An 83,761-nucleotide genomic window follows, 5' to 3' on the forward strand; every position below is an offset into this window, starting at 1 on the left:
TTCGGGCCTTTAACTTCGAATTTCACTTTACCGTCTGCTTTAGCAAACAGAGTGTGGTCACGACCGCAACCTACGTTAGCGCCAGCGTGGAATTTGGTACCACGTTGACGAACGATGATGCTACCCGCCAGAACGGATTCGCCACCGAAACGCTTAACGCCCAGGCGTTTAGCTTCTGAATCGCGACCGTTACGTGTGGAGCCGCCAGCCTTTTTATGTGCCATTTGAAATCTCTCCTCAGGTCTTAGGCGCTGATGCCAGTAATTTTCACATCAGTGAACCACTGACGATGGCCCTGCTGCTTACGATAGTGTTTACGACGACGAAACTTAACGATTTTAACTTTCTCGCCACGACCGTGAGCAACAACTTCAGCTTTGATTACGCCGCCATCAACGAAAGGAACGCCGATTTTGACTTCTTCACCGTTTGCGATCATCAGCACTTCAGCGAACTCAACAGTTTCGCCAGTTGCGATGTCCAGCTTTTCCAGGCGAACGGTCTGACCTTCGCTTACTCGGTGTTGTTTACCACCACTTTGGAAAACCGCGTACATATAAAACTCCGCTTCCGCGCACACCTTTTCAATGATTCAGAGTGCGCTATAAATATTCACAATAGGGCGCGAATATTACGCAAAACGCACGCCTTTGACAAGTGCTACAGTCAATACACGAAGAAAAAAAACACAACTTGTACGGTAACGTTTATCTGTGCCATTTTTTCAGTACAATCACCCTATATTCCTAACCATAAACCCTAAGTTGCCTTTGTTCACAGTAAGGTAATCGGGGCGAAAAGCCCGGCTTTTGCGATGAATTTAGAAAAAATCAATGAGTTAACCGCGCAAGATATGGCGGGTGTTAATGCGGCAATCCTTGAGCAGCTTAATTCCGACGTCCAACTGATCAATCAGTTAGGCTATTACATCGTCAGCGGCGGCGGTAAACGTATTCGTCCGATGATTGCTGTACTGGCTGCACGAGCTGTTGGCTATGAGGGAAATGCGCATGTCACCATTGCTGCCCTGATCGAGTTTATCCACACGGCGACTCTGCTGCACGACGACGTTGTGGATGAATCAGATATGCGCAGGGGTAAAGCTACCGCCAACGCCGCATTTGGCAATGCCGCCAGCGTGCTGGTAGGCGATTTTATTTATACCCGCGCGTTCCAGATGATGACCAGCCTCGGCTCGCTCAAAGTGCTGGAAGTCATGTCAGAAGCCGTAAACGTCATCGCAGAAGGTGAAGTTCTGCAACTGATGAACGTTAACGATCCGGACATCACTGAAGAAAACTACATGCGCGTTATCTATAGCAAAACCGCGCGTCTGTTTGAGGCTGCCGCGCAGTGTTCCGGGATTCTGGCTGGCTGTACGCCGGAGGAGGAGAAAGGCCTGCAGGATTATGGGCGCTATCTCGGCACTGCTTTCCAGTTGATCGACGATTTACTCGATTACAATGCCGATGGCGAACAGTTAGGTAAAAACGTCGGCGACGATCTGAACGAAGGTAAACCGACGCTGCCGCTGCTGCATGCAATGCATCATGGCACACCAGAACAGGCACAGATGATTCGTACCGCCATCGAACAGGGTAACGGTCGCCATCTTCTGGAACCGGTTCTGGAAGCAATGAACGCTTGTGGATCTCTTGAATGGACGCGTCAGCGTGCCGAGGAAGAAGCAGACAAAGCCATCGCAGCGTTACAGGTGCTCCCGGACACCCCGTGGCGAGAAGCACTCATCGGCCTCGCGCACATCGCTGTTCAACGCGATCGTTAATCCCCTCCCCGCATCCCGCGCAGCGCGCGGGATGGTTCTAGTAAATTCCATAAAAACACTTATTCAGCTCTATAACACCTGAAAAATAGGGCTGTACATCTTTATATATTCTGAATATTCACACTCTTTACAGGAACTTTTTAGAACAATACGCCATCAGGAGTATAGTGATGCCCGACAGAAGAAATGTTCTGAATGAAAGCGACTAACTTAAGGAGTGAGGAAAGATGGAAAGTAATTTCATTGACTGGCATCCCGCTGACATCATTGCGGGTTTGCGCAAGAAGGGAACGTCAATGGCGGCGGAATCTCGCAGAAATGGTTTGAGTTCCTCAACGCTGGCGAACGCATTATCGCGCCCCTGGCCGAAAGGAGAGATGATTATTGCGAAAGCCCTGGGAACTGACCCCTGGATTATCTGGCCATCTCGCTACCATGATCCGCAGACCCATGAGTTTATCGACAGAACGCAGTTGATGCGTAGCTACACTAAACCGAAAAAATAAGTGGTCTGGCGGTAGCCCCGCGAACGGGGCTGCCAGCTCTCAGACAATTACTCGCCTTTCACACGCTCAATATTTGCACCTAAAGCGCGCAGTTTGTCTTCAATGCGTTCGTAGCCACGATCGATGTGATAAATACGATCAACCACCGTCGTCCCTTCCGCAATACAGCCAGCCAGCACCAGGCTTGCTGATGCACGCAGATCGGTTGCCATAACCTGTGCGCCAGAAAGTTTTTCAACACCGTGACAAATAACGGTATTGCTTTCGATTTCGGCGTGCGCGCCCATACGGCTCAGCTCTGGCACATGCATAAAGCGGTTTTCAAAGACCGTTTCGGTGATGAAGCCGGTCCCTTCTGCCACCAGGTTCAACAGCGTGAACTGGGCCTGCATATCGGTCGGGAATGCCGGATGCGGCGCGGTACGTACGTTAACAGCCTTCGGACGTTTGCCATGCATATCCAGGCTAATCCAGTCTTCGCCGACTTCGATGTCTGCTCCAGCGTCACGCAGTTTCGCCAGCACGGCGTCCAGAGTATCTGGCTGCGCGTTACGGCAGATAATTTTGCCGCGAGAGATCGCCGCCGCCACCAGGAAAGTACCGGTTTCGATACGATCCGGCAGCACGCGATAGACACCGCCGCCTAAACGTTCCACACCTTCGATGACGATACGATCGGTGCCCTGACCGCTAATTTTCGCACCCAGCGTAATCAGGAAGTTCGCGGTATCGACGATTTCCGGTTCACGCGCTGCGTTTTCAATAATCGTGGTGCCTTCCGCCAGGGTTGCAGCACACATGATGGTCACCGTTGCGCCAACGCTGACTTTATCCATCACGATATGTGCGCCTTTCAGACGACCATCGACGGAAGCTTTAACGTAACCTTCTTCCAGTTTGATGGTCGCGCCTAATTGTTCGAGACCAGAAATGTGTAGATCAACCGGACGTGCACCAATCGTACAACCGCCAGGCAGTGAAACTTGCCCCTGACCAAAGCGCGCTACCAGCGGCCCCAGCGCCCAGATAGAAGCACGCATGGTTTTAACCAGATCGTAAGGTGCGCAGAATACATTAACATCGCGGGCATCAATATGCACAGAACCATTACGTTCTACTTTCGCACCCAGCTGGCTTAGCAGCTTCATTGATGTATCGACGTCTTTCAGTTTCGGGACGTTCTGGATCTCTACCGGTTCTTCCGCCAGTAGTGCGGCAAAAAGGATAGGCAGAGCAGCATTTTTAGCGCCGGAAATTGTGACTTCGCCCTGGAGCTTCGTTGGCCCCTGAACACGAAATTTATCCATTTAGTTTGTTCTCAGTTAACAATTCATATCCGCTACCGGCGAATCGCCCATAGCTCAAAAGCCGTTCAGTTTGCGATCGCGCGCCCACTCCGCAGGGGTATACGCTTTGATCGACACAGCATGAATGCGGTTATCCGCAATATATTCCATCAGCGGGCCATAGACCGTCTGCTGTTTTTTAACCCGACTCATGCCGTCAAACAACTCACCCACGGCAATAACCTGAAAGTGGCTGCCATCGCCGGAAACGTGGACTTCCTGGAGGGAGAGAGCGTTCATCAACACGCTCTGAATTTCATTATTTTCCATGGGATCTTCAATCATCAGTTAATAAACCAGCGAAACATCTTAGAGCAAAGTTGCGCTGGCATAAATAAGCAAAAAGCCTCGCTGATAAATCAGACAAGGCTCGACTTGCAGGCAGGTTTGCCGGACAGGCGGTTAACGCCATATCCGGCCTGAAAAAATTTAACGAGGCAGAACATCAGCAGGCAAATTATACAATTTCGCCAGGGTATACACTTTGTCGTTTACCCCCTGAAGCGTCACGTTGTTGCCCTGCTTTTTCGCCAGATCGATAAGATGGAGCAGCAGTGCCAGTCCACCCGTATCCACGCGGGACACACGGCTAAGATCGATGCAGGTAATCCCCTTCACCGCTTCCTCACGCATTTCCCAAAGCGGTAGCAGAACGTCCTGATCCAGCTCTCCGGATAACGCCAGCGTGTCACCCGTCTGCATCCAGCTCAGTGACTCGCTCATTATTTTTTCTCTTCCAGAGTGATTTTCTGTTGAGAAATCGATTTCAGTTGTGCAGTCAGGCCGTCGATACCTTTGGTACGCAGCAGCGTTCCCCACTCGTTTTGTTTGGTGGTGATCATACTGACGCCTTCAGCAATCATGTCGTAAGCCTGCCAGTTGCCCGTCTGGGAGTTTTTACGCCACTGGAAGTCCAGACGCACCGGCGGGCGGCCATTCGGGTCAATAATGGTAACGCGAATAGGCACAATGGTTTTATCGCCCAGCGGCTGTTCTGGCGCAATCTGATAGGTTTGACCGTGATACATCGCCAGCGCCTGACCGTAAGCCTGCTTCAGGTACTCACGGAAAGCGGCAAAGTAAGCATCACGTTGAGCAGGGGTCGCACTCTTGTAATACTGGCCCAGCACCAGCGCACCGGCGTATTTCACCTGTACGTATGGCAACAGTTCCTGATCGACAATGGTACGCAGATAATCCGGGTTGGCCCGAATTTGCGGTTGCTCATTCTTCAGGCGATCGAACGTTTTCTGCGCCGCCTCGTCCATCAGCTTATACGGATTGGTCTGGTCTGCCGCGGTTGCCGCACTCAGCGGTGCAATCACCAGCAAAGCGACCATCATTAAACGTTTAAACATGCGTCGGTTCTCCTGAAATTATTTCGTTGTACCCACAGGTTCAGTGGTTTCATTATTACCTGGCGCAGCAGCTGGCGCATCGCCACTATTCTTATTGTCATCGCCTTTACTACCGTAAAGGAACTGACCAATAAGATCTTCCAGCACCATCGCAGACTTGGTGTCCTGAATTGTATCGCCATCCTTCAGGATAGCAGTCCCCAGTTCCGGGTCTTCAAAACCGACGTTTAATGCCAGATATTGTTCCCCCAGCAGGCCGGAAGTACGAATGCTCAGCGAACTGGTATCAGGAATGTGGTTATAACGTTGTTCAATTTCCAGCGTTACGCGCGGCAGATAGGTTTTCGGGTCCAGCGTAATATCCGCCACCCGGCCCACAACAACACCACCAATGCTGACCGGAGAGCGCGCTTTCAGGCCGCCAATGTTATCGAACGTCGCATAAAGCGTGTAGGTCGGTTCAGTACGTATGGACGTCACGTTCGCCGCCTTCAGGCAAACAAACAGCGCCGCCAGTAGTGCTGCTAATAAAAAGATACCCACCCAAATTTCATTTTTTTTCGTTTGCATGAACTCAATTCCCAAACATCAATGCGGTCAGCACAAAATCCAGCCCCAGAACAGCCAGAGACGAGTGGACAACGGTGCGAGTGGTTGCCCGGCTAATCCCGGCAGACGTCGGGATGGCGTCGTAGCCGTTAAACAACGAAATCCACGTCACCGTGATGGCGAACACCACGCTCTTAATCAGACAGTTGACCAGATCCATACGCCAGTCGACGGCATTTTGCATTGCCGACCAGAAGAACCCGCTATCAATGCCTTTCCAACTGACGCCGACCAGAGATCCGCCCCAGATCCCCACGGCGACGAAAATAACCGTCAACAGTGGTAATGAAATAACCCCAGCCCAGAAACGGGGAGAAATAACCCGACGCAGCGGATCCACCGCCATCATCTCCATACTGGAGAGTTGCTCTGTAGCGCGCATCAGGCCGATTTCTGCGGTTAGCGCCGAACCAGCACGCCCGGCAAACAACAACGCGGCAACCACCGGCCCCAGTTCACGCAGTAGCGATAACGCCACCAGCATACCCAGACTGGTTTCCGCACTATAAGTGGTCAGAACCAGATAACCTTGCAGCCCCAACACCATTCCGATGAACACGCCAGAAACTACAATAATCAGCATCGACAGGACGCCGACATTATAGAGCTGGCGCACCAGCAGCGGCGCATGTTTGCGAAATTCCGGTTTGCCGACCAGCGCATTGAATAACATTAACCCGGCCCGCCCGAACGTTCTCAGGGTTTTAATCCCTTTATGTCCGAGCGACGCCAGCGCATTTAACAGCATGAGTGGCTTAACTCCCTGGTAAAAGATCAGCGTGATAATCGCCGGCAGGATAGCGGAACGGAACAGGCCCGTCAGCTATCCCGTCCAGAAACTGACGTACGCGCGGATCAGGATTCGCCTGCAACGCCTGGGCACTACCATGAGCGACAATTTTTTTGTCCGCCAGGATCCAGGCGTGATCGGCAATACTTAACACTTCCGGCACATCGTGAGAAACCACCACACAAGTCACACCCAACGCGCTGTTCAGCTCAGAAATCAGCTTCACCAGTACGCCCATGGTGATGGGATCTTGCCCAACAAAGGGTTCATCAAACATGATGAGATCCGGCTCCAGCGCAATCGCACGCGCCAGCGCTGCACGCCGCGCCATCCCACCGGAAAGTTCAGAAGGCATTAGTTTAGCCGCTCCACGCAGCCCCACGGCCTCCAGCTTCATCATCACCGTACTATGCAACAATGGCGCGGGAAGTTGGGTATGTTCGCGCAGTGGATAGGCGACGTTGTCAAATACGTTCATATCAGTGAACAACGCCCCGGACTGAAATAACATGCTCATCCGTTTGCGCACTGTATACAGGCGCGAACGAGACATCGCCGGAATATTCTCACCATCGAAAAGAATCTCACCATGATCTGGTGCGATTTGCCCGCCAATCAGACGGAGTAGCGTCGTTTTACCGATGCCCGATGGCCCCATGATCGCCGTGATCTTCCCTCGCGGCACGGTCAGGGAAATATTATCGAAGATGCAGCGATTGCCACGCGTAAAACTGACATCGCGCATATCGACTAAATTCGCCACAGACTGCTCCATAATTCACCCTTCGTCTTGCGTTGATTTTCTAAGCATGGCGCTCAATTTAACCTTGAACCCAACATATTTACAGAATATTACCCGCCGTGGTTAGCGAAAGCTGGCATTTGTTTTACTTTTTAGCCGCATAAAGTCAAAATTAAGAATCCGTTACGGCTTTCTGAAAATCTTCAGCGGACCGGCGAGTATACCTGAAGAAAGGACGTTAGATGCTTTTAGCTACGGCACTGTTAATTGTTGGTTTACTTTTGGTCGTTTACAGTGCCGACCGCCTGGTTTTTGCCGCGTCTATTCTTTGCCGAACCTTTGGCATCCCGCCGCTGATCATCGGCATGACGGTGGTCAGTATTGGTACATCGTTACCAGAAATCATCGTCTCGCTTGCCGCGTCTTTGCACGAACAACGCGATTTAGCCGTTGGTACAGCCCTCGGCTCAAACATTATCAATATATTGCTGATCCTCGGTCTGGCTGCGCTGGTTCGTCCTTTTACCGTCCATTCTGATGTTCTACGCCGTGAATTACCCTTAATGTTGTTGGTCAGCGTGGTGGCCGGTTCCGTACTCTATGACGGACAACTTAGTCGCAGCGATGGTATCTTTCTCCTCTTTCTGGCTGTGCTATGGCTGCTGTTCATTGTTAAACTTGCACGTCAGGCTGAACGTCAGGGGACTGACAGCCTGACCAGAGAGCAGCTTGCAGAGTTGCCGCCTGACGGTGGATTGCCCGTCGCGTTTTTATGGCTCGGCATTGCGCTTATCATCATGCCAGTGGCCACGCGGATGGTGGTTGATAACGCCACGGTGCTGGCGAATTACTTTGCCATCAGCGAGTTGACGATGGGTCTGACGGCAATTGCTATCGGAACCAGCCTGCCGGAACTGGCAACCGCAATAGCGGGGGTTCGCAAAGGTGAAAACGACATTGCTGTCGGAAATATCATTGGCGCAAACATTTTTAATATTGTCATCGTGTTGGGTTTACCCGCGCTGATAACGCCAGGAGAGATTGATCCACTGGCGTACAGTCGTGACTACAGCGTGATGTTGCTGGTGAGCATTATTTTTGCGTTGCTATGCTGGCGGCGCTCCCCGCAACCGGGCCGTGGTGTAGGGGTATTATTAACTGGCGGATTTATCGTATGGCTGGCGATGTTGTACTGGTTATCGCCAATACTCGTTGAATAACTGGAAACGCATTATGTCGCACGTAGAGTTACAACCGGGTTTTGACTTTCAGCAAGCAGGTAAAGAAGTCCTGGCGATTGAACGTGAATGCCTGGCGGAGCTTGATCAATACATCAATCAGAATTTCACGCTTGCCTGTGAAAAGATGTTCTGGTGTAAAGGGAAAGTTGTCGTCATGGGGATGGGGAAATCGGGGCATATTGGGCGCAAAATGGCGGCAACGTTTGCCAGCACCGGTACACCTTCATTTTTCGTCCATCCTGGTGAAGCCGCGCATGGTGATTTAGGCATGGTCACCCCACAGGATGTGGTGATTGCTATCTCTAACTCAGGTGAATCCAGCGAAATCACGGCCTTAATTCCAGTGCTTAAGCGTCTTCACGTACCGTTAATCTGCATCACCGGTCGCCCGGAGAGCAGCATGGCGCGCGCCGCAGATGTTCATCTGTGTGTTAAAGTAGCGAAAGAAGCCTGTCCGTTAGGGCTGGCACCGACCAGCAGCACCACCGCCACGCTGGTTATGGGCGATGCCCTCGCTGTCGCGCTGTTAAAAGCACGCGGCTTTACTGCCGAAGATTTTGCGCTCTCACATCCAGGCGGCGCACTGGGTCGTAAACTTCTGCTGCGCGTAAACGATATTATGCATACGGGCGATGAGATCCCGCATGTTAAGAAAACGGCCAGTCTGCGTGACGCATTGCTGGAAGTTACCCGCAAAAATCTTGGTATGACTGTCATTTGCGATGACAATATGATGATTGAAGGCATCTTTACCGACGGTGATTTACGCCGTGTCTTCGATATGGGCGTGGATGTTCGTCAGTTAAGTATTGCCGATGTTATGACGCCGGGGGGAATACGCGTGCGCCCTGGCATTCTGGCCGTTGAGGCACTGAACTTAATGCAGTCCCGCCATATCACCTCCGTGATGGTTGCCGATGGCGACCATTTACTCGGTGTGTTACATATGCATGATTTACTGCGTGCAGGCGTAGTGTAAAGATTCAAGGATAAACAACAATGAGCAAAGCAGGTGCGTCGCTTGCGACCTGTTACGGCCCTGTCAGCGCCGACGTTATAGCAAAAGCAGAGAACATTCGTCTGCTGATCCTCGATGTCGATGGCGTACTGTCAGATGGCCTGATTTATATGGGCAATAATGGCGAAGAGCTGAAAGCGTTCAATGTTCGTGACGGTTATGGCATTCGTTGTGCGCTCACCTCTGATATTGAAGTCGCTATCATTACCGGGCGAAAGGCTAAACTGGTAGAAGATCGTTGTGCCACATTGGGGATCACTCACTTGTATCAGGGGCAGTCAAACAAACTGATCGCCTTTAGCGATTTGCTGGAAAAACTGGCGATTGCCCCGGAAAATGTGGCTTATGTCGGCGATGATCTCATCGACTGGCCGGTAATGGAAAAAGTGGGTTTAAGCGTCGCCGTGGCCGATGCGCATCCACTGTTGCTCCCGCGCGCCGATTACGTGACGCGCATTGCTGGCGGTCGTGGTGCAGTGCGTGAAGTTTGCGACTTATTACTCCTGGCGCAGGGCAAACTGGATGAAGCCAAAGGGCAATCGATATGAGTAAAGCCAGACGTTGGGTTATCATTGTGCTATCACTGGCGGTTCTGGTGATGATCGGCATTAATATGGCCGAAAAAGACGATACCGCCCAGGTGGTCGTCAACAACAATGATCCCACCTATAAAAGCGAGCATACGGACACGCTCGTCTATAACCCAGAAGGGGCACTAAGCTATCGATTGATTGCTCAACACGTTGAATATTATTCCGATCAGGCCGTTTCGTGGTTTACGCAGCCGGTACTTACCACGTTTGATAAGGATAAAATCCCGACATGGTCCGTAAAAGCAGATAAAGCCAAGCTGACCAATGACCGGATGCTCTATTTATATGGACACGTTGAAGTCAACGCACTTGTGCCGGACTCTCAACTTCGCAGAATCACGACGGATAACGCGCAGATCAATCTGGTGACGCAGGATGTTACCTCTGAAGACCTCGTCACGTTATACGGAACAACATTTAACTCCAGCGGTCTGAAAATGCGCGGCAACTTACGCAGCAAGAACGCCGAGCTGATTGAAAAGGTTAGAACATCCTATGAAATTCAAAACAAACAAACTCAGCCTTAATCTTGTGCTTGCCAGCTCACTTCTGGCCGCCAGCATTCCGGCATTTGCCGTAACCGGAGACACTGATCAGCCGATCCACATTGAATCGGACCAGCAATCTCTTGATATGCAAGGCAACGTGGTTACCTTTACCGGTAATGTCATCGTCACCCAGGGCACCATCAAAATTAATGCCGACAAAGTGGTCGTTACCCGTCCGGGCGGCGAACAAGGTAAAGAAGTGATTGACGGCTACGGTAAACCGGCAACGTTCTACCAGATGCAGGACAATGGTAAACCCGTTGAAGGTCACGCTTCCCAGATGCACTACGAACTGGCAAAAGATTTTGTCGTTCTGACGGGTAATGCTTATCTGCAGCAGGTCGATAGCAACATTAAGGGCGATAAGATCACTTACCTGGTGAAAGAGCAGAAAATGCAGGCTTTCAGCGACAAAGGTAAGCGCGTAACCACCGTTCTGGTGCCGTCGCAGCTGCAGGACAAAAACAACAAAGGCCAGACCCCGGCACAGAAGAAGGGTAATTAATTCGTTATGGCAACATTAACTGCAAAGAACCTTGCAAAAGCCTATAAAGGCCGTCGCGTGGTAGAAGACGTCAGCCTGACCGTCAACTCCGGGGAAATTGTCGGTCTGCTGGGGCCAAACGGTGCCGGTAAGACCACCACTTTCTACATGGTTGTAGGCATTGTGCCGCGCGATGCGGGCAACATCATTATTGATGATGACGATATCAGTCTGCTGCCTCTGCATGCACGCGCGCGCCGCGGTATCGGCTATCTGCCGCAGGAAGCCTCCATTTTCCGTCGCCTCAGCGTTTACGATAACCTGATGGCGGTACTGCAAATTCGTGACGACTTGTCTGCTGAACAACGTGAAGACCGCGCGAACGAGCTGATGGAAGAGTTTCACATTGAACACTTGCGTGACAGCATGGGGCAGTCACTCTCCGGGGGTGAACGTCGCCGTGTAGAAATTGCCCGCGCACTGGCTGCGAATCCGAAATTTATTCTGCTCGACGAACCGTTTGCCGGGGTTGACCCGATCTCGGTTATCGACATTAAACGCATCATTGAGCACCTGCGCGACAGCGGCCTGGGCGTACTGATCACTGACCACAACGTGCGTGAAACACTGGCGGTTTGTGAACGCGCTTATATCGTCAGTCAGGGGCATTTGATCGCCCACGGCACGCCTACAGAAATCTTACAAGACGAACACGTTAAGCGTGTATACCTTGGGGAAGACTTCAGACTCTGATAGGGTAGAAGTTTGCGACGTTTTAGCAGGAGAGTACGATTCTGAACATGAAGCAAGGTTTGCAACTCAGGCTTAGCCAACAACTGGCGATGACGCCACAGCTCCAACAGGCAATTCGTCTGTTGCAGTTGTCGACGCTGGAACTTCAGCAGGAGCTACAGCAGGCGCTGGAGAGTAATCCGCTGCTTGAGCAAATCGACACTCATGAAGAAATCGACACCCGCGAAACGCAAGACAGTGAAACGCTGGACACCGCCGACGCGCTCGAACAAAAAGAGATGCCGGAAGAGCTGCCGCTCGATGCCAGTTGGGACACCATTTACACCGCTGGTACACCATCCGGCACCAGCGGTGACTACATTGACGACGAGCTGCCGGTCTATCAGGGCGAAACGACGCAGACCTTGCAGGATTACCTGATGTGGCAGGTCGAGTTGACACCGTTTTCTGACACTGACCGCGCTATTGCTACCTCTATCGTCGATGCCGTTGATGACACCGGTTATCTGACTGTCCCACTGGAAGATATTCTCGAAAGTATGGGCGATGAAGAGATTGACATCGACGAAGTTGAAGCCGTCCTTAAGCGGATCCAACGGTTTGATCCGGTCGGTGTGGCAGCAAAAGATCTGCGTGACTGTCTGCTGATCCAACTCTCCCAATTCGATAAAACCACGCCATGGCTGGAAGAGGCCAGACTGATCATTAGCGATCATCTCGATCTGTTAGCCAATCACGACTTCCGCACTTTAATGCGCGTCACGCGTCTGAAAGAAGATGTGCTGAAAGAAGCCGTCAATCTGATCCAGTCGCTCGATCCGCGCCCCGGGCAGTCGATCCAGACGGGCGAACCTGAGTATGTCATTCCAGATGTGCTGGTGCGTAAGCATAACGGTCACTGGACGGTAGAACTCAACAGTGACAGCATTCCGCGTCTGCAAATCAACCAGCACTACGCCTCGATGTGCAATAACGCGCGCAACGATGGTGACAGCCAGTTTATCCGCAGCAATCTGCAGGATGCCAAATGGTTGATCAAGAGTCTGGAAAGCCGTAACGATACGCTACTGCGCGTGAGTCGCTGTATCGTTGAACAGCAGCAAGCCTTCTTTGAGCAAGGCGAAGAATATATGAAACCGATGGTACTGGCCGATATCGCCCAGGCTGTCGAAATGCATGAATCGACGATATCTCGCGTGACCACGCAAAAATACCTGCATAGTCCACGAGGCATTTTTGAACTGAAGTATTTCTTTTCCAGTCACGTCAATACCGAGGGCGGCGGCGAAGCTTCCTCCACGGCGATTCGTGCGCTGGTTAAGAAATTAATCGCGGCGGAAAACCCAGCGAAACCGTTGAGCGACAGCAAGTTAACCTCTTTGCTGTCGGAACAAGGTATCATGGTGGCACGCCGCACTGTTGCGAAGTACCGAGAGTCTTTATCCATTCCGCCGTCAAACCAGCGTAAACAGCTCGTTTGACCCAACCGATAAGGAAGACACTATGCAGCTCAACATTACCGGAAATAACGTCGAGATCACCGAGGCACTGCGCGAATTTGTTACAGCCAAATTTGCCAAACTTGAGCAATATTTTGACCGAATCAACCAGGTCTATGTTGTTCTGAAAGTGGAGAAAGTCACCCACACCTCAGATGCAACACTGCATGTAAACGGTGGTGAAATTCATGCCAGCGCGGAAGGTCAGGACATGTACGCTGCCATTGATGGCTTAATTGATAAGCTGGCACGCCAGTTGACCAAACATAAAGATAAACTGAAACAACACTAATTGTCCGGGCAATTAGCATGTGCATGGCGGCCTGTTGTGCGGCACAACGGGCCATTTGTACGGTTAATGCTCCGAGCCTGTTCCACTGTTTGAGTGGGCAGGTTCTTAGGTGAAATTATGACAAATAATGATACAACTCTACAGCTTAGCAGTGTTCTTAACAGGGAATGTACGCGAAGCCGCGTCCACTGTCAGAGCAAAAAACGCGCCCTGGAAATCATCAGCGAGCTGGCGGCGAAACAACTTAGTCTGCCGCCTCAGGTGGTTTTTGAAGCTATCCTGACGCGGGAAAAAATGGGCAGTACCGGTATCGGCAATGGTATTGCCATTCCGCATGGCAAACTGGAAGAAGATACTCTGCGCGCCGTTGGCGTTTTCGTTCAGCTCGAAACGCCTATAGCTTTCGATGCCATCGACAACCAACCGGTGGACTTACTTTTTGCCCTGCTGGTGCCGGCAGACCAAACTAAAACGCACCTGCATACTCTGTCGCTGGTGGCGAAACGTCTGGCGGACAAAACCATCTGCCGCCGTTTACGCGCAGCCCAGAGCGATGAAGAGCTGTATCAAATCATTACGGATACCGAAGGTACTCCGGATGAAGCGTAGTTATTCGGTAATGTCTCTTTTAGACGTTGTGAGGAGAAACAGTACATGGTACTGATGATCGTCAGCGGACGTTCAGGTTCAGGTAAATCTGTCGCCCTGCGTGCGCTGGAAGATATGGGTTTTTACTGCGTGGATAACCTTCCCGTAGTGTTGTTACCCGATCTGGCTCGAACCCTGGCCGATCGCGAGATTTCTGCCGCCGTCAGCATTGATGTTCGTAATATGCCGGAGTCACCAGAAATATTCGAACAGGCGATGAGTAACCTGCCTGACGCTTTCTCACCGCAACTACTGTTCCTGGATGCCGACCGTAATACCTTAATTCGTCGTTACAGTGACACGCGCCGACTGCATCCGCTTTCCAGCAAAAACCTGTCGCTGGAAAGTGCTATCGACAAAGAAAGCGATTTGCTGGAGCCTCTGCGTTCGCGAGCGGATCTGATTGTCGATACCTCAGAAATGTCCGTTCACGAGCTGGCTGAAATGCTGCGTACCCGTCTGCTGGGTAAACGTGAACGCGAACTGACCATGGTCTTTGAGTCTTTCGGCTTCAAACACGGTATCCCTATCGATGCAGATTACGTCTTTGACGTGCGCTTCTTGCCGAACCCGCACTGGGATCCGAAACTGCGTCCAATGACAGGTCTTGATAAACCTGTCGCCGCGTTCCTCGACCGCCACACAGAAGTACACAATTTTATCTACCAGACGCGAAGCTATCTTGAGCTATGGTTACCTATGCTGGAAACCAACAACCGTAGCTACTTGACGGTCGCCATTGGTTGTACCGGCGGGAAGCACCGTTCGGTGTATATTGCAGAGCAACTGGCAGACTACTTCCGCTCGCGCGGTAAAAACGTCCAGTCACGCCATCGTACGCTGGAAAAACGTAAACCATGACCGTCAAGCAAACTGTTGAAATCACAAACAAGCTGGGCATGCATGCCCGGCCTGCAATGAAGCTGTTTGAATTAATGCAAGGTTTTGACGCAGAAGTGCTGTTACGTAATGACGAAGGTACCGAGGCCGAAGCCAACAGCGTTATTGCACTGCTGATGCTGGATTCTGCCAAAGGACGGCAGATTGAAGTTGAAGCGACCGGTCCACAGGAAGAGGAAGCACTGGCCGCCGTTATCGCCCTCTTTAATTCTGGTTTTGATGAAGATTAATCTTCATCACTTTGACATTCAAATCCCTTCAAGCTCCCCCGACAATAAGAAAAGCGCGTACTGAAATCGTTCTCAATCAACGTCATTTGTACATTTCGTGCGCTTTTCACTTTCAGAAGAACATTAAGAAAACCTTAAGAAGCATTGTTTAGGTTTCGTTTAAGTTAATCGACCATACTGGAGATCGTCAGAAAATATTTCCAGGAGATGGCATGATTCGCTTATCTGAACAAAGTCCCCTGGGCACCGGAAGACATCGGAAATGTTATGCGCATCCGGAAGATGCCCAACGCTGTATCAAGATTGTCTACCATCGTGGCGATGGTGGCGATAAAGAGATCCGCCGTGAGTTAAAGTACTACGCGCATCTTGGTCGCCGGTTAAAAGACTGGAGTGGAATACCGCGCTATCACGGTACCGTTGAGACGGATTGCGGAACCGGTTATGTCTACGATGTGATTGCAGATTTTGACGGCAAACCCTCCATTACGCTGACCGAATTTGCTGCACAATGCCGTTACGAAGAAGACATTGCACAACTGCGCCAGCTACTGAAACAGCTGAAGCGTTATTTGCAGGATAACCGTATCGTGACGATGTCGCTGAAGCCGCAGAATATCCTCTGTCACCGCATCAGTGAGTCAGAGGTTATCCCCGTCGTCTGCGACAACATTGGTGAAAGCACATTGATTCCACTGGCGACCTGGTCGAAGTGGTGTTGTCTGCGTAAGCAAGAGCGGTTATGGAAACGATTTATCGCCCAACCGGCGCTGACTATTGCCCTGCAGAAAGATCTGCAACCTCGTGAAAGCAAAACGCTGACCCTCACTTCGCGCGAAGCTTAATCCAGCTGGTGTTGTTGCATAAACGACTCACCGCCTAACTGATACATCTGCCGTAAAATCCACGCCTGACGGCTACGCACGTAGCCCGATGGCGCGGAGACTTTGAAACGAAGTGGATTAGGTAATACAGCTGCCAGTAATGCAGCTTCCGACCGGGTAAGCTTGCTCGCGGGTTTGTGGAAATAACGTTGTGCCGCAGCTTCGACGCCAAACACACCGTCGCCAAATTCGGCGATATTCAGGTAAACCGTCAGGATACGCTTTTTGCTCCAGACCGTTTCTATCCCCAGCGTTAATCCGGCTTCCAGCCCTTTTCGAACCCAGCTACGCCCATCCCATAAAAAGAGATTTTTGGCCGTCTGCTGAGAAATCGTTGATGCACCGCGAATACGGTTTTCATTGCGTTCGTTGTGCGCCAGGGCTTGCTCAATGGAAGCGACATCAAAGCCCCAGTGCTCAGGAAACTTCTGATCTTCTGCGGCAATCACCGCCAGTCCCATCCACGGCGAGATTTGATCCATGTTGACCCAGTCAGAATGTGCCACGTAACGAAAATTGCCATGCAGCCAGGCGCTGACTTGCCGCTCGACCATTACCGCAGAGAAAGGAACAGGCGCAACGCTAAACAACGCAATGCCCCCACCCCAGAAAACGGCGAGGACAACCATTAACCGCAGAAGAAAACGGCGAATGAAACTAAACACCGTTAAGCGGCTTTTACTCATTCCGCCAGGACCAGCACGCGGGAAACCAGCTTATCAATGCCGCTCGCCGCTTCTGCAATGTTCTGCGCCAGCATATATGCCGGGGTGGTGACAATCTTATTGTCTTCATCAACCACGATATCATCGACAGGACACGGCACATGCTCCGCGCCCATCTCTTCCAGCACTTCTGCGGTATCGATATCAGTACCGATGGTCAAACGCAGCGGGAAATCGAAAATTTTCGGCAGCATCGCCGGGGCAATACACATAAAACCAAGCGGTTTTCCGGCCTGATGCATCGCTTGTGCCAGCGCCTTTAATTCACGGTCAACGGTGCATTCGCTACCAAGACTGGCAAAATTGCTTAAATTCTTCGCCGCGCCAAAACCCCCCGGCACAATCAACGCATCCAGTTCAGCGGCATCGGCCTGGGCCAGAGGACGGATTTCACCGCGCGTTATTCGTGCCGCTTCAATCAGCACATTGCGCGTTTCCGTCATCGCTTCGCCCGTTAAATGGTTGATAACATCAACCTGCTGCTTATCCGGTGCAAAGCAGACCGCCTGCGCACCGCTGCGTGAAATAGCTAACAACGTCAACACCGCTTCATGAATTTCAGAACCGTCATAGACGCCGCATCCGCTCAGAATTACGCCAATTTTCTTCATTGTGATCATCCTTTCGCAATTGACTGAAACACATTAATTTTTTTAATAAAAATGCTACGCATCACACATTTAACTGATTCATGTAACAAATCATTTAAGTTTTGCTATCTTAACTGCGTGCGGCCTGAAAAACAGTGCTGTGCCCTTGTAACTCATCATAATAATTTACGGCGCAGCCAAGATTTCCCTGGTGTTGGCGCAGTATTCGCGCACCCCGGTCTAGCCGGGGTCATTTTTTAGTGGCTTTTGCCACCCACGCTTTCAGTACTTCTACGTCGTGACGCCACTCTTCTTTCATCTCTTCAATCCATTCACCGACGTTATCTTCCCAGGCGGGAAGGTCAGGAGACTGAATTTGCTGACCCAGCTGTTGCAGATGGCGTAACCCCACTGACCCCGCCGCACCTTTAATTTTATGTCCTTCCTCAACAATGCCTTTTTTATCCTGCGCCGTCAGATTCGACTCCAGCACGCTGACATAGCCCGGCATCATCTTCTCAAACACCGCTAACCCGTCGGTGATCAGCTTCGGTCCTACAAGTTCGAGATACTGTTCCAGCATGGGAATATCGAGCAATGCTTCTGATTTACTGTTCTCTTCTGTCGTCACCGTACTCTCCTCATCATCCTGGGTATCCCAGAATTTCTTGATCATCGCGGTTAGCGCCGGAACAGAAAGCGGCTTACTCAGCACATCATCCATTCCAGCATTGAGGTACTCTTGCTTGTCTTTCAGCACGTTAGCGGTTAAGGCCACCAGCGGCGGTAAATCCTCGCGCGGATAACGCTTCGTCAGTTCACGAGAGATATCCAGCCCGGTCATATCTGGCAACTGAATATCCAGCAATACCAGGTCGTATTCGCCCGGTTTAAACATCTCCAGCGCCGCCTTGCCGGTCATGGCGACATCAACGCTGTTACCTAATTTTTCCAGCACAGAACGCGCGACAATCACGTTCAGTTCAATGTCTTCCACCAGCAGCACATTCAGCGCCGGTAAAGGCATATCGTCTTCATCAAACGCATCATCGACCTCTTCAGCCACCGACGGTGCGTGGATCGTCAACGTAAAGGTTGAACCTTTACCCTGTTCGCTGGTAACCGTAATATCGCCGCCCATATTTTTCGCCAGACGACGAGAAACGGCCAGACCAATACCGGTGCCGGTGGCAGGTTTACCGCCATGACTGTCTTTCACCTGGTAATACATGGCAAAGATTTTATCCAGCTCATCCTGCGGAATGCCGATACCAGAGTCTTCCACTTCAAAATGCAGCATATCGCCTTCATCGTAGCGCACGCGCACGGTAACCTGGCCTTGCTGGGTGAATTTGACGGCGTTACTGATGAGATTCCACAGGATCTGCCGTAAACGCGTCCCGTCGGTAATGACCTGATGCGGTAATGGCAGCGTAGGCTCCAGATTAAAGCGCAATCCTTTTTGTTGCGCCTGCAATGCGGAGAGATTTTCCAGATCGGCAAGGAAGCTGGTGAAATCAACCGGCTGATTATCAAGCTGGACCTTACGCCGTTCCATCTTATCCATGTCGATAATATCGTTGAAGATATTCCCGAGCGTGACGGCCGAAACATGGATGGTTTTGAGATATTTTTCCTGCTCGGCGGTGAGTTCGGTATCCAGCAGAATGCGGCTCAGGCCGACGATACCATTCAGCGGTGTACGCAATTCGTGACTGATGGTGGAGATAAACGTCGTTTTGTCGCGGCTGGCCCGTTCAAGCGCATCCTGATACCGCTTACGCTCGGTAATGTCGCGACCAAAACCCATCAAACCGTGACGTTTACCCACGCGGTCGTAGTACGGCACTTTACGGATTTCAAAACAGGCTTTGCGCCCGTCCGGGTAATCCAGCCACTGTTCATAGGTCAGTGACACATTATGACGGAACACTTTTTCATCGGTTTCAATGACTTTTGCGGCGGCTTCCGGTGAGTAAACATCAGCAGGTTTCAGGTGAACCAGTTGTTTTTCGCTTTTTCCGGTCAGCAGCTCCATCGCGCGGTTACAGCCGGAAAACTCTTTATCTTCGTTACGATAAAAAACCAGGTCGGGTGAAGCATCAAGAAAGGAACGTAAGAATGAGGATTGCTGTTCGAGCTGAATTTGTGTCTCTTCGCGCTCTTTAATTTCAATTTTCAGTTGGCCGAAGGTTTCCTGCAGTTCTGCTTCCGCTTTTTCACGAACGGCGATTTCCTGATTTAGCTGGGCAATATTATCTTTTAACTGAACGTTGAGGCTCAAATCGCGCTCGCGCATCTCCTCCAGTTTTTGCACCAGCCGTGACAGACGTTGCCGTGACTCCTCCAGTTGCTCGACGACCACCGATAGAAAGTAGACCGCCCACGGCGTAATCAGCAAACCAAAGAAGATAGAACGAATAACATCAATGCTTTCGACCTGACCATGCAGCACCATGGTTACCGCCATTTGTACCACAATGGCAAGAACGACGAGGGCCAGCGCCAGCAACATTGAGAAGCGCACCAGACCTAACTTCATCATCAGGTCAACATAATACTGCGCCAGCAGACGAATTTGCTTCATTAGGGAATTCCTTCACGACAACCTGCCCCAATAATACCCAATTCTGACAGTTACGTTATAAATTGTGTGAGAAATGCGGAATTCCCCTCAATGGTCTACTCCGTTGGAGGTAGCCACGGGCGTCCCAGCGCCGATCCCTGTACGCCATGTTCATTCAGATAGCGATCCAGCTCGACCATTCCCGTCCATCGATTTTCGCACCACAGCGGAGCAAGCAACGTCGGGCGACGGGCGCTGGCGGAAATGCGGTGGTAGATCACTTCCGGTGGCGTATGGCGAATCATTTCTCCGGCAGTGAGCGTGTAATCCTCCAGTTCAATACCATTCAAACGCCCCGCTTCCCAGGCTTTCGCCATAATGCTGCCTTTTACTATATGCAGCGGATGCAGCTTTATGCCGTCCACGCCGGTTTCAACCACTCGCTCCAGCGTTTGCAAACATTCAGCCTGCCCTTCGCCAGGCAGGCCGACAATTAAGTGAGAACACACCTTCAGCCCGCGCTCACGCGCCAGCTGCGTCGTGCGCTGATAACAGGCAAAATCATGACCGCGATTGATGCGATGTAGCGTTTTGTCGTGCGCGGTTTGTAGCCCCAGCTCCAGCCACACTTCGTAGCCCTGGTCCTTATATTCGCAAAGCAGATCCAACACCGCATCCGGCACGCAGTCCGGGCGGGTACCAACACACAAACCGACAATATTGGCCTGGCTCACCGCCTGCTGATACATAGAACGCAGCACCTGAACTTCCGCAAAGGTGCTGGTATACGCCTGAAAGTAGGCCAGATAGCGTTTAGCGCGGTTAACTAAATTCGCCTGGTGCGCCAGTTGTTCGGCAATGGAACGATGTTGCTGCGCTTCATCGGCAAACGAGGCAACATTACAGAATGTGCAGCCACCACGCCCGATGGTACCGTCACGGTTAGGGCAGCTAAAACCGCCGTGCAGCGTCAGCTTATGCACCTTTTGCCCATAACGACGGGTGAGATCACCACCAAACATATTGACTAATTTCTGTAACTGCATAATCTGATAGACCGCGCCTTGAAAAGAGGCCAAAGCCTGCCATTTTTAGCTCAATTCGGCGATGACCTGGATCAATCGTCCCGGCCTGCTTTTATCAACTGCATAATCAATCAAAATTACCGAAATTTCATGCATAATCACATAAATCACTTTTGCTTATCTTGAGTCAGATTTTTTTATCTCCTTATGGATTTTAGGCAAAAACAGTAGCATGAAACGTCATTACCAATTAAGGCAGTATAAAATGCTGGTTTTCTCGTCAGTTCAAGGCAGGATAAGGGTTAACACGCCTTTATGACAGTCAGGAATTGGCTGTTTCTCTAACGACTCCCCTTTTGACCTTAAATAGAAAATCTATTTTAATTTCAGTTAATTAATAAAGAATTTTGCGCTAAAGCACATTTCTGTACCAATAAGCTTGCCATTTGACCTGTATCAGCTTTCCCGATAAGTTGGAAATCCGCTGGAAGCTTTCTGGATGAGCAGCCTGCTCATCATATTTATGCAGTAATTGAGATCCCCTCTTCACCGTATTAACCGATGCGAAAAGGACAACAAGGGGGCGAATGCGAGGCGCGCGTATGACACGCAACCCCCGTCGCCACGCTCTTTCTGTGCCCGTGCGCAGCGGTTCGGAAGTGGGGTTCCCGCAGAGCCTGGGGGAGGTTCACGATATGTTGTACGATAAATCCCTTGAGAGGGATAACTGTGGTTTCGGCCTGATCGCCCACATAGAAGGCGAACCTAGCCACAAGGTAGTGCGTACTGCAATACACGCACTGGCCCGCATGCAGCACCGTGGCGCGATTCTCGCCGATGGTAAAACCGGTGACGGTTGCGGCTTGCTGTTACAAAAACCGGATCGCTTTTTTCGCATCGTTGCGCAGGAGCGCGGCTGGCGTTTAGCAAAAAACTACGCCGTCGGGATGCTCTTCCTGAATAAAGATCCTGAACTCGCTGCTGCCGCACGCCGCATCGTTGAAGAAGAGCTGCAACGCGAAACGTTGTCGATTGTGGGCTGGCGTGATGTCCCCACTAACGAAGGCGTGCTGGGTGAAATCGCCCTCTCCTCTCTGCCACGCATTGAGCAAATTTTTGTGAACGCCCCGGCAGGCTGGCGTCCGCGCGATATGGAGCGCCGTCTGTTTATCGCCCGCCGCCGCATTGAAAAGCGTCTCGAAGCCGACAAAGACTTCTACGTCTGTAGCCTGTCGAATCTGGTGAACATCTATAAAGGTCTGTGTATGCCGGCGGATCTGCCGCGCTTCTACCTGGACCTCGCGGACCTGCGTCTGGAATCGGCCATTTGCCTGTTCCACCAGCGCTTCTCCACTAACACCGTACCGCGCTGGCCGCTGGCGCAGCCGTTCCGCTACCTGGCGCATAACGGTGAAATCAACACCATCACCGGCAACCGCCAATGGGCGCGTGCGCGTACCTATAAATTCCAGACGCCGCTGATCCCTGACCTGCACGACGCCGCGCCGTTCGTCAACGAAACCGGTTCTGACTCCAGTTCCATGGATAACATGCTGGAACTCCTGCTGGCAGGCGGGATGGATATCATCCGTGCCATGCGTCTATTAGTGCCACCTGCCTGGCAGAACAACCCGGATATGGACCCGGAACTGCGCGCCTTCTTTGACTTTAACTCCATGCATATGGAGCCGTGGGATGGCCCGGCAGGCATCGTGATGTCCGATGGTCGTTTTGCCGCCTGTAACCTCGACCGTAACGGTCTGCGTCCGGCGCGCTACGTCATCACCAAAGATAAGCTCATCACCTGCGCCTCTGAAGTCGGTATCTGGGATTATCAGCCTGACGAAGTGGTCGAAAAAGGCCGCGTGGGGCCAGGCGAACTGATGGTTATCGACACCCGCAGTGGGCGCATTCTGCACTCGGCAGAAACTGATGACGATCTGAAAAGCCGCCATCCATATAAAGAGTGGATGGAGAAAAACGTCCGCCGACTGGTACCGTTTGAAGATCTGCCCGATGAAGAAGTGGGTAGCCGCGAACTGGACGACGACACGCTTGCCAGCTACCAGAAACAGTTTAACTACAGCGCGGAAGAGCTGGACTCCGTAATTCGCGTACTGGGCGAAAACGGTCAGGAAGCGGTCGGTTCGATGGGCGACGACACCCCATTCGCCGTGCTCTCCAGTCAGCCGCGCATTATTTACGATTACTTCCGCCAGCAATTTGCCCAGGTCACCAACCCGCCAATCGACCCACTGCGTGAAGCGCATGTTATGTCGCTCGCCACCAGCATCGGGCGTGAAATGAACGTCTTCTGTGAAGCAGAGGGCCAGGCGCACCGTTTAAGTTTTAAATCGCCGATTCTGCTCTACTCCGATTTCAAACAGCTCACGACGATGAAAGAGGAGCACTACCGCGCAGATACACTGGATATCACCTTTGACGTCACCAAAACCACGCTCGAAGCGACGGTCAAAGAGCTGTGCGACAAAGCCGAAAAAATGGTACGTAGCGGCACTGTGCTGCTGGTGCTCTCCGACCGGAATATCGCTAAAGATCGCCTGCCGGTTCCGGCTCCGATGGCGGTTGGCGCGATCCAGACCCGTCTGGTCGATCAAAGCTTGCGTTGCGATGCCAACATCATCGTCGAAACCGCCAGCGCCCGCGATCCGCACCATTTCGCCGTGTTGCTGGGCTTCGGTGCGACGGCTATTTATCCGTACCTTGCCTATGAAACGCTGGGCCGCCTGGTAGACACCCACGCGATTGCCAAAGATTATCGTACCGTGATGCTCAACTACCGTAACGGCATCAACAAAGGCTTGTACAAAATCATGTCCAAAATGGGCATCTCCACCATCGCCTCTTACCGCTGCTCGAAACTGTTTGAAGCGGTCGGTCTGCACGATGATGTCGTAGGCCTGTGCTTCCAGGGCGCTGTTAGCCGCATTGGCGGGGCGAGCTTTGAAGACTTCCAGCAGGATCTGCTGAATCTGTCGAAACGTGCCTGGCTGGCGCGCAAGCCCATCAGCCAGGGCGGCCTGCTGAAATACGTGCACGGCGGCGAATACCACGCCTACAACCCGGACGTGGTGCGCACACTGCAGCAGGCGGTACAAAGCGGCGAGTATAGCGACTATCAGGAATACGCGAAGCTGGTTAATGAGCGTCCGGCAACCACGCTGCGCGATCTGCTGGCAATTACGCCGGGTGAAAACGCAGTCAACATTGCCGATGTTGAACCGGCAAGCGAACTGTTTAAACGCTTCGATACCGCTGCGATGTCTATCGGCGCGTTAAGCCCGGAAGCCCACGAGGCGCTGGCGGAAGCGATGAACAGCATCGGCGGTAACTCGAACTCCGGTGAAGGCGGCGAAGATCCGGCGCGCTACGGCACTAACAAAGTGTCGCGCATCAAGCAGGTGGCGTCCGGTCGCTTCGGTGTTACTCCGGCGTACCTGGTCAATGCCGACGTCATTCAGATTAAAGTCGCCCAGGGCGCGAAGCCGGGCGAAGGCGGTCAATTGCCGGGTGATAAAGTCACTCCTTACATTGCCAAACTGCGCTATTCGGTGCCCGGAGTGACGCTGATCTCCCCGCCGCCGCACCACGATATCTACTCTATCGAGGATTTAGCGCAGCTGATATTCGACCTCAAGCAGGTCAATCCAAAAGCGATGATCTCCGTGAAGCTGGTTTCCGAACCGGGCGTAGGCACCATCGCGACTGGCGTGGCAAAAGCTTATGCCGATTTAATCACCATCGCAGGCTATGACGGCGGCACCGGCGCAAGTCCGCTTTCATCGGTGAAATACGCAGGCTGTCCGTGGGAACTCGGCCTGGTGGAAACCCAACAGGCGCTGGTTGCCAACGGTTTACGTCATAAAATTCGTTTGCAGGTTGATGGCGGCCTGAAAACGGGCGTTGATATCATCAAAGCGGCGATTCTCGGCGCAGAAAGCTTCGGCTTCGGCACTGGCCCAATGGTCGCGCTCGGTTGTAAATATCTGCGAATTTGCCACCTGAACAACTGCGCCACGGGTGTAGCAACTCAGGATGACAAACTGCGTAAGAATCACTATCACGGCCTGCCGTTCAAAGTGACGAATTACTTTGAGTTTATCGCCCGTGAAACCCGCGAGCTGATGGCACAGCTGGGCGTAACACGTCTGGTGGATCTGATTGGTCGCACCGACCTGCTGAAAGAGCTGGACGGTTTCACCGCCAAACAGCAGAAACTGGCGCTGTCGAAGCTGCTGGAGACCGCCGAGCCACATGCAGGTAAGGCACTCTACTGCACCGAAAACAACCCGCCGTTTGATAACGGCCTGCTGAACGCGCAGTTGCTGCAACAGGCAAAACCGTTTGTTGATGAACGCCAGAGCAAAACCTTCTGGTTCGATATCCGCAACACCGACCGTTCTGTCGGCGCATCGCTTTCAGGCTATATCGCCCAGACGCACGGCGATCAGGGTCTGGCAGCCGATCCGATCAAAGCGTACTTCAACGGCACCGCAGGCCAGAGCTTCGGTGTGTGGAACGCGGGCGGCGTGGAACTGTACCTGACCGGTGATGCCAACGACTATGTCGGTAAAGGCATGGCGGGCGGCTTAATCGCCATTCGCCCTCCGGTTGGCTCAGCCTTCCGCAGCCATGAAGCAAGTATTATCGGCAACACCTGCCTGTATGGCGCGACCGGTGGTCGTCTGTATGCCGCAGGCCGCGCGGGTGAACGTTTCGGCGTGCGGAACTCCGGTGCTATCACCGTGGTAGAAGGCATTGGCGACAATGGCTGTGAATATATGACGGGCGGTATTGTCTGTATTCTGGGTAAAACCGGCGTGAATTTCGGCGCGGGTATGACCGGAGGCTTCGCTTACGTTCTCGATGAAAGCGGTGATTTCCGCAAACGCGTTAACCCGGAACTGGTCGAGGTCTTAAGCGTTGACGATCTGGCGATCCATGAAGAGCATCTGCGCGGTCTTATCACCGAGCATGTGCAGCATACCGGTTCCCAGCGCGGTGAAGAGATTCTGGCGAACTGGTCAACCTTCGCCACGAAATTCGCGCTGGTTAAACCGAAGTCCAGTGATGTAAAAGCACTGCTGGGTCACCGTAGTCGTAGCGCAGCAGAGTTGCGCGTGCAGGCGCAGTAAGGGGTAGCAACAATGAGTCAGAATGTTTATCAATTTATCGACCTGCAGCGCGTTGATCCGCCAAAGAAACCGCTGAAGATCCGCAAAATTGAGTTTGTTGAAATTTACGAGCCGTTTTCCGAAGGCCAGGCCAAAGCGCAGGCTGACCGCTGCCTGTCGTGCGGCAACCCATACTGCGAGTGGAAATGCCCGGTACACAACTACATCCCGAACTGGCTGAAGCTCGCCAACGAGGGGCGTATTTTTGAAGCGGCAGAACTGTCGCATCAGACCAATACCCTGCCGGAAGTGTGCGGACGTGTCTGCCCGCAAGACCGTCTGTGCGAAGGTTCCTGCACCCTGAACGATGAGTTCGGCGCAGTGACCATCGGCAACATTGAGCGCTATATCAACGATAAAGCGTTCGAGATGGGCTGGCGTCCGGATATGTCCGGCGTGAAACAAACCGGTAAAAAAGTGGCGATTATCGGCGCAGGCCCGGCGGGTCTGGCGTGCGCGGATGTCCTGACGCGCAACGGCGTAAAAGCGGTCGTCTTCGACCGTCACCCGGAAATTGGCGGATTGCTGACCTTCGGTATTCCGGCTTTCAAGCTGGAAAAAGAGGTAATGACGCGCCGCCGTGAAATCTTCACCGGCATGGGTATTGAATTCAAACTCAATACCGAAGTGGGCCGCGACGTACAGCTGGACGATCTGCTGAGTGATTACGATGCCGTGTTCCTTGGCGTCGGGACTTATCAGTCAATGCGCGGCGGGCTGGAAAACGAAGACGCCGATGGCGTGTACGCAGCGCTGCCGTTCCTTATCGCCAACACCAAACAGTTAATGGGCTTTGGCGAAACCCGCGAAGAACCGTTCGTCAGCATGGAAGGCAAACGCGTGGTGGTACTTGGCGGTGGCGACACTGCGATGGACTGCGTGCGTACGTCTGTACGCCAGGGAGCGAAGCACGTTACCTGTGCCTATCGTCGTGATGAAGAGAACATGCCAGGTTCCCGCCGCGAAGTGAAAAACGCGCGAGAAGAAGGTGTAGAGTTCAAATTCAATGTCCAGCCACTGGGGATTGAAGTGAACGGTAACGGCAAAGTCAGCGGCGTAAAAATGGTACGTACCGAAATGGGCGAACCGGATGCCAAAGGCCGTCGCCGCGCGGAGATCGTGGCAGGTTCCGAACATATCGTTCCGGCAGATGCGGTGATCATGGCGTTTGGTTTCCGCCCACACAGCATGGAATGGCTGGCGAAACACAGCGTCGAGCTGGATTCGCAAGGTCGCATCATCGCCCCAGAAGGCAACGACAATGCCTTCCAGACCAGTAACCCGAAAATCTTTGCTGGCGGCGATATCGTCCGTGGTTCCGATCTGGTCGTTACCGCCATCGCCGAAGGTCGCAAAGCGGCAGACGGCATTATGAACTGGCTGGAAGTTTAAGCTCTGTCCCAGCGCCGCCTCCTCAGAAAAGAGTCGGCGCTGAAATTCTCCTTTCGTTCTGGAAAGCGCCTCGCATAATCTGAAGAAAACCAATGTAATACGCACATCTGGATTGTTACCGGCAGATGCCCGGCGTATAGCTGATTCCATTATTCAACACTGCGCCATATTAAGGGACAGATAATGGAATCGCTCTCAGAAGGAACCACAGCAGGCTACCAGCAAATCCACGACGGCATTATTCATCTGGTCGATAGCGCCCGAACGGAAACGGTACGTAGCGTTAACGCGTTAATGACCGCGACGTACTGGGAAATTGGCCGACGAATTGTCGAATTTGAACAAGGTGGCGAGGCCAGGGCTGCGTATGGTGCGCAGCTAATCAAGCGACTATCAAAGGATTTAAGTCTAAGGTATAAGCGTGGATTTTCCACCAGGAATTTATGGCAGTTTAAGAATTTTTATATTTGTTTTCAAAGAATTGAAATTGTGCAGACACTGTCTGCACAATTCACCCCCACAATTCTCCAGACTGTGTCTGGAGAATCTTGCCATTTAGCGCAACTCGCCAAATCCTTCCCCCTGCCCTGGTCCACTTACGTCCGTTTGCTTTCTGTTAAAAAAGCTGATGCTCGCAGCTTTTATGAGAAAGAGACACTCCGCTGTGGCTGGTCTGCTCGTCAGCTCGAACGACAAATTGCGACCCAGTTTTATGAGCGGACACTACTGTCACATGACAAATCAGCCATGCTGCAACAACACGCTCCTACCGAGACGCATATTCTTCCGCAGCAGGCGATACGCGATCCCTTTGTGCTCGAATTTCTGGAATTGAAAGATGAATACTCAGAATCCGATTTTGAGGAGGCGCTGATCAACCACCTGATGGATTTCATGCTGGAACTTGGGGATGATTTTGCCTTTGTTGGTCGACAGCGAAGGTTACGCATTGATGACAACTGGTTTCGTGTCGATCTGCTGTTTTTCCACCGCCGTTTACGCTGCCTGCTAATCGTCGATCTAAAAGTGGGCAAATTCAGCTATAGCGATGCCGGACAGATGAATATGTATCTCAACTACGCCAAAGAGCACTGGACACTACCGGATGAAAATCCGCCCATCGGTCTGGTTCTCTGTGCAGAGAAAGGAGCCGGCGAAGCGTATTATGCACTGGCTGGTTTGCCTAACACCGTTCTGGCGAGCGAATATAAGATGCAACTACCTGATGAAAAACGACTCGCGGATGAACTCGTTCGAACACAGGCGGTGCTAGAGGAAGGCTATAGACGCCGTTAATTTCAGCGGTTTCGAATTCTGCAGACAGTGTCTGCAGAATCTTTAAAACGAACTAAGTTTTAAGCCATTAAATCAGCCTTAACCTTCACCACAACCTTTTTAATCTCATCAGGTTCGCCGACAACGCATCCTGGTTTATGCGGTTCTCCCGGCATAAACACGGCGAACATTCCCGGTTTTAAGATGATGGCTTGCTCGTTCTCAATGGCGCTGCAAAGCTGGTAATCATCCTCATGGTGGAACTCTTCACACTGACGCGCAGTGCCTGCCGTGCCAAACAGAATCCGTTCCTCACCGTTTAACAACAGCTGGATATCAATGTATTGCTCGTGCAATTCCGCTTTTTTCTCGACGGGCGATTGAGTGTTAAACGTCATGACATTCATAAAGATATTGTCGCCCTGTAATTCGTAACGACCCGGTGCTTTTTCTTGCGGCCTGGCGGCTAAGGCTAGTGTTAACGCGTCCTGTAACGCAGGATGCAATCCGGCAGACGGTAATGACTGTACTTCACCCATCATCATAATTTTTCTCCCTGGGCCAACAGCGCAGCCCCAAGTAAACCTGCATCGTGGCGGTAGTGCGCCGCCAGTAAATCAACATGAAATGCCGCTGGCTCCTGCGCCAGATACGTTTCCACCAGCGCCAGATACCCCTCTGCCAGACCAACGCTGCCACCGACCACCACGCACTGGCAATCAGTTGTGGCTTTAATATCAGCGATCAGCCTTGCAAGCGTACGTGCGGAACGGTGAATCAGTTGCTGCGCCTGCTCATCGCCCTGCCCGGCATGCGTGAAAATAGTTTTCGCATTCGCACCAGCCAACTCCCCTTGCGCCGCCGCCGCAATGCCGCGACCAGAAGCAATCGCCTCCACGCAACCTGTGCGTCCACAGCCGCAGACTGGACCATGCGGATCGGCAAGCGTATGCCCGATGTGCCCCGCCAGACCGCCAGGGCCGGTAAGCAGTTTGCCGCCGCTCACTACACCGCCGCCGACGCCAGTGGAAACGGTGATAAACACCATCTCGGTTACATCGCCTTCCAGCGCCTGATACTCTGCCCATGCTGCGGCCTGCGCGTCGTTAATGGCAATGGTCGGCAAATTGGTAAGTTGTTCCAGCGTTTTGACTAACGGAAAGTGTAGTAATCCACCGAGATTATGCGGATTAAGCGCCAGCAAACTGCCGTCGCGAATAATTCCGGTTGAAGCGATGGCAACCCGCTGCGCATGAGCTTGCAACGGAGAGACTAATGCGGATAAGGCATCACGCAAGGCTTCTGGTGTCTGGCTGGCTGGCGTAGGAAGTTCACGACGATCGCGGATCTGCCCATCAGCGCCAATCAGCGCGGCGGCAAGTTTAGTACCGCCGATATCAATCGCCAGTGTGGTCATAGCACCGCCTTTTTCATCGCTGTGTTGTACCACTGACAAATGTGTTCAAGACGCGTAATGGCAGAACCGACCGTCACCGCCCACGCGCCGTGGCGCATCGCATCCGCCGCCTGAGCAGGCGTGTTGTAACGCCCTTCGGCAATCACCCGACATCCGGCGTCGCTCAACGTTTTCACCAGCGCCAGATCCGGCTCTTCTGGCGTTTCAGGCGTGGTATAGCCAGAAAGCGTAGTGCCAATAATTTCGGCTCCCAGCTTTTGGCATGCCAGGCCGTCTTCCGGCGTTGAGCAGTCGGTCATCGCCAGTAAACCGTGATGGTGAATACGTGCCAGCAACGTTTCAACAGGCACCGGACGCGGGCGGTCGGTGCCGTCAATGGCGATAATGTCCGCGCCCGCCTGCGCCAGCGCATCAACATCTTCAATATAGGCCGTGATGCGTACCGGAGAATCCTCCAGATCGCGTTTCACAATCCCGATAATTGGCACGCTCACTACCGCACGCGTGGCTTGCAGATTTGCCACACCTTCAATGCGAATGGCAACCGCGCCCGCCTGCTCTGCCGCTAATGCCATGGCGGCGACGATTTCGGGTTTATCGAGCGGGCTGTCCGGAACCGGCTGGCAGGAGACAATCAGGCCACCGTTAGCAGCGATTTTTTGATCCAGTTGTGCAAGTAACGACATACATCTTCCCTTAGCGAAAGGCCCGGTACAGAGACCGGGCAACAGGATTAACTTTTGGTTTTGACTAAATCGTTTTTGGCGCGGCCAAATGGCACGGCACCGCTAAATGGTTTGCCGTCGATAGCGTCATGAGTACGCAATGCTTCCGGGCGCAGCCAACGCTGAACGCGGGAAGGCATATCCAGACCAATCAGCAGGATCACCACAAATGTCAGACTGAACGAGAGCGATGCCAGCGCAGTACCCAGATCCAGACGTTGAGCGATCAACGCGCCGATGATTGGGGCCAGTGCACCGCCCAATGCGCCGACGTTGTAGGTAAAGCCCAGGCCCGCTGCACGCTGGTCGGTATCGAAATAACCGCCAATCAGTTTCGGTAAGATCCCGGCGATCCCTTGTCCAAGCATTTGCTGGAAGAACAGTAACAGACCGAGCACCCAGACGTTTGCGCCGCCAATCGCAAATACCGGAATAATCAGCAGCTGCGAGGCCAGCAGGCTACAAACGTACGCTTTGCGGGTTCCCAGCCAGTCACCGAGGAAGCCACCTACGCAGCATCCCACCGCCGCGCCAAAGCCACTAAAGAACAGCACATTGGCGACAGTATGCGGGTTATAAGCCAGATCGGTTTTCAGATACGTTGGCAGCAGCGCCTGAATCGGCCATGAGTAGAGGAAAGCAAACAACACGACCACCATCAGCATTACGCCCGTTGGCCAGCGTTTGCCCGTACTTTGCACCATAAAGCTGATAAAGATTGCGGCGCATAACAGCCCAAGAACAGCGACGATCGCGGCATTTTGCAGGTTACCGGCGAAGCAAAACCACAGCGCAGTAGCCGCCGCCAGTGTCATTACGATATTGGCAATGCGATGTTCACCACGGTAGAGAATATCTACCATCGTGCGTACTGGTGCTTTACCAGCATGTTTCTCTTTCCAGTCTTCCGCTTCCGGGATGTTTTTACGCAGCCAGAGAGCAAAGATGATTGGCAAAATGCCGATAAAGAACAGCGCACGCCAGCCCCAGACCGGAACCACCAGGCTATAGACCTGAGCGGCAACGACGGCCCCCACAGAGAAGCCGGAAATCAGAAAACCACTGGCTTTATTACGCAGATGTTTTGGCCAGCTTTCAATGACATAGGTGGCGCTGGAACCGTATTCACCCGCCATCCCCATGCCGATGACCAGACGAGCGATAAACATGGTGATGTAGCCTGGCGCAAAGCCGCAGGCCAGCGTCCCGGCCGAGAAGAGAACGATGCTGGTGACCATTGCCAGACGACGCCCGTAGCGGTCACCCATAGCGCCGAGCATCAGGCCGCCGAACCAGCGAGAGATAAAGGCTGCGGAGATCAGACTTGCCGCCTGCACCGTCGTCAGCCCGAATTCACCTTGTACTTCGGTGAGTACCAGGGCGATTAAAACGAAATCAAAACCGTCAAGCAGATATCCCAACCAGGCAGCGGAAAATGCCCGCCATTGTGCACGATTGAGATGGCGATACCACGGGATATTCTGGGTTGAAGTACTCATTGTGAGTCTCCCGCGGTGGGCGATGCCCACACGCTTTGGTATGAAAATTGTAGGGTACAGATGCGTTTATTTCCCCTCACCCGGTAGGGGCGAGCGAGGGGAAACAACTCACCCGCGCTCTTGCATCAACTGCTGGGCCAACGCCTTCAGTTCTGGCAGATATTTTTCATCTACCGGTCCAAACGGTTTGCGGCACAGCGGCACAGAAACGACATCCATATAATGCAGGACCGTTTTCAGGCCGCGGAATACGCCCGTTTTGATCAGTAAATCAATGACTTTATTACATTCGGTTTGCAGCTTCTGCGCGGTCTGGATATCGCCTTCTTTCAGCGCCTTCACAATCCCCTGATAACGCCAGCCCATGATGTTGTAGGTACTACCGATACCACCATCAGCGCCCGCCAGAAGACCAGAGGCGAAGATTTCGTCGTAACCGTTATAGAGCACCAGATCAGGATGTTCACGACGGATCTGTTCCATCTGATAGAGATCGCCAGAAGTCTGTTTCAGCGCACCGACGCCAGGCAACGTAACAAGTGTGTTGATTTGATCCAGGGTCAGTTTTACCCCACTCAGGGCTGGAATGTTGTACACCACCATCGGCAACCCATCCGCTGAATCAATAATTGCCCGATAGTGATCGCAGTGTTCTTCAAAGCTGAAAGGATAGTAGAACGGCGTGACGGCGGAGACGGCATCGAAGCCATAACGTTTAGCCGATGCCGCAAGTTGTTGGCTTTCGGCGGTGCTGACGCAACCGACGTGGGCGATGAGTTTAATCTTACCTTTCGCCTCTTCGGCGACGATTTCCAGTACCTGTTCACGCTCGGAAAGGCTTTGTACAAAGGCTTCGCCGGTCGAACCACCCACGTATAAACCGTCAATGCCCTGCTGAATATTGAACTGAACCAGGCGACGCAGACTCGCTTTATCCAGTGCTTGTTGTTGATCAAAAGGAGTCAGGAGTGCAGCCATTACGCCACGTAAATTCGTTGCCATAAATACCTCTGAAGTGATGCTTGTCTGATAAACGATATACCTTTATACCTGTTATACCAGATCAATTAAGCAACACCCCATACAGAAAGCTTATAATGCGATCTGCTTCACTAAAGTGGCATTATTTCTTTTTGTTGGTGGTCTGACCGAAGGCGTGCCAGGTAGCAGAGACGCTGTTGAGATGCGATTGCAACGCACGATCGGCTTCGTCAGGATCATGACGCCGGATCGCGTCAACGATCGCAATATGCTGTTGATAGCTAACGTTGTTATGCTCGTGCAGAGCCTGATCAGCCACGGTTGGACGTGCGGCGATCAGCCAGTCGAGCAGGGCAACGTGGATCGCCATGAAGATTGGGTTACCGGGGATCTCCGCCAGAACGCGGTGGAAATCAACGTCTGAGCGAATGAATGCCGCGTTGTTATCCAGCGACTGACTGTTGATTTCCAGTGCTTTTGCCAGCAAATCGATTTGCTCATCGGTGGCGTGTTCAGCCGCATAGCGCACCAGGCTGGATTCAAAGAACAGACGTAATTGTTCGAAATGGGCAATCCCGCCAGGATGAGAAAGGAAATCTTTCGCCATGCCGGAAAGCTCGCCGATGATGGTGTCCGCAGAAGGACGTGAGACGCGGGCACGTTCGCCGTTGTTTATCTGCACCAGACCTTTGCGTTTTAACGCTGCCAGCGCTTCGCGCACCGAAGGACGCCCGACGTTAAAGAACGCCATCAGTTCGCGTTCAGACGGTAATTGTTCACCTTCGCCAAATTCACGACGGCGGATCATCTGTTCCAGCTCTTCTTCCACCATTTCGGAGAGTTTTTTACGCGCCAGCGGGCGGCTACGCAAGTTGCGACCAATTGCAGGTGAAGAATCTTCGGTTTGCGAATCAAATGCGTTCATAAGGCCCATTCTGTAAGGTCAGTGTGATTAACATCATCAGTGACATCCTATCACAGGATTGAAAGTAGGGGAAAATGGCAGGGTTTTCTCTTTGTGCCTCATCATTACCATAATTAACGGAATAATTAACTATTGCGAAAAATTAATGTAACGCAGATAAAAACATCCCGATTGAATTATTCATAAGACTATTAACAAGTATTATGAATATTATGAATGTGTTCTTACAAAATAATCATAAGCGCATATTTTTTAATGAAAAATCACCTCATCTACAATTAAAAACACGACATCCGCACCATAAATAGCCTTGCAAAAAATATAACATCATTGTTTTCAATCTGCCGTTTATGGGATTGACCGTTTTCTTTTGACACGGAGTTCAACAATGTTCGGCATAATTATATCTGTCATCGTATTAATTACGATGGGCTATTTGATCCTGAAAAACTACAAACCTCAGGTGGTGCTGGCTGCCGCAGGTATCTTCCTGATGATGTGCGGTGTCTGGTTAGGGTTCGGTGGTGTGCTCGATCCCGCCAAAAGCAGCGGCTACTTGATCGTCGATATTTATAATGAAATCCTGCGCATGCTGTCCAACCGCATTGCCGGATTGGGGCTGTCGATTATGGCAGTGGGCGGTTATGCCCGCTATATGGAGCGCATAGGGGCAAGTCGCGCGATGGTGAGCTTGTTAAGCCGCCCGTTAAAACTCATTCGCTCGCCGTATATTATTCTGTCGGCAACTTACGTCATCGGCCAAATCATGGCGCAGTTTATTACCAGCGCCTCCGGTCTGGGTATGTTGCTGATGGTCACCTTATTTCCGACGCTGGTGAGTCTGGGAGTAAGTCGCCTCTCTGCGGTGGCGGTTATCGCAACCACGATGTCCATTGAGTGGGGGATTCTGGAAACGAACTCCATTTTTGCTGCCCAGGTCGCAGGAATGAAAATTGCCACTTACTTCTTCCACTACCAGCTTCCGGTCGCCTCTTGCGTCATTATCTCGGTGGCGATCTCCCACTTTTTCGTGCAACGCGCTTTCGACAAAAAAGATAAAAATATCAATCACGAACAGGCAGAGCAAAAAGCTCTCGATAATGTCCCGCCGCTCTATTACGCCATTTTACCGGTGATGCCGTTAATCCTGATGCTCGGCTCGCTGTTCCTTGCCCACGTCGGGCTGATGCAGTCAGAACTGCATCTGGTGGTGGTGATGTTACTGAGTTTGACGGTGACGATGTTTGTTGAGTTCTTCCGCAAGCATAACTTGCGCGAAACAATGGATGATGTGCAGGCGTTTTTTGACGGCATGGGTACGCAGTTTGCCAACGTGGTAACGCTGGTGGTCGCGGGTGAAATATTTGCGAAAGGCTTAACGACGATTGGCACTGTCGATGCGGTTATCAGGGGTGCGGAGCATTCTGGTCTGGGCGGTATTGGCGTGATGATTATTATGGCGCTGGTCATTGCCATTTGTGCCATTGTGATGGGCTCAGGCAATGCGCCGTTTATGTCATTTGCCAGTCTTATTCCGAATATCGCAGCCGGACTACATGTGCCAGCGGTTGTAATGATTATGCCGATGCATTTTGCCACGACGCTAGCGCGCGCTGTTTCGCCGATTACTGCGGTGGTGGTCGTTACGTCAGGAATTGCAGGCGTTTCGCCTTTTGCGGTAGTGAAGCGGACAGCGATCCCCATGGCAGTCGGTTTCGTGGTGAATATGATTGCCACAATCACGCTATTTTATTAAGTCATTAAAAAGACAAAACAGGCCGCCAGGGCCTGTTTTAGTATTACTTCACAACGCGTAATGCTGGTCGACCACCACGTGGTGGCTGCGGTGGTTCATCGTCAGGATGAGTGTCATCATCGTGATCTGGCTTGTCGCCATCAATAACCGACATAACGGTTTCGTTGTCTGCCGATGCCTCTTCATCATTCATGATGCTGGCATCTTCATCGTAGGCAGCTTCAGGTTCAAACATCGTGCCTGCGCCATTTTCACGGGCGTAGATAGCCAGCACGGCAGCCAGCGGCACAGAAACCTGACGCGGAATGCCACCAAAGCGCGCATTAAAGCGCACCTCATCATTCGCCAGTTCCAGATTGCCGACAGCTCGCGGAGCAATGTTGAGTACGATTTGCCCGTCACGCGCATATTCCATAGGAACCTGCACGCCAGGGAGCGTCACATCCACCACCAGGTGCGGCGTGAGCTGGTTATCCAGCAACCACTCATAGAATGCACGCAGCAGATAGGGACGACGTGGTGTTAGCTGTGACAAATCCATACAGATTAACTCCGGCCCAGACGCATTTCACGTTCAGCTTCAGTTAAAGAAGCAAGGAAAGAGTCACGCTCAAAGACGCGGGTCATATAGCCTTTCAGCTCTTTCGCACCCGGGCCGCTGAACTCGATGCCCAGTTGCGGCAAACGCCACAGCAGCGGAGCAAGGTAGCAATCGACCAGGCTGAACTCATCGCTCAGGAAGTACGGCTTCTGACCGAAGACCGGCGCAATCGCCAGCAGTTCTTCGCGCAGTTGCTTACGTGCGGCATCTGCTTCAGAAGCTGAACCGTTGATGATGGTGTTCATCAGCGTGTACCAGTCTTTTTCGATGCGATGCATGTACAGACGGCTTTCACCGCGAGCTACCGGGTAAACAGGCATCAGTGGCGGATGCGGGAAACGCTCATCCAGATATTCCATAATGATGCGAGATTCCCACAGGGTCAGCTCACGATCCACCAGGGTCGGAACGCTCTGATTCGGGTTGAGGTCAATCAGATCCTGAGGCGGATTGTCCTTTTCCACGTGTTCGATCTCGAAACTTACACCTTTCTCAGCCAGCACAATGCGGACCTGATGGCTATAGATGTCAGTAGGACCGGAAAACAGCGTCATTACCGAACGTTTGTTGGCAGCGACAGCCATGAAAACCTCCAGGTATAGTCAGAATTTTTACTGCTACCAGCCACCAGGTGGCCAGTCAGAAGTTGTGTTACCCAGTAAGGAACGACTCTCTTTGTTCGAAAATCAAACAAAAAATGAGCAATACCCGACATTTGGGCAGAAAATTGGATGATAGTTTACCAGATTTTGCGACCTTTGTGGTGAGTCGATGCCGGAAATGGGGAAAAAGAGATGCGCTTTAGTCTGAAATAGTTGACTTAGTCCCTTATTGGCGATGTGGTTTTTGTTTTGCCTGTCTGTCAGACGGCAGCAAAAAGCAACTTTCCATTTTTTACGCTGATTCAGAATTTAGCCATAAAAAAACCCGCCGAAGCGGGTTTTTTCGCAAATTGTTTTCTGCCGGAGCAGAAGCCAATTAACGTTTGGAGAACTGCGGACGACGACGTGCTTTACGCAGACCGACTTTCTTACGTTCAACCTGACGAGCGTCACGAGTAACGAAGCCAGCTTTACGCAGTTCAGAACGCAGGGACTCGTCGTATTCCATCAGAGCGCGGGTGATACCGTGACGGATCGCACCAGCCTGACCAGAGATACCACCACCTTTAACGGTGATGTACAGGTCCAGTTTCTCAACCATGTCGACCAGTTCCAGCGGCTGACGAACTACCATGCGGGCAGTTTCACGACCGAAGTACTGTTCCAGAGAACGTTGGTTGATTACGATTTTACCGTTGCCCGGTTTGATGAAAACGCGAGCTGCGGAACTTTTGCGGCGACCAGTGCCGTAGTATTGATTTTCAGCCATTGCCTATAATCCCGATTAGATGTCAAGAACTTGCGGTTGCTGTGCCGCGTGGTTGTGCTCGTTACCCGCGTAAACTTTCAGTTTACGGAACATAGCACGACCCAGCGGGCCTTTTGGCAACATGCCTTTAACCGCGATTTCAATCACACGCTCAGGACGGCGAGCAATCATCTCTTCAAAGGTCGCTTGTTTGATACCACCGATGTGGCCGGTGTGGTGATAGTACACTTTGTCAGTACGCTTGTTGCCGGTTACAGCAACTTTGTCAGCGTTCAGAACGATGATGTAATCACCGGTATCTACGTGCGGAGTGTATTCCGCTTTGTGCTTACCGCGCAGGCGACGAGCCAGTTCAGTAGCCAGACGGCCCAGAGTTTTACCGGTCGCGTCAACAACATACCAGTCGCGTTTTACGGTTTCTGGTTTAGCTGTAAAAGTTTTCATTAAAAGCTTACCCAATAAATAGTTACACGTTGGTGAACACCCAAACGTCTTCAATTGTTGAGGTTCACACGACAAAGTCCGGCAAACCTACCCCTTCGAATAGCCTATGCCAGCACACAAAAAGTTTTGGGAAAAAAACTTTCTTGTAACGTGGGGTCGCAGGATTATAGAGAAGTCGGGGTCAAAGATCGACCCCTTTTTGTGATTTGTGGCAGGTTTTAACCCGCCAAATGCTCGCGCTTCAGATACTCTTCGCTTTGCATCTCTTGCAGACGTGACAGGCAACGCTGGAACTCAAACTTCAGCCGATCGCCCTGATAAATTTCATACAGCGGCACTTCTGCACTCACCACTAATTTGACATGGCGCTCGTAAAACTCATCCACCAGCGCAATAAAGCGCCGCGCTTCGCTCTCCATCAACCGCGTCATAAGTGGTACATCAAACAACATGACTGTGTGAAAGAGGCGTGAGAGCGCAATATAGTCATGCTGACTGCGGGCGTCGACGCACAGCGTAGTAAAAGAGACCGCCAGCGTCTGGTTCTCGACGCCCATTGTCGCCAATGGCCGATGGTTGATTTCTAACGTCGGTGAATTTTCTCGTTTCGCCCCCGCCAGCGCCAACCATAGTTTATCCATTTGCGCCCGGGTTTCATCGTTGAGGGGCGAAAGCCACAGATGCGCCTGAGTGAGTGTACGCAGTCGATAATCAACACCAGCGTCCACGTTCATTACATCACAATACTGTTTAATGGCATCGATTGCAGGCAAAAAACGCGCACGTTGTAGGCCATTTCGATAAAGTTCGTCCGGCGGAATATTTGACGTCGCTACCAGGGTAATACCGCGGGCGAACAGGGCTTTCATCAGACCGCCAAGTAGCATGGCATCGGTAATATCAGAAACAAAAAATTCGTCAAAACAGAGCACGTCAGTTTCTGCTTTAAAGCGATCGGCAATAATTTCCAGCGGATCGGTCTGCCCCTGCAAAGCAGTTAGCTCTTCATGTACCCGCAGCATAAAACGGTGAAAGTGCAGACGCTGTTTCCGCTCTCCCGGCAGGCTTTGATAGAAAAGGTCCATCAGCCAGGTTTTCCCGCGTCCTACACCGCCCCACATATATAAGCCACGCACTGGCGTATGCTTTGTGTCTTCGCGTTTACCCCACAGTTTACCGACCCGCGCCATTAGCCCACTCGTCCTGGGGGCTGGAGGCGTGCTATTGATGAGTTCCTGATAAATAATTTCCAGGCGGCTGACGGCCTCTTTTTGAACGTCGTCGGGTTGATGGCTGCCTTCATTGAGCGCCTTCAGGTATTGCGATGTTGGGGTAATGCTTTGCATGATCTTATTGTTATTCCTTGAATAATCGGTGCGCCGTTGTTCACGGTTGACGAAAAAAAGGCCGTTCTACACTACGCGATATGCAGTCGGGATTCCACTTCTGTGGAATTAACGGTTATAGTGGCATAATCAGCCGCAGGCATGGAGCCTGAAGCCAACACCCTACGGAAACAAAAGACAACGGGAGATGTTCATGACCTGGGAATATGCGCTAATTGGGTTAGTCGTCGGCATCATTATTGGTGCTGTGGCCATGCGTTTTGGTAATCGTAAACTACGCCAGCAACAGGCGTTGCAGTACGAACTGGAAAAGAATAAAGCTGAACTGGACGAGTATCGCGAAGAGCTGGTTAGCCACTTTGCCCGCAGCGCGGAATTACTGGATACCATGGCGCACGACTATCGCCAGCTGTATCAGCATATGGCGAAAAGCTCCAGCAGCCTGCTGCCGGAACTGTCTGCTGAAGCAAACCCGTTCCGTAATCGTCTGGCAGAGTCTGAAGCCAGCAACGATCAGGCACCGGTGCAGATGCCTCGCGACTATTCTGAAGGTGCATCCGGCCTGCTGCGTACTGGCGCGAAGCGCGACTAATTTATTTTTCGGGCGCAGCCATTGCGCCCTCCTCTTCTCTCCCTCCCCGACTATCATTTAATCTGGTGTCTCATTGTTAGCCGTCTGAAAATTCAATAACATCAAACTGTTTTGAATCTCTTTTCTTATCATTCAGGTACGAGAGCAGGAATAATGAAAAAACAAACCCAGCTGTTGAGTGCATTAGCGTTAAGTGTCGGGTTAACTCTCTCGGCGTCATTTCAGGCCGTCGCGTCGATTCCAGGCCAGGTTGCCGATCAGGCCCCCCTCCCCAGTCTGGCTCCAATGCTGGAAAAAGTGCTTCCGGCAGTGGTGAGCGTACGAGTGGAAGGAACGGCCAGTCAGGGACAGAAAATCCCGGAAGAATTCAAAAAGTTTTTTGGTGATGATTTACCGGATCAACCTGCACAACCCTTCGAAGGTTTAGGCTCCGGTGTCATCATCAACGCCAGTAAAGGCTATGTGCTGACTAACAACCATGTGATTAATCAGGCACAGAAAATCAGTATTCAGCTCAATGATGGGCGCGAGTTTGATGCAAAACTGATTGGTAGCGATGACCAGAGCGATATCGCCCTGTTGCAAATTCAAAACCCGAGCAAATTAACGCAAATCGCTATTGCCGACTCCGATAAATTGCGCGTCGGTGATTTTGCCGTGGCGGTCGGTAACCCATTTGGCCTTGGGCAAACCGCCACCTCTGGCATTGTGTCAGCATTAGGCCGCAGTGGGTTGAATCTTGAAGGTCTGGAAAACTTTATCCAGACAGATGCTTCCATTAACCGCGGTAACTCCGGCGGTGCACTGTTAAATCTTAACGGTGAGTTAATTGGCATCAACACGGCAATCCTTGCGCCTGGTGGCGGGAGCGTCGGGATTGGATTTGCCATCCCCAGTAATATGGCGCGAACACTGGCGCAGCAGCTTATCGACTTTGGTGAAATCAAACGCGGTCTGTTAGGCATCAAAGGCACAGAGATGAGTGCCGATATCGCCAAAGCCTTCAACCTTGACGTGCAGCGTGGCGCGTTTGTCAGCGAAGTGTTGCCAGGTTCTGGCTCGGCGAAAGCGGGCGTCAAAGCGGGCGATATTATTACCAGCCTCAACGGCAAACCGCTGAATAGCTTTGCTGAGTTGCGCTCTCGTATCGCAACCACCGAGCCGGGCACGAAAGTGAAGCTTGGCCTGCTGCGTAACGGCAAACCACTGGAAGTAGAAGTGACGCTTGATACCAGCACCTCTTCGTCGGCCAGCGCTGAAATGATCACGCCAGCGCTTGAAGGTGCAACGTTGAGCGATGGTCAGCTAAAAGATGGCGGCAAAGGTATTAAGATCGATGAGGTTGTCAAAGGAAGCCCAGCTGCTCAGGCTGGCTTGCAAAAAGACGATGTGATCATTGGCGTCAACCGCGATCGGGTGAACTCGATTGCTGAAATGCGTAAAGTGCTGGCGGCAAAACCGGCCATCATCGCCCTGCAAATTGTACGCGGCAATGAAAGCATCTATCTGCTGATGCGTTAATGTCGTAAACCGGGCATCAGGCTGACGTGTGATGTCCGGTTAACTCGTGGTATGCTGCTGCCGTTCCCTTTTTTAATGACGCCTCCATCATGTTTGTGAAGCTCTTACGTTCCGTTGCGATTGGATTAATTGTCGGCGCTATTCTGCTGGTTGCCATGCCTTCGCTGCGCAGCCTTAACCCGCTTTCCACTCCGCAATTTGACAGTACCGATGAGACGCCTGCCAGCTATAATCTGGCGGTTCGCCGCGCCGCGCCAGCGGTGGTTAACGTTTACAACCGTGGTTTGAACACCAACTCTCACAACCAGCTTGAGATCCGCACCCTGGGATCCGGTGTAATCATGGATCAACGCGGTTATATCATCACCAATAAACACGTCATCAACGACGCCGATCAGATCATCGTCGCCTTACAGGATGGACGTGTATTTGAAGCATTGCTGGTGGGATCTGACTCTCTAACCGATCTGGCGGTACTTAAAATTAATGCCACTGGCGGTTTACCTACCATTCCAATCAATGCACGTCGCGTACCGCACATTGGCGACGTGGTACTGGCGATCGGTAACCCGTACAACCTCGGGCAGACCATTACCCAGGGGATTATTAGTGCCACGGGTCGAATCGGTCTGAACCCGACCGGGCGGCAAAACTTCCTGCAAACAGATGCTTCCATTAACCACGGTAACTCTGGCGGCGCGCTGGTGAACTCGCTGGGCGAACTGATGGGCATTAACACGCTGTCGTTTGATAAGAGTAACGATGGCGAAACGCCGGAAGGTATCGGCTTTGCGATTCCTTTCCAGTTAGCAACCAAAATTATGGATAAACTGATCCGCGATGGTCGCGTGATCCGCGGCTACATTGGTATCGGCGGACGTGAGATCGCACCACTGCACGCGCAGGGCGGTGGTATAGATCAACTGCAAGGGATCGTGGTTAATGAAGTGTCACCTGACGGCCCGGCGGCGAATGCGGGTATTCAGGTCAATGATTTGATTATTTCGGTGGATAACAAACCGGCCATCTCTGCTCTGGAGACGATGGATCAGGTGGCGGAAATTCGCCCTGGCTCGGTGATCCCGGTTGTAGTGATGCGTGATGATAAGCAGTTAACGCTGCAGGTCACCATTCAGGAATATCCGGCAACCAATTAAGTCGTGCGCTCAAAACAAAAAACCGGAGTCTGTGCTCCGGTTTTTTATTATCCGCTAATCAATTACTTATTAACGAACTCTTCGCCCAGGGCGATATCTTTCTTCAGCGTATCCAGCATACCTTCCAGCGCGTTCTTTTCAAATGCGCTCAGAGTGCCGATAGATTTACGCTCTTCCACGCCGTTTTTACCCAGCAGCAGCGGTTGAGAGAAGAAACGTGCGTACTGACCGTCACCTTCAACGTAGGCACATTCGACAACGCCTTGTTCACCTTGCAGTGCGCGAACCAGAGACAGGCCAAAACGTGCAGCTGCCTGGCCCATAGACAGGGTTGCAGACCCGCCACCGGCTTTCGCTTCAACCACCTCAGTACCCGCGTTCTGGATACGTTTGGTCAGATCAGCCACTTCCTGCTCGGTAAAGCTAACGCCAGGAACCTGTGACAGCAGCGGCAGAATGGTAACACCAGAGTGACCGCCAATAACCGGCACTTCAACTTCGCCTGGCTGTTTGCCTTTCAGTTCCGCAACAAAGGTGTTGGAACGAATGATATCCAGCGTGGTAACGCCGAACAGTTTGTTTTTGTCATAAACACCGGCTTTTTTCAGCACTTCAGCAGCAATCGCAACTGTGGTGTTAACCGGGTTAGTGATAATACCAATGCACGCTTTCGGGCAGGTTTTCGCAACTTGCTGTACCAGGTTTTTCACGATGCCGGCGTTAACGTTAAACAGGTCGGAACGATCCATACCCGGTTTACGCGCTACACCTGCAGAGATAAGAACGACATCTGCGCCTTCCAGCGCCGGAGTCGCATCTTCACCAGAAAAACCTTTGATTTTCACAGCAGTAGGGATATGGCTCAGATCGACAGCCACACCGGGAGTCACTGGAGCGATATCATACAGAGAGAGTTCTGAACCTGAAGGCAGTTGGGTTTTTAACAGTAGTGCAAGCGCCTGGCCAATACCGCCAGCAGCGCCGAGGACTGCGACTTTCATCCTAAACTCCTTATTATATTGATAAACTAAGATATGTTGCTCCGCTGCCGCGACCTTAATCCACAAAATTGCCGTTTACAATGACCACATCTCAAGAATGTGTAGTCACGCAAGTTTAGCGTTTATGCATTTAATTGCCGTAATCAGGAACCTAACTTACGTAATTAACAGTCGCTTATGCATTAGCGCAACATTCCAACAGGTGGTGACAATATACCCTACCGTTCAGCCAAAACAACATCAATTTGATAACAATTAATTTACTTTTAAGCAGAATTTGCATGCCGTGACGCAGGCATGTTTCTCAATAACGAAATTTGATAAAATCCCGCTCTTTCATAACATTATTTCAGCCTTCTTCAGGGCTGACTGTTTGCATAAAAATTCATCTGTATGCACAATAATGTTGTATCAACCACCATATCGGGTGACTTATGCGAAGCTCGGCTAAGCAAGAAGAACTAGTTAAAGCATTTAAAGCATTACTTAAAGAAGAGAAATTTAGCTCCCAGGGCGAAATCGTCGCCGCGTTGCAGGAGCAAGGCTTTGACAATATTAATCAGTCTAAAGTCTCGCGGATGTTGACCAAGTTTGGTGCTGTACGTACACGCAATGCCAAAATGGAAATGGTTTACTGCCTGCCAGCTGAACTGGGTGTACCAACTACCTCCAGTCCATTGAAGAATCTGGTGCTGGATATCGACTACAACGATGCAGTTGTCGTGATTCATACCAGCCCTGGCGCGGCGCAGTTAATTGCTCGCCTGCTGGACTCACTGGGCAAAGCAGAAGGTATTCTGGGCACCATCGCTGGCGATGACACCATCTTTACTACCCCTGCTAACGGTTTCACCGTCAAAGACCTGTACGAAGCGATTTTAGAGCTGTTCGACCAGGAGCTTTAATCTCTGCCCCGTCGCTTCTGGCGGCGGGGAAAATGTTGCTTATCCCTCTCAACCCCCTGCTTTCCTCTCCGATTAATTTAACGAATAGTGCGTTTTACTGCGACATGTCATTCACACAATGAATACATACGGTAAAAAAAGCACATTATGCAAAATTCATTATCTAATTGAAAACAATAGAATTAATAATAAATAACCGTGTTTTTAATTCTTTTTTGTTATTAAAACTCACATTTTTAACACTTAGTATCAACTGAAACAGTTAGCGTGGTATTAATTAGTTCAATAATTAGTGTATACTTGATTTTGTGATATGGGTCACGAAACAAAGGCCCAGCTAAAAGATTATGTCGAGGTAAAAATCATGAAAATCAAAACCACTGTTGCTGCATTAAGCGTACTTTCTGTTCTCTCTTTCGGTGCATTCGCTGCCGACTCCATTGATGCTGCACAAGCACAAAATCGTGAAGCAATCGGGACCGTATCCGTAAGTGGTGTGGCGTCTTCGCCAATGGATATGCGTGAAATGCTGAACAAAAAAGCGGAAGAGAAAGGCGCAACGGCCTACCAGATTACTGAAGCTCGTAGCGGTGACACCTGGCACGCTACGGCTGAACTGTACAAATAAACCCTCATCGTCTTGTCCGACGATATTGCCCCCGGTTCGGGGGTTTTTTTTTGCGCTAATGACGAACATTAAAACGCAAATGCCCTTCCAGCTCTTCCTCTGCCTCATCAAACAGCAATATTAACGCGCCAAAACGGCGACGCGTTTTCTCTCCCAGATGAACAAATTCAATCTCAAGTGGTAGCGGCAGGACATCGTTCATTAACACATCCCATAGTGAGTCGAGATCGCGTACCTTATCTTTCGCCAGACCAAAGGCTTGGCTGAAGTCGCGATAAAAATCCTCCTGACTCTCAATCTCATCAAAATCAAAGGTATAAATATTCATCTGTTGCCACCGTCACGTTTCGCGGCGAGTTCTGCCGTTCATCGCTAAGTATAGCCATGAAAAAACCGACGCTTTTGGCGTCGGTTTTGACTTAACTATCGGTCAACGCATGTTGATACTTATGGAGCATCCCCGCCAGCCGATGAACCGGTTCCGTCACCTGCGGTGGCGCTTGCCAGATGCGTAGCTTTTCCTGATAGATTTCAAGTTCTTCCAGCAACTGGCCAAAGTACCGACGACGTTTATCATCGCTACGGGCAGATATCACATGGTCTGCTGTGCGGCGCATTTGTCGGTGAAACGCCGATAAATCCTCGTTAACCGGGATCGGCGCATCACGCAGGCGCTGGTGCGCGATAATCATCGTCAGCGCCAGGCGAAATTTCGGCAAATCCCCTGGGAACTTATTCATCAGCAAAAACAGCTGCTGATAAAGTGCCGGGAGGTGGTTCTCTTTACGACGTGCCACATTGGTAGTCATCGCGGAAACAGCAGCAGAAACGAACTGATTAAGCAGTACACGTCCAGTCCTGTCGCGCGATTTATCCCGCACCAGCAAAATAACGGTGAACGCGAGCACACAGCCGACGATTTGCCCTAATGCGCTGTCGAGAAACTGACTGAAATGGAAAGTCATCGGGTTATCCAGCACGATAATATTTATGGTGCTGGCCAGCGCCCCCATCGAGCCCAGTCGCCGTTTCTGTACTTCTATACCGAGGAAGAATCCCAGCACTGCCAGGCTAATACACAGCAGCAACATGCTCTGTTGAGTATTAGGGATAATCACCAAAAAGTAGAGCAGCCCTAACGGCAGCGCTGCCAGCGTCCCGTAGATAAAGTCGATCGCCACCATGCGTGGATTCGGCAAACGCATTGCCAGTGACGTCACTACCGCAATCATCACCATTGCACCACTGCCGGAAGTCCAGCCCGTCCACAGCCAGAAAAGCGTCCCCAGAATGCAGGAAAGTGTGGTTCGCCAGAAGTTAACCATCGCATGATGACGTTCGGCTGACTCTACTTTGACTTCCGGTTCGCCTTGCAGGATCTCTTCTTCGGTGGCGTTGATTTTTGTGTTACTGATAACGCCGCGCTTGAGAAGCTGATAACGCGTTGCCGCCGCGACCCAGCTATAAATGGTGACAGGCGTTTCCCGTTCCCCAGTCCAGGCGATAACTCTCCGCAGGCGTTTGAGCTGCTTGTGGACGTCCTGCGCGGTTTCTACCGGCGTGTCAAAAAATTCGCGGAAAGTATCAGTGATCAATTCCGGGCGCGTATTCTGAATAAGATAAGTTTCGCAGGATTGTGTAATCAGCGTCAGCGATAGCGTATTAATCGCTTTTAAACGTCGATTGGCCCGCGCCCAGCGGGAAGATTCCATATTCAGGTTGCTGCGCATACCTTGTAACGCCGTGGTGCGTCGCACCAGATCGCCCCAGGCTTTATCGACAACTTCACCATCGCCATGCTTGATACAGAGTTGCATTAATTGATATTGCGCGACCAGCAAACTTTCCAGCTCTCGATCCACTTCTTGTTTGATCGATCGCGGAGAAAAGAGCAAATCCGCCATAATGGCACACACAATACCGATAACGATCTCGCTACAACGTTCGACGGCAAACTGCGGCGTAAGCAATGGTTCCGGCTGAATGGTGATCACAATGATCAGCGCGGTATAACCGGCCAGCCCCCACGCATACGAGTTTTCTATTCGTACCAGCGAGGATATCCAGGTACAAAAACCGGCCCAGATACAGCACACCAGAATCATCAATAATGGTGCACGGATCATCGCAATAATGATCACCAGTCCGGCAATACAGCCAATAAATGTGCCGATGATGCGCAAAAAGCCACGATAGCGAATAGCGCCAGAATACGGTTCACCTCCCGCAGCAAAGGCCGGACCGGCGGCAACAATCGCCGCTGTCAGTACTGCCCAGCGTGGCGTTTCCAGCTGGAAGTGAAAGCCAACAAACAGCGCCAGTACAATGGCGGTCGCCAGTTTTACCGCAAAGCGAATATGTTGGTTAGCAATGGAGAAAATACCCATCGTGATTAACCAAACTCACGCAGGCGATGGGCCATTTTACGGAAGAACGAATCCTGGCTTTCGTCGCGATCTTGTTTGCCAGTGACCACCACTGTAGCAGTGGTGCCCGCAGGCCAGATGTTCTCTTGCTGGTTGTCGAGACGAATACGAACCGGAACACGTTGCGCCAAACGCACCCATTCAAGGTTAGAGTCGATGGTCGCCATCCCTTTGTCGTCACGCGTGCTGCTGGCGTTGGTGACCCCTGCGGCAACACTATCAACAGTCCCTTTTAGCACTTTGTTACTGCCAAGCGGCGTGATCTCTGCACGATACCCAGGGCGCACCCCTTCCAGCTTAGTTTCTTCCATATAGGCCAGTACATAGAAGGAGTTCTGTTTCACCAGCGCAACCGCCGTTGATCCACGGGTAATAAACTCACCGGTATAGACGTTGAGGTTGGTCACCCAGCCATCTGCTGGCGCGCGGATCACCGTGCGTTCAAGATCCAGTTTTGCCAGATCGCGGGTCGCCTGCGCTTTCGCTAACTGATGCAGAACTGTTTGTAGTACGTTGTTGGCCTGGTCGATCTCTTCGCGGGACATCGCCTGCACACCGAGACGGTTACGACGTCCTGCCTCCTGGCGTTTCTCCTGTGCCAGTACCTGATAATAAGCAACATCGGCTTGCGCTTCCTCAAGCGCCTTTTGATAGCGCGGCTGGTCGATGGTGAACAGTACCTGTCCTTTTTTCACCAGCTGGTTATCATGAACATTCACCTGGGTGATAAGTCCAGAAACGTCCGGCGCGATCGCAACGACGTCAGCGCTAAAGCGCGCGTCACGCGTCCACGGGGATTCGGTGTAATAGACCCAGGCATTAAAAATTGCGATGAAGGCCAGAATGACTAATACGACCGTGATGGCCGTACGGGAGAATTTTCTTATTAGTGTTTTCACTTCAACCTCAAACGAACAGTCGCGATATCAAATAAAACAAGCAGCAATAGAGCGCGGTGTTGAACAACGCCGGATGCCAGACAAAGTCGTAGATACCTGTTGGCACAAGTACCCGGCGCACCAGCCAGAAAATCGCCAGTGATAAAAGCAATTCAAAAAATATCGGTGGGAAGGACAGCCCAAACACCACGATAACGGGAAACAGACTCATGTTGACCTTGGTTGTATAGAGAGAGCAGGCGTTATTATTTTCAGCATCTGTCGCCGCAGAGAAGGGCATGGAAAGCCGGGCGAGAGCAACATTGCTGTAGATTGATATTTAATATATTAGCGTAACTGTTATGCTGTTATCTATATTATGTGATCTAAATCACTTTTAAGTCAGAGTGAATAATGGAACGACTAAAACGCATGTCGGTGTTTGCCAAAGTAGTTGAATTTGGCTCTTTTACCGCCGCCGCCAGACAGCTACAGATGAGCGTTTCGTCCATCAGTCAGACGGTGTCAAAACTGGAAGATGAGTTGCAGGTAAAGCTGTTAAACCGTAGCACACGCAGCATTGGCCTGACCGAAGCCGGTAGAATTTACTACCAGGGCTGCCGTCGGATGCTCCATGAAGTGCAGGATGTTCATGAGCAACTGTATGCCTTCAATAACACCCCCATCGGGACGCTGCGCATTGGCTGTTCTTCAACTATGGCACAAAATGTTCTCGCCGGGCTGACAGCAAAAATGCTGAAAGAATACCCAGGTTTGAGCGTCAATCTGGTTACCGGAATTCCTGCCCCCGACCTGATTGCCGACGGTCTGGATGTGGTGATCCGCGTCGGCGCGTTGCAGGATTCCAGCCTGTTTTCCCGCCGTCTGGGCGCGATGCCAATGGTGGTGTGCGCCGCGAAAAGCTATCTCACACAATACGGCATACCGGAAAAACCCGCCGATTTAAGTAGTCATTCATGGCTTGAATACAGCGTGCGACCCGACAATGAATTTGAACTGATCGCACCGGAAGGGATCTCGACTCGCCTGATCCCGCAAGGGAGATTTGTGACTAATGATCCGATGACGCTGGTGCGCTGGCTGACTGCAGGCGCTGGGATCGCCTATGTGCCGCTGATGTGGGTGATCAACGAGATCAATCGCGGGGAGCTGGAGATCCTGCTGCCGCGTTACCAGTCAGATCCACGCCCGGTTTATGCGTTGTATACCGAAAAAGATAAGCTGCCGCTGAAGGTACAGGTCGTGATCAACTCACTGACGGATTATTTTGTTGAGGTCGGTAAATTGTTTCAGGAAATGCACGGGCGCGGGAAAGAGAAGTAATTCATATTGTACTGTTACGTTGTACAAACCTGTGCCAATGGGTTCCCCTCACCCTAACCCCAGAGGGGGAGGGGACCGTTCGTGCACGTAGAAGGATTAATTATCCTTCTGAAAATACTGAAATTATTACGCGGTACCGCCAACAGTCAGGTTATCAACTTTCAGCGTTGGCTGGCCCACGCCAACCGGCAAACTTTGCCCTTCTTTACCGCAGACACCCACGCCGTTATCCAGTTTCAGGTCGTTGCCAACCATCGAAATCTGCTGCATGGTTTCGATACCGGAACCAATCAACGTCGCGCCTTTCACCGGCTTCGTTACTTTACCGTTTTCAATCAGATACGCTTCTGAAGTGGAGAAAACGAATTTGCCGGAGGTGATATCCACCTGACCGCCACCAAAGTTCGGTGCATAGATACCGTACTCAACGGATTCAATAATTTCCTGCGGGGTCGATTTACCCGGCAGCATATAGGTGTTGGTCATACGCGGCATCGGCAGATGAGCGTAGGATTCACGGCGACCGTTGCCAGTCGGCGTCATCCCCATCAAACGCGCGTTGAGTTTATCCTGCATGTAGCCTTTCAGGATGCCATTCTCAATCAGCACGTTGTACTGGCCTGGCGTACCTTCGTCATCAATCGCCACCGAACCACGGCGATCGACCATCGTGCCGTCATCAACCACGGTACACAGTTCAGAAGCCACCAGCTCCCCGACCTGTCCACTAAATACTGAAGTGCCACGGCGGTTGAAGTCGCCTTCCAGACCGTGCCCCACCGCTTCATGCAACAGCACGCCCGGCCAACCTGCGCCAAGTACTACCGGCATGGTGCCCGCTGGTGCAGCAACGGCAGAAAGATTGACCAGCGCCATACGCACAGCTTCTTTTGCCCATGCATCCGCACGGACTTCACCGTCGAGATCGGCAAGGAAGAACTCATAACCAAAACGACCGCCGCCGCCACTGGCACCGCGTTCGCGTTTGCCATCTTCTTCGACCAGAACGCTCACGGAAAGACGCACCAGCGGACGGACATCCGCCGCTAGCGTGCCGTCGGTGGCCGCAACCAGAATTAATTCATAGACACCACTGAGGCTGGCAGTCACTTCCTGTACGCGCTTGTCCGCTTCGCGGGCAACCTTATCGACGCGACGCAGGATATCCAGCTTCTCTTCACGGCTCATGCTTTGCAGCGGATCTACCGAGGTATACAACGGGCTATGCTCTACCGCGCCCAGCGTCTGTACTTTGCCATCACCACTATCACGGACGATGGTGCGCGCCGCTTGCGCACTCTGTTCCAGCGCCAGCAGGCTGATTTGGTCTGCGTAAGCAAATCCGGTTTTTTCACCGCTGATTGCACGCACACCAACGCCCTGGTCGATGTTGTAAGAACCATCTTTAATAATGCGGTCTTCTAAAACCCAGGATTCGTGATAGCTCGACTGAAAATAGAGATCGCCATAATCAAGGCGACGTTCGGCCAGTTGACCGAGGATCGCGAACAAGTCCTGATGTTTCAGGCCGTTCGCCGCTAGCAATTGTTCACTTACCAGGTTAAGACTCATCGTTTTTGCTACTCGTTAGTTACTGCAGTAGAGGATTTTTTACGGCTGCCGGATGCGGCGTGAACGCCCTGTCCGGCCTACGGTTATGTTCTGGCTCGTTGGCCTTTGGCAACGATTATCATATGAGATTGGGGCAATTACGCGCCCTCGTCAAATCATTGCGCTTTTTCTTTACGCGGTTGGCGCAACACTTCGTTGATTTGCGGATCGTCCAGCGGACCCGAAATGTGATAGCGCAAAATGGAGACTTTGCTCCACAGCGGCCCCAGCACTTTACTGGCTGCAAACACTGCCGCGCCAACAATGGGGTTAACCGCAAAAGCCGCAGCCACGCCCACCGTCGCAGAAATCTCTGGTGCGACAACCGCTTCCATATTCAGGTCGCGACGCACCAGATTTACCGACCCTTTCATGGCAATGTCCGCTTCCAGGCCATCCACCAGCGTGTCGTCGGTGTGCATAACGCCGTCTTTAATCCACGCGGTGCTGCGAATGGAGTCAAAATAGAACCCTTCACCAAAGGTGTCTCTGAAATCAAAACGCAGCTTACGCATCAGGGCATCAACGCTCAATAAGCGCAGCAATTGCCCGGCATGTCCGGTATTGATTTCGGTAATTTCGCCTTTGCCCAGTTGAGTATGAATGATGCCATTCAACGTCGCCTCATCTGGTTGCCAGGGTGCTTTGCGCCAGTGTAAATCGTAATCCACATTAAATGACGACTGGCGTATGGGCGTCGTGACACCAAAAAATTCTGCGGCGGCATCAATTTTCTGCCCACGCAGTTTTCCTTTCAGCGAGGTGCGTTCATTTCCCGGATTGTTAACCCATTCACCATCGGCAGTGAGCCGCGAAAAACCAGTATCAATCAGTCCATTAGTCAGCGTTAATGTATTGCCAGAAATGGTGATATCACTGTCAATGCGCCCGAATTTTTGCCCCCAGAACCAGCACTCTGCGCATCGTATTTGGGCGTCCGGCCAGCCACGGAAGTTAATGCGCTCCGTTGTCGGGAAAGGTGATGACTGTGTTGAATCACCACGAGTTTTCGCCACGCTCGGGTTGTAATAAAGATATTTGATATTCGCCAGCCACGGCGCGTTATTACGCATCGCCAGCGTGGCGTTGATTTCACGCCCTTGCGCCTCAACCTGGGTGCCATTTGCCGTCGGTTGCGAAACAATACTCAGGTTATTCCATTGCTGATTTCCCAGCGACAACATAGGCGTACGTAACGTTATGTGTTGTGGGAAACTCGCTGCACCACCGACACTCTCCGCCGCGCCTTTCTGGAACAGGGCCAGCCACTCGGCACCATTCATCGGCGGCATATTGAGTTCAACGCCACTTTGTTCCGGCAACGGCGGGAGCGTTTTACTGTCTGCCGCCCAAATAGCACGATCGAGCGTCAACTTTTGACCGAGCAACCAGCGGCTATTGAAATGGTTATCCGCACCTGCCTGTCCGGTTAATTCAAAGCTGTTGAGATTGCCATCAACCTTAACGTTTACCGCTAGTGGTTCACCCGCAGGTTTGGCTAACGGTGAAGGTAAGTGACTGCTCACATTCTTCAGGTCGCCGTTCAGCTCTACGTTATAGGTCGCGCCAGCATGATAAGGCAGATCAATGCCCGCTTTACCATCCCACGCCACGCTGCCACTTAATGCTTCGTTCACCGCTGCAGGCAGAACGCCGGTTTTCGCTGGTTGCCAGTTACCGTTGAGATTCACCGCAACCTGGTAGGCTTTTGCCCCTTCTTTGGTGGAAAAATCCACGTTCAACGGCTGATTAAACCAGCTTGCTGTCAGTGGTTCACTTTGCAAATCGCCATTGATAAAGCTGAATTTACCGCTCAAATTTTTCAGGGTGCTGTCGAGTGGTTTGATAAACAGACTGTTATTACGCAGCGTCACTTCACCTTTCGCGGTTACCAGTTCGCCGTTCAGCGGAATATCGAGATGTAAGCGAGCATTCACATCGCCGTCGAGCTGGAGTTCTTGCAGGGTTGCACCCAGAGAATCTTTCAGCGGTGTCTCATCAAAGTAAGGGCCGACGGCTTTACCCGGACCTTTAATGTCAGCGTCAATCAGCAGTTTTTCTTTCGAGTAGTCAGGGATCACTGCGGTGAGATTACTCGCGCGCACGCCGCCCAGATTAACGCCATCGGTTTTCATCCATAAACCGTCGTTAATAAAGTCCAGTTCAATATCAAGGTTAGTTAATGCAGGCCAGTCCGGCTGGAAGGCAAACTTCGCGTTGCGCAGCGGCACCAGCACTTCAAACTGACCTTCGTTGTGTTTATAGGGGAAGAGTTGCGGATTGCCACCATAAACCAGCGTCGCGTTATCCGCTACACCGCCCTGAATCGCGCCACTTAAGTAATCAACCAGGTCTTTACCCATCAAGTTTTCCGGGAAATAGCGCCAGGCTTGTGAACCATCATCGGTACTGATGCCAGCCAGAATACCCAGCCAGGGTTCATCGTTAGCAGGTTGCAGGTAACGAAAACCGCCGCGCGCATGGACGGCTTTGGCTTTAACGTCAATATTACGCCCATCCAGCTGGAAACCTTTGTCATTGTTCAGCCAGCTTATCGTTGCCTGGCCGTCGGCGATTTCCAGTGGCGCACGGAATACCGTTTCGTAAGGCATCTTTGCCTGCTTCATCGACGCGGTAAGCAAACCATTTTCTACGCTGCCGGAAAGCGTCCCGGAGAAGTGTTCCGTACCCGGTAATAATTTCCATTGATTCCAGGCCAGATCGCTCCACGATGCCTGAAAACGGGTCTTGTCTGCCGCCTGAAGCGGGATATCCAGCGCCAGAGTGTTAATCTTGCCGCTCGGTTGTGTGGAGCGCCAAACATCACCCAGTGCAGGTGAAAGTTTCGCGGCCAGCGGGCGTATGCCCTCCAGGCCTGCCAGCTCCAGATTACTGGCGCGAATCCGGAGTTCGTCACTGCGTTTATTGTCTTTGCCGCCAACGTCCTGTTCCGGTATCCAGGCCAGCGTCAATGCTCCGCTCGGCCAGGGTTTGCCGTCCATCGTGATCCGTGTATCGGGAATAGAGAACTGCCAGCCTGGATTTTCACGCGTAATATGCGCGGTCAGATTATCCACCGACAGCGTATGCGTTTGCTTCTCGCCCAACCAGCTGGCACCGCCCTGTTTCAGCCAGACGTCACCGCCGGTTACATCGCCTTTGTCGATCGTCATCCAGCCTTCAAGGGAGAACTGTGCCGTTTCCAGCGCAATATTGTCCTGCATCCATTTACCGAGCCACGGCTTCAGGTCGATGTCATCCGCCTGGAGCCAGACGCGACCATTGCTTAACAACCCCTCATCATCGCGCAAATCCATGCGCACCTGCATCACGCCGTGCTGTCCGGTAAGGCTGGAGAGGCTTACCAGGCCTTCTGCACGGTGTCGACGTGGATCGTTCAGCCAGGTGAGTTGTGGGATCGCCAGCTCGGCGCGCTGACCGGATGGCGTCAGGAAACTGACTTCACTGTCGCGGAGATCAAAATGGTCGAACTGACGAAGAAACAGATCGCTGATGTGACTGGCTTCCAGGCTATCATTACCACCGCCGCTGGTGATAGGAGTGTTGGTGCGAAAGCGCAGCTGCCAGAAAGTGAGGTCGCGAAACTGCCAGCGCATATGTAACAGGCTCTGCCAGACATCTAGCGCAAGAGTAACGCGTTTAACCGAAAATTCGCCGCCATCCTTTAGTTCTGCACGGATGTCGTGTGCTTCAAGCGTCGGGCCAAAATTCTGCCAGCTGGCTGAGAGCTGACTGGCTTCTACCGGCATGCCAGTCGCGGATTCTATTTTGTTGAGGATTTCCGGACGCCAGGCATCAAGATGCGGTAAAGCAATACGCAGGCCGCTAACCAGCAGGGCAGCGATCACAACGAGCGCGGCTCCAGTAAGCAGTAATATCCCCGGCAATCGCCTCACCCGTCACTCCTTGTCTGCTAAAAATGTGACTCAAAAACCCTTTGCCGGATGGCGGCCCAGCATCTGTTTACATCATTACGACGTCAAACTGCTCCTGGTTATAGAGCGGTTCAATTTGTACTTTAACCTGTTTGCCAACGAAAATTTCCACTTCCGCCAGCGAGTGTGACTCTTCACCTTTCAAGGCTTCAGCTACTGCCGGAGAAGCATAGACCAGGAAACGGTCGGAATCATAAGCATGGTGTACACGAACAATCTCGCGCATGATTTCATAGCATACCGTTTCCACGGTTTTCACCGTTCCGCGACCGTGGCAGGTTGGGCATTCGTTACATAGTACGTGCTCAATGCTTTCGCGGGTGCGTTTACGCGTCATCTCCACCAGCCCCAGCGCCGAAAAACCATTAACGCTGGTTTTCACCCGGTCTTTGCTCAACGCCTGCTCCAGCGAATGCAACACGCGGCGACGGTGATCTTCATTATTCATGTCGATGAAATCAATAATGATAATCCCGCCCAGATTGCGCAACCGTAACTGGCGAGCGATAGCCTGCGTCGCTTCAATATTGGTATTGAAAATGGTGTCGTCCAGATTGCGATGACCGACAAATGCTCCGGTATTGATGTCCACGGTGGTCATCGCTTCGGTCTGGTCGATAATCAGATAGCCACCGGATTTCAGTTCTACTTTGCGTTCCAGCGCCCGCTGGATTTCGTTTTCGACATCAAAGAGATCGAAAATCGGCTGGCGTCCGGTGTAATGCTCCAGCTTGCTGGTCATCTCGGGAATGTACTCCGAGGTAAACTCCAGCAATGCTTCGTAAGTCAGGCGTGAGTCAACGCGAATGCGGTCGAGTTCGGCGTCGGCGAAATCACGCAGAACACGCTGCGCCAGCGCCAGTTCGCCATACAGCTGATAACGGGTCTGCGGGCGTTTTTTACGCTCCATAACTTTGGTCCAGACGCGTTTCAGATAAGCGGCATCGGAGGCCAGTTCAGCCTCGCCAACCCCTTCAGCTGCGGTACGGATGATAAACCCGCCCTGCTCGTCGCAATACTCTGCGACCACTTTTTTCAGGCGTTCACGTTCTGATTCGCTTTCAATACGTTGGGAAACCCCAACGTGAGAAGCCCCTGGCATAAACACCAGATAGCGAGAAGGCAGCGTGATATCGGTAGTCAGGCGCGCACCTTTAGTGCCAAGCGGATCTTTCACCACCTGCACCATCAGATCTTGCCCCTGACGGACCAGTTCCGAGATGTCGCGTACCGTGAATTGCTTTTGTTCTTCACCCGCCACACATTCAGTGTGCGGCATGATATCGGATGCATGAAGAAACGCGGCTTTATCCAGCCCAATATCTACAAAAGCCGCCTGCATACCCGGAAGTACACGACTTACACGACCCTTGTAGATATTGCCTACTATTCCGCGTCGCGCCTCACGTTCAATATGAATTTCCTGCAGAATACCGCCATCAATATACGCCACTCGCGTTTCCGAAGGCGTTACGTTTACTAACAATTCAGCCGTCATGTTTATCCCTTTTCTCACGCAGTGCGTTAAAATTACTTAATAATTCATACGTTTCAACCAGCGGTAAGCCGACTACGGCGTGATAGCTGCCATTTATCTTCCTGACAAAACAGCCACCCAGCCCCTGAATACCGTATGCACCTGCTTTATCTAACGGTTCACCGCTGGCGACATAGCCCGCGATGTCTTCGTCTGTTAACGTTCTGAAAGTCACATCGGTGACCACCAGGCAATCGAGAATGTGCTGGCTGTCGGCCAACGCCACTGCCGTCATTACCTGATGGGTCTGGCCCGATAATTTGCGCAACATCTGCACCGCATGCTCTGCGTCGCGCGGTTTCTCCAGCACTTCTCCGTTCAGGATAACGATAGTATCCGCACCCAGCACCGGGAGATCCTGCGCCGTTTGCGCGACACCCGCCTGTGCTTTCTCGCGCGCCAGACGCACAACATACTGCTGCGCGCTCTCCTGCGGCTGACGCTGCTCCTCAATGCCCGTAACAATACGTTCAAAGGTTACGCCAAGTTGCGCAAGTAACTCCTGACGACGCGGAGAACCGGAAGCTAAATACAGAGAAGTCATAGAAACCTTTATTGCACTGCAAACTGCTGACGGACTTTACGCATCAGCAAGAAAATCCACGGCCAGAGCACTCCATTGACTACACTACTCCAGAACACTTCCGGTCTGAAAGAGACGTTAATCACTAAAAACTCTGCCCAGAAAACAATAATATCCACCACCAGCGAAAGCAACATGACGACCAGCGCCTGCTGCCATAATGCGAGGTTGCGGAAAAGCTGATATTTCAGCGCCACCAGGTAAGCAATGATGCTCATCGCCAATACGCGTACGCCAAGTGTCGAGCCGCTGATCAGATCCAGTATGGCACCCATCACAAAACCTGTGCCCACATTTACGCGATGAGGCAAGGCCAGGATCCAATACAACAAGATGAGTAAGACCCAGTTTGGCCGGAAAACAATCAGGTTATCCGGCCAGGGCATGATTTGCAGCAACAGCGCAATGAGGAAAGAGAGCCAGATTACCCAGCGTCCCTGGCTACGATAGCTCGCCACTATTGCCCTCCCGGCGCACGCGCAGGCGGTTGAGCACCACTTTGCGGCGGCGTAGCCCTTTGTGGAGAGCGATTAGCAGCGGGCTGTGTCGGCGCAGCAGGCGCAGTAGCTGCATTTCCTGTCGCCGGTTGCTGCGGAGTCGGCTGAGCGATCCCCGTTGCCGGTTCAGGTAACTTTGGCCCCATCGCGTCTGGCGAAGGCAATACCTGCGGCATCATCTGCATCAGACGTTCATTAGCAACACGATGCACCTCTTCCGGCGTCATCGGGTTAGCGCCGTTACGATCCGCGCCCCACAGCAGCAGCAGATAACGCAAACGTTGCAGCCCTGCAGTCGGACGCGCCTGAATCACAGTATAAGCGCGCTGGGTATCGAGTTTTACGGAAGAGACAACCGCGACCGGATAGCCTTCCGGGAAACGACCGCCCAGACCGGAAGTCACCAGCACATCACCAACACGAATATCCGTATTCGCTGGCAGATGCTCAAGCTGCAAATCATCCGTACAACCGTTACCGGCTGCAATTACGCGGATATCGTTGCGCAGCACCTGGATTGGCAGCGCGTGGGTCGCATCACAAATCAGCAGCACGCGACTGGTCAGTTTAGCGACGGCCACCACCTGACCAACAACACCTTTGTCGCTGATGACCGGCTGGCCTTCATAAACGCCATTAACGCTACCTTTATCGATAACAACTTGATCGCTATAAGGATCGTTAACCGTGGAGATAACCTGAGTCACCATTTTCTGCTCATCCTGACGCAGCGGGGAACCCAGCAGTTCGCGCAGACGCGCGTTCTCCTGTTTGTATTGTCCAAGCATCAGCAGTTCACTGTTTTTCAGCAACAGTTCCTGACGTAACGCCCGGTTTTCAAGTTCTAGTTGGTCACGCGAGGCCAGCGTCTGCGATACGCCATCCAGCAATTCACGAGGAGCATTGGAAACAAAGTAGAAAGGACTGACGGCGGTATCCATATAAGTACGGATTTGACTGAACGTCCCCAGGCGGCTGTCGGCAATAATAATGCCGAGCGCCACCAGCACCGCCAGAATAAGGCGAATCTGTAGCGACGGGCCACGGCTAAAAATTGGCTTCATAAGTTATGCGTATTCTCGTATCAGACCAGGCAGGGTAAACAGACGCTTCCCCTGCCTGCATCCGATTACTCTTCGCTGAACAGGTCGCCGCCGTGCATGTCGATCATTTCCAGCGCTTTGCCGCCACCGCGCGCCACACAGGTCAGCGGGTCTTCAGCAACAACGACTGGAATGCCGGTTTCTTCCATTAACAAACGGTCAAGGTTACGCAGCAGTGCGCCACCACCGGTGAGCACCATGCCGCGCTCGGAGATGTCGGAAGCCAGTTCCGGCGGGCACTGTTCCAGTGCAACCATTACCGCGCTCACAATACCGGTCAGCGGTTCCTGCAGTGCTTCGAGGATTTCGTTGGAGTTCAGGGTAAAACCGCGTGGAACACCTTCTGCCAGGTTACGGCCACGAACTTCGATTTCACGGACTTCATCGCCCGGGTAAGCCGAACCGATTTCGTGCTTGATACGTTCTGCGGTGGCTTCACCGATCAGAGAACCGTAATTACGACGCACATAGTTGATGATAGCTTCGTCGAAACGGTCACCACCAATGCGCACGGAAGAGGAGTAAACCACGCCGTTCAAGGAGATAACAGCAACTTCAGTGGTACCACCACCGATATCAACCACCATAGAACCGGTCGCTTCAGAAACCGGCAGGCCAGCACCAATTGCGGCAGCCATCGGTTCTTCAATCAGGAAGACTTCACGGGCACCAGCGCCCTGCGCGGATTCACGAATTGCGCGGCGTTCAACCTGGGTCGCGCCAACCGGCACACAAACCAGAACGCGCGGGCTTGGACGCATAAAGCTGTTGCTGTGCACTTGTTTGATGAAGTGCTGGAGCATTTTTTCAGTCACGAAGAAGTCGGCGATAACGCCGTCTTTCATTGGGCGAATAGCAGCAATATTGCCCGGCGTACGGCCCAGCATCTGCTTCGCGTCATGACCTACTGCAGCTACGCTTTTCGGTGAACCGGCACGATCCTGACGAATGGCCACCACGGAAGGCTCATTCAATACGATGCCTTGTCCTTTTACATAAATGAGGGTATTCGCAGTACCCAGGTCAATGGACAAGTCATTGGAAAACATGCCACGAAATTTTTTCAACATACTAAGGGATAATCCTGAAAGCTGGGGCGGAAAAGAAAATCCGCTTACTTTACCAACCACACGCAGCAGCGACAAGGCGCAAAAATCATCTGCTACGGTGAAAATTAGTGCAGTTCGTTTCCTTTGTTACAAATCTCTGCCTGAGTCCAGAAAGGCTTAATGCATCAGCAGCATTCCTCGCCTGTTTGCAACCGCGTAAGGTCATTCATCTGCATATGTGCTGCAACAATCTGGCGAGCAGACAAGCACACTCCCATGAGACGCAGCGCGCGTTATTCTACGTGAAAACGGATTAAACGGCAGGTTAAACCGAGTATCTTTGTGAATATTTTTTCACGTTAGTATCAAGTGGCTGTGAGGACGCGAAAAAATCCCCTTGCCCACCTGTAACACCGCGCTGAATCAGGGTCTGCCACTCGCTTCGCGAACGCACGCCGGTGGCGTAAACCTGGGTGCTGGTCCCGGAGCAGGCTTCCACCAGGCTTTGAACCAGCAGCTGGTTCTCCGTTCGCTTCTCAATGTTTCTGACCAGCCCCGGATGGAGCTTGAGTAACTCAACATTAAGTTCTTTGATCCAACTGGTGCTAACCAGCGTCAAACCAGCCTGGTTGACGGCTACCCGTACCCCTAAAGCATTCACTAAACGAATAACAGGTTGTAAACGACTGATATGTTGACCTACATCGGCCTCTGCAAGTTCAATAATTATGCGTTTTCGTTGTGATTTTTCACATTGCATTAACGTATCGCGCAGCCAACGCTGAAAACGCGGGCGAATCAGCGACTCAACGGTAACCTGAATCGCCAGATTTTCCTCCGGCCAGTAACGTAATAGTGGAATAAGACGGCTGATTTGCAGACGGTCATACTCTTCCGATAAGCCAAACTGCAAGACCATCGGCATATACTCCGCCGAGCTAACCTCTTCATTACCATCGAAGATGCGGCACATGAGTTCGCGATGATGAACCTGACCTTCGCGAGTAACCGCCGGTTTTTGATAAAGGCGCGGGCCGCCGCGACTCAGCATTTGCTCGATAAGCGTACGCCAGCGAACATTACCGCGTCCTTTTTCAGGCAACGAGTCATCGTAAATAGCCCAGCTATTGCCGCCCTGCAATCCCGCATTACGCGTGGCAGACTCTGCATGTTCCATTACCTGCTCGGTATCCTGACCACTACGCCAGGCACAGATACCAATGTGGATCATATCGTCGCGATCGAGCATTTTATTATTCGGCAAGGTATCGACGGCTTTGATTAACTGACTGGCTATGCTCTCAGCCTCTTTTAACGTCCGGTGCGGCAACAGCGCAGCAAAATCACTGCGGTGGTAACGCGCCAGCAGTGCGCCAGGGTAGCGCATCATAAATGTCGACAGCAGATTCGTCAGAGAGAAGAACTGTTCTTCAACCTGGCTGTGCCCCCAGGTATCACTCAACATATTGAAATCCGGCAGACGAATCATCATCACGATCCCGTGGGTACCTACTTTCTCCTGATCTTCCAGTAACGTTGCTAACTGATTATCGAAGAAGAGTCGGTTATTGAGGCCGGTTTTCATGTCCTGGGCGGCATAAGAGCGGATCAGCGTATCAAGACGGCTGTGTTGTTCACGTGCGTTCTGAATTTCACGAAGCAGCGTATCCAGCGCACTGCTGGTTCTGGGCGGCCATTCATAGATGGTTCCCAACACATTAGAGCCACGCTCACCGTTTAAGATACGAGTAGCCCGGGTTTCCAGCAATTCTTGCCCGGCAAGTTGCCGTTGTAACCAGCGTACCGCCAGGAAGAGCATAAGAATGATAAAGCCAATCGCCCCCGTGAGCGGCGCGGTGGTCATCAACGAATGGAAATAGTTGCCCATCGGATCCTGATAAACCAGACGCAGCGACATCCCCGGATGCTTTATCAACGGAACGCTCAGTTCGCGAAACAGATCGCTGGTGCCAACCGGACGATAACTACCATTTCTGGCGAGGGTATAAACCTGTTTATCACCATGCAGCAGGTCTACACGAACGATATCTGCCGACATCATTAATTCGGTAATTTGTGGCCTTAATGCGCTGAAGTCATTCGACACAAGATGGGTATCAATCGCCGTCGCCACCGCCTGAACGCGATGACTAAACTTATACTGAATGGCGTTGTAGAAACTTAGCGAACAGCCCAGCAAAGTCACAAAAATTGTTAACCCGGTGAGCAGCGTAACAAAGGCCGAAAATTTCGTCGTTAATCTCATCCTTGTGTTAACTCCGATAGTGAGGAAGCGGGCATACTAGCAAATCAGATTTATCTCGCAATTTATTGCGCTTCATCGGCTTTGCTTTTCCATTAGCGAGTATAGTCTTCAGAAATTATTTTCCAATCCATCATGCACATGAGGACCACTTATGCAGGCGTTACTTTTAGAACAGCAGGACGGCAAAACTCTCGCATCGGTACAGACTCTGGACGAAAGTTGCCTGCCGGAGGGCGATGTCACGGTTGATGTTCACTGGTCGAGCCTGAACTACAAAGATGCGCTGGCGATTACCGGTAAGGGAAAAATCATCCGTAATTTTCCGATGATTCCTGGGATCGATTTTGCCGGAACTGTACGCACCAGCGAAGATCCGCGTTTTCATGCCGGTCAGGAGGTGTTACTCACTGGCTGGGGCGTTGGTGAAAACCACTGGGGGGGGCTGGCGGAACAGGCGCGAGTGAAAGGTGACTGGCTGGTTGCCATGCCGCAAGGGCTGGACGCGCGTAAAGCAATGATTATCGGTACTGCCGGTTTTACCGCCATGCTGTGTGTGATGGCGCTGGAAGATGCCGGTGTTCGCCCGCAGGATGGGGAGATTGTCGTGACGGGTGCCAGTGGTGGCGTCGGCAGTACCGCCGTGGCGCTGCTGCATAAGTTGGGTTATCAGGTCGTTGCCGTTTCTGGTCGCGAAAGCACCCATGAATATCTGAAAAGTTTAGGAGCCAGCCGTATTCTCCCTCGCGATGAGTTTGCCGAATCCCGTCCTCTGGAAAAACAAGTCTGGGCTGGGGCAATTGACACCGTTGGCGACAAAGTGCTGGCAAAAGTGCTGGCGCAAATGAATTACGGCGGCTGCGTGGCGGCCTGTGGTCTGGCGGGTGGTTTTACTCTGCCAACCACGGTCATGCCATTTATTCTGCGTAATGTCCGTTTACAGGGGGTGGATTCAGTGATGACTCCACCAGAACGCCGCGCACAAGCCTGGCAGCGACTGGTCGCCGATTTACCGGAATCATTCTATACCCAGGCGGCAAAAGAGATATCTCTGGCAGAGGCACCGAAATTTGCCGGGGCCATCATTAATAACCAGATCCAGGGTCGCACGCTGGTGAAGGTTAACTAACCATTTAGCAGGGAATAATAAGAGAGGGAACTCATTTTGAAATCATTATTCAATCGGTTAACGGGAAAAGCGGTTAGCCGGACAGCTTTCGTCGAACATCTTGGTCATGAAGTTGTACAACATCATCCAAACTGGAAAGTCATGATTTCGACTGACCATAAATTGATGCGCACTGTTACTCCACTAAACAGCCATTATTGATACGCCTCCGTCGCCTGTTAGGTTTATGGTGCTTTGCCTGGGCGACGCTACGCTTAACCTGTTACTGATTTCTGGTACCATGGGGTGAATAATCTGATTTTATTTGCCTACAAATTAACCACTCGAACGTATTTGATGCTGAGCATTGTCAGGCGGTTGATTTTGCGTGCTTTAGCATTCACGTTTATCCAGACGATGCAGTGAAAATTGGGCAATCCCCAGCAACCGCTGCGTAATGTCGTCTATCTTGTCGCGATCCTGGCATCCCTACATTATTTGTGGTCTGTGAAGATTATCTCATTGCAGCCCTCATCTTCGCAGGGCTGGCTTTACAGCTTTTAGCCTTACGTTATAAGAAGTTCCGTCGATGATGGCGCTAATTTCGTGAATTGTGCGGCTTGTTGCAAATTACACGGTGTTGAAGGTTATTTACATGTTAGCTGTTGATTATCTTCCCTGATAAGACCAGTATTTAGCTGCCAATTGCTACGAAATCGTTATAATGTGCGACCTCGTCCTCCCTGACGCAGTTTTTGCGCTGCGGAAAAGGTGACATTGGCGCAACGAAGGTATATTTTGTTTTTTGCCGGAGGATAGCAGCAGATCGCTGCACAATGTCCGTCAAGTCTAACATTGACACTCTGGGGCAAAATAGACCGGCGTCCCGGCCTGCTGGAATTTATCGCTATGCATACAGCTGTCGGGGCATACGCTTTACAGACGGCGGTGAAACGCCTGTCACAATCACACTAAACAAAGAGTACGGAACCCACTCATGGATATTCGTAAGATTAAAAAACTGATCGAGCTGGTTGAAGAATCAGGCATCTCCGAACTGGAAATTTCTGAAGGCGAAGAGTCAGTACGCATTAGCCGTGCAGCTCCTGCCGCAAGTTTCCCTGTGATGCAACAAGCTTACGCTGCACCAATGATGCAGCAGCCAGCTCAATCTAACGCAGCCGCTCCGGCGACCGTTCCTTCCATGGAAGCGCCAGCAGCAGCGGAAATCAGTGGTCACATCGTACGTTCCCCGATGGTTGGTACTTTCTACCGCACCCCAAGCCCGGACGCGAAAGCGTTCATCGAAGTGGGTCAGAAAGTCAACGTGGGCGATACCCTGTGCATCGTTGAAGCCATGAAAATGATGAACCAGATCGAAGCGGACAAATCCGGTACCGTGAAAGCAATTCTGGTCGAAAGTGGACAACCGGTAGAATTTGACGAGCCGCTGGTCGTCATCGAGTAACGAGGCGAACATGCTGGATAAAATTGTTATTGCCAACCGCGGCGAGATTGCATTGCGTATTCTTCGTGCCTGTAAAGAATTGGGCATCAAGACTGTCGCTGTGCACTCCAGCGCGGATCGCGATTTAAAACACGTATTACTGGCAGATGAAACGGTCTGTATCGGCCCTGCTCCGTCAGTAAAAAGTTATCTGAACATCCCGGCAATCATCAGCGCCGCTGAAATCACCGGCGCAGTAGCAATCCATCCGGGTTACGGCTTCCTCTCCGAGAACGCCAACTTTGCCGAGCAGGTTGAGCGCTCCGGCTTTATCTTCATCGGCCCGAAAGCAGAAACCATTCGCCTGATGGGCGACAAAGTATCCGCAATCGCGGCGATGAAAAAAGCGGGCGTTCCTTGCGTACCGGGTTCTGACGGCCCGCTGGGCGACGATATGGATAAAAACCGCGCTATTGCTAAACGCATTGGTTATCCGGTGATTATCAAAGCCTCCGGCGGCGGCGGTGGTCGCGGTATGCGCGTAGTGCGCGGCGACGCTGAACTGGCACAATCCATCTCCATGACCCGTGCGGAAGCGAAAGCTGCTTTCAGCAACGATATGGTTTACATGGAGAAATACCTGGAAAATCCTCGCCACGTCGAGATTCAGGTACTGGCTGACGGTCAGGGCAACGCTATCTATCTGGCAGAACGTGACTGCTCCATGCAGCGCCGCCACCAGAAAGTGGTCGAAGAAGCACCGGCACCGGGCATTACCCCGGAACTGCGTCGCTACATCGGCGAACGTTGTGCTAAAGCGTGTGTTGATATCGGCTATCGCGGCGCAGGTACTTTCGAGTTCCTGTTCGAAAACGGCGAGTTCTATTTCATCGAAATGAACACCCGTATTCAGGTAGAACATCCGGTTACCGAAATGATCACCGGCGTTGACCTGATCAAAGAACAGCTGCGTATCGCTGCCGGTCAACCGCTGTCGATCAAGCAAGAAGAAGTTCACGTTCGCGGCCATGCGGTGGAATGCCGTATCAACGCCGAAGATCCGAACACCTTCCTGCCAAGTCCGGGCAAAATCACCCGTTTCCACGCACCAGGCGGTTTTGGCGTGCGTTGGGAGTCTCATATCTACGCGGGCTACACCGTACCGCCGTACTATGACTCAATGATCGGTAAGCTGATTTGCTACGGTGAAAACCGTGACGTGGCGATTGCCCGCATGAAGAATGCGCTGCAGGAGCTGATCATCGACGGTATCAAAACCAACGTTGATCTGCAGATCCGCATCATGAATGACGAGAACTTCCAGCATGGTGGCACTAATATCCACTATCTGGAGAAAAAACTCGGTCTTCAGGAAAAATAAGACTGCAAAAGCGTCAAAAGGCCGGATTTTCCGGCCTTTTTTATTACTGGGGATCGACAACCCCCATAAGGTACAATCCCCGCTTTCTTCACCCATCAGGGACAAAAAATGGACACTCGTTTTGTTCAGGCCCATAAAGAGGCGCGCTGGGCGCTGGGGCTGACCCTTTTGTATCTGGCGGTATGGTTAGTAGCCGCTTACTTACCTGGCGTTGCCCCCGGTTTTACCGGCTTTCCGCGCTGGTTTGAGATGGCCTGCATCCTGACGCCGCTGCTGTTTATTGGACTGTGCTGGGCGATGGTGAAATTTATCTATCGCGATATCCCACTGGAGGATGACGATGCAGCTTGAAGTGATTCTACCGCTGGTCGCCTATCTGGTGGTGGTGTTCGGTATCTCTGTTTATGCGATGCGTAAACGGAGCACAGGCACCTTCCTTAATGAGTATTTCCTCGGCAGCCGCTCTATGGGCGGTATTGTGCTGGCGATGACGCTCACCGCGACCTATATCAGTGCCAGTTCGTTTATCGGCGGGCCTGGCGCTGCTTATAAATACGGCCTGGGTTGGGTATTGCTGGCGATGATTCAGCTTCCTGCGGTCTGGCTTTCGCTCGGTATTCTCGGCAAGAAGTTCGCGATTCTTGCGCGCCGCTACAATGCGGTGACGCTGAACGATATGCTATTTGCCCGCTACCAGAGTCGTCTGCTGGTGTGGCTGGCGAGTTTAAGTTTGCTGGTTGCGTTCGTTGGTGCGATGACCGTGCAGTTTATCGGCGGTGCGCGTCTGCTGGAAACCGCGGCGGGTATTCCTTATGAAACAGGTTTGCTGATTTTTGGCATCAGCATTGCGCTCTACACCGCCTTCGGCGGCTTTCGCGCCAGCGTGCTGAACGACACCATGCAAGGGCTGGTGATGCTGATTGGCACCATTGTGCTGCTTATTGGCGTGGTCCATGCTGCTGGCGGCTTAAGCAATGCGGTAGAGACGCTGCAAACCATCGATCCGCAACTGGTTACGCCACAAGGCGCTGACGATATTCTGTCGCCTGCGTTTATGACGTCGTTCTGGGTGCTGGTGTGTTTTGGCGTGATTGGCCTGCCACATACTGCGGTGCGCTGTATCTCTTATAAAGACAGCAAAGCCGTACATCGGGGGATCATCATCGGTACGATTGTGGTCGCAATCCTGATGTTCGGTATGCACCTGGCCGGAGCGTTAGGTCGGGCGGTGATCCCCGATCTCACCGTACCGGACCTGGTGATCCCGACGTTAATGGTAAAAGTGTTGCCACCGTTTGCTGCCGGGATCTTCCTGGCTGCACCTATGGCTGCGATCATGTCGACGATCAATGCCCAGTTGCTGCAAAGTTCCGCTACGATCATTAAAGATCTCTATTTGAATATCCGTCCGGATCAAATGCAAAACGAGACGCGTCTGAAGCGGATGTCGGCGGTAATTACGTTAGTTCTCGGTGCGTTGCTGCTGCTTGCCGCCTGGAAGCCGCCAGAAATGATCATCTGGCTGAATTTGCTGGCCTTCGGTGGGCTGGAAGCCGTTTTCCTGTGGCCGCTGGTACTGGGTCTTTACTGGGAACGCGCCAACGCCAAAGGCGCGCTAAGTGCGATGATTGTTGGCGGCGTACTGTATGCCGTACTCGCGACGCTGAATATTCAGTACCTGGGCTTCCACCCTATCGTGCCCTCGTTACTACTAAGTTTGCTGGCTTTCCTGGTCGGAAACCGTTTCGGTACATCCGTCCCGCAAGCTACCGTTTTGACTACTGATAAATAAAGAGTTTTGCCATGCCTTGGATCCAACTGAAACTGAACACTACCGGCGCGAACGCGGAAGATCTTAGCGATGCGCTGATGGAAGCGGGTGCCGTTTCTATCACTTTTCAGGATACCCACGATACGCCTGTATTTGAGCCGCTGCCGGGCGAAACGCGCCTGTGGGGCGACACCGATGTGATTGGTCTGTTCGACGCTGAAACCGATATGAACGACGTGGTGGCGATTCTGGAAAACCATCCGCTGCTCGGCGCGGGCTTCGCGCATAAAATCGAACAACTGGAAGATAAAGACTGGGAGCGCGAATGGATGGATAATTTCCACCCGATGCGCTTTGGTGAACGACTGTGGATCTGCCCAAGCTGGCGTGATGTGCCGGACGAAAACGCCGTCAACGTGATGTTAGACCCAGGGCTGGCGTTTGGTACGGGTACCCATCCAACTACCTCTCTGTGCCTGCAATGGCTCGACAGCCTCGATTTAACCGGTAAAACAGTCATCGACTTTGGCTGCGGTTCCGGCATTCTGGCTATCGCGGCGCTGAAACTGGGTGCAGCAAAAGCCATTGGTATTGATATTGATCCGCAGGCGATTCAGGCCAGCCGCGACAACGCGGAACGTAATGGCGTCTCTGACCGTCTGGAACTCTACTTACCGAAAGATCAGCCAGAAGAAATGAAAGCCGACGTGGTGGTCGCTAACATCCTTGCAGGCCCATTACGTGAACTGGCACCGTTAATCAGCGTCCTGCCAGTTTCAGGCGGTTTGCTGGGCCTTTCCGGTATTCTGGCAAGCCAGGCAGAGAGCGTTTGCGAAGCTTATGCCGACAGCTTCGCTCTGGACCCGGTCGTGGAAAAAGAAGAGTGGTGCCGCATTACCGGTCGTAAGAATTAACCTTCGCATCGCCGTAGGGTGACGCAGGGCGAAGTGCGAGCAAGGTCACAAAAGGCACGTGAATTTGCCGATTATTTACGCAAATTTGCGTGCCAAAATTTTCATTCATAAAGAAAAAGTGAGAACTTACTCAAATTTCTTTGAGTGTAAATTTTAGTCACTATTTTCTAATATGATGATTTTTATGAGTAATTATCGCGCTACGCTCATTTTAAATGCAATTCTTTGATCCATCTCAGAGGATTGGTCAAAGTTTGGCCTTTCATCTCGTGCAAAAAATGCGTAATATACGCCGCCTTGCAGTCACAGTATGGTCATTTCTTAACTCATGCGCATCGGACAATATCAGCTCAGAAATCGCCTGATCGCAGCGCCCATGGCTGGCATTACAGACAGACCTTTTCGGACGTTGTGCTACGAGATGGGAGCCGGATTGACAGTATCCGAGATGATGTCTTCTAACCCTCAGGTTTGGGAAAGCGACAAATCTCGTTTACGGATGGTGCACATTGATGAACCCGGTATTCGCACCGTGCAAATTGCTGGTAGCGATCCGAAAGAAATGGCAGATGCAGCACGTATTAACGTGGAAAGCGGTGCCCAGATTATTGATATCAATATGGGTTGCCCGGCTAAAAAAGTGAATCGCAAGCTCGCAGGTTCAGCCCTCTTGCAGTACCCGGATGTCGTTAAATCGATCCTTACCGAGGTCGTCAATGCAGTGGACGTTCCTGTTACCCTGAAAATTCGCACTGGCTGGGCACCGGAACACCGTAACTGCGAAGAGATTGCCCAACTGGCTGAAGACTGTGGCATTCAGGCTCTGACCATTCATGGCCGTACACGCGCCTGTTTGTTCAATGGAGAAGCTGAGTACGACAGTATTCGGGCAGTTAAGCAGAAAGTTTCCATTCCGGTTATCGCGAATGGCGACATTACTGACCCGCTTAAAGCCAGAGCTGTGCTCGACTATACAGGGGCGGATGCCCTGATGATAGGCCGCGCAGCTCAGGGAAGACCCTGGATCTTTCGGGAAATCCAGCATTATCTGGACACTGGGGAGTTGCTGCCCCCGCTGCCTTTGGCAGAGGTTAAGCGCTTGCTTTGCGCGCACGTTCGGGAACTGCATGACTTTTATGGTCCGGCAAAAGGGTACCGAATTGCACGTAAACACGTTTCCTGGTATCTCCAGGAACACGCTCCAAATGACCAGTTTCGGCGCACATTCAACGCCATTGAGGATGCCAGCGAACAGCTGGAGGCGTTGGAGGCATACTTCGAAAATTTTGCGTAAACAGAAATAAAGAGCTGACAGAACTATGTTCGAACAACGCGTAAATTCTGACGTACTGACCGTTTCTACCGTTAACTCTCAGGATCAGGTAACCCAAAAACCCCTGCGTGACTCGGTTAAACAGGCACTGAAGAACTATTTTGCTCAACTGAACGGTCAGGATGTGAATGACCTCTATGAGCTGGTACTGGCTGAAGTAGAACAGCCCCTGTTGGACATGGTGATGCAATACACCCGTGGTAACCAGACCCGTGCTGCGCTGATGATGGGCATCAACCGTGGTACGCTGCGTAAAAAATTGAAAAAATACGGCATGAACTAATTCAGGTTAGCTAAATGCTTGATTAAAAAGGCGCTACTCGGCATGGGGAAGCGCCTTTTTTATAGGTGTCACAAAGGGAGTGACCATGAGAACAGGATGTGAACCGACCCGATTTGGTAATGAAGCAAAGACCATCATCCAGGGTGATGCATTAACCGAACTTAAAAAGCTCCCCGCCGAAAGTGTCGATCTGATCTTTGCCGACCCACCGTATAACATCGGTAAAAATTTTGATGGTCTGATCGAAGCCTGGAAAGAAGATCTGTTTATCGACTGGCTGTTTGAAGTGATTGCAGAGTGCCATCGCGTTCTGAAAAAGCAGGGCAGCATGTACATCATGAATAGCACGGAAAACATGCCCTTTATCGATCTCCAGTGCCGCAAGCTTTTTACCATCAAAAGTCGCATCGTCTGGTCATATGACAGTTCTGGAGTGCAGGCGAAAAAACACTACGGCTCCATGTACGAACCCATCCTGATGATGGTGAAAGACGCAAAGAACTACACATTCAACGGTGATGCTATTCTGGTAGAAGCCAAAACCGGATCGCAGCGCGCGTTGATCGATTATCGCAAAAACCCTCCACAGCCTTACAATCATCAAAAAGTACCGGGTAACGTCTGGGATTTTCCGCGCGTGCGTTATTTGATGGATGAATATGAAAACCACCCGACGCAAAAACCGGAAGCCTTACTGAAACGCATTATTCTCGCCTCTTCCAACCCAGGCGATATCGTTCTCGACCCGTTTGCTGGTAGCTTTACTACCGGTGCCGTAGCCGTCGCCAGTGGGCGAAAATTCATTGGTATTGAGATCAACAGCGAGTACATCAAAATGGGGCTTCGACGGCTGGATGTCGCGTCGCATTACTCTGCGGAAGAACTGGCGAAAGTGAAAAAAAGAAAGACCGGCAACCTGTCAAAACGAAGCAGGTTAAGCGAAGTTGACCCCGATCTCATTGCAAAGTAAAGGAAGTGTAAGCCTGGTTTTCAGATTATTCATTTCGTGTATATTTCCTGCCAGACTTGGTTAAACATGCACAGGCTCAGGTAATGATTCGCAAGTATTGGTGGCTCGTCGTTTTCGCTGTCTTCGTTTTTCTGTTTGATACTTTACTGATGCAGTGGATTGAACTGCTCGCAACAGAAACAGACAAATGCCGCAATATGAACTCAGTTAATCCACTAAAACTGGTTAACTGTGACGAACTGAATTTTCAGGACAGAATGTGAATTTATATGACACTTAATTCATTCGTTTGATGAATTAATTTCGTTATGTTTTCATCTGGCATGAACATTCTTAATACGTTATCGACCAGTGCGGGTGCTTGTTTATAAAGATCATAACCCGCCATATTCATTAACCAGTTTTGAACAATTCCGCTGAAGGCACCATCAATAATAATCATCACAACATCTAAATCGAGGTTATTTGCTACACAACCTTGTTGCTGACACGCCTGCAATACTTCGCGGAGATTCTGCGGATTAAAGCCCATCTTTTCGCGTATCACTCCCTCGGCCAGCATCTCATCATTAAATTCACATTTGTGATATAAGATTTTCAGCAACGCCTGCTGGCGGGGAATTTTGGCAATATATTGCAAGCCGACAATCAATTTTTCACGCAATTGTTGAAACGGGTCATGCTCTAATCCAGCCGTCAAGTGTTCCTGGATTAACTCCCACAATGAAGGCTGTTGCAACCACATCTCATTAAACAGTTGAGTCTTGTTTTCGAAGTGCCAGTAGATAGCGCCACGCGTAACGTTAGCGGCGTCGGCAATGTCGTTGAGCGTCGTCTTGCTTACGCCATGCTGCGCAAACTGGGCGATGGCAGTTTCAATCAGTTCTTGCCGGGTCTTCAGGGCTTCAGCTTTGGTTCTTTTTGCCATGATTAATTATTCAGGAAATAAATATATTCGACACAGGATGAGAAAATAGCGAAGGTTAATCTATCACCTAATGTATATTTATACGAGAGGCTAATATTGAGTTGCTATAAATCGTCAAATAAATAACGTTTATTATTTACCTAAAATACATTCACTCTATCAATATATATTTCAATTTACGAGGATTTGATTCTACCTCTTTCAACCCGCGTCAAAATAAAACAGTAGAATATTAATCTTTTTTTGTGTTTATGTGCCTTGAGACGCCAGTATTCATAACTATTCCTTACATCGACGAATGATAATTTGTAGGATAGCGAACTGTATTTTTCTTTCTGCGAGTTAACGCGTTGCCTTTTTGGGTAAATAACGCGCTTTTGGTTTTTTGAGGAATAGTAATGACGAAACATGCCAGGTTTTTCCTCCTGCCCTCCTTTATTCTGATCTCCGCGGCTTTAATCGCCGGTTGTAACGATAAGGGAGAAGAGAAAGCTCACGTCGGTGAACCGCAGGTTACCGTTCATATTGTGAAAACGGCCCCGTTAGAAGTTAAGACTGAATTACCAGGCCGCACCAATGCTTACCGTATAGCCGAAGTTCGCCCACAGGTTAGCGGGATCGTACTGAGTCGCAATTTCACTGAAGGCAGCGATGTGCAAGCAGGCCAGTCTCTGTACCAGATCGATCCCGCGACCTATCAGGCAAGTTATGACAGCGCGAAAGGCGAACTGGCGAAAAGTGAAGCCGCCGCCGCCATCGCGCATTTGACGGTAAAACGTTACGTTCCGCTCGTGGGTACGAAATACATCAGCCAGCAGGAGTACGACCAGGCCATTGCTGATGCTCGCCAGGCCGATGCCGCCGTGATTGCCGCAAAAGCCACAGTCGAAAGCGCTCACATCAATCTTGCTTATACCAAAGTGACTGCGCCAATTAGCGGACGTATCGGCAAATCGACTGTGACCGAAGGCGCTCTTGTCACTAATGGGCAAACGACTGAACTGGCGACTGTCCAGCAGCTCGATCCTATCTACGTTGATGTGACCCAATCCAGCAACGATTTTATGAGGCTGAAGCAATCCGTAGAGCAAGGAAATTTGCATAAGGAAAACGCCACCAGCAACGTAGAGTTGGTCATGGAGAACGGTCAAACCTATCCCCTGAAAGGTACGCTGCAATTCTCCGATGTTACCGTTGATGAAAGCACCGGCTCCATAACCCTACGTGCTGTCTTCCCTAACCCGCAACATACGCTTTTACCTGGTATGTTTGTGCGCGCACGGATTGATGAAGGCGTCCAATCTGATGCCATTCTTATCCCGCAACAAGGCGTTAGCCGCACACCGCGTGGTGATGCAACCGTGCTGATTGTTAACGATAAAAGTCAGGTTGAAGCGCGCCCTGTCGTTGCCAGCCAGGCGATTGGCGATAAATGGTTGATTAGCGAAGGGCTGAAATCTGGCGATCAAGTCATTGTCAGCGGCCTGCAAAAAGCGCGTCCGGGAGAGCAGGTTAAAGCCACTACCGATACCCCCGCAGATTCTGCATCGAAGTAAGGCAATCTGACATGGCAAACTTTTTTATTCGACGACCGATATTTGCATGGGTGCTGGCCATTATTCTGATGATGGCGGGTGTACTGGCGATCCTACAATTGCCCGTCGCCCAATACCCAACCATTGCGCCGCCTGCAGTTTCTGTTTCGGCAAACTATCCGGGCGCTGATGCGCAGACCGTGCAGGATACGGTGACGCAGGTTATCGAACAGAATATGAATGGTATCGATAACCTGATGTATATGTCCTCCACCAGCGATTCTGCCGGTAGCGTGACAATTACCCTTACCTTCCAGTCCGGGACCGATCCAGATATCGCGCAAGTGCAGGTGCAGAACAAACTCCAGCTCGCCACGCCGTTGCTGCCGCAGGAAGTACAGCAGCAGGGGATCAGTGTTGAAAAGTCCAGTAGCAGCTATTTGATGGTGGCGGGCTTTGTCTCTGATAACCCAGACACCACACAGGACGATATCTCGGACTATGTGGCCTCTAACGTTAAAGATACGCTTAGCCGTCTGAATGGCGTCGGTGACGTACAGCTTTTCGGCGCACAGTATGCGATGCGTATCTGGTTGGACGCCGATCTGCTAAACAAATATAAACTGACGCCTGTTGATGTGATTAACCAGTTGAAGGTACAGAACGATCAGATCGCTGCCGGACAGTTGGGCGGAACGCCAGCGTTACCAGGGCAACAGTTGAACGCCTCGATTATTGCTCAGACGCGGTTAAAAAATCCGGAAGAATTCGGCAAAGTGACCTTGCGCGTAAACAGTGACGGCTCGGTGGTACGCCTGAAAGATGTCGCACGGGTTGAACTTGGCGGTGAAAACTATAACGTTATCGCTCGCATCAACGGTAAACCGGCGGCGGGCCTGGGGATTAAGCTGGCAACCGGCGCGAATGCTCTCGATACCGCGAAAGCCATTAAGGCAAAACTGGCGGAATTACAGCCATTCTTCCCGCAGGGAATGAAGGTTCTCTACCCTTATGACACCACGCCATTCGTCCAGCTTTCTATTCACGAAGTGGTAAAAACGCTGTTCGAAGCTATTATGCTGGTGTTCCTGGTGATGTATCTGTTCTTGCAGAATATGCGAGCAACGCTGATCCCCACCATTGCGGTACCCGTGGTGTTGTTAGGGACGTTTGCCATCCTCGCCGCTTTTGGTTACTCCATCAACACACTAACGATGTTCGGGATGGTGCTTGCCATCGGGCTGCTCGTCGATGATGCGATAGTGGTGGTGGAGAACGTCGAGCGCGTGATGATGGAGGATAAGCTCCCGCCAAAAGAAGCGACGGAAAAATCAATGTCGCAAATCCAGGGCGCACTGGTGGGTATCGCAATGGTGCTGTCAGCGGTATTTATTCCGATGGCATTCTTCGGCGGTTCTACTGGGGCAATTTATCGCCAGTTCTCTATCACCATCGTTTCGGCAATGGCGCTTTCTGTTCTGGTGGCATTGATTCTTACCCCAGCGTTATGTGCAACACTGCTCAAACCCGTCTCTGCTGAGCATCACGAAAATAAGGGCGGTTTCTTCGGCTGGTTTAATACCACCTTCGATCATAGCGTTAACCACTACACCAACAGCGTCGGCAAAATCCTCGGTTCCACAGGACGATATTTACTGATCTATGCACTAATTGTTGCTGGAATGGTGGTGTTGTTTTTACGTCTTCCGTCTTCCTTCTTACCTGAAGAGGATCAGGGTGTCTTTCTGACTATGATTCAGTTACCCGCTGGCGCGACGCAAGAGCGAACGCAAAAAGTGTTGGATCAAGTGACGGATTACTATCTGAAGAACGAGAAAGCGAACGTAGAAAGTGTCTTTACGGTTAACGGCTTTAGCTTCAGCGGCCAGGCACAAAACGCCGGTATGGCTTTCGTCAGTCTGAAACCGTGGGAAGAGCGTAGTGGTGACGAAAACAGTGCGGAAGCGGTAATCCATCGTGCCAAAATGGAATTGGGCAAGATCCGCGACGGTTTTGTCATTCCATTCAATATGCCAGCCATTGTTGAACTGGGCACGGCAACGGGTTTCGACTTTGAGTTAATTGATCAGGCTGGGCTGGGTCATGATGCCCTGACCCAGGCCCGTAACCAGTTGCTTGGCATGGCGGCGCAACATCCTGCCAGCTTAGTCAGCGTGCGTCCTAATGGTCTGGAAGACACCGCGCAGTTTAAACTGGAAGTTGACCAGGAAAAGGCGCAGGCATTAGGTGTTTCACTTTCTGACATCAATCAGACCATTTCAACGGCGTTAGGTGGGACTTACGTTAACGACTTCATTGACCGTGGTCGCGTGAAAAAGGTGTATGTTCAGGCGGATGCCAAATTCCGTATGCTGCCAGAAGATGTCGATAAACTTTATGTCCGCAGCGCCAACGGCGAAATGGTGCCATTCTCGGCCTTTACCACTGCACATTGGGTGTATGGCTCTCCGCGACTGGAGCGCTACAACGGTCTGCCGTCAATGGAGATTCAGGGGGAAGCCGCGCCAGGAACCAGTTCCGGCGATGCCATGGCGTTGATGGAAAACCTTGCATCACAATTACCAGCTGGCATTGGTTATGACTGGACGGGTATGTCATATCAGGAACGCTTATCGGGAAACCAGGCTCCCGCTCTGGTAGCAATTTCCTTTGTGGTTGTTTTCCTGTGCCTTGCTGCACTCTATGAAAGCTGGTCAATTCCTGTCTCGGTTATGTTGGTCGTGCCGTTAGGGATTGTCGGCGTGCTACTGGCGGCGACACTCTTTAATCAAAAAAATGACGTCTACTTTATGGTGGGCTTGCTAACGACAATTGGCTTGTCGGCTAAAAACGCTATTTTGATTGTTGAGTTCGCTAAAGATCTCATGGAGAAAGAGGGTAAAGGTGTTGTTGAAGCGACACTGATGGCAGTACGTATGCGCCTGCGTCCTATCCTGATGACCTCTCTCGCCTTTATTCTCGGCGTATTACCGCTAGCTATCAGTAACGGTGCCGGCAGTGGCGCGCAGAACGCAGTGGGTATCGGGGTAATGGGCGGGATGGTTTCTGCAACGTTGCTGGCAATCTTCTTCGTGCCGGTGTTCTTTGTGGTGATCCGCCGTTGCTTTAAAGGATAAATCAGAAACATAAAGGCACTTTCGGGTGCCTTTATTATTTTCAGTGAAACCCATAAAAATTAATAAGATATTCTTCTTCTCACTCTTTAAAAACTTTCTATAGTTCCCGCTCCCTTCACTATTTTTACAATTCACATAATTTGTCATTATTCATTCCGCAAGATTTATAACCTCCGGTGATAAAATGGCATTCAGCTCGTTAATAAGAGAGTTAACTTATTAAGCGTTAGCGTTTATTACTGAGGTAACACCATGAAAAGATTAATTCCTGTGGCATTGCTCACCGCATTGCTGGCGGGCTGTGCTCACGATTCGCCCTGCGTTCCGGTTTATGACGATCAGGGTCGACTGGTTCACACTAATACCTGTATGAAAGGCACGACTCAGGATAACTGGGAAACGGCTGGGGCTATTGCTGGCGGGGCAGCAGCTGTTGCTGGCCTGACGATGGGGATCATCGCTCTGTCGAAATAACTGCACAAGGCGCGGAGTACCGCGCTCTGTTTAACGATACAGTATCTCTCCATAAGATAAAATATTGCTATATTCTGCTGGGTAATTCCCTGCTAATTTAGCATGTTATATCGCGTTATTTCGCTGCTTTCGAAATAACGCATCAATTTAATTTTCACACTTCCTACCAGAAATATACTCACGCTAACAATCATTATTCTGCTTAGTAAAAAATGCGTAAATATTTTGCGCCAAAATGTGGCGCATGTTTCATTTTCGCACCATTGCGGGGCGCTGTTTTTATTATTTCCTGTCTACACTCAGCTTATTGCGACGCGAAATCGTGCGCAAAAGCTGGCACTACTTTTGCTTATAAGAGGATGGCCACAGACAGGTAAAAGACGTTTCCCAAACGTCCTATAACGATAATTTTCGCCTCACAGGAAGCATTATGAAAAAGATGATGATAGCCACACTGGCTGCCGCCAGCGTGCTGCTTGCCGTTGCAAATCAGGCGCATGCTGGCGCGACGCTTGATGCCGTTCAGAAAAAAGGTTTTGTGCAATGCGGGATCAGTGATGGATTACCTGGGTTCTCTTATGCCGATGCTGACGGTAAGTTTTCAGGTATTGATGTAGATGTTTGTCGTGGTGTTGCGGCAGCTGTATTTGGTGACGACACGAAAGTGAAATATACCCCGCTCACTGCAAAAGAACGCTTCACGGCTTTACAGTCAGGGGAGGTGGATTTGCTCTCCCGTAATACGACCTGGACTTCATCTCGCGATGCCGGGATGGGAATGGCATTTACTGGCGTCACTTATTACGACGGCATTGGCTTCCTGACTCACGATAAAGCGGGATTAAAAAGCGCGAAAGAACTGGATGGCGCTACCGTCTGTATTCAGGCGGGGACTGATACCGAACTCAACGTTGCCGATTACTTCAAGGCAAACAATATGAAGTACACACCGGTGACTTTCGATCGCTCTGACGAATCAGCGAAGGCACTGGAATCTGGTCGCTGCGATACGCTGGCCTCGGATCAATCACAACTGTATGCCCTGCGCATCAAATTAAGCAACCCAGCTGAATGGATTGTCTTACCGGAAGTTATCTCAAAAGAACCGCTTGGTCCGGTAGTTCGTCGTGGCGATGATGAATGGTTCTCGATTGTACGCTGGACGCTTTTCGCCATGCTGAATGCTGAAGAGATGGGCATCAATTCCCAGAACGTCGATGAAAAAGAGGCTAATCCAGCAACGCCTGATATGGCACATCTGTTGGGTAAAGAAGGCGATTACGGCAAGGATCTGAAGTTGGATAATAAATGGGCCTATAACATCATCAAACAGGTGGGTAACTACTCGGAAATTTTTGAGCGTAACGTAGGTTCAGAAAGCCCGCTGAAAATTAAACGTGGGCAAAATAATCTCTGGAATAACGGCGGTATTCAGTACGCGCCGCCCGTGCGTTAAGTCGGTGTGAGGTAACGAGCGTCGCTACGGCGGCGCTCTCTTCAGCGTTATGCTTTCCGAGGTTTCTATGTCTCATCGCCGCTCAACCGTTAAAGGCTCACTCTCCTTTGCCAACCCTACGGTTCGTGCTTGGTTATTCCAGATCCTTGCCGTTGTTGCTGTTGTCGGCATTGTTGGTTGGTTATTTCACAACACTGTAACGAATCTCAATAATCGTGGCATTACTTCAGGTTTTGCCTTTCTGGATCGCGGCGCTGGCTTCGGTATTGTCCAGCATTTGATCGATTACCAGCAGGGCGACACCTACGGACGCGTTTTTATTGTCGGCTTACTCAATACGCTACTGGTTTCTGCATTGTGTATTGTGTTCGCTTCTGTTTTGGGCTTCTTTATCGGTCTGGCGAGACTTTCGGATAACTGGCTGCTACGAAAGCTTTCCACAATTTATATTGAGATCTTCCGTAATATTCCGCCGCTGCTGCAAATCTTCTTCTGGTACTTTGCCGTGTTGCGCAATTTGCCCGGACCACGCCAGGCTGTGAGCGCGTTTGATCTGGCCTTTTTGAGCAATCGTGGGCTTTATATTCCGTCACCGCAGCTGGGAGACGGATTTATTGCGTTTATCGTGACTGTTGTTATTGCTATAGCCATTTCTGTTGGACTATTCCGTTTTAATAAAACGTACCAGATAAAGACCGGACAATTGCGCCGAACCTGGCCGGTCGCCGTTATGTTGATCATAGGTTTGCCTTTACTGGCGCAATGGCTTTTTGGCGCAGCACTACACTGGGATGTTCCAGCCCTACGAGGCTTTAACTTCCGTGGCGGGATGGTTTTAATTCCTGAACTGGCAGCCTTAACGCTGGCGCTTTCGGTTTATACCTCTGCATTTATCGCCGAGATTATCCGCGCTGGGATCCAGGCAGTGCCTTATGGTCAACATGAAGCGGCTCGGTCACTGGGATTACCCAATCCGGTTACGCTACGCCAGGTCATTATTCCCCAGGCACTGCGAGTGATTATTCCGCCGTTAACCAGCCAGTATCTCAACATCGTCAAAAACTCCTCTCTTGCCGCCGCGATTGGCTATCCGGATATGGTTTCGCTGTTTGCTGGCACCGTGCTGAACCAGACGGGGCAAGCCATCGAGACGATAGCCATGACCATGTCGGTCTATCTGATTATCAGCCTGACTATCTCGCTGCTGATGAATATCTATAACCGCCGCATCGCGATCGTTGAACGCTAAGGAGTCATGATGACAAAAGTATTGCTGTCTCATCCCCCGCGCCCGGCGAGCCATAACTCAAGCCGCGCGATGGTGTGGGTGCGAAAAAATCTGTTCTCCAGCTGGAGCAATAGCCTGCTGACTATTGGCTGCATATGGTTGATGTGGGAACTGATTCCACCGTTGCTGAACTGGGCATTTTTGCAGGCTAACTGGGTTGGCTCAACGCGTACCGACTGCACAAAAGCCGGTGCCTGTTGGGTCTTCATCCACGAACGATTTGGTCAGTTTATGTATGGGCTTTACCCACACGACCAACGCTGGCGAATTAACCTCGCATTACTGATTGGGCTTGTGTCGATCGCACCAATGTTCTGGAAAATACTCCCGCATCGCGGTCGCTATATTGCGGTATGGGCGGTGATTTACCCACTGATTGTCTGGTGGCTGATGTATGGCGGGTTTCTTGGTCTTGAGCGGGTTGAAACCCGGCAATGGGGCGGGCTGACGCTAACTTTAATTATTGCATCAGTTGGGATTGCGGGGGCGCTGCCGTGGGGGATCTTACTGGCGTTAGGTCGCCGCTCCCATATGCCGATTGTGCGTATCTTATCGGTCATTTTTATCGAGTTCTGGCGCGGTGTACCGCTGATTACCGTTCTGTTTATGTCTTCGGTCATGCTGCCGTTGTTTATGGCAGAAGGCACCAGTATCGACAAATTGATCCGCGCGCTGGTTGGCGTGATCCTGTTTCAGTCAGCATATGTTGCGGAAGTCGTGCGAGGCGGATTACAGGCGCTGCCTAAAGGGCAATATGAAGCGGCAGAGTCGCTGGCGTTGGGTTACTGGAAAACCCAGGGGCTGGTTATTCTGCCACAGGCGTTGAAGCTGGTGATTCCTGGGCTGGTAAATACCATCATCGCACTCTTCAAAGATACCAGCCTGGTGATCATCATCGGGTTGTTCGATCTTTTCAGTAGCGTTCAGCAGGCAACCGTTGATCCCGCCTGGTTGGGTATGTCGACGGAAGGGTATGTTTTCGCCGCACTGATCTACTGGATCTTCTGTTTCAGCATGTCACGTTATAGCCAACATCTGGAAAAACGTTTTAACACCGGGCGTACACCGCATTGAGGACACTATGAGCCAAATTTTACTGCAACCTGCTAACGCGATGATTACGCTGGAAAACGTCAATAAATGGTATGGGCAATTCCATGTTTTGAAAAATATAAATTTAACCGTGCAACCGGGAGAACGGATCGTTCTGTGTGGCCCTTCTGGTTCCGGTAAATCGACAACCATTCGTTGTATTAATCATCTGGAAGAACATCAACAGGGACGGATCGTGGTGGATGGCATCGAACTTAATGAAGATATCCGCAATATTGAGCGCGTCAGGCAGGAAGTGGGAATGGTCTTTCAGCATTTCAATCTCTTCCCTCATCTGACCGTTCTACAGAACTGTACCCTGGCACCGATTTGGGTACGCAAGATGCCTAAGAAAGAGGCTGAAGATCTGGCGTTGCATTACCTTGAGCGGGTGAGAATTGCCGAACATGCCCAGAAGTTTCCCGGACAGATTTCTGGTGGTCAGCAGCAACGCGTTGCCATAGCACGTTCACTTTGTATGAAACCAAAGATCATGCTATTTGATGAACCTACGTCAGCGCTCGATCCGGAGATGGTGAAAGAAGTGCTGGATACGATGATTGGGCTGGCGCAGTCGGGTATGACAATGTTGTGTGTAACACATGAGATGGGGTTTGCACGAACCGTCGCTGACAGGGTGATTTTTATGGATCGTGGGGAAATAGTGGAGCAAGCTGCACCTGATGAATTTTTTGCGCATCCTAAATCAGAGCGTACGAGGGCATTTTTATCGCAGGTAATCCATTAATTGAATGTTAGTTCGAAAAGCAAAAAGGCCATCCTTTCGGATGGCCTTTCGCTTGATTTGATGTCTGGCAGTTTATGGCGGGCGTCCTGCCCGCCACCCTCCGGGCCGTTGCTTCGCAACGTTCAAATCCGCTCCCGGCGGATTTGTCCTACTCGGGAGGGTGTTCACCGACAAACAGCAGATAAAACAAAAGGCCCAGTCTTCCGACTGAGCCTTTTGTTTTATTTGATGTCTGGCAGTTCCCTACTCTCGCATGGGGAGACCCCACACTACCATCGGCGCTACGGCGTTTCACTTCTGAGTTCGGCATGGGGTCAGGTGGGACCACCGCGCTACTGCCGCCAGACAAATTCTTTTCTAATCTGCCGAACTTTAACCTAAAAAGTGGTGCTGATACCCAGAGTCGAACTGGGGACCTCACCCTTACCAAGGGTGCGCTCTACCAACTGAGCCATATCAGCACGCTAAATTTGATGCCTGGCAGTTCCCTACTCTCGCATGGGGAGACCCCACACTACCATCGGCGCTACGGCGTTTCACTTCTGAGTTCGGCATGGGATCAGGTGGGACCACCGCGCTAAGGCCGCCAGGCAAATTCTGTTTCATCAGACCGCTTCTGCGTTCTGATTTAATCTGTATCAGGCTGAAAATCTTCTCTCAATCCGCCAAAACAGCTTCGGCGTTGTAAGGTTAAGCCTCACGGTTCATTAGTACCGGTTAGCTCAACGCATCGCTGCGCTTACACACCCGGCCTATCAACGTCGTCGTCTTCAACGTTCCTTCAG

The 83,761-nt window shown here is 51.4% G+C and carries 79 protein-coding genes, 1 tRNA gene and 3 rRNA genes (1 of these 83 cut by a window edge); 41 read left to right on the forward strand and 42 right to left on the reverse strand.

All coding sequences use genetic code 11. The features are described 5' to 3' along the window. Together rpmA and rplU are read right to left on the reverse strand one after the other, a co-directional pair. Positions 1-224, reverse strand: the 5' portion of a protein-coding gene (gene rpmA, locus ACJHYD_RS10675) for a 50S ribosomal protein L27 (RefSeq protein ID WP_000940595.1). 34 nt of this gene lie to the left of the window's left edge; the window shows 224 of its 258 coding nt (coding positions 1-224); the start codon lies at positions 222-224; its stop codon lies beyond the left edge, outside the window. Positions 225-244: 20 nt separating this feature from the next. Further along, positions 245-556: a 50S ribosomal protein L21 gene (rplU, locus tag ACJHYD_RS10680; protein WP_000271401.1), complete on the reverse strand. Its 312-nt coding sequence runs from the start codon at positions 554-556 to the stop codon at positions 245-247. Between the two features lie 258 nt (positions 557-814). Here rplU and ispB point away from each other — a divergent pair, with 258 nt between their 5' ends. Then, positions 815-1,786: an octaprenyl diphosphate synthase gene (ispB, locus tag ACJHYD_RS10685; protein WP_001047336.1), complete on the forward strand. Its 972-nt coding sequence runs from the start codon at positions 815-817 to the stop codon at positions 1,784-1,786. Positions 1,787-2,013: 227 nt separating this feature from the next. Continuing rightward, a complete protein-coding gene (gene sfsB, locus ACJHYD_RS10690; protein WP_000445407.1) occupies positions 2,014-2,292 on the forward strand; it encodes a DNA-binding transcriptional regulator SfsB in 279 nt (92 codons plus the stop codon). A gap of 47 nt (positions 2,293-2,339) precedes the next feature. Here the strand turns inward: sfsB and murA are convergent, their stop codons facing one another. The 7 genes from murA to mlaF form a co-directional block, all read right to left on the reverse strand. Then, positions 2,340-3,599 (reverse strand): UDP-N-acetylglucosamine 1-carboxyvinyltransferase, encoded by a 1,260-nt coding sequence (murA, locus tag ACJHYD_RS10695; RefSeq protein ID WP_000357259.1) that lies wholly within the window; start codon positions 3,597-3,599, stop codon positions 2,340-2,342. Between the two features lie 54 nt (positions 3,600-3,653). After that, complete coding sequence (gene ibaG, locus ACJHYD_RS10700; RefSeq protein WP_000429656.1) at positions 3,654-3,908, reverse strand: BolA family iron metabolism protein IbaG; 255 nt, start codon at positions 3,906-3,908, stop codon at positions 3,654-3,656. 159 nt (positions 3,909-4,067) lie between these two features. Then, the gene (mlaB, locus tag ACJHYD_RS10705; protein ID WP_000004488.1) at positions 4,068-4,361 is read right to left on the reverse strand and encodes a lipid asymmetry maintenance protein MlaB; all 294 of its coding nucleotides are present in this window, start codon (positions 4,359-4,361) and stop codon (positions 4,068-4,070) included. Continuing rightward, positions 4,361-4,996, reverse strand: a complete 636-nt coding sequence (mlaC, locus tag ACJHYD_RS10710; RefSeq protein WP_000476484.1) for a phospholipid-binding protein MlaC — start codon at positions 4,994-4,996, stop codon at positions 4,361-4,363. The genes mlaB and mlaC overlap by 1 nt, the downstream gene beginning before the upstream one ends. An 18-nt stretch (positions 4,997-5,014) precedes the next feature. Continuing rightward, positions 5,015-5,566, reverse strand: a complete 552-nt coding sequence (mlaD, locus tag ACJHYD_RS10715) for an outer membrane lipid asymmetry maintenance protein MlaD (RefSeq protein ID WP_001296448.1) — start codon at positions 5,564-5,566, stop codon at positions 5,015-5,017. A 4-nt stretch (positions 5,567-5,570) separates the two neighbouring features. Beyond that, positions 5,571-6,353: a lipid asymmetry maintenance ABC transporter permease subunit MlaE gene (gene mlaE / locus ACJHYD_RS10720; RefSeq protein WP_000925795.1), complete on the reverse strand. Its 783-nt coding sequence runs from the start codon at positions 6,351-6,353 to the stop codon at positions 5,571-5,573. A gap of 7 nt (positions 6,354-6,360) precedes the next feature. Further along, the gene (gene mlaF, locus ACJHYD_RS10725) at positions 6,361-7,170 is read right to left on the reverse strand and encodes a phospholipid ABC transporter ATP-binding protein MlaF (protein WP_000438245.1); all 810 of its coding nucleotides are present in this window, start codon (positions 7,168-7,170) and stop codon (positions 6,361-6,363) included. A gap of 209 nt (positions 7,171-7,379) precedes the next feature. Here mlaF and ACJHYD_RS10730 point away from each other — a divergent pair, with 209 nt between their 5' ends. The 12 genes from ACJHYD_RS10730 (at position 7,380) to yrbL (ending at position 16,188) form a co-directional block, all read left to right on the forward strand. Continuing rightward, on the forward strand, positions 7,380-8,357 hold the full coding sequence (locus ACJHYD_RS10730; protein WP_001551707.1) for a calcium/sodium antiporter: 978 nt from the start codon (positions 7,380-7,382) through the stop codon (positions 8,355-8,357). A 13-nt stretch (positions 8,358-8,370) separates the two neighbouring features. Further along, complete coding sequence (gene kdsD / locus ACJHYD_RS10735; protein ID WP_001295557.1) at positions 8,371-9,357, forward strand: arabinose-5-phosphate isomerase KdsD; 987 nt, start codon at positions 8,371-8,373, stop codon at positions 9,355-9,357. Positions 9,358-9,377: 20 nt separating this feature from the next. Further along, complete coding sequence (gene kdsC / locus ACJHYD_RS10740) at positions 9,378-9,944, forward strand: 3-deoxy-manno-octulosonate-8-phosphatase KdsC (protein ID WP_000030006.1); 567 nt, start codon at positions 9,378-9,380, stop codon at positions 9,942-9,944. Next, on the forward strand, positions 9,941-10,516 hold the full coding sequence (lptC, locus tag ACJHYD_RS10745) for an LPS export ABC transporter periplasmic protein LptC (RefSeq protein WP_000030537.1): 576 nt from the start codon (positions 9,941-9,943) through the stop codon (positions 10,514-10,516). The genes kdsC and lptC overlap by 4 nt, the downstream gene beginning before the upstream one ends. Next, the gene (gene lptA, locus ACJHYD_RS10750) at positions 10,485-11,042 is read left to right on the forward strand and encodes a lipopolysaccharide ABC transporter substrate-binding protein LptA (protein WP_000669785.1); all 558 of its coding nucleotides are present in this window, start codon (positions 10,485-10,487) and stop codon (positions 11,040-11,042) included. Before lptC ends, lptA begins: the two co-directional genes overlap by 32 nt. A gap of 6 nt (positions 11,043-11,048) precedes the next feature. Beyond that, positions 11,049-11,774 carry an LPS export ABC transporter ATP-binding protein gene (gene lptB, locus ACJHYD_RS10755; RefSeq protein ID WP_000224099.1) on the forward strand — a complete coding sequence of 242 codons (726 nt, stop codon included), beginning with the start codon at positions 11,049-11,051 and terminating at the stop codon, positions 11,772-11,774. Positions 11,775-11,821: 47 nt separating this feature from the next. Beyond that, positions 11,822-13,255 (forward strand): RNA polymerase factor sigma-54, encoded by a 1,434-nt coding sequence (rpoN, locus tag ACJHYD_RS10760; protein ID WP_000809051.1) that lies wholly within the window; start codon positions 11,822-11,824, stop codon positions 13,253-13,255. Positions 13,256-13,277: 22 nt separating this feature from the next. After that, complete coding sequence (gene hpf / locus ACJHYD_RS10765; RefSeq protein WP_001176599.1) at positions 13,278-13,565, forward strand: ribosome hibernation promoting factor; 288 nt, start codon at positions 13,278-13,280, stop codon at positions 13,563-13,565. Positions 13,566-13,682: 117 nt separating this feature from the next. Further along, entirely contained in the window at positions 13,683-14,174 is a 492-nt protein-coding gene (gene ptsN, locus ACJHYD_RS10770) for a PTS IIA-like nitrogen regulatory protein PtsN (protein ID WP_000183676.1), read from the forward strand. A 45-nt stretch (positions 14,175-14,219) separates the two neighbouring features. Then, positions 14,220-15,074 carry an RNase adapter RapZ gene (rapZ, locus tag ACJHYD_RS10775; protein ID WP_000243741.1) on the forward strand — a complete coding sequence of 285 codons (855 nt, stop codon included), beginning with the start codon at positions 14,220-14,222 and terminating at the stop codon, positions 15,072-15,074. Then, positions 15,071-15,343 carry a PTS phosphocarrier protein NPr gene (gene npr / locus ACJHYD_RS10780; RefSeq protein WP_000216791.1) on the forward strand — a complete coding sequence of 91 codons (273 nt, stop codon included), beginning with the start codon at positions 15,071-15,073 and terminating at the stop codon, positions 15,341-15,343. The genes rapZ and npr overlap by 4 nt, the downstream gene beginning before the upstream one ends. A 212-nt stretch (positions 15,344-15,555) precedes the next feature. Next, positions 15,556-16,188, forward strand: a complete 633-nt coding sequence (yrbL, locus tag ACJHYD_RS10785; RefSeq protein WP_000620396.1) for a PhoP regulatory network protein YrbL — start codon at positions 15,556-15,558, stop codon at positions 16,186-16,188. Here yrbL and mtgA read toward each other — a convergent pair. The 4 genes from mtgA to ACJHYD_RS10805 form a co-directional block, all read right to left on the reverse strand. Then, positions 16,185-16,913 carry a monofunctional biosynthetic peptidoglycan transglycosylase gene (gene mtgA / locus ACJHYD_RS10790; RefSeq protein ID WP_000047064.1) on the reverse strand — a complete coding sequence of 243 codons (729 nt, stop codon included), beginning with the start codon at positions 16,911-16,913 and terminating at the stop codon, positions 16,185-16,187. The genes yrbL and mtgA overlap by 4 nt on opposite strands. Beyond that, a complete protein-coding gene (gene elbB, locus ACJHYD_RS10795; RefSeq protein ID WP_001300411.1) occupies positions 16,910-17,563 on the reverse strand; it encodes an isoprenoid biosynthesis glyoxalase ElbB in 654 nt (217 codons plus the stop codon). Before elbB ends, mtgA begins: the two co-directional genes overlap by 4 nt. Before the next feature lie 229 nt (positions 17,564-17,792). Next, on the reverse strand, positions 17,793-20,129 hold the full coding sequence (arcB, locus tag ACJHYD_RS10800) for an aerobic respiration two-component sensor histidine kinase ArcB (RefSeq protein ID WP_000809774.1): 2,337 nt from the start codon (positions 20,127-20,129) through the stop codon (positions 17,793-17,795). A gap of 95 nt (positions 20,130-20,224) precedes the next feature. Beyond that, complete coding sequence (locus tag ACJHYD_RS10805) at positions 20,225-21,154, reverse strand: TIGR01212 family radical SAM protein (protein WP_001306030.1); 930 nt, start codon at positions 21,152-21,154, stop codon at positions 20,225-20,227. Between the two features lie 674 nt (positions 21,155-21,828). On the opposite strand from ACJHYD_RS10805, the gene gltB reads away from it, so the two are divergent. The 3 genes from gltB (at position 21,829) to ACJHYD_RS10820 (ending at position 29,016) form a co-directional block, all read left to right on the forward strand. Further along, complete coding sequence (gltB, locus tag ACJHYD_RS10810; protein ID WP_000965039.1) at positions 21,829-26,289, forward strand: glutamate synthase large subunit; 4,461 nt, start codon at positions 21,829-21,831, stop codon at positions 26,287-26,289. Positions 26,290-26,301: 12 nt separating this feature from the next. Further along, entirely contained in the window at positions 26,302-27,720 is a 1,419-nt protein-coding gene (gene gltD, locus ACJHYD_RS10815) for a glutamate synthase subunit GltD (protein WP_000081680.1), read from the forward strand. 183 nt (positions 27,721-27,903) lie between these two features. After that, positions 27,904-29,016, forward strand: a complete 1,113-nt coding sequence (locus tag ACJHYD_RS10820; protein ID WP_000445130.1) for a YhcG family protein — start codon at positions 27,904-27,906, stop codon at positions 29,014-29,016. Between the two features lie 59 nt (positions 29,017-29,075). On the opposite strand, the gene nanQ is transcribed toward ACJHYD_RS10820, so the two are convergent. The 6 genes from nanQ to nanR all read right to left on the reverse strand — a co-directional run bounded on the left by nanQ (position 29,076) and on the right by nanR (position 34,551). Next, complete coding sequence (gene nanQ / locus ACJHYD_RS10825; RefSeq protein WP_000979887.1) at positions 29,076-29,540, reverse strand: N-acetylneuraminate anomerase; 465 nt, start codon at positions 29,538-29,540, stop codon at positions 29,076-29,078. Then, entirely contained in the window at positions 29,537-30,412 is an 876-nt protein-coding gene (gene nanK / locus ACJHYD_RS10830; protein WP_001551712.1) for an N-acetylmannosamine kinase, read from the reverse strand. The genes nanQ and nanK overlap by 4 nt, the downstream gene beginning before the upstream one ends. Beyond that, positions 30,409-31,098 (reverse strand): N-acetylmannosamine-6-phosphate 2-epimerase, encoded by a 690-nt coding sequence (locus ACJHYD_RS10835; RefSeq protein ID WP_000054239.1) that lies wholly within the window; start codon positions 31,096-31,098, stop codon positions 30,409-30,411. The genes nanK and ACJHYD_RS10835 overlap by 4 nt, the downstream gene beginning before the upstream one ends. 47 nt (positions 31,099-31,145) lie before the next feature. Continuing rightward, positions 31,146-32,636, reverse strand: a complete 1,491-nt coding sequence (gene nanT / locus ACJHYD_RS10840) for a sialic acid transporter NanT (protein ID WP_001551713.1) — start codon at positions 32,634-32,636, stop codon at positions 31,146-31,148. 108 nt (positions 32,637-32,744) lie between these two features. Then, entirely contained in the window at positions 32,745-33,638 is an 894-nt protein-coding gene (gene nanA, locus ACJHYD_RS10845) for an N-acetylneuraminate lyase (protein WP_000224714.1), read from the reverse strand. Between the two features lie 121 nt (positions 33,639-33,759). After that, positions 33,760-34,551 (reverse strand): transcriptional regulator NanR, encoded by a 792-nt coding sequence (gene nanR / locus ACJHYD_RS10850; protein ID WP_000523844.1) that lies wholly within the window; start codon positions 34,549-34,551, stop codon positions 33,760-33,762. 379 nt (positions 34,552-34,930) lie between these two features. On the opposite strand from nanR, the gene dcuC reads away from it, so the two are divergent. Further along, positions 34,931-36,298 carry an anaerobic C4-dicarboxylate transporter DcuC gene (gene dcuC / locus ACJHYD_RS10855; RefSeq protein ID WP_000466989.1) on the forward strand — a complete coding sequence of 456 codons (1,368 nt, stop codon included), beginning with the start codon at positions 34,931-34,933 and terminating at the stop codon, positions 36,296-36,298. Positions 36,299-36,341: 43 nt separating this feature from the next. On the opposite strand, the gene sspB is transcribed toward dcuC, so the two are convergent. The 5 genes from sspB to zapE all read right to left on the reverse strand — a co-directional run bounded on the left by sspB (position 36,342) and on the right by zapE (position 40,060). After that, the gene (gene sspB, locus ACJHYD_RS10860) at positions 36,342-36,839 is read right to left on the reverse strand and encodes a ClpXP protease specificity-enhancing factor (RefSeq protein ID WP_000366126.1); all 498 of its coding nucleotides are present in this window, start codon (positions 36,837-36,839) and stop codon (positions 36,342-36,344) included. 5 nt (positions 36,840-36,844) lie between these two features. After that, positions 36,845-37,483 carry a stringent starvation protein SspA gene (gene sspA / locus ACJHYD_RS10865; protein ID WP_000257293.1) on the reverse strand — a complete coding sequence of 213 codons (639 nt, stop codon included), beginning with the start codon at positions 37,481-37,483 and terminating at the stop codon, positions 36,845-36,847. Positions 37,484-37,877: 394 nt separating this feature from the next. After that, positions 37,878-38,270 carry a 30S ribosomal protein S9 gene (gene rpsI, locus ACJHYD_RS10870; protein ID WP_000829818.1) on the reverse strand — a complete coding sequence of 131 codons (393 nt, stop codon included), beginning with the start codon at positions 38,268-38,270 and terminating at the stop codon, positions 37,878-37,880. A gap of 15 nt (positions 38,271-38,285) precedes the next feature. After that, positions 38,286-38,714: a 50S ribosomal protein L13 gene (gene rplM, locus ACJHYD_RS10875; RefSeq protein WP_000847559.1), complete on the reverse strand. Its 429-nt coding sequence runs from the start codon at positions 38,712-38,714 to the stop codon at positions 38,286-38,288. 218 nt (positions 38,715-38,932) lie between these two features. After that, positions 38,933-40,060: a cell division protein ZapE gene (gene zapE, locus ACJHYD_RS10880; protein WP_001551714.1), complete on the reverse strand. Its 1,128-nt coding sequence runs from the start codon at positions 40,058-40,060 to the stop codon at positions 38,933-38,935. 193 nt (positions 40,061-40,253) lie between these two features. On the opposite strand from zapE, the gene zapG reads away from it, so the two are divergent. From zapG to degS, 3 genes are all read left to right on the forward strand, one after another. Further along, positions 40,254-40,652: a Z-ring associated protein ZapG gene (gene zapG / locus ACJHYD_RS10885; protein WP_001295270.1), complete on the forward strand. Its 399-nt coding sequence runs from the start codon at positions 40,254-40,256 to the stop codon at positions 40,650-40,652. Between the two features lie 153 nt (positions 40,653-40,805). Next, positions 40,806-42,173 (forward strand): serine endoprotease DegQ, encoded by a 1,368-nt coding sequence (gene degQ, locus ACJHYD_RS10890; RefSeq protein WP_001295271.1) that lies wholly within the window; start codon positions 40,806-40,808, stop codon positions 42,171-42,173. A gap of 89 nt (positions 42,174-42,262) precedes the next feature. Then, entirely contained in the window at positions 42,263-43,330 is a 1,068-nt protein-coding gene (degS, locus tag ACJHYD_RS10895; RefSeq protein ID WP_000497723.1) for an outer membrane-stress sensor serine endopeptidase DegS, read from the forward strand. A gap of 62 nt (positions 43,331-43,392) precedes the next feature. Here degS and mdh read toward each other — a convergent pair whose 3' ends face one another. Further along, the gene (mdh, locus tag ACJHYD_RS10900; RefSeq protein ID WP_001315036.1) at positions 43,393-44,331 is read right to left on the reverse strand and encodes a malate dehydrogenase; all 939 of its coding nucleotides are present in this window, start codon (positions 44,329-44,331) and stop codon (positions 43,393-43,395) included. A 434-nt stretch (positions 44,332-44,765) separates the two neighbouring features. Here mdh and argR point away from each other — a divergent pair, with 434 nt between their 5' ends. Both argR and yhcN read left to right on the forward strand, forming a co-directional pair. Then, positions 44,766-45,236 (forward strand): transcriptional regulator ArgR, encoded by a 471-nt coding sequence (gene argR / locus ACJHYD_RS10905; RefSeq protein WP_001257846.1) that lies wholly within the window; start codon positions 44,766-44,768, stop codon positions 45,234-45,236. Between the two features lie 364 nt (positions 45,237-45,600). Beyond that, positions 45,601-45,864 carry a peroxide/acid stress response protein YhcN gene (gene yhcN, locus ACJHYD_RS10910; RefSeq protein WP_000695690.1) on the forward strand — a complete coding sequence of 88 codons (264 nt, stop codon included), beginning with the start codon at positions 45,601-45,603 and terminating at the stop codon, positions 45,862-45,864. A gap of 55 nt (positions 45,865-45,919) precedes the next feature. Here the strand turns inward: yhcN and ACJHYD_RS10915 are convergent, their stop codons facing one another. From ACJHYD_RS10915 to aaeX, 4 genes are all read right to left on the reverse strand, one after another. Beyond that, positions 45,920-46,192, reverse strand: a complete 273-nt coding sequence (locus ACJHYD_RS10915) for a barstar family protein (protein WP_001029005.1) — start codon at positions 46,190-46,192, stop codon at positions 45,920-45,922. A gap of 91 nt (positions 46,193-46,283) precedes the next feature. After that, positions 46,284-48,251, reverse strand: coding sequence for a p-hydroxybenzoic acid efflux pump subunit AaeB (gene aaeB, locus ACJHYD_RS10920; protein WP_000510962.1), 1,968 nt, complete (start codon positions 48,249-48,251; stop codon positions 46,284-46,286). Between the two features lie 5 nt (positions 48,252-48,256). Then, positions 48,257-49,189: a p-hydroxybenzoic acid efflux pump subunit AaeA gene (gene aaeA, locus ACJHYD_RS10925; protein ID WP_000854033.1), complete on the reverse strand. Its 933-nt coding sequence runs from the start codon at positions 49,187-49,189 to the stop codon at positions 48,257-48,259. Positions 49,190-49,196: 7 nt separating this feature from the next. Continuing rightward, on the reverse strand, positions 49,197-49,400 hold the full coding sequence (aaeX, locus tag ACJHYD_RS10930; RefSeq protein WP_000051841.1) for a p-hydroxybenzoic acid efflux pump operon protein AaeX: 204 nt from the start codon (positions 49,398-49,400) through the stop codon (positions 49,197-49,199). 182 nt (positions 49,401-49,582) lie between these two features. Here aaeX and aaeR point away from each other — a divergent pair, with 182 nt between their 5' ends. Continuing rightward, positions 49,583-50,512 carry an HTH-type transcriptional activator AaeR gene (gene aaeR / locus ACJHYD_RS10935; RefSeq protein WP_000440317.1) on the forward strand — a complete coding sequence of 310 codons (930 nt, stop codon included), beginning with the start codon at positions 49,583-49,585 and terminating at the stop codon, positions 50,510-50,512. 126 nt (positions 50,513-50,638) lie between these two features. Here the strand turns inward: aaeR and tldD are convergent, their stop codons facing one another. The 8 genes from tldD to csrD form a co-directional block, all read right to left on the reverse strand. Then, positions 50,639-52,084, reverse strand: a complete 1,446-nt coding sequence (gene tldD, locus ACJHYD_RS10940; protein ID WP_000055909.1) for a metalloprotease TldD — start codon at positions 52,082-52,084, stop codon at positions 50,639-50,641. A 155-nt stretch (positions 52,085-52,239) separates the two neighbouring features. Continuing rightward, entirely contained in the window at positions 52,240-56,040 is a 3,801-nt protein-coding gene (gene yhdP / locus ACJHYD_RS10945; RefSeq protein WP_001551716.1) for an AsmA2 domain-containing protein YhdP, read from the reverse strand. A 67-nt stretch (positions 56,041-56,107) separates the two neighbouring features. Beyond that, positions 56,108-57,577 carry a ribonuclease G gene (rng, locus tag ACJHYD_RS10950; RefSeq protein WP_000123197.1) on the reverse strand — a complete coding sequence of 490 codons (1,470 nt, stop codon included), beginning with the start codon at positions 57,575-57,577 and terminating at the stop codon, positions 56,108-56,110. After that, a complete protein-coding gene (yhdE, locus tag ACJHYD_RS10955) occupies positions 57,567-58,160 on the reverse strand; it encodes a nucleoside triphosphate pyrophosphatase YhdE (protein WP_000203099.1) in 594 nt (197 codons plus the stop codon). Before yhdE ends, rng begins: the two co-directional genes overlap by 11 nt. Before the next feature lie 8 nt (positions 58,161-58,168). Then, positions 58,169-58,657, reverse strand: coding sequence for a rod shape-determining protein MreD (gene mreD / locus ACJHYD_RS10960; RefSeq protein ID WP_000179409.1), 489 nt, complete (start codon positions 58,655-58,657; stop codon positions 58,169-58,171). After that, positions 58,657-59,760, reverse strand: coding sequence for a rod shape-determining protein MreC (gene mreC, locus ACJHYD_RS10965; protein ID WP_000802511.1), 1,104 nt, complete (start codon positions 59,758-59,760; stop codon positions 58,657-58,659). Before mreC ends, mreD begins: the two co-directional genes overlap by 1 nt. A gap of 65 nt (positions 59,761-59,825) precedes the next feature. Further along, the gene (mreB, locus tag ACJHYD_RS10970; protein ID WP_000913396.1) at positions 59,826-60,869 is read right to left on the reverse strand and encodes a rod shape-determining protein MreB; all 1,044 of its coding nucleotides are present in this window, start codon (positions 60,867-60,869) and stop codon (positions 59,826-59,828) included. A 304-nt stretch (positions 60,870-61,173) separates the two neighbouring features. Further along, complete coding sequence (gene csrD / locus ACJHYD_RS10975) at positions 61,174-63,114, reverse strand: RNase E specificity factor CsrD (RefSeq protein WP_001551718.1); 1,941 nt, start codon at positions 63,112-63,114, stop codon at positions 61,174-61,176. A gap of 151 nt (positions 63,115-63,265) precedes the next feature. Here csrD and ACJHYD_RS10980 point away from each other — a divergent pair, with 151 nt between their 5' ends. From ACJHYD_RS10980 to ACJHYD_RS11025, 10 genes are all read left to right on the forward strand, one after another. Beyond that, on the forward strand, positions 63,266-64,240 hold the full coding sequence (locus ACJHYD_RS10980) for an MDR family oxidoreductase (RefSeq protein WP_001551720.1): 975 nt from the start codon (positions 63,266-63,268) through the stop codon (positions 64,238-64,240). Between the two features lie 976 nt (positions 64,241-65,216). Beyond that, complete coding sequence (accB, locus tag ACJHYD_RS10985) at positions 65,217-65,687, forward strand: acetyl-CoA carboxylase biotin carboxyl carrier protein (RefSeq protein ID WP_000354622.1); 471 nt, start codon at positions 65,217-65,219, stop codon at positions 65,685-65,687. A 10-nt stretch (positions 65,688-65,697) separates the two neighbouring features. Further along, positions 65,698-67,047 (forward strand): acetyl-CoA carboxylase biotin carboxylase subunit, encoded by a 1,350-nt coding sequence (accC, locus tag ACJHYD_RS10990; RefSeq protein ID WP_000884639.1) that lies wholly within the window; start codon positions 65,698-65,700, stop codon positions 67,045-67,047. A gap of 108 nt (positions 67,048-67,155) precedes the next feature. Continuing rightward, positions 67,156-67,398 (forward strand): YhdT family protein, encoded by a 243-nt coding sequence (locus ACJHYD_RS10995; RefSeq protein WP_000381170.1) that lies wholly within the window; start codon positions 67,156-67,158, stop codon positions 67,396-67,398. Then, a complete protein-coding gene (gene panF, locus ACJHYD_RS11000) occupies positions 67,388-68,839 on the forward strand; it encodes a sodium/pantothenate symporter (RefSeq protein WP_001175714.1) in 1,452 nt (483 codons plus the stop codon). Before ACJHYD_RS10995 ends, panF begins: the two co-directional genes overlap by 11 nt. An 11-nt stretch (positions 68,840-68,850) precedes the next feature. Then, positions 68,851-69,732: a 50S ribosomal protein L11 methyltransferase gene (gene prmA / locus ACJHYD_RS11005; protein ID WP_001145827.1), complete on the forward strand. Its 882-nt coding sequence runs from the start codon at positions 68,851-68,853 to the stop codon at positions 69,730-69,732. Positions 69,733-70,060: 328 nt separating this feature from the next. Continuing rightward, positions 70,061-71,026: a tRNA dihydrouridine synthase DusB gene (dusB, locus tag ACJHYD_RS11010; RefSeq protein ID WP_001219652.1), complete on the forward strand. Its 966-nt coding sequence runs from the start codon at positions 70,061-70,063 to the stop codon at positions 71,024-71,026. A 25-nt stretch (positions 71,027-71,051) separates the two neighbouring features. Next, complete coding sequence (gene fis, locus ACJHYD_RS11015) at positions 71,052-71,348, forward strand: DNA-binding transcriptional regulator Fis (RefSeq protein ID WP_000462905.1); 297 nt, start codon at positions 71,052-71,054, stop codon at positions 71,346-71,348. A gap of 85 nt (positions 71,349-71,433) precedes the next feature. Then, positions 71,434-72,318 (forward strand): adenine-specific DNA-methyltransferase, encoded by an 885-nt coding sequence (yhdJ, locus tag ACJHYD_RS11020; RefSeq protein WP_001258949.1) that lies wholly within the window; start codon positions 71,434-71,436, stop codon positions 72,316-72,318. An 83-nt stretch (positions 72,319-72,401) separates the two neighbouring features. Next, positions 72,402-72,581, forward strand: coding sequence for a DUF2556 family protein (locus ACJHYD_RS11025; RefSeq protein ID WP_001295275.1), 180 nt, complete (start codon positions 72,402-72,404; stop codon positions 72,579-72,581). Between the two features lie 2 nt (positions 72,582-72,583). On the opposite strand, the gene acrS is transcribed toward ACJHYD_RS11025, so the two are convergent. Further along, positions 72,584-73,246 (reverse strand): multidrug efflux transporter transcriptional repressor AcrS, encoded by a 663-nt coding sequence (gene acrS, locus ACJHYD_RS11030; protein WP_001551722.1) that lies wholly within the window; start codon positions 73,244-73,246, stop codon positions 72,584-72,586. Between the two features lie 398 nt (positions 73,247-73,644). Between acrS and acrE the strand changes: the two genes are divergently transcribed. The 7 genes from acrE to ACJHYD_RS11065 all read left to right on the forward strand — a co-directional run bounded on the left by acrE (position 73,645) and on the right by ACJHYD_RS11065 (position 82,976). Next, on the forward strand, positions 73,645-74,802 hold the full coding sequence (acrE, locus tag ACJHYD_RS11035; RefSeq protein WP_001551724.1) for a multidrug efflux RND transporter periplasmic adaptor subunit AcrE: 1,158 nt from the start codon (positions 73,645-73,647) through the stop codon (positions 74,800-74,802). An 11-nt stretch (positions 74,803-74,813) separates the two neighbouring features. After that, complete coding sequence (gene acrF / locus ACJHYD_RS11040; protein WP_001551725.1) at positions 74,814-77,918, forward strand: multidrug efflux RND transporter permease subunit AcrF; 3,105 nt, start codon at positions 74,814-74,816, stop codon at positions 77,916-77,918. 252 nt (positions 77,919-78,170) lie between these two features. After that, the gene (locus ACJHYD_RS11045) at positions 78,171-78,392 is read left to right on the forward strand and encodes a membrane protein (protein WP_000825639.1); all 222 of its coding nucleotides are present in this window, start codon (positions 78,171-78,173) and stop codon (positions 78,390-78,392) included. 430 nt (positions 78,393-78,822) lie between these two features. Continuing rightward, a complete protein-coding gene (locus ACJHYD_RS11050; protein ID WP_000738583.1) occupies positions 78,823-79,848 on the forward strand; it encodes an amino acid ABC transporter substrate-binding protein in 1,026 nt (341 codons plus the stop codon). 67 nt (positions 79,849-79,915) lie between these two features. After that, the gene (locus ACJHYD_RS11055; RefSeq protein WP_000019662.1) at positions 79,916-81,097 is read left to right on the forward strand and encodes an amino acid ABC transporter permease; all 1,182 of its coding nucleotides are present in this window, start codon (positions 79,916-79,918) and stop codon (positions 81,095-81,097) included. Positions 81,098-81,106: 9 nt separating this feature from the next. Further along, positions 81,107-82,210: an amino acid ABC transporter permease gene (locus ACJHYD_RS11060; RefSeq protein WP_001308990.1), complete on the forward strand. Its 1,104-nt coding sequence runs from the start codon at positions 81,107-81,109 to the stop codon at positions 82,208-82,210. A 7-nt stretch (positions 82,211-82,217) separates the two neighbouring features. After that, on the forward strand, positions 82,218-82,976 hold the full coding sequence (locus ACJHYD_RS11065) for an amino acid ABC transporter ATP-binding protein (protein ID WP_000078348.1): 759 nt from the start codon (positions 82,218-82,220) through the stop codon (positions 82,974-82,976). A gap of 230 nt (positions 82,977-83,206) precedes the next feature. On the opposite strand, the gene rrf (ACJHYD_RS11070) is transcribed toward ACJHYD_RS11065, so the two are convergent. The 4 genes from rrf (ACJHYD_RS11070) to ACJHYD_RS11085 all read right to left on the reverse strand — a co-directional run. Continuing rightward, a 5S ribosomal RNA gene (rrf, locus tag ACJHYD_RS11070) occupies positions 83,207-83,322 on the reverse strand. 39 nt (positions 83,323-83,361) lie between these two features. Continuing rightward, positions 83,362-83,437 (reverse strand) — tRNA-Thr (locus ACJHYD_RS11075). 14 nt (positions 83,438-83,451) lie between these two features. After that, positions 83,452-83,567 (reverse strand): 5S ribosomal RNA (gene rrf / locus ACJHYD_RS11080). Between the two features lie 95 nt (positions 83,568-83,662). Further along, positions 83,663-83,761, reverse strand: a 23S ribosomal RNA gene (locus tag ACJHYD_RS11085); the annotation flags it as partial.

It is taken from the genome of Escherichia sp. WS1368, from assembly GCF_046487485.1.
In the GTDB taxonomy this organism is placed as follows: Bacteria; Pseudomonadota; Gammaproteobacteria; order Enterobacterales; family Enterobacteriaceae; genus Escherichia; species Escherichia coli.

What these genes read in the sequence shown, in the direction of transcription:
- rplU (WP_000271401.1), bottom strand. Translation starts at nt 556, where the DNA reads ATGTACGCGGTTTTCCAAAGTGGTGGTAAACAACACCGAGTAAGCGAA.
- ispB (WP_001047336.1), top strand. Translation starts at nt 815, where the DNA reads ATGAATTTAGAAAAAATCAATGAGTTAACCGCGCAAGATATGGCGGGT.
- sfsB (WP_000445407.1), top strand. Translation starts at nt 2,014, where the DNA reads ATGGAAAGTAATTTCATTGACTGGCATCCCGCTGACATCATTGCGGGT.
- murA (WP_000357259.1), bottom strand. Translation starts at nt 3,599, where the DNA reads ATGGATAAATTTCGTGTTCAGGGGCCAACGAAGCTCCAGGGCGAAGTC.
- ibaG (WP_000429656.1), bottom strand. Translation starts at nt 3,908, where the DNA reads ATGGAAAATAATGAAATTCAGAGCGTGTTGATGAACGCTCTCTCCCTC.
- mlaB (WP_000004488.1), bottom strand. Translation starts at nt 4,361, where the DNA reads ATGAGCGAGTCACTGAGCTGGATGCAGACGGGTGACACGCTGGCGTTA.
- mlaC (WP_000476484.1), bottom strand. Translation starts at nt 4,996, where the DNA reads ATGTTTAAACGTTTAATGATGGTCGCTTTGCTGGTGATTGCACCGCTG.
- mlaD (WP_001296448.1), bottom strand. Translation starts at nt 5,566, where the DNA reads ATGCAAACGAAAAAAAATGAAATTTGGGTGGGTATCTTTTTATTAGCA.
- mlaE (WP_000925795.1), bottom strand. Translation starts at nt 6,353, where the DNA reads ATGCTGTTAAATGCGCTGGCGTCGCTCGGACATAAAGGGATTAAAACC.
- mlaF (WP_000438245.1), bottom strand. Translation starts at nt 7,170, where the DNA reads ATGGAGCAGTCTGTGGCGAATTTAGTCGATATGCGCGATGTCAGTTTT.
- ACJHYD_RS10730 (WP_001551707.1), top strand. Translation starts at nt 7,380, where the DNA reads ATGCTTTTAGCTACGGCACTGTTAATTGTTGGTTTACTTTTGGTCGTT.
- kdsD (WP_001295557.1), top strand. Translation starts at nt 8,371, where the DNA reads ATGTCGCACGTAGAGTTACAACCGGGTTTTGACTTTCAGCAAGCAGGT.
- kdsC (WP_000030006.1), top strand. Translation starts at nt 9,378, where the DNA reads ATGAGCAAAGCAGGTGCGTCGCTTGCGACCTGTTACGGCCCTGTCAGC.
- lptC (WP_000030537.1), top strand. Translation starts at nt 9,941, where the DNA reads ATGAGTAAAGCCAGACGTTGGGTTATCATTGTGCTATCACTGGCGGTT.
- lptA (WP_000669785.1), top strand. Translation starts at nt 10,485, where the DNA reads ATGAAATTCAAAACAAACAAACTCAGCCTTAATCTTGTGCTTGCCAGC.
- lptB (WP_000224099.1), top strand. Translation starts at nt 11,049, where the DNA reads ATGGCAACATTAACTGCAAAGAACCTTGCAAAAGCCTATAAAGGCCGT.
- rpoN (WP_000809051.1), top strand. Translation starts at nt 11,822, where the DNA reads ATGAAGCAAGGTTTGCAACTCAGGCTTAGCCAACAACTGGCGATGACG.
- hpf (WP_001176599.1), top strand. Translation starts at nt 13,278, where the DNA reads ATGCAGCTCAACATTACCGGAAATAACGTCGAGATCACCGAGGCACTG.
- ptsN (WP_000183676.1), top strand. Translation starts at nt 13,683, where the DNA reads ATGACAAATAATGATACAACTCTACAGCTTAGCAGTGTTCTTAACAGG.
- rapZ (WP_000243741.1), top strand. Translation starts at nt 14,220, where the DNA reads ATGGTACTGATGATCGTCAGCGGACGTTCAGGTTCAGGTAAATCTGTC.
- npr (WP_000216791.1), top strand. Translation starts at nt 15,071, where the DNA reads ATGACCGTCAAGCAAACTGTTGAAATCACAAACAAGCTGGGCATGCAT.
- yrbL (WP_000620396.1), top strand. Translation starts at nt 15,556, where the DNA reads ATGATTCGCTTATCTGAACAAAGTCCCCTGGGCACCGGAAGACATCGG.
- mtgA (WP_000047064.1), bottom strand. Translation starts at nt 16,913, where the DNA reads ATGAGTAAAAGCCGCTTAACGGTGTTTAGTTTCATTCGCCGTTTTCTT.
- elbB (WP_001300411.1), bottom strand. Translation starts at nt 17,563, where the DNA reads ATGAAGAAAATTGGCGTAATTCTGAGCGGATGCGGCGTCTATGACGGT.
- arcB (WP_000809774.1), bottom strand. Translation starts at nt 20,129, where the DNA reads ATGAAGCAAATTCGTCTGCTGGCGCAGTATTATGTTGACCTGATGATG.
- ACJHYD_RS10805 (WP_001306030.1), bottom strand. Translation starts at nt 21,154, where the DNA reads ATGCAGTTACAGAAATTAGTCAATATGTTTGGTGGTGATCTCACCCGT.
- gltB (WP_000965039.1), top strand. Translation starts at nt 21,829, where the DNA reads ATGTTGTACGATAAATCCCTTGAGAGGGATAACTGTGGTTTCGGCCTG.
- gltD (WP_000081680.1), top strand. Translation starts at nt 26,302, where the DNA reads ATGAGTCAGAATGTTTATCAATTTATCGACCTGCAGCGCGTTGATCCG.
- ACJHYD_RS10820 (WP_000445130.1), top strand. Translation starts at nt 27,904, where the DNA reads ATGGAATCGCTCTCAGAAGGAACCACAGCAGGCTACCAGCAAATCCAC.
- nanQ (WP_000979887.1), bottom strand. Translation starts at nt 29,540, where the DNA reads ATGATGATGGGTGAAGTACAGTCATTACCGTCTGCCGGATTGCATCCT.
- nanK (WP_001551712.1), bottom strand. Translation starts at nt 30,412, where the DNA reads ATGACCACACTGGCGATTGATATCGGCGGTACTAAACTTGCCGCCGCG.
- ACJHYD_RS10835 (WP_000054239.1), bottom strand. Translation starts at nt 31,098, where the DNA reads ATGTCGTTACTTGCACAACTGGATCAAAAAATCGCTGCTAACGGTGGC.
- nanT (WP_001551713.1), bottom strand. Translation starts at nt 32,636, where the DNA reads ATGAGTACTTCAACCCAGAATATCCCGTGGTATCGCCATCTCAATCGT.
- nanA (WP_000224714.1), bottom strand. Translation starts at nt 33,638, where the DNA reads ATGGCAACGAATTTACGTGGCGTAATGGCTGCACTCCTGACTCCTTTT.
- nanR (WP_000523844.1), bottom strand. Translation starts at nt 34,551, where the DNA reads ATGGGCCTTATGAACGCATTTGATTCGCAAACCGAAGATTCTTCACCT.
- dcuC (WP_000466989.1), top strand. Translation starts at nt 34,931, where the DNA reads ATGTTCGGCATAATTATATCTGTCATCGTATTAATTACGATGGGCTAT.
- sspB (WP_000366126.1), bottom strand. Translation starts at nt 36,839, where the DNA reads ATGGATTTGTCACAGCTAACACCACGTCGTCCCTATCTGCTGCGTGCA.
- sspA (WP_000257293.1), bottom strand. Translation starts at nt 37,483, where the DNA reads ATGGCTGTCGCTGCCAACAAACGTTCGGTAATGACGCTGTTTTCCGGT.
- rpsI (WP_000829818.1), bottom strand. Translation starts at nt 38,270, where the DNA reads ATGGCTGAAAATCAATACTACGGCACTGGTCGCCGCAAAAGTTCCGCA.
- rplM (WP_000847559.1), bottom strand. Translation starts at nt 38,714, where the DNA reads ATGAAAACTTTTACAGCTAAACCAGAAACCGTAAAACGCGACTGGTAT.
- zapE (WP_001551714.1), bottom strand. Translation starts at nt 40,060, where the DNA reads ATGCAAAGCATTACCCCAACATCGCAATACCTGAAGGCGCTCAATGAA.
- zapG (WP_001295270.1), top strand. Translation starts at nt 40,254, where the DNA reads ATGACCTGGGAATATGCGCTAATTGGGTTAGTCGTCGGCATCATTATT.
- degQ (WP_001295271.1), top strand. Translation starts at nt 40,806, where the DNA reads ATGAAAAAACAAACCCAGCTGTTGAGTGCATTAGCGTTAAGTGTCGGG.
- degS (WP_000497723.1), top strand. Translation starts at nt 42,263, where the DNA reads ATGTTTGTGAAGCTCTTACGTTCCGTTGCGATTGGATTAATTGTCGGC.
- mdh (WP_001315036.1), bottom strand. Translation starts at nt 44,331, where the DNA reads ATGAAAGTCGCAGTCCTCGGCGCTGCTGGCGGTATTGGCCAGGCGCTT.
- argR (WP_001257846.1), top strand. Translation starts at nt 44,766, where the DNA reads ATGCGAAGCTCGGCTAAGCAAGAAGAACTAGTTAAAGCATTTAAAGCA.
- yhcN (WP_000695690.1), top strand. Translation starts at nt 45,601, where the DNA reads ATGAAAATCAAAACCACTGTTGCTGCATTAAGCGTACTTTCTGTTCTC.
- ACJHYD_RS10915 (WP_001029005.1), bottom strand. Translation starts at nt 46,192, where the DNA reads ATGAATATTTATACCTTTGATTTTGATGAGATTGAGAGTCAGGAGGAT.
- aaeB (WP_000510962.1), bottom strand. Translation starts at nt 48,251, where the DNA reads ATGGGTATTTTCTCCATTGCTAACCAACATATTCGCTTTGCGGTAAAA.
- aaeX (WP_000051841.1), bottom strand. Translation starts at nt 49,400, where the DNA reads ATGAGTCTGTTTCCCGTTATCGTGGTGTTTGGGCTGTCCTTCCCACCG.
- aaeR (WP_000440317.1), top strand. Translation starts at nt 49,583, where the DNA reads ATGGAACGACTAAAACGCATGTCGGTGTTTGCCAAAGTAGTTGAATTT.
- tldD (WP_000055909.1), bottom strand. Translation starts at nt 52,084, where the DNA reads ATGAGTCTTAACCTGGTAAGTGAACAATTGCTAGCGGCGAACGGCCTG.
- rng (WP_000123197.1), bottom strand. Translation starts at nt 57,577, where the DNA reads ATGACGGCTGAATTGTTAGTAAACGTAACGCCTTCGGAAACGCGAGTG.
- yhdE (WP_000203099.1), bottom strand. Translation starts at nt 58,160, where the DNA reads ATGACTTCTCTGTATTTAGCTTCCGGTTCTCCGCGTCGTCAGGAGTTA.
- mreC (WP_000802511.1), bottom strand. Translation starts at nt 59,760, where the DNA reads ATGAAGCCAATTTTTAGCCGTGGCCCGTCGCTACAGATTCGCCTTATT.
- mreB (WP_000913396.1), bottom strand. Translation starts at nt 60,869, where the DNA reads ATGTTGAAAAAATTTCGTGGCATGTTTTCCAATGACTTGTCCATTGAC.
- csrD (WP_001551718.1), bottom strand. Translation starts at nt 63,114, where the DNA reads ATGAGATTAACGACGAAATTTTCGGCCTTTGTTACGCTGCTCACCGGG.
- ACJHYD_RS10980 (WP_001551720.1), top strand. Translation starts at nt 63,266, where the DNA reads ATGCAGGCGTTACTTTTAGAACAGCAGGACGGCAAAACTCTCGCATCG.
- accB (WP_000354622.1), top strand. Translation starts at nt 65,217, where the DNA reads ATGGATATTCGTAAGATTAAAAAACTGATCGAGCTGGTTGAAGAATCA.
- accC (WP_000884639.1), top strand. Translation starts at nt 65,698, where the DNA reads ATGCTGGATAAAATTGTTATTGCCAACCGCGGCGAGATTGCATTGCGT.
- ACJHYD_RS10995 (WP_000381170.1), top strand. Translation starts at nt 67,156, where the DNA reads ATGGACACTCGTTTTGTTCAGGCCCATAAAGAGGCGCGCTGGGCGCTG.
- panF (WP_001175714.1), top strand. Translation starts at nt 67,388, where the DNA reads ATGCAGCTTGAAGTGATTCTACCGCTGGTCGCCTATCTGGTGGTGGTG.
- prmA (WP_001145827.1), top strand. Translation starts at nt 68,851, where the DNA reads ATGCCTTGGATCCAACTGAAACTGAACACTACCGGCGCGAACGCGGAA.
- dusB (WP_001219652.1), top strand. Translation starts at nt 70,061, where the DNA reads ATGCGCATCGGACAATATCAGCTCAGAAATCGCCTGATCGCAGCGCCC.
- fis (WP_000462905.1), top strand. Translation starts at nt 71,052, where the DNA reads ATGTTCGAACAACGCGTAAATTCTGACGTACTGACCGTTTCTACCGTT.
- yhdJ (WP_001258949.1), top strand. Translation starts at nt 71,434, where the DNA reads ATGAGAACAGGATGTGAACCGACCCGATTTGGTAATGAAGCAAAGACC.
- ACJHYD_RS11025 (WP_001295275.1), top strand. Translation starts at nt 72,402, where the DNA reads ATGATTCGCAAGTATTGGTGGCTCGTCGTTTTCGCTGTCTTCGTTTTT.
- acrS (WP_001551722.1), bottom strand. Translation starts at nt 73,246, where the DNA reads ATGGCAAAAAGAACCAAAGCTGAAGCCCTGAAGACCCGGCAAGAACTG.
- acrE (WP_001551724.1), top strand. Translation starts at nt 73,645, where the DNA reads ATGACGAAACATGCCAGGTTTTTCCTCCTGCCCTCCTTTATTCTGATC.
- acrF (WP_001551725.1), top strand. Translation starts at nt 74,814, where the DNA reads ATGGCAAACTTTTTTATTCGACGACCGATATTTGCATGGGTGCTGGCC.
- ACJHYD_RS11045 (WP_000825639.1), top strand. Translation starts at nt 78,171, where the DNA reads ATGAAAAGATTAATTCCTGTGGCATTGCTCACCGCATTGCTGGCGGGC.
- ACJHYD_RS11050 (WP_000738583.1), top strand. Translation starts at nt 78,823, where the DNA reads ATGAAAAAGATGATGATAGCCACACTGGCTGCCGCCAGCGTGCTGCTT.
- ACJHYD_RS11055 (WP_000019662.1), top strand. Translation starts at nt 79,916, where the DNA reads ATGTCTCATCGCCGCTCAACCGTTAAAGGCTCACTCTCCTTTGCCAAC.
- ACJHYD_RS11060 (WP_001308990.1), top strand. Translation starts at nt 81,107, where the DNA reads ATGACAAAAGTATTGCTGTCTCATCCCCCGCGCCCGGCGAGCCATAAC.
- ACJHYD_RS11065 (WP_000078348.1), top strand. Translation starts at nt 82,218, where the DNA reads ATGAGCCAAATTTTACTGCAACCTGCTAACGCGATGATTACGCTGGAA.